The 114,092-nt window shown below is 72.5% G+C and carries 104 protein-coding genes, 3 tRNA genes and 2 pseudogenes (2 of these 109 only partly in view); 41 read left to right on the top strand and 68 right to left on the bottom strand.

What is annotated here, in order from left to right; genetic code table 11:
* Both recG and BXA10_RS12535 read right to left on the bottom strand, forming a co-directional pair.
* Nucleotides 1-180, bottom strand: partial view of an ATP-dependent DNA helicase RecG gene (recG, locus tag BXA10_RS12540; RefSeq protein ID WP_076470484.1) — the start only. It extends 2,070 nt beyond the left edge of the window; only the first 180 of its 2,250 coding nucleotides appear in the window; its start codon is at nt 178-180; its stop codon lies beyond the left edge, outside the window.
* Between the two features lie 36 nt (nt 181-216).
* On the bottom strand, nt 217-1,827 hold the full coding sequence (locus BXA10_RS12535; RefSeq protein ID WP_076470583.1) for a DAK2 domain-containing protein: 1,611 nt from the start codon (nt 1,825-1,827) through the stop codon (nt 217-219).
* A gap of 218 nt (nt 1,828-2,045) precedes the next feature.
* Here BXA10_RS12535 and rpmB point away from each other — a divergent pair, with 218 nt between their 5' ends.
* Together rpmB and BXA10_RS12525 are read left to right on the top strand one after the other, a co-directional pair.
* The gene (gene rpmB, locus BXA10_RS12530) at nt 2,046-2,237 is read left to right on the top strand and encodes a 50S ribosomal protein L28 (protein ID WP_013284551.1); all 192 of its coding nucleotides are present in this window, start codon (nt 2,046-2,048) and stop codon (nt 2,235-2,237) included.
* 184 nt (nt 2,238-2,421) lie between these two features.
* Nucleotides 2,422-3,675: an ATP-grasp domain-containing protein gene (locus BXA10_RS12525; protein WP_245828220.1), complete on the top strand. Its 1,254-nt coding sequence runs from the start codon at nt 2,422-2,424 to the stop codon at nt 3,673-3,675.
* 37 nt (nt 3,676-3,712) lie between these two features.
* Here the strand turns inward: BXA10_RS12525 and BXA10_RS12520 are convergent, their stop codons facing one another.
* Together BXA10_RS12520 and BXA10_RS12515 are read right to left on the bottom strand one after the other, a co-directional pair.
* Nucleotides 3,713-4,180 (bottom strand): GNAT family N-acetyltransferase, encoded by a 468-nt coding sequence (locus tag BXA10_RS12520; protein WP_076470581.1) that lies wholly within the window; start codon nt 4,178-4,180, stop codon nt 3,713-3,715.
* A gap of 18 nt (nt 4,181-4,198) precedes the next feature.
* Nucleotides 4,199-5,137 (bottom strand): thiamine-phosphate kinase, encoded by a 939-nt coding sequence (locus BXA10_RS12515; protein WP_076470580.1) that lies wholly within the window; start codon nt 5,135-5,137, stop codon nt 4,199-4,201.
* A 146-nt stretch (nt 5,138-5,283) separates the two neighbouring features.
* Between BXA10_RS12515 and BXA10_RS12510 the strand changes: the two genes are divergently transcribed.
* Both BXA10_RS12510 and BXA10_RS12505 read left to right on the top strand, forming a co-directional pair.
* Nucleotides 5,284-5,517: an Lrp/AsnC ligand binding domain-containing protein gene (locus BXA10_RS12510; RefSeq protein ID WP_076470483.1), complete on the top strand. Its 234-nt coding sequence runs from the start codon at nt 5,284-5,286 to the stop codon at nt 5,515-5,517.
* 9 nt (nt 5,518-5,526) lie between these two features.
* Entirely contained in the window at nt 5,527-6,162 is a 636-nt protein-coding gene (locus BXA10_RS12505; protein WP_425436060.1) for a DUF3515 family protein, read from the top strand.
* 71 nt (nt 6,163-6,233) lie between these two features.
* On the opposite strand, the gene BXA10_RS12500 is transcribed toward BXA10_RS12505, so the two are convergent.
* A complete protein-coding gene (locus BXA10_RS12500) occupies nt 6,234-7,340 on the bottom strand; it encodes a D-alanine--D-alanine ligase family protein (protein WP_076470481.1) in 1,107 nt (368 codons plus the stop codon).
* A 110-nt stretch (nt 7,341-7,450) separates the two neighbouring features.
* Nucleotides 7,451-7,657 (bottom strand): hypothetical protein, encoded by a 207-nt coding sequence (locus BXA10_RS32130; RefSeq protein WP_245828225.1) that lies wholly within the window; start codon nt 7,655-7,657, stop codon nt 7,451-7,453.
* Here BXA10_RS32130 and BXA10_RS30850 point away from each other — a divergent pair.
* Complete coding sequence (locus BXA10_RS30850) at nt 7,647-7,931, top strand: hypothetical protein (RefSeq protein WP_245828222.1); 285 nt, start codon at nt 7,647-7,649, stop codon at nt 7,929-7,931. The two genes, BXA10_RS32130 and BXA10_RS30850, sit on opposite strands and share 11 nt — an antisense overlap.
* Here the strand turns inward: BXA10_RS30850 and BXA10_RS12490 are convergent.
* Nucleotides 7,852-8,070: a hypothetical protein gene (locus BXA10_RS12490; protein WP_076470479.1), complete on the bottom strand. Its 219-nt coding sequence runs from the start codon at nt 8,068-8,070 to the stop codon at nt 7,852-7,854. The two genes, BXA10_RS30850 and BXA10_RS12490, sit on opposite strands and share 80 nt — an antisense overlap.
* Nucleotides 8,071-8,345: 275 nt before the next feature.
* Between BXA10_RS12490 and BXA10_RS12485 the strand changes: the two genes are divergently transcribed.
* Both BXA10_RS12485 and BXA10_RS12480 read left to right on the top strand, forming a co-directional pair.
* On the top strand, nt 8,346-9,191 hold the full coding sequence (locus BXA10_RS12485; RefSeq protein ID WP_076470478.1) for a helix-turn-helix domain-containing protein: 846 nt from the start codon (nt 8,346-8,348) through the stop codon (nt 9,189-9,191).
* A gap of 5 nt (nt 9,192-9,196) precedes the next feature.
* Nucleotides 9,197-9,397: a DUF397 domain-containing protein gene (locus BXA10_RS12480; RefSeq protein WP_076470477.1), complete on the top strand. Its 201-nt coding sequence runs from the start codon at nt 9,197-9,199 to the stop codon at nt 9,395-9,397.
* Nucleotides 9,398-9,482: 85 nt separating this feature from the next.
* Here the strand turns inward: BXA10_RS12480 and BXA10_RS12475 are convergent, their stop codons facing one another.
* From BXA10_RS12475 to BXA10_RS12455, 5 genes are all read right to left on the bottom strand, one after another.
* Nucleotides 9,483-10,532, bottom strand: coding sequence for an ROK family protein (locus BXA10_RS12475; RefSeq protein WP_076470579.1), 1,050 nt, complete (start codon nt 10,530-10,532; stop codon nt 9,483-9,485).
* A gap of 122 nt (nt 10,533-10,654) precedes the next feature.
* Nucleotides 10,655-11,443: a putative protein N(5)-glutamine methyltransferase gene (locus BXA10_RS12470; RefSeq protein WP_076470476.1), complete on the bottom strand. Its 789-nt coding sequence runs from the start codon at nt 11,441-11,443 to the stop codon at nt 10,655-10,657.
* A 164-nt stretch (nt 11,444-11,607) separates the two neighbouring features.
* Nucleotides 11,608-12,729 carry a cystathionine gamma-lyase gene (locus BXA10_RS12465; RefSeq protein ID WP_076470475.1) on the bottom strand — a complete coding sequence of 374 codons (1,122 nt, stop codon included), beginning with the start codon at nt 12,727-12,729 and terminating at the stop codon, nt 11,608-11,610.
* Nucleotides 12,730-12,736: 7 nt separating this feature from the next.
* The gene (locus tag BXA10_RS12460; protein WP_076470474.1) at nt 12,737-13,753 is read right to left on the bottom strand and encodes an NAD(P)H-dependent glycerol-3-phosphate dehydrogenase; all 1,017 of its coding nucleotides are present in this window, start codon (nt 13,751-13,753) and stop codon (nt 12,737-12,739) included.
* Nucleotides 13,754-13,820: 67 nt separating this feature from the next.
* Nucleotides 13,821-14,552, bottom strand: a complete 732-nt coding sequence (locus tag BXA10_RS12455; RefSeq protein ID WP_076470473.1) for a lysophospholipid acyltransferase family protein — start codon at nt 14,550-14,552, stop codon at nt 13,821-13,823.
* A gap of 127 nt (nt 14,553-14,679) precedes the next feature.
* On the opposite strand from BXA10_RS12455, the gene cofC reads away from it, so the two are divergent.
* From cofC to BXA10_RS12435, 4 genes are all read left to right on the top strand, one after another.
* On the top strand, nt 14,680-15,318 hold the full coding sequence (gene cofC / locus BXA10_RS12450) for a 2-phospho-L-lactate guanylyltransferase (RefSeq protein ID WP_076470472.1): 639 nt from the start codon (nt 14,680-14,682) through the stop codon (nt 15,316-15,318).
* 27 nt (nt 15,319-15,345) lie between these two features.
* Nucleotides 15,346-15,543: a cold-shock protein gene (locus BXA10_RS12445; protein WP_076470471.1), complete on the top strand. Its 198-nt coding sequence runs from the start codon at nt 15,346-15,348 to the stop codon at nt 15,541-15,543.
* 54 nt (nt 15,544-15,597) lie between these two features.
* On the top strand, nt 15,598-17,919 hold the full coding sequence (locus BXA10_RS12440; protein WP_076470470.1) for an RNA degradosome polyphosphate kinase: 2,322 nt from the start codon (nt 15,598-15,600) through the stop codon (nt 17,917-17,919).
* A gap of 139 nt (nt 17,920-18,058) precedes the next feature.
* The gene (locus BXA10_RS12435; protein WP_076470469.1) at nt 18,059-18,928 is read left to right on the top strand and encodes a bifunctional NUDIX hydrolase/histidine phosphatase family protein; all 870 of its coding nucleotides are present in this window, start codon (nt 18,059-18,061) and stop codon (nt 18,926-18,928) included.
* Between the two features lie 228 nt (nt 18,929-19,156).
* On the opposite strand, the gene BXA10_RS12430 is transcribed toward BXA10_RS12435, so the two are convergent.
* The 3 genes from BXA10_RS12430 to leuC all read right to left on the bottom strand — a co-directional run bounded on the left by BXA10_RS12430 (nt 19,157) and on the right by leuC (nt 22,011).
* The gene (locus tag BXA10_RS12430; RefSeq protein ID WP_175649188.1) at nt 19,157-19,792 is read right to left on the bottom strand and encodes an HU family DNA-binding protein; all 636 of its coding nucleotides are present in this window, start codon (nt 19,790-19,792) and stop codon (nt 19,157-19,159) included.
* 166 nt (nt 19,793-19,958) lie between these two features.
* Nucleotides 19,959-20,552, bottom strand: a complete 594-nt coding sequence (gene leuD, locus BXA10_RS12425; RefSeq protein WP_076470467.1) for a 3-isopropylmalate dehydratase small subunit — start codon at nt 20,550-20,552, stop codon at nt 19,959-19,961.
* A gap of 13 nt (nt 20,553-20,565) precedes the next feature.
* Entirely contained in the window at nt 20,566-22,011 is a 1,446-nt protein-coding gene (gene leuC, locus BXA10_RS12420) for a 3-isopropylmalate dehydratase large subunit (RefSeq protein WP_076470466.1), read from the bottom strand.
* A gap of 49 nt (nt 22,012-22,060) precedes the next feature.
* Here leuC and BXA10_RS12415 point away from each other — a divergent pair, with 49 nt between their 5' ends.
* Nucleotides 22,061-22,747, top strand: a complete 687-nt coding sequence (locus tag BXA10_RS12415; protein WP_076470465.1) for an IclR family transcriptional regulator — start codon at nt 22,061-22,063, stop codon at nt 22,745-22,747.
* A 158-nt stretch (nt 22,748-22,905) separates the two neighbouring features.
* Here BXA10_RS12415 and BXA10_RS12410 read toward each other — a convergent pair.
* The 4 genes from BXA10_RS12410 to BXA10_RS12395 form a co-directional block, all read right to left on the bottom strand.
* Nucleotides 22,906-22,978: transfer RNA gene (locus tag BXA10_RS12410), tRNA-Glu, on the bottom strand.
* 148 nt (nt 22,979-23,126) lie between these two features.
* A tRNA-Glu gene (locus BXA10_RS12405) sits at nt 23,127-23,199 on the bottom strand.
* A 127-nt stretch (nt 23,200-23,326) separates the two neighbouring features.
* Nucleotides 23,327-23,398 (bottom strand) — tRNA-Gln (locus BXA10_RS12400).
* A 108-nt stretch (nt 23,399-23,506) separates the two neighbouring features.
* On the bottom strand, nt 23,507-24,310 hold the full coding sequence (locus BXA10_RS12395; RefSeq protein WP_076470464.1) for a fumarylacetoacetate hydrolase family protein: 804 nt from the start codon (nt 24,308-24,310) through the stop codon (nt 23,507-23,509).
* A 225-nt stretch (nt 24,311-24,535) separates the two neighbouring features.
* Between BXA10_RS12395 and BXA10_RS12390 the strand changes: the two genes are divergently transcribed.
* Both BXA10_RS12390 and BXA10_RS12385 read left to right on the top strand, forming a co-directional pair.
* Nucleotides 24,536-25,900 carry a hypothetical protein gene (locus BXA10_RS12390; RefSeq protein WP_076470463.1) on the top strand — a complete coding sequence of 455 codons (1,365 nt, stop codon included), beginning with the start codon at nt 24,536-24,538 and terminating at the stop codon, nt 25,898-25,900.
* A 34-nt stretch (nt 25,901-25,934) separates the two neighbouring features.
* A complete protein-coding gene (locus BXA10_RS12385) occupies nt 25,935-26,828 on the top strand; it encodes a 3-methyladenine DNA glycosylase (RefSeq protein ID WP_076470462.1) in 894 nt (297 codons plus the stop codon).
* A 33-nt stretch (nt 26,829-26,861) separates the two neighbouring features.
* On the opposite strand, the gene BXA10_RS12380 is transcribed toward BXA10_RS12385, so the two are convergent.
* From BXA10_RS12380 to BXA10_RS12340, 9 genes are all read right to left on the bottom strand, one after another.
* The gene (locus BXA10_RS12380; protein ID WP_076470461.1) at nt 26,862-27,461 is read right to left on the bottom strand and encodes a TetR/AcrR family transcriptional regulator; all 600 of its coding nucleotides are present in this window, start codon (nt 27,459-27,461) and stop codon (nt 26,862-26,864) included.
* Nucleotides 27,462-27,701: 240 nt separating this feature from the next.
* The gene (locus tag BXA10_RS12375) at nt 27,702-28,700 is read right to left on the bottom strand and encodes an aldo/keto reductase (protein ID WP_076470460.1); all 999 of its coding nucleotides are present in this window, start codon (nt 28,698-28,700) and stop codon (nt 27,702-27,704) included.
* 327 nt (nt 28,701-29,027) lie between these two features.
* Nucleotides 29,028-29,453, bottom strand: coding sequence for an alternative ribosome rescue aminoacyl-tRNA hydrolase ArfB (arfB, locus tag BXA10_RS12370; protein ID WP_076470459.1), 426 nt, complete (start codon nt 29,451-29,453; stop codon nt 29,028-29,030).
* A 9-nt stretch (nt 29,454-29,462) separates the two neighbouring features.
* On the bottom strand, nt 29,463-29,762 hold the full coding sequence (locus BXA10_RS12365; RefSeq protein ID WP_076470578.1) for a hypothetical protein: 300 nt from the start codon (nt 29,760-29,762) through the stop codon (nt 29,463-29,465).
* Nucleotides 29,763-29,899: 137 nt separating this feature from the next.
* Entirely contained in the window at nt 29,900-30,766 is an 867-nt protein-coding gene (locus tag BXA10_RS12360) for a S1C family serine protease (protein WP_076470458.1), read from the bottom strand.
* Between the two features lie 54 nt (nt 30,767-30,820).
* Nucleotides 30,821-31,780 (bottom strand): VWA domain-containing protein, encoded by a 960-nt coding sequence (locus BXA10_RS12355; protein WP_076470457.1) that lies wholly within the window; start codon nt 31,778-31,780, stop codon nt 30,821-30,823.
* Complete coding sequence (locus BXA10_RS12350) at nt 31,777-32,754, bottom strand: DUF58 domain-containing protein (RefSeq protein ID WP_175649187.1); 978 nt, start codon at nt 32,752-32,754, stop codon at nt 31,777-31,779. Before BXA10_RS12350 ends, BXA10_RS12355 begins: the two co-directional genes overlap by 4 nt.
* A gap of 26 nt (nt 32,755-32,780) precedes the next feature.
* Nucleotides 32,781-33,827 (bottom strand): AAA family ATPase, encoded by a 1,047-nt coding sequence (locus BXA10_RS12345; protein WP_076470455.1) that lies wholly within the window; start codon nt 33,825-33,827, stop codon nt 32,781-32,783.
* 194 nt (nt 33,828-34,021) lie between these two features.
* The gene (locus tag BXA10_RS12340) at nt 34,022-34,519 is read right to left on the bottom strand and encodes a hypothetical protein (RefSeq protein ID WP_076470454.1); all 498 of its coding nucleotides are present in this window, start codon (nt 34,517-34,519) and stop codon (nt 34,022-34,024) included.
* A 418-nt stretch (nt 34,520-34,937) separates the two neighbouring features.
* Between BXA10_RS12340 and BXA10_RS12335 the strand changes: the two are divergent.
* Nucleotides 34,938-35,876, top strand: a pseudogene (locus tag BXA10_RS12335) (endonuclease/exonuclease/phosphatase family protein); the annotation flags it as partial.
* A gap of 50 nt (nt 35,877-35,926) precedes the next feature.
* Here BXA10_RS12335 and cimA read toward each other — a convergent pair.
* Nucleotides 35,927-37,510, bottom strand: coding sequence for a citramalate synthase (gene cimA, locus BXA10_RS12330; RefSeq protein WP_076470453.1), 1,584 nt, complete (start codon nt 37,508-37,510; stop codon nt 35,927-35,929).
* A 363-nt stretch (nt 37,511-37,873) separates the two neighbouring features.
* Between cimA and BXA10_RS32415 the strand changes: the two genes are divergently transcribed.
* From BXA10_RS32415 to BXA10_RS12315, 4 genes are all read left to right on the top strand, one after another.
* Nucleotides 37,874-38,008, top strand: coding sequence for a hypothetical protein (locus tag BXA10_RS32415; RefSeq protein ID WP_281251429.1), 135 nt, complete (start codon nt 37,874-37,876; stop codon nt 38,006-38,008).
* 1 nt (nt 38,009) lies between these two features.
* Nucleotides 38,010-38,540, top strand: coding sequence for an alkylhydroperoxidase, AhpD family (gene ahpD, locus BXA10_RS12325; RefSeq protein ID WP_076470452.1), 531 nt, complete (start codon nt 38,010-38,012; stop codon nt 38,538-38,540).
* 123 nt (nt 38,541-38,663) lie between these two features.
* Nucleotides 38,664-39,122, top strand: a complete 459-nt coding sequence (locus BXA10_RS12320; RefSeq protein ID WP_076470451.1) for a PRC-barrel domain-containing protein — start codon at nt 38,664-38,666, stop codon at nt 39,120-39,122.
* Nucleotides 39,123-39,174: 52 nt separating this feature from the next.
* Nucleotides 39,175-39,924, top strand: coding sequence for a tyrosine-protein phosphatase (locus BXA10_RS12315; protein ID WP_076470450.1), 750 nt, complete (start codon nt 39,175-39,177; stop codon nt 39,922-39,924).
* A gap of 84 nt (nt 39,925-40,008) precedes the next feature.
* Here the strand turns inward: BXA10_RS12315 and BXA10_RS31465 are convergent.
* Together BXA10_RS31465 and BXA10_RS12300 are read right to left on the bottom strand one after the other, a co-directional pair.
* Nucleotides 40,009-40,751, bottom strand: a pseudogene (locus BXA10_RS31465) (IS5 family transposase); the annotation flags it as partial.
* 413 nt (nt 40,752-41,164) lie between these two features.
* Nucleotides 41,165-41,728: a TetR/AcrR family transcriptional regulator gene (locus BXA10_RS12300; protein ID WP_076470449.1), complete on the bottom strand. Its 564-nt coding sequence runs from the start codon at nt 41,726-41,728 to the stop codon at nt 41,165-41,167.
* A 146-nt stretch (nt 41,729-41,874) separates the two neighbouring features.
* Here BXA10_RS12300 and BXA10_RS12295 point away from each other — a divergent pair, with 146 nt between their 5' ends.
* Nucleotides 41,875-42,624 (top strand): SDR family NAD(P)-dependent oxidoreductase, encoded by a 750-nt coding sequence (locus BXA10_RS12295; RefSeq protein WP_076470448.1) that lies wholly within the window; start codon nt 41,875-41,877, stop codon nt 42,622-42,624.
* A gap of 65 nt (nt 42,625-42,689) precedes the next feature.
* On the top strand, nt 42,690-43,556 hold the full coding sequence (locus BXA10_RS12290) for an oxidoreductase (protein WP_076470447.1): 867 nt from the start codon (nt 42,690-42,692) through the stop codon (nt 43,554-43,556).
* Between the two features lie 62 nt (nt 43,557-43,618).
* Here the strand turns inward: BXA10_RS12290 and BXA10_RS12285 are convergent, their stop codons facing one another.
* Both BXA10_RS12285 and BXA10_RS12280 read right to left on the bottom strand, forming a co-directional pair.
* Nucleotides 43,619-44,716 (bottom strand): branched-chain amino acid aminotransferase, encoded by a 1,098-nt coding sequence (locus BXA10_RS12285; protein WP_076470446.1) that lies wholly within the window; start codon nt 44,714-44,716, stop codon nt 43,619-43,621.
* Nucleotides 44,717-44,992: 276 nt separating this feature from the next.
* Nucleotides 44,993-46,024: a 3-isopropylmalate dehydrogenase gene (locus BXA10_RS12280; protein WP_076470445.1), complete on the bottom strand. Its 1,032-nt coding sequence runs from the start codon at nt 46,022-46,024 to the stop codon at nt 44,993-44,995.
* 223 nt (nt 46,025-46,247) lie between these two features.
* Here BXA10_RS12280 and BXA10_RS12275 point away from each other — a divergent pair, with 223 nt between their 5' ends.
* Together BXA10_RS12275 and BXA10_RS12270 are read left to right on the top strand one after the other, a co-directional pair.
* On the top strand, nt 46,248-47,093 hold the full coding sequence (locus BXA10_RS12275) for an FAD:protein FMN transferase (protein WP_076470444.1): 846 nt from the start codon (nt 46,248-46,250) through the stop codon (nt 47,091-47,093).
* Nucleotides 47,094-47,407: 314 nt separating this feature from the next.
* Nucleotides 47,408-47,764: a hypothetical protein gene (locus BXA10_RS12270; protein ID WP_175649185.1), complete on the top strand. Its 357-nt coding sequence runs from the start codon at nt 47,408-47,410 to the stop codon at nt 47,762-47,764.
* A gap of 176 nt (nt 47,765-47,940) precedes the next feature.
* Here the strand turns inward: BXA10_RS12270 and serA are convergent, their stop codons facing one another.
* From serA to BXA10_RS12245, 5 genes are all read right to left on the bottom strand, one after another.
* A complete protein-coding gene (serA, locus tag BXA10_RS12265; protein WP_076470442.1) occupies nt 47,941-49,539 on the bottom strand; it encodes a phosphoglycerate dehydrogenase in 1,599 nt (532 codons plus the stop codon).
* Nucleotides 49,540-49,931: 392 nt separating this feature from the next.
* Nucleotides 49,932-50,945 carry a ketol-acid reductoisomerase gene (gene ilvC / locus BXA10_RS12260; protein ID WP_076470441.1) on the bottom strand — a complete coding sequence of 338 codons (1,014 nt, stop codon included), beginning with the start codon at nt 50,943-50,945 and terminating at the stop codon, nt 49,932-49,934.
* A gap of 101 nt (nt 50,946-51,046) precedes the next feature.
* Nucleotides 51,047-51,562, bottom strand: coding sequence for an acetolactate synthase small subunit (gene ilvN, locus BXA10_RS12255; protein WP_076470440.1), 516 nt, complete (start codon nt 51,560-51,562; stop codon nt 51,047-51,049).
* A gap of 27 nt (nt 51,563-51,589) precedes the next feature.
* A complete protein-coding gene (locus BXA10_RS12250; protein WP_076470439.1) occupies nt 51,590-53,470 on the bottom strand; it encodes an acetolactate synthase large subunit in 1,881 nt (626 codons plus the stop codon).
* Between the two features lie 184 nt (nt 53,471-53,654).
* Nucleotides 53,655-56,096, bottom strand: a complete 2,442-nt coding sequence (locus tag BXA10_RS12245) for a putative bifunctional diguanylate cyclase/phosphodiesterase (protein ID WP_139337968.1) — start codon at nt 56,094-56,096, stop codon at nt 53,655-53,657.
* Nucleotides 56,097-56,206: 110 nt separating this feature from the next.
* Between BXA10_RS12245 and ilvD the strand changes: the two genes are divergently transcribed.
* Entirely contained in the window at nt 56,207-58,054 is a 1,848-nt protein-coding gene (gene ilvD, locus BXA10_RS12240) for a dihydroxy-acid dehydratase (RefSeq protein ID WP_076470576.1), read from the top strand.
* Nucleotides 58,055-58,108: 54 nt separating this feature from the next.
* Here the strand turns inward: ilvD and BXA10_RS12235 are convergent, their stop codons facing one another.
* The 4 genes from BXA10_RS12235 to BXA10_RS12220 all read right to left on the bottom strand — a co-directional run bounded on the left by BXA10_RS12235 (nt 58,109) and on the right by BXA10_RS12220 (nt 64,927).
* Nucleotides 58,109-59,800, bottom strand: coding sequence for a SulP family inorganic anion transporter (locus BXA10_RS12235; protein WP_076470438.1), 1,692 nt, complete (start codon nt 59,798-59,800; stop codon nt 58,109-58,111).
* Entirely contained in the window at nt 59,797-60,135 is a 339-nt protein-coding gene (locus BXA10_RS12230) for an ArsR/SmtB family transcription factor (RefSeq protein WP_076470437.1), read from the bottom strand. The genes BXA10_RS12235 and BXA10_RS12230 overlap by 4 nt, the downstream gene beginning before the upstream one ends.
* A 106-nt stretch (nt 60,136-60,241) precedes the next feature.
* Nucleotides 60,242-62,683, bottom strand: coding sequence for a glycoside hydrolase family 2 protein (locus tag BXA10_RS12225; protein ID WP_084752651.1), 2,442 nt, complete (start codon nt 62,681-62,683; stop codon nt 60,242-60,244).
* 57 nt (nt 62,684-62,740) lie between these two features.
* Entirely contained in the window at nt 62,741-64,927 is a 2,187-nt protein-coding gene (locus BXA10_RS12220) for a bifunctional diguanylate cyclase/phosphodiesterase (RefSeq protein WP_076470435.1), read from the bottom strand.
* 214 nt (nt 64,928-65,141) lie between these two features.
* Here BXA10_RS12220 and BXA10_RS12215 point away from each other — a divergent pair, with 214 nt between their 5' ends.
* Nucleotides 65,142-65,519: a PH domain-containing protein gene (locus BXA10_RS12215; protein WP_076470434.1), complete on the top strand. Its 378-nt coding sequence runs from the start codon at nt 65,142-65,144 to the stop codon at nt 65,517-65,519.
* A 31-nt stretch (nt 65,520-65,550) separates the two neighbouring features.
* On the opposite strand, the gene BXA10_RS12210 is transcribed toward BXA10_RS12215, so the two are convergent.
* Nucleotides 65,551-66,477 (bottom strand): 2-hydroxyacid dehydrogenase, encoded by a 927-nt coding sequence (locus tag BXA10_RS12210; protein ID WP_076470433.1) that lies wholly within the window; start codon nt 66,475-66,477, stop codon nt 65,551-65,553.
* A gap of 165 nt (nt 66,478-66,642) precedes the next feature.
* Between BXA10_RS12210 and BXA10_RS12205 the strand changes: the two genes are divergently transcribed.
* Nucleotides 66,643-67,818 (top strand): PQQ-dependent sugar dehydrogenase, encoded by a 1,176-nt coding sequence (locus BXA10_RS12205; RefSeq protein WP_076470432.1) that lies wholly within the window; start codon nt 66,643-66,645, stop codon nt 67,816-67,818.
* Nucleotides 67,819-67,840: 22 nt separating this feature from the next.
* The gene (locus tag BXA10_RS12200; RefSeq protein ID WP_076470431.1) at nt 67,841-69,409 is read left to right on the top strand and encodes a metallophosphoesterase; all 1,569 of its coding nucleotides are present in this window, start codon (nt 67,841-67,843) and stop codon (nt 69,407-69,409) included.
* Between the two features lie 425 nt (nt 69,410-69,834).
* Here the strand turns inward: BXA10_RS12200 and BXA10_RS12195 are convergent, their stop codons facing one another.
* The 15 genes from BXA10_RS12195 to BXA10_RS12125 all read right to left on the bottom strand — a co-directional run bounded on the left by BXA10_RS12195 (nt 69,835) and on the right by BXA10_RS12125 (nt 89,809).
* Nucleotides 69,835-72,195: a transketolase-like TK C-terminal-containing protein gene (locus BXA10_RS12195; RefSeq protein ID WP_076470430.1), complete on the bottom strand. Its 2,361-nt coding sequence runs from the start codon at nt 72,193-72,195 to the stop codon at nt 69,835-69,837.
* A 176-nt stretch (nt 72,196-72,371) separates the two neighbouring features.
* Nucleotides 72,372-73,865 (bottom strand): Asp-tRNA(Asn)/Glu-tRNA(Gln) amidotransferase subunit GatB, encoded by a 1,494-nt coding sequence (gene gatB, locus BXA10_RS12190; RefSeq protein WP_076470429.1) that lies wholly within the window; start codon nt 73,863-73,865, stop codon nt 72,372-72,374.
* Nucleotides 73,866-73,878: 13 nt separating this feature from the next.
* A complete protein-coding gene (gene gatA, locus BXA10_RS12185; RefSeq protein ID WP_076470428.1) occupies nt 73,879-75,354 on the bottom strand; it encodes an Asp-tRNA(Asn)/Glu-tRNA(Gln) amidotransferase subunit GatA in 1,476 nt (491 codons plus the stop codon).
* 70 nt (nt 75,355-75,424) lie between these two features.
* Nucleotides 75,425-75,730, bottom strand: a complete 306-nt coding sequence (gene gatC / locus BXA10_RS12180; protein WP_076470427.1) for an Asp-tRNA(Asn)/Glu-tRNA(Gln) amidotransferase subunit GatC — start codon at nt 75,728-75,730, stop codon at nt 75,425-75,427.
* A 158-nt stretch (nt 75,731-75,888) separates the two neighbouring features.
* Nucleotides 75,889-78,480, bottom strand: coding sequence for a putative bifunctional diguanylate cyclase/phosphodiesterase (locus BXA10_RS12175; RefSeq protein ID WP_076470426.1), 2,592 nt, complete (start codon nt 78,478-78,480; stop codon nt 75,889-75,891).
* A gap of 200 nt (nt 78,481-78,680) precedes the next feature.
* On the bottom strand, nt 78,681-80,816 hold the full coding sequence (gene ligA / locus BXA10_RS12170; protein WP_076470425.1) for an NAD-dependent DNA ligase LigA: 2,136 nt from the start codon (nt 80,814-80,816) through the stop codon (nt 78,681-78,683).
* 174 nt (nt 80,817-80,990) lie between these two features.
* Nucleotides 80,991-82,061 (bottom strand): ADP-ribosylglycohydrolase family protein, encoded by a 1,071-nt coding sequence (locus BXA10_RS12165; protein WP_425436055.1) that lies wholly within the window; start codon nt 82,059-82,061, stop codon nt 80,991-80,993.
* Nucleotides 82,062-82,121: 60 nt separating this feature from the next.
* Complete coding sequence (locus BXA10_RS12160) at nt 82,122-82,481, bottom strand: VOC family protein (protein ID WP_175649184.1); 360 nt, start codon at nt 82,479-82,481, stop codon at nt 82,122-82,124.
* A 36-nt stretch (nt 82,482-82,517) separates the two neighbouring features.
* Nucleotides 82,518-83,522 (bottom strand): methionine synthase, encoded by a 1,005-nt coding sequence (locus tag BXA10_RS12155; protein ID WP_076470423.1) that lies wholly within the window; start codon nt 83,520-83,522, stop codon nt 82,518-82,520.
* Between the two features lie 48 nt (nt 83,523-83,570).
* Nucleotides 83,571-84,644, bottom strand: coding sequence for a tRNA 2-thiouridine(34) synthase MnmA (gene mnmA / locus BXA10_RS12150; RefSeq protein ID WP_076470422.1), 1,074 nt, complete (start codon nt 84,642-84,644; stop codon nt 83,571-83,573).
* 178 nt (nt 84,645-84,822) lie between these two features.
* On the bottom strand, nt 84,823-85,998 hold the full coding sequence (locus tag BXA10_RS12145) for a cysteine desulfurase family protein (RefSeq protein WP_076470421.1): 1,176 nt from the start codon (nt 85,996-85,998) through the stop codon (nt 84,823-84,825).
* 436 nt (nt 85,999-86,434) lie between these two features.
* Nucleotides 86,435-87,394 carry an electron transfer flavoprotein subunit alpha/FixB family protein gene (locus tag BXA10_RS12140; protein ID WP_076470420.1) on the bottom strand — a complete coding sequence of 320 codons (960 nt, stop codon included), beginning with the start codon at nt 87,392-87,394 and terminating at the stop codon, nt 86,435-86,437.
* An 11-nt stretch (nt 87,395-87,405) separates the two neighbouring features.
* On the bottom strand, nt 87,406-88,185 hold the full coding sequence (locus BXA10_RS12135; RefSeq protein WP_076470419.1) for an electron transfer flavoprotein subunit beta/FixA family protein: 780 nt from the start codon (nt 88,183-88,185) through the stop codon (nt 87,406-87,408).
* 416 nt (nt 88,186-88,601) lie between these two features.
* Nucleotides 88,602-89,009, bottom strand: coding sequence for a hypothetical protein (locus BXA10_RS12130; protein ID WP_425436054.1), 408 nt, complete (start codon nt 89,007-89,009; stop codon nt 88,602-88,604).
* A gap of 2 nt (nt 89,010-89,011) precedes the next feature.
* Nucleotides 89,012-89,809, bottom strand: a complete 798-nt coding sequence (locus BXA10_RS12125; protein WP_076470417.1) for a GNAT family N-acetyltransferase — start codon at nt 89,807-89,809, stop codon at nt 89,012-89,014.
* A 41-nt stretch (nt 89,810-89,850) separates the two neighbouring features.
* On the opposite strand from BXA10_RS12125, the gene BXA10_RS12120 reads away from it, so the two are divergent.
* The 3 genes from BXA10_RS12120 to BXA10_RS12110 are packed head-to-tail and all read left to right on the top strand — an operon-like array spanning nt 89,851 to nt 91,093.
* Nucleotides 89,851-90,243 (top strand): YidH family protein, encoded by a 393-nt coding sequence (locus BXA10_RS12120; RefSeq protein ID WP_076470416.1) that lies wholly within the window; start codon nt 89,851-89,853, stop codon nt 90,241-90,243.
* A complete protein-coding gene (locus tag BXA10_RS12115; RefSeq protein ID WP_076470415.1) occupies nt 90,240-90,614 on the top strand; it encodes a DUF202 domain-containing protein in 375 nt (124 codons plus the stop codon). Before BXA10_RS12120 ends, BXA10_RS12115 begins: the two co-directional genes overlap by 4 nt.
* Before the next feature lie 26 nt (nt 90,615-90,640).
* Complete coding sequence (locus tag BXA10_RS12110) at nt 90,641-91,093, top strand: PLD nuclease N-terminal domain-containing protein (RefSeq protein ID WP_076470414.1); 453 nt, start codon at nt 90,641-90,643, stop codon at nt 91,091-91,093.
* Between the two features lie 103 nt (nt 91,094-91,196).
* On the opposite strand, the gene BXA10_RS12105 is transcribed toward BXA10_RS12110, so the two are convergent.
* The gene (locus BXA10_RS12105) at nt 91,197-92,819 is read right to left on the bottom strand and encodes an acetolactate synthase (protein WP_076470413.1); all 1,623 of its coding nucleotides are present in this window, start codon (nt 92,817-92,819) and stop codon (nt 91,197-91,199) included.
* 179 nt (nt 92,820-92,998) lie between these two features.
* Nucleotides 92,999-96,907 carry a Kelch repeat-containing protein gene (locus tag BXA10_RS12100; RefSeq protein WP_084752646.1) on the bottom strand — a complete coding sequence of 1,303 codons (3,909 nt, stop codon included), beginning with the start codon at nt 96,905-96,907 and terminating at the stop codon, nt 92,999-93,001.
* 197 nt (nt 96,908-97,104) lie between these two features.
* On the opposite strand from BXA10_RS12100, the gene BXA10_RS12095 reads away from it, so the two are divergent.
* Nucleotides 97,105-98,121: a helix-turn-helix transcriptional regulator gene (locus tag BXA10_RS12095; protein ID WP_076470412.1), complete on the top strand. Its 1,017-nt coding sequence runs from the start codon at nt 97,105-97,107 to the stop codon at nt 98,119-98,121.
* Nucleotides 98,122-98,162: 41 nt separating this feature from the next.
* Here BXA10_RS12095 and BXA10_RS12090 read toward each other — a convergent pair whose 3' ends face one another.
* Nucleotides 98,163-98,936, bottom strand: coding sequence for an enoyl-CoA hydratase/isomerase family protein (locus BXA10_RS12090; protein WP_076470411.1), 774 nt, complete (start codon nt 98,934-98,936; stop codon nt 98,163-98,165).
* Nucleotides 98,937-99,033: 97 nt separating this feature from the next.
* On the opposite strand from BXA10_RS12090, the gene BXA10_RS12085 reads away from it, so the two are divergent.
* Nucleotides 99,034-99,558, top strand: coding sequence for a DUF6232 family protein (locus tag BXA10_RS12085; RefSeq protein ID WP_076470410.1), 525 nt, complete (start codon nt 99,034-99,036; stop codon nt 99,556-99,558).
* Here the strand turns inward: BXA10_RS12085 and BXA10_RS12080 are convergent.
* On the bottom strand, nt 99,555-99,986 hold the full coding sequence (locus BXA10_RS12080) for a nuclear transport factor 2 family protein (RefSeq protein WP_076470409.1): 432 nt from the start codon (nt 99,984-99,986) through the stop codon (nt 99,555-99,557). The two genes, BXA10_RS12085 and BXA10_RS12080, sit on opposite strands and share 4 nt — an antisense overlap.
* A 985-nt stretch (nt 99,987-100,971) precedes the next feature.
* Between BXA10_RS12080 and BXA10_RS12075 the strand changes: the two genes are divergently transcribed.
* Nucleotides 100,972-101,454: a DUF6232 family protein gene (locus BXA10_RS12075; protein ID WP_076470408.1), complete on the top strand. Its 483-nt coding sequence runs from the start codon at nt 100,972-100,974 to the stop codon at nt 101,452-101,454.
* 61 nt (nt 101,455-101,515) lie between these two features.
* Nucleotides 101,516-102,187 carry a hypothetical protein gene (locus BXA10_RS12070; protein WP_076470407.1) on the top strand — a complete coding sequence of 224 codons (672 nt, stop codon included), beginning with the start codon at nt 101,516-101,518 and terminating at the stop codon, nt 102,185-102,187.
* Here BXA10_RS12070 and BXA10_RS12065 read toward each other — a convergent pair.
* The gene (locus BXA10_RS12065) at nt 102,184-102,642 is read right to left on the bottom strand and encodes a rhodanese-like domain-containing protein (RefSeq protein ID WP_175649183.1); all 459 of its coding nucleotides are present in this window, start codon (nt 102,640-102,642) and stop codon (nt 102,184-102,186) included. The two genes, BXA10_RS12070 and BXA10_RS12065, sit on opposite strands and share 4 nt — an antisense overlap.
* Nucleotides 102,643-102,713: 71 nt before the next feature.
* Here BXA10_RS12065 and ftrA point away from each other — a divergent pair, with 71 nt between their 5' ends.
* Nucleotides 102,714-103,769 (top strand): transcriptional regulator FtrA, encoded by a 1,056-nt coding sequence (gene ftrA / locus BXA10_RS12060; protein ID WP_076470405.1) that lies wholly within the window; start codon nt 102,714-102,716, stop codon nt 103,767-103,769.
* Here the strand turns inward: ftrA and BXA10_RS12055 are convergent.
* Complete coding sequence (locus BXA10_RS12055) at nt 103,754-104,650, bottom strand: ribokinase (protein ID WP_076470404.1); 897 nt, start codon at nt 104,648-104,650, stop codon at nt 103,754-103,756. The two genes, ftrA and BXA10_RS12055, sit on opposite strands and share 16 nt — an antisense overlap.
* 34 nt (nt 104,651-104,684) lie before the next feature.
* A complete protein-coding gene (locus BXA10_RS12050) occupies nt 104,685-105,527 on the bottom strand; it encodes an ABC transporter ATP-binding protein (RefSeq protein WP_076470403.1) in 843 nt (280 codons plus the stop codon).
* Nucleotides 105,528-105,658: 131 nt separating this feature from the next.
* On the opposite strand from BXA10_RS12050, the gene BXA10_RS12045 reads away from it, so the two are divergent.
* Together BXA10_RS12045 and BXA10_RS12040 are read left to right on the top strand one after the other, a co-directional pair.
* Nucleotides 105,659-106,669, top strand: a complete 1,011-nt coding sequence (locus BXA10_RS12045) for an ABC transporter ATP-binding protein (RefSeq protein ID WP_076470402.1) — start codon at nt 105,659-105,661, stop codon at nt 106,667-106,669.
* Entirely contained in the window at nt 106,666-107,676 is a 1,011-nt protein-coding gene (locus tag BXA10_RS12040) for an ABC transporter permease subunit (RefSeq protein WP_076470401.1), read from the top strand. The genes BXA10_RS12045 and BXA10_RS12040 overlap by 4 nt, the downstream gene beginning before the upstream one ends.
* A 130-nt stretch (nt 107,677-107,806) precedes the next feature.
* On the opposite strand, the gene BXA10_RS12035 is transcribed toward BXA10_RS12040, so the two are convergent.
* Nucleotides 107,807-108,982 (bottom strand): ROK family transcriptional regulator, encoded by a 1,176-nt coding sequence (locus tag BXA10_RS12035; protein WP_076470400.1) that lies wholly within the window; start codon nt 108,980-108,982, stop codon nt 107,807-107,809.
* Between the two features lie 177 nt (nt 108,983-109,159).
* Between BXA10_RS12035 and BXA10_RS12030 the strand changes: the two genes are divergently transcribed.
* Nucleotides 109,160-110,614, top strand: coding sequence for a glycoside hydrolase family 3 N-terminal domain-containing protein (locus tag BXA10_RS12030; RefSeq protein ID WP_076470399.1), 1,455 nt, complete (start codon nt 109,160-109,162; stop codon nt 110,612-110,614).
* A 306-nt stretch (nt 110,615-110,920) separates the two neighbouring features.
* On the opposite strand, the gene BXA10_RS12025 is transcribed toward BXA10_RS12030, so the two are convergent.
* A complete protein-coding gene (locus BXA10_RS12025; RefSeq protein ID WP_076470398.1) occupies nt 110,921-111,583 on the bottom strand; it encodes a GNAT family N-acetyltransferase in 663 nt (220 codons plus the stop codon).
* 226 nt (nt 111,584-111,809) lie between these two features.
* Between BXA10_RS12025 and BXA10_RS12020 the strand changes: the two genes are divergently transcribed.
* Both BXA10_RS12020 and BXA10_RS12015 read left to right on the top strand, forming a co-directional pair.
* Complete coding sequence (locus tag BXA10_RS12020) at nt 111,810-112,001, top strand: hypothetical protein (protein WP_076470397.1); 192 nt, start codon at nt 111,810-111,812, stop codon at nt 111,999-112,001.
* A gap of 106 nt (nt 112,002-112,107) precedes the next feature.
* Nucleotides 112,108-112,623 carry a hypothetical protein gene (locus BXA10_RS12015; RefSeq protein WP_076470396.1) on the top strand — a complete coding sequence of 172 codons (516 nt, stop codon included), beginning with the start codon at nt 112,108-112,110 and terminating at the stop codon, nt 112,621-112,623.
* 9 nt (nt 112,624-112,632) lie between these two features.
* On the opposite strand, the gene BXA10_RS12010 is transcribed toward BXA10_RS12015, so the two are convergent.
* A complete protein-coding gene (locus tag BXA10_RS12010) occupies nt 112,633-113,364 on the bottom strand; it encodes a Clp protease N-terminal domain-containing protein (protein ID WP_076470395.1) in 732 nt (243 codons plus the stop codon).
* A 227-nt stretch (nt 113,365-113,591) separates the two neighbouring features.
* Here BXA10_RS12010 and BXA10_RS12005 point away from each other — a divergent pair, with 227 nt between their 5' ends.
* Nucleotides 113,592-114,092, top strand: the 5' portion of a protein-coding gene (locus tag BXA10_RS12005) for a hypothetical protein (RefSeq protein ID WP_076470394.1). It continues 24 nt past the right edge of the window; only the first 501 of its 525 coding nucleotides appear in the window; the start codon lies at nt 113,592-113,594; its stop codon lies off the right edge, out of view.

Raw genomic sequence — 114,092 nt, 5'->3', positions numbered from 1 at the left:
CTGCTCGCCGACGTCCAGGGAACGGATGTCGGTGTGCTCGCCGCGCTCGTCGTAGCGGCGCGGGAAGTGGTAAATCAGGTCGCCGGCGGTGTGCAGGTCGAGGTGGGACGCCAGGGCCTTGGCGGTCTTCTCCCCGACCAGTTTCTTCAACGGCGTGTCCACCCCGGCCGGCTCACTCATGACGCGCCCCCGCGCCGGACCCGATGATCTGCTCGCTCATTCGACCCCCACCAGGAGCGGATAGTGCGGTTGCCCGCCCGGGTACGCGTGCACCTCCACGAACGGCCAGCGGCTCCCCACGTGCGCGCGGACCGCTTCGACGAGCCCGGCCGGTGCGTCGGCTCCGGAGATCAGGGTGACCAGCTCGCCGCCGCCGCCGAGCATCCGGTCGACCACGGCGACGCAGGTGCCCACGAGATCGGCCCCGATCAGATGCACCTCCCCCTCCACCAGGGCCAGCACGTCGCCGGGCGCGCAGGGCCCGGCGACGGTGAGCGCCGCGCGACCGGCGTGGCAGACCTCGGCGTAGCGGCAGGCCCCCGCCGCCTCCGCCATGGCGATGACGTCGTCCTCGAAGCGTCGCCCCGGGTCACGGACCGCCAGCGCGGCCAGCGCCTGCACCGGGGAACGGGTGGGCACCACACTGACCTTGACGCCCAGACGGTGCGCCTCCTTCGCGGCGGCGCTCGCCACCGCTTCGGTGTTGCCGTCATTGGGCAGCACCACCACCCGCGCCGCGCCGGTGGCCCGGATGGCGTCCAGCAGCTCACCGGTGGACGGGTTGCCCGGTACCACGGTGGCGCCCTCGGCACGGAAGAGCTCGGCGATCCCGGCGCCGGGCGCCACCACCACGGCGGCCCGGCCGTCCGTGGCGGGGGCCGGTGGCGCGGTCTGGTCCGCGAAGCGGGTCACCGAGATCCGGTGCGGCCGGCCGGCGACCACACCCGCCTCGATCGCCGCGCCGACGTCGTTGACGTGCACGTGCACGTTCCAGGTGCCGACGCCGGCGGCACCGTCCCCGACGATCACGAGGGAGTCGCCCAGCGCGTCCAACACATCGCGCATCCGGTCGACCGCCACCCGCTCGGCGTCGAGGAGGAACTGCACCTCGTAGGCGTACCGGTCGGAGCCGGTCTCCCGGACGGCGGTGGCGGGTGGGACGACCGCTCGCGGCACGGGCGCCGGCCGGGCCGGACGTTCCCCGGTCACCACCTCGACCAGGGCGTCCAGCAGTAGGCACAGCCCGCGGCCGCCCGCGTCGACCACGCCGGCCCGGGCCAGCGCGGGCAACTGGTCGGGGGTACGCGCCAGCGCCGACGCGGCTTCCCGCGCCGCGGCCCCGGCCACGGTGCACAGGTCGTCGGTGTCCGCCTGCTCGGCCGCAGCGGCCGCTGCGGCGACCACGCTGAGCAGGGTGCCCTCCACCGGTCGGGTCACCGCCCGGTAGGCGGCGGCGGTCGCGTCAGCCAGCGCGGACGCCAGCACCCGCCCGCGTACCGCCGGCACCGCGCCGGCCGCGTCGGCGAAACCGCGCAGGATCTGCGAGAGGATCACCCCGGAGTTGCCCCGCGCGCCGAGCAGGGCACCCCGGGCCATCAGCCGCAGCGCGTGCCCGTGCGGCGTGGCCTCGCCGTCGGGGAGCGTGTCCAGGTCCATGGCGAGCGCCTGCTGAGCCGAGGTCAGCGTGAGCACCATGTTCGTGCCGGTGTCGCCGTCGGGCACGGGGTAGACGTTCAACTGGTCGATCTCGGTCTGGTGCCGCTTGAGCGCGGCCAACCCGTCCGCGCACCAGCGGCGGACCGCGGCGGCGTCGAGGGTGTCCAGCACGGCGAGAAGCCTACTGGCGGCGGCGGACACCCGCCGGGCTCGCCCGGCGTGTCCCGCGGCCGCCCGCTATCCTGCTTCGCGGCTCCGGCACGGTGACCGGTGCTCGCCGCCCCGGCCCGGTTGGGCAGACCGGCTGGTCATCGGGTAACCTGGCCAGGTTGCCCGGGCAGCACCTGCGGCCGGCGACCTCATGAACGTTTCAATCTCAGGAGTATCCCGTGGCTAGCGTGTGCGACGTCTGTGGCAAGGGACCGGGCTTCGGCCACAACGTGTCCCACTCGCACCGGCGGACCAACCGCCGCTGGAACCCGAACATCCAGTCGGTGCGTACCCCGGCCGGTGGCGGCACCACCAAGAAGCTGCAGGTCTGCACCTCGTGCATCAAGGCCGGCAAGGTCACCCGCGCCTGATCCGGCGGTAGCCGACCACACCCGATCACGACCAGCCGGCGGACCCAGGTCCGCCGGCCTTGTCGTATGCGCGAGGTCTGACAGGTAGCCGACGAGGCATAGACCATCGCCGTGTGTCCGGTTAGGGTCTCCCTGCGCCGAGCGCCGGATCGTCCGGTGCGGCGCTCACGGGGAGGGGCAGGCCGTGCAGGACCTGGGCCGGGAGCAGATGATCATCGTCGGGGCCTCGCAGGGAATGCTGCGCTGGTTCGCCGAGGATCTACCCGCCGGAAGCGTCGTGCTCATCGAGGAACCCGACGTGATCCGCCGCCGGGACATCGATCGCCTCGCCGCGGAACTGCCCTTCGTCTCCCGGGTCGTCCCCGCCGAGTACCAGACGGGCCTCGACGCGGACGCGCTGATCGCGCGCGAGCCCGGACTCACCGACGCCCGGCTGGTGATGCCCGGTTTCGAGTGGTCGGTGGGTGCGAGCGCCCGCCTGGCCGAGGCGCTCGGGCTACCCGGCGCCGGGACCGCTGCCGCCGAGATCTTCACCGACAAGCACCGGATGCGGCTGCTGGCAGCCGAGGCAGGCCTCGCCAACCCGGCGTTCGAGCTGGTCGACGACCCGGCCGCGGCGACCGCGTTCGCCCGCCGGCACGGCGGCCGGTGCGTGCTGAAGCCCACCCGCCGCTCGGGCAGCCTCGGCGTGCAGATCCTCACCGATCCGGAGCTGATCGCCGACGCCTGGGCGGAGACCGCTGATCCGATACTCACGCCGGAGGTCGCCGCTCGCGGGCTGCCCAGCGCCGTCCTCGTCGAGCAGGTGCTCGACGGCCGGGAGCACAGCGTCGAGCTGCTGGTCGTCGACGGTGAGGTCATCTTCGGCAACGTCACCGACAAGCGGGTGATGCTCGGACGGCGCCCGGTGGAGGCGGGGCACACCGTGCCGTCCCTCCTGCCCGACGACGACCAGCGGGCGCTGCTCGGCGCGGCGGCCCGGTTGGGCCGGGCCGCCGGCTTCGGCACCGGTGTGCTGCACAGCGAATGGATCATGGCGGACGGCGTGCCGACCCTGATCGAGTGTGCCGCGCGGCTCCCCGGCGACATGATCACCGCGCTGATCTCGATCGCGTACGAGTGCGGGTTCGTCGAGGCGTACCTGCGGACGCTGCGCGGCGAGCGGCCCAAGCTACCCACCAGGACGACCGGCGCGGCGGCGGCGGAGTTCCTGGTCGCCCCGCCCGGCACCATCACCGCCATCGAGGGCGTCCGGGCGGCCCGCCGGGTCGCCGGAGTGCTGCACGTGCACTTCGACGTCGCGATCGGCTCGGCGGTCGGCGAGGTGACGCACTCGCTGGCCCGCAGCGGGCACGTGATGGCCTGGGGCGCCGACCCGACCGAGGCCACCGCGGCGGCCGGCAAGGCCGCCGAGCAGATCCAGATCGTCACCGCGTAGGGCCGACCACACCGGCGGTGCCGGACGGAGTGCGGTATCAGAGGGTACGGCCGAACGAGATGCAGCCCGGCGAGTCCTTGTAGTAGCCGAAGTTCGGGATGCGCTCGTAGCCGGCCGAGGCGTACATGGCGATCGCCTCGGGCTGTTTGTCGCCACACTCCAGGATCACCCGCTTGCGCCCGTGGGCGAGGGCCGAGCGTTCGATGGCCGCCAGCACCGTCCGGGCCACGCCACGTCCCCTGGAATCCGGGGCGGTGTACATCCGCTTCAGCTCGGCCGTGTCGCCCTCCGCGCCGTGGCTGCGCCAACCGCCGCAGCCGACGGGCTCACCGTCGAGGTAGGCGACGAGGAACGTGCCGTCCGGCGGGACGAACTCGGCCACGTCCACCGGTGTGTCGTCGCCGCTGCCGCCGTACCGCGCGCCCAGGTCGGCCAGCGCGGCCCGGATGAGCTTCTGTGCCACCGCCGAGTCGAACGGCACGGCACGGATGTCGATCTCACTCACCGGCACAGGGTACGACCCTCATCGGAAGTGGTCCCAACCAGGCGATCCGGCGTACGGGCTCCCGTCGACCGTCACCCCGGAGCCCGCGGTCACCTCGCCGATCGGCCGCCACGGCGCGGGCAGGACCACGTCCGGCGGGAAGGTCGCGGCCAGCGCGTGGTCCTCGCCGCCGCCGAGGAGCCAGGCGTACGGGTCGGCGCCCAGCGCCTGCGCCGCGTCGCGCATCTGCGGCGGTACCTCGAAGGCGTCCCGCCGCACGTCGACAGCGACCCCGCTGGCCTTCGCCACGTGTCCCAGGTCGGCCAGGAGCCCGTCCGAAACGTCGATCATGGCGGTGGCCCCGAGCTGGGCGGCCTGCGGCCCCGCCGGGTACGGCACCTCCGGCCGGCGGTACGCCTCGACGAGCAGCCGGGGTGTGCGGAACCCACGGGAGAGCACTGTCAGTCCGGCGGCCGCGTAACCGGTCCGACCGGCGAGGGCGACCACGTCGCCGGGACGTGCCCCGGAGCGCAGCACCGGCGCTCGTCCGCCCAGGTCGCCCAGCGCCGTCACGGCGATGGTCAGCGTGGGGCTGGCCGACATGTCGCCGCCCACCACGCTCGCCCCGACCCTGGCCGCCTCGGCTGCCAGCCCGTCGGCCAGCTCCTCCGCCCAGCTGAGTTCGAGCTCCGCCGGCATGCAGAGGGCGACCAGCAGTGCGGTCGGGGTCCCGCCCATGGCCGCGATGTCGGCCAGGTTCGCCGCCGCCGCCCGATGCCCGATGTCCCGGGCGCTGCCCCAGTCCCGCCGGAAGTGCCGTCCCTCGACCAGCACGTCGGTCGACGCGGCGACCCGGCCGTCCGGCGCGGCGATCACCGCCGCGTCGTCACCGGGTCCCAACAGGGTGGCCGGCCCGTGCGACAGGCGGGCGGTCACCCGCTCGATCAACCCGAACTCACCGACCGCTGCGACGCTCACTCGGTCACCCTCGTTCCGCTCCTGCTGCCCGGCCCCGCCGCGCTCGCTCAACGCATCTCCTCGACCACCGATAGGGTTCGGACCTGCACCGTAGGGTAGTTTCACCCTTCGGGCCGCTCGACGCGGCGGCGGAGGGAGGTCGAGTCGTGGTACAGGCGTACATCCTCATTCAGACGGAGGTCGGCCGCGCGCGTGACGTGGCCGGTCGAATTGCCGACCTCGCCGGCGTGGTACGCGTCGACGCCGTCACCGGCCCGTACGACGTGGTCGTCCTCACCGAGGCGAACACCGTCGACGAGCTCGGCAAACTCATCGTCAGCAACGTGCAGATGGTGCCCGGCATCACCCGCACCCTCACCTGCTCCGTGGTGCGTCTGTAAGTGGACAAGATCACTGAAACCCCCGCCGACGACCGGACCGACGAGCTGCCGGAAGAGGCACCCCCGGATGCCCGGCGTGGCCAGGAGGGCACGAACCGGCGCGCGGCCCTGATCGCGACGTTGGTCGCGCTGCCGATCACGCTGCTGGTGGGCGTGCTCGCCTTCGTCCAGCTCGCGCCGGACTCGCCGGCGCCCGCGCCGAGCCCGTCGGCCACCGCTGCCCGGCCGCAGTCGACCGCGCCGGTCGAGATGGCCGCTCCGGCGCTCGCCACCCGGCCGGCCGTCCTCTGCCGTGCGCTGCTCTCCCAGCTGCCACCGACCGTCCGCGACCTGCACCAGCGTCCGGTGACCGCCGGTCCGGAGCAGAACGCCGCGTACGGGGATCCGGCCGTCACCCTGGCGTGCGGCGGTGCCGAGCCGTCGCTCCCGCCCACGTCCGACGTCTACTCGGTCAACAAGGTCTGCTGGTACGCCGACGAACAGCCGGACGCGACCGTGCTCACCACCGTCGACCGGGAGACCGCGGTGACGGTGCGGGTACCCCGCGAGTACGGGGCGGCGTTGCAGTGGGTGCCGCCGATCTCGGACACGATCGTGGCCGCGGTTCCCTCCGGCGGCGACATTCCCGCCGGCTGCCGCGGCTGACCTCACCCCACCGTGGGTGCGGGCCCGCACGGTCCCGGTCGCCCGGCCCGGCGGCATCTGCTCAGGGGGCGTCAGCGCAGACCGACGCCCCGGGCGAGGGCGGTGCGGACCAGGCGGTCGACCAGCTTCGGATACTCCAGCCCCGACATCGCCCACATCTTCGGGAACATCGACGACGGCGTGAAGCCCGGCATGGTGTTGACCTCGTTGAGGTAGACGTCCAGTTCCGGGGTGACGAAGAAGTCCGCCCGGGCCAGGCCGGCACAGTCGAGCGCGGTGAAGGAACGCACCGCGTAGTCCTGTATCTCCCGGGTGACCCGCTCGGGCAGGTTGGCCGGGACGTCGTACTCGCAGGACGTCGCCGAGTCGATGTACTTCGCCTGGAAGTCGTAGAACTCGTGGTCGGCGACCAAGCGGACCTCGGCGATCACCGACGCCTCGGGGCTGCCGCCGGCCTCCCCTTCCAGCACGCCGCACTCGACCTCACGGCCGACGATGGCGCTCTCCACGAGCACCTTCGGATCGGTCTCCCGGGCGAGGGCGACCGCCGCGTCCAGGTCGGACCAGTCGCTCACCTTGCTCACGCCGACGGACGACCCGGCCCGGGACGGCTTGACGAAGACCGGCAGGCCCAGCCGTTCCTTGTCGGCGTCACTCAACGTCATCCCGTTGCGCAGCACCGCGTACGGGCCGATCGGGATGCCCTCGGCGGCGCAGAGCTTCTTGGTGAACTCCTTGTCCATGGCGGCGGCCGAGGCGAACACGTTCGCCCCGACGTACGGGATGCCCGCCATCTCCAACATGCCCTGGATGGTGCCGTCCTCGCCGTAGGCGCCGTGCAGAACGGGGAAGACCACATCCACGTCGGCGAGCGCACGGGGACCCTCCACCTGGTCGAGCACCATCAGCCCGCGCCCGGTGGGGTCGGCGCGAAGCACCAGGTCCACGCCGGAGTCCGCGGTGATCTCCGGCAGCTGCCGGGCCCGGATGACGAGCTGGTCCGGCTCGCCGCCGGTGAGCACCCACTGCCCGGCCCGCGTGATGCCCACCGGCACCACCTCGTACTCGTCCGGATCGAGGGCGCTGATCACGCCGCCGGCGCTGACGCAGGAGATGCCGTGCTCCGGGCTGCGACCGCCGAAGACGACGGCCACGCGGGTCTTGCCAGGGGTGCTCACTCCGGTCACCTCTCGGGTCGACGGGCGCTGGTCGCTCAACGGTGACACTACTGTGCGTGGTGGAGGGCTGCGGGCGATACCAGACGAGACGCGGCGACCTTTAGAATCGGTCAGCGGACGCTTACGGTGAGTAATACCCCAGAGCGTCCACCGGCGCCGGCAGCGACCCGCTCTCCGCCTACGAGCAGGAGCCGGCCGACGTCGTCCCGCCGCGCTTCGCCGCTGCCGGCGACGAGCCGGAGCCGGTCGGCGGTGAGCACGACCGGCTGCGGCAGGACGTTCCCGGCCCGGGCGGTGGCGGGCAAGATGGGCGCCAAGTTCGTCTCACCGTCCATCATGGATGCACGGGACATGTGGCCGGACAACTCAGGGGCGGACCTGGCACACCTCTGCGAGACCGCGGCCGAGTACGCGATGGCGGACTCGGTCCGCAGCGGCGAGGTACGCATATCGAGCCCGGCCCGGCATGTGGCCGGCCGGGTCGGCGCCGGTCGCGGTGGCTCCGGTGTGGTCAGTCGCGGGAGCGCCGTCGTCCGACGGCGATCACCTTCACCCGCTGCCGGCCGGCTCGGACCATGCCCAGCGCCATGAAGGCGCCGGCGATCCGCTCGGCCGCCTCGCGGTTGCTGGCGCCGACGACCTGGCGGCGCCGTTCCGGAGAGGTCCGCTCGTTGCGACCGTTCCCCTCGAACGGGCGCACGTCGGTGAGCACCACCAGGAAGCGGGTCATCGCCGACTCCCGGGGTGGTCGGGGTGGACTCGCGGACCGGTATGCACGCTCACTCCCTTCCGGCGGGTGGGAACGGCGCGGCACGCGGCGATCGGGTACGGGGGAGAACCCGACCGCCGCGCGCCCCATCCCCTCCGGTCGCTCACCACCACCGTCGCCACGACAACCGGCGGTGAGGACGCGGTAACAGATTGACAGGTGTACAGGCGTGAATGCAACTCTCACTGGCGTTCTCTCATGTACCGATTCCCAGAGAAATGTGCAACCATCGATGCATGGCTCCGAAGACCGCCCGCGCCCGCCGTCTCGGGCTCGCCCTGCGCACCCACCGGGAGGCAGCCGGCCTGACCCTGGAGACGGCGGCCGACGAAATCAACAGCACCCGTAGCACGCTCTCGCGCTACGAGAACGCTCAGTCACCGGTCAAGCCGGCCACCGTACGCGCCCTGCTCACCCTCTACGGGGTCGCTCCGGAGGAGATCGCCGCAGCCGTGCAGCTCGCCAAGGACGCGCGAAAGCCCGGTTGGTGGGTGTCCTACTCCTACCTCCTGGACCGCCGCACCATCGACTTCATCGCGCTGGAGGCCGAGGCGACCGGCATCGCCAACTTCGAGCCCTCGGTGGTGCCCGGCCTGCTCCAGACCGCCGACTACATCCGCGGCGTGATGCGGGGCGGCCCCCACACCCTCAGCGACGACCAGGTGGAGCAGCGGGTCAAGCTGCGCCTCGACCGTCAGCAACGGCTCACCGGAGACGCCCCGCCGATCCTCGACGCCGTCATCGACGAAGGCGCGCTGCTGCGACCGGTCGGCGACCGGGCGGCGATGGAGGGCCAGCTGCGGCACCTGGTGAAGATGGCAGAGCTGCCGAACATCACCGTCCAGGTGATCCCACTCGCCGCCGGCTACCACCGGGGCACCCGAGGGTCGCTGCACATCCTGGAGTTCGCCGACCCCGAGGACCCGATCATCGCCTCGGTGGAGACGGTGGCCGGTCAGATGATCCTCGACGGTCCCGGTGACCTGCGCACCTGCACCAAGATCATGGAACACCTGCGGACCGTCGCGCTCAGCCCGGCGGACAGCCGCGACAAACTTCTCGACCTCCTGAAGGGACGGTAGGACGGATGACACCGACGATCAGCGCGGCCCTGGCCGCGGCCGCCTGGCGCAAGAGCAGCCGCAGTGGCGACGAAGGCGCCTGCGTGGAGGTGGCCTTGATCCCCGACCTTGTTGCGGTACGCGACTCCAAGGATCCGCACGGCCCGGCGCTGCTCTTCACACCGGCGGCCTGGGCCGCGTTCGCCCAGGCACCGCCACAGCCCTGATCTCCGACGTCCGGCTGCCGGTGGGTGGTGGCCGGAAGCGCGGACCCGGCCGGCCACCCGTGGGCGGTGGCCGGCCGGCACGCGCTCAGGTCATCACCGGCCGGGGCGCCGACCCGCCGCGCAGCGCCTCCAACGCGGCGATGGCCACGCCACGCGCGCCGGCCATGTCCCGGTCCGGCACCAGGGCGAAGGCGGCGACCGCAGCCTGCTCCTCGCGCAGCGTGGTGTGCTCGCGGACGGTCGCCAGGAACCAGTCGCGGAACTCCGGCGCCGCCTCGACCACCCCGCCACCGACGAAGTACGCGTGCGGGTCGGTGAAGTTGGCGGCGATGGTGAACAGCCGGCCGATGGCCGCCGCCTGCTGGGTGAAGATGGCGCGGGCCAGTTCGTCGCCCCGCTCGCCGTAGCCGCGCACCAGACGTGCCGCCCGGGCCGGCGACTCGGCGGCCAGCGGGTGGTCCGGGTAGCGGCCCAGCCAGTACGGCAACAGGTTGCGCTCGATGGCGGTCAGCGAGGCGACGCTCTCCACGTCCCCGGCGAACCCGCAGGCACAGGCCGGCACGGGCTGGTCCGGGGCGAGCAGGTCGGTGAGCGGGATGTGCACGTGACCCAGTTCGCCCGCCATCCCGGCCGCCCCGGAGACCACCCGGCCGTTCTCCACCACACCACCACCGAGACCGGTGCCGACGATCGCGGAGACCGACGACCGGACCATCGCGTCGGCTCCGAAGTGGACGTGGTGGGCGTAGAGCGCGGCCGCGTTGCCGTCGTTGTGATAGGTCACCGGCAGTTCGAGTCTCCGTTCGAGCGCACCGCGCACGTCGAAGCCCCGCCAGGCCGGTTCGGAGAAGTTGGTCGAGCCACGTGAGGAGATCACCCCGGCGGCGCTCGCCGGGCCGGGAGTGTCCAGCCCCACCGCGCGTACCAGCTCACGCGGCACACCGGTGTGGGCCAGGACGCCGTCCAGCGCGCGGGCCAGCGCGTCGATCGCCGCCTCCGGCCCGGCGTGCACCTCGCTCGGGATCTCCACCAGCTCGTCCACCAGGAACCGACCGTCCACCGTCAGGACTGTGGCGTTGTTGCTGCTCCCACCGTTGTCCAGCCCGACCACCACCGGCACCCCTGCGCTGCCCACGCCCACCCCTCCCCCAGCGAACCTGATCAGAGGCTAGTTCGATCTCCATCGGCCCACCAGGCTCCCGGCGGCCCGTGGTCGCATCGGTTGACCGGAACACCCCGCCCGGAACGAGTGCGGGCTCAGGCCGGGCGGCGACCGGTGACCGCAGTGGCGTCCAGTTCCTCGTCGTGCCGTACCCGGGGCACCAGCCCGGCCGCGGTGAACGCCGCGCTCAGCGCGTCGATCTGCCGCTCGGACGCCTCCACGACCAGGTGGCCACCGGGCGCGAGCCAGTGGGCCGCACCGGCGGCCACCCGGCGCAACACGGACAGCCCGTCCGGACCACCGTCGAGCGCCACCGGCACCTCGTGCAGACGCGCTTCCTGCGGCATCAGCGCCACCGCCGCCGTCGGCACGTACGGGGCGTTGGCGACGACCAGGTCCAACCGGCCCCGCCACTGCTGCGGCAGCGGTGCGAACAGATCGCCCTCGAACACCGGGGCGGCCAGGCCCGCGAGGTTACGCCGGGCGCAGGCCACCGACGCCGGGTCGATGTCGGCGGCGGCCAGCCAACGCGGTGCGAGCCGCCGCGCCAGCGCGAGCGTGGTCGCGCCCGAGCCGCAACAGAGGTCCGCCACGGCCGGGGACGGGCCGGCGAGCTCCGCCGCGACCTCCACCAACAGGGCGGTACGCCGGCGGGGCACGAACACCCCCGGGTCGACGGCGATCCGCAGCCCGCAGAACTCGGCCCAGCCGAGCAGGTACTCCAACGGTTCACCGGCGATCCGGCGTTCGACGAGGCCGGCCAACGCCTCCGGGGAATCGGCGGCGTCGAGCAGCAGTTCCGCCTCGTCCTCGGCGAAGACGCAACCGGCGGCACGTAGCTGCCGCACCAGGGCGGAACGATCGATGTGGGACGGCACGGTCATGGCAAACCTCCGGGGATGCTCGTCGGCGCCCCCGGTGGCCGCTATCGGCGCGGCCTGGACTCGGAGGGGAGCGCCGGTCCTGCTGTCGGTCGGATCGGACTCACCTCCTCAGATCGGGGGCCCGGCACCGGGCCACCCGGAACCATAACCCGCCGCGGCGGCGATCAGTTGATCGGGCCGGCGGCGTCCAGCGCGGCGGCGATGTCGGCCACCAGATCGGCGGTGTCCTCCACCCCGCAGGAGAGGCGGACGAAGCCCGCGGAGGTGTCGTCCCCCCACTGGGCCCGCCGGTCCACGGTCGTGTGCAGGCCGCCGAAGGAGGTGGCCGCGACGACCAGCCGGGCGGCGTCGATGAACCGGGCGACCCGGTCGGCGTCACCGAGATCGAAGGAGAGCACCCCCGGCATGCGGCGCATCTGCGTCGACGCCACCGGGTATGCCGGGTCTTCCGGCCGGCCCGGCCAGCGCAGGCCGGTCACGTCCGCGCGGCCGGCGAGCAGCGCGGCGATCGCCTCGGCGTTGGCGGACTGCCGGCCCAGCCGCAGGTCCATGGTCGCCAGCGACCGGTGCGCCAGCCACGCGTCGAACGCGCCCGGGACCGCCCCGGTGGCGTTGCGCCAGAGCGTGACCGCCTCGATCAGCTCCGCCGACCGGCTGGCCACGTAGCCGAGCAGCAGGTCGGAGTGGCCGGTGAGCGCCTTAGTGCCCGAGGCGACCACCAGGTCCGCGCCGAGGTCCAACGGTCGCTGGCCGAGCGGGGTGGCGGTGGTGTTGTCCACCGCGAGCAGCGCGCCCGCCGCGTGTGCCAGGTCGGCCAGCGCGGCCACGTCGACCACGTCCAGCCCCGGGTTCGCGGGGGTCTCCACCAGCACCAGCCGGACCCCCTCCAACGTCGGGTACGGCCCGACCGTCGGCACGAAGACCACCCGTACGCCCATCGGCTCCAGCGTGTCCGTGGCGAAGGCCCGGACCGGGAAGTACCCGTCGGCGGGGAGCAGCACCGTGTCACCCGGACGCAGCACGGTTAGCAGCAGACCGGTGATCGCCGCCTGCCCGCTGGCGAAGACCCGGCAGTCACCGCCCTCCAACTCCCCGACCGCGGCCTCCAGCAGCCGCCGGGTCGGGTTGTCGGGGCGGCCGTAACCGTTCGCCGCGCCCGCCGGCCCCTGCCACGGGTCGAGGTGGTACGGCGCGGCGAAGACCGGGCCGGGCAGGAAGGGCTGCCCCGGCGCCGGCTCGGGCAGGCCCGCGTGCACGCAGCGGGTACCGTCCCCCAACTCGCTCATTCGGTCCTCACTCATACGACTCGGGCTTGGCGGTACGGCTCATCAGCGTGTCGACCGCGATCCGGGGGTCCATCCCCTCGTGGCAGATCCGCTCGACCTGCTCGGTGATCGGCATCTCCACGCCGTGCGCCCGGGCCAGGTCACGGATCGAGAGGCAGCTCTTCACACCCTCGGCGGTCTGCCGGGTGGCGGTCTGCGCCTGCTCCATCGTCTCGCCCCGCCCCAGGTGCTCACCGAAGGTGCGGTTGCGAGCCAACGGCGAGGAGCAGGAGGCGACCAGGTCGCCCATGCCGGCGAGGCCGGCGAAGGTGATCGGGTCCGCGCCGAGCGCAACGCCCAGGCGGGCGGTCTCGGCCAGGCCCCGGGTCATCAGCATCGCCCGGGTGTTGTCGCCGAAGCCCATCGCGGTGGCGATCCCGTACGCCAGGGCGATCACGTTCTTGACCGCCCCGCCCAGCTCGCAGCCGATCACGTCGTCGTTCGTGTACGGGCGGAGGTACGGCGTCCGGATCGACGACTGCACGAGCGCCGTCCGCCGGCTGTCCGTACCGGCCACCACGGTCGCGGCCGGCTGCTCGGCGGCGATCTCCGGAGCCAGGTTCGGACCGGAGACGACCACGACCCGATGCGCCGCCACCCCGGCGGCCTCGACGATCACCTCACTCATCCGCTTGGTGGTGCCGAGTTCGATGCCCTTCATCAACGACACCAGCGTGGCGTCCGGGTGTACGTGCCCGGCCCACTCGGCGAGGTTGGCGCGCAACGTCTGCGAGGGCACGGCCAGCACCACCAGCTCGGCACCGGTGATCGCTTCGGCGGCGTCGGTGGTCGCGGTAACGTGCCCCGGCAAGACCAGGTGCGGCAGGTACTCCGGGTTGCGCCGCTCGGCCCGCAGGGTGTCGGCGACCGGCTGCCGCCGTGCCCAGATGGTCACCTCCCGGCCGGCATCGGCGAGGATCTTGGCGAACGCGGTGCCCCAGGAGCCGGCACCGAGCACCGCGACGTGTCCGCTCCGCTCGCTCACGCCGCCGCTCCGCTCCGCTTCGCGGCGGCGCGAGGCGCCCCGCTGCTGTGCTTGATGGTTCGCTCGCTCACGCCGACTCGCCCTGCTGCTGGCGCTGCGAACGGTTCGATCGCTCCCAGAGCGGCGGGGGTGTGCCGCCGCGGACCTCGGCGAGCATGTCCCGCAGCCGCAGCATGATCGTGTCGCTGACCTCTTCGAGGACGACCCGCCCGGGGGCCGCGCCCGCCCACCGGCTCAGGTCGATCGGCGGGCCTGCCACCACGGTCACCGGGATCCGCGGGCGCAGGCTGAGCCGCTTCGTCCGCGGGTCGAAGATCCGCTCCGGACCCCACATCGCGACCGGGACGACCGGGGCGCCGGTGGCCAGCGCCAGCCGCGCGGCGCCGGTCTTGCCCCGCATCGGCCACAGGTCCGGTTCCCGGCTGGTGGTGCCCTCCGGGTAGATCACCACGGCGTCGCCGGCCTGGACCGCCTTCACCAGCGTCGCGAGCGACCGGGCTGCGTCGACGGTGCCCCGCTCCACCGGGATCTGGCGGCAACGGTGCAGGATCCACCCCAGCACCGGCACCCGGAACAGGCTCGCCTTCGCCAGGTACTGCGGCCAGCGGCCCGCGTCGAAGATGAAGTGCGCGGAGACGAGCGGGTCGGCGTGCGACAGGTGATTCGCCACGATGATCACGCCGCCGTCCTGGGGCAGGTGTTCCATGCCCTGCCAGGTCCGCCGGGTCCACACCGACATGATCGGCTTCACCAGCATCGCGGCCAACCGTGGCCAGAATCCCAGTCTCCGCCGTGCCACCGCGCCTCCTCGTGCCGCTCGGGGTCCGCGCACCGGACCGCCGGCGCTCCCCGCAGCGGAAATCATGCCTGCTCGCCCATGGTGCGGGCCAGCGAGGGTACCGACGACCAGCTGGCAGGATTGTGGCGTGAGTCAGCCGAGGTGGGCCGTGGTGGTGCCGGCGAAGCGCCTGACGGCGGCGAAGAGTCGCCTGCGTGGAGCGCTGCCGGGCGTACCCCACGAGGAGTTGGCGTTGGCCCTGGCGGCCGACACGGTCCGCGCGGTGCGGGCCTGCCCGGTGGTCGCCGACGTGCTCCTCGTCACCGACGACGCGCGGATCGGCGCCGTGGCCCGGGACCTCGGGGCCCGGGTGCTGCCGGATCTGCCCGCCGCCGGGCTGAACGCGGCCTTCCGGCACGGCGCGGACGCCGCGGGTGCCGGCTGGGTGGCCGGCCTCACCGCGGACCTGCCGGCGCTGCGCCCCGCCGACCTGGCCGACGCGCTACATGCCGCCGAGGAGGGCCCGGCGGTACGGCGGTACGTGGCCGACGCCCCGGGCGACGGGACGGTGCTGCTCACCAGGCCGCCGGGGGTGGCGCTGCGACCCCACTTCGGGGCGCGCTCGGCGGCGGCGCACGCCGCGAGCGGGGCGCTGCCGTTGACAGGCGTTTGGCCGAGTCTGCGGCGCGACGTGGACACGGCGGCGGACCTGACCGCCGCCGCCCGGCTCGGGTTGGGGCCGTACACCGCCGCGCTCACCGTCGACCGGGCCGCCGCACCGGGCTGAGCCGGCCCGCCGGTGTACGGTGCTCGCATGCAGGGCACGGTGGCCACCTACGACGCGGCGACCCGCAGCGGCGTGCTGCTCCTCGACGACGGCACCGAGCTGCCCTTCCCGGCCCGCGCCTTCGACGCCTCCGGGCTGCGCCTGCTCCGTCTGGGCCAGCGGGTACGGGTGGAGACCGACGCGGCCGGCGAGGTGCTCCGGGTGACGTTGCCGACGATGATCTGACCAGTCGGCTCGAAGTTCATTTTGCGTTCACCCGTATCGGGTGATTATGGGCGGGTGAGCACCCCTCGCGAGGATCCCGCCCAGCCCACCACCGAAGAGTCAGCGGCCCGTAACGGCAACCGGCGGCGCGGCACCGACGGCCGCTTCCGCGCCGACCGTCCGACCGAGCACGCCCGCGCTCGAACTCCCGAGGCCGACGCGGCGGCCGCCTCCAGTGGATTGGAGGAGGTGCTCGACCCGGTCGCCGAGGCCGGACCGGTGAACCCGCGCCCCGGGGCGGCCACTGCCCGCGAGGACCCGCCGGAGGCTGCGCCGCTGCCCGAGGACCGGTTCCTCAACCGGGAACTCTCCTGGCTCGACTTCAACGCGCGGGTGCTCGCCCTCGCCGAGGACCCGCGCACCCCGCTGCTGGAACGGGCCAAGTTCCTGGCCATCTTCGCCAGCAATCTGGACGAGTTCTACATGGTCCGGGTCGCCGGACTGAAGCGCCGCCTGCAGGCCGGGCTGCCGGTTCGCGGCGGGGACCGGATGCCCCTGCGCACCCAGCTGGGTCTGATCGCCGAGAAGAGCGCCGCCCTGGCGGCCCGGCACGCCGCGACCTTCGTCGAGGACGTGCTCCCGCAGCTCGCGGCCGAGGACATCCGCATAATGCGCTGGGCCGAACTGGACGACGCCGAGCGGGAGCGGCTGCGCGCGTACTTCCGTGAGCAGATCTTCCCGGTGCTCACGCCGCTGGCGGTCGACCCGGCGCACCCGTTCCCGTACATCTCGGGGCGGTCACTCAACCTGGCCGTGGCGGTACGCGATCCCGACGGCGGGTCGGAGCTCTTCGCCCGGGTGAAGGTGCCCAACAACGTGCCCCGCTTCGTCCGGGTACAGCGCGGCCTGCCCGGCGTGCGGATGCTGCCGGTGGAGGACCTGATCTCGGTGCACCTCGGCCAGCTCTTCTCGGGCATGCAGGTGGTCGAGTGCCACCTGTTCCGGGTCACCCGCAACGCCGAGGTGGAGGTCGACGAGGACCGGGACGAGGATCTGCTCCAGGCGCTGGAGCGGGAGCTGGCCCGGCGACGGTTCGGCCCGCCGGTACGGCTGGAGGTGGCCGCCTCGATCACCGACTACATGCTCGATCTGCTCGTCCGCGAACTCGACATGGACGACCAGGACGTGCTGCGGGTGCCCGGCCTGCTCGACCTTTCCGCACTCTGGCAGCTCTACGAGGAGGCGGACCGGCCGGACCTGAAGGACAAGCCGTTCGTACCGGCCACCCACCCACGGCTCACCGAAGGCGAGGTGCCGCGCAGCGTGTTCGCCACGCTGCGCGACGGGGACATCCTGGTGCACCACCCGTACCACTCGTTCGCCACCAGCGTGCAGCGCTTCATCGAGCAGGCCGCCGCCGACCCGAACGTGCTGGCCATCAAGCAAACCCTCTACCGCACCAGTGGCGACTCCCCCATCGTCGACGCCCTGGTCGACGCCGCCGCAGCGGGCAAGCAGGTGGTGGTGCTGGTGGAGCTGAAGGCCCGCTTCGACGAGGTGGCGAACATCGGCTGGGCCCGGACGCTGGAACGGGCCGGCTGCCACGTCGTGTACGGCCTGGTGGGGCTGAAGACGCACTGCAAGACCGCGTTGGTGGTGCGGCAGGAGGGCAACCAGATCCGCCGGTACTGCCACATCGGCACCGGCAACTACCACCCGAAGACGGCCCGGCTCTACGAGGACTTCGGGATGCTCACCGCCGACCCGGAGATCGGCGCCGACCTGACCGACCTCTTCAACGTCCTCACCGGCTACAGCCGGCAGACCGCGTACCGCCGGCTGTTGGTGGCGCCGCAGGGCATCCGCAGCGGCCTCGTCGAGCGGATCGAACGGGAGATCGCCCACGTCCGGCTGGGCATGCCCGGCCTGGTCCAGTTCAAGGTGAACTCGCTGGTCGACGAGGCCGTCACCGACGCGCTCTACCGCGCCTCGCAGGCCGGCGTCCACGTCGACCTGCTGATCCGCGGGATGTGCACGCTGCGGCCTGGGGTGCCGGGGCTGTCGGAGAACATCCGGGTCCGTTCGATCCTCGGCCGTTTCCTGGAGCACTCCCGGATCTTCCGGTTCGGCAACAACGGCGACGCCGAGTTCTGGATCGGTTCGGCCGACCTGATGCACCGGAACCTGGACCGGCGGGTCGAGGCGCTGGTGAAGGTCACCGACCCGGTCGCCCGGGCCGAACTGGACCACGTGCTCTCCGCCGCGATGAGCCCCGACGTGGAGGCGTTCGAGCTGGCCGAGGACGGCACCTGGACGCGCCGGCCCGGAACCGGGGAGGAACCGTTGACCCATCTTCAGGGACTGCTGCTGACCCGGGCCGGTGGCACCCCGGGCTGACGGCCACGGCCTAGGCTGACGGGGTGAGGCGAGAGCGACGCGGAGACGCGACGGGCGGGCGCCGTACGCCGTCCCTGCCGCCGGTCGTCGCTTCGCGGATACCGCCGCAGGCTGGGTCCACCCGAGCCGGGCTGCCGCGATGACCGGGATCCGCGCGGCCGGTGGGGTCCCGTGGCGACCTGGTGCCGGCGGAATCGAGGTGTGCGTCGTCCACCGGCCCCGCTACGGGGACTGGACGCTGCCGAAGGGCAAGCTGGAACCGGCGGAGCACCCGCTGGTCGCCGCCGTTCGCGAGGTGGCCGAGGAGTCCGACGTGCGGGGGGTACCTCAGGTCCGGCTGCCGTCCGCGCACTATCGCAGTGAGGGGCACCCGAAGGTCGTCGACTACTGGTCGATGCGGGCGGTGGCCAGCGGCGGCTTCCAGCCCGACACCGAGGTCGACGAGGTGCGCTGGCTTCCCGTGGACGACGCGGCCCGGTTGGTCAGCTATCCGCACGACGCCGAGGTGCTCGCCGCGTTCGCGGCACTTCCCCCGGTTACCGCGACCCTGCTGGTGGTCCGGCACGGCCACGCCGGTACGCGGGGCACCGGAACCGGCCCGGACACCGCACGGCCGCTGGACTCCGAGGGCTGGGCGCAGGCGTACGCGTTGGCCGAACTGGTGGCGCTGATCCGCCCGCAACGGCTGCTCTCCGCCTCGCCGCGACGATGCGTGCAGACCCTCGACCCGGCCGCTGCCCGCCTGGACCTGCCGATCGAGGTCTGCAGCGACCTGGACGAGCCGCGAGCGGGCCAGCAGCCCGATGAGCGGGCCCTCGCCCTCGCCGCCTGCCTGCTGGGCCTGGCCGGCGCCGGCGGTAGTGCGGCGGTGTGCAGCCAGGGCAAGGTGATTCCAAGGGCGCTGGAACAGCTCACCGGCCGCGTCGGGGAGGACTTCAACACTCCGAAGGGCGGGGGCTGGCTGCTGGCGTTCACCGGCGACACCCTGCTCACCGCCGAGCGCCTCTGACGTCCCGACACCCGGTCGCGGTCACGGCGGCTCCACCGCCCGGTCGCCACGGGCCGGTCAACTCCAGCTCATTGAACGCGTGGTGTCGCACGGCCCGGGACACCGCGACATCAGGCAACCCGAGTCGACCGCCAGGGTCGCCGTGCCGAAAGGCGCCCACCAGTGGGTCGGAGCCCGTACACGTCGAAGGGCGCCCACCACCTGGTGGACGCCCTTCGAGCCGACCGGTCAGCGCCGGGTGGCTGCCTTCTTGGCCGGGGCCTTCTTGGCCGCCGTCTTCTTCGCCGGCGCCTTCTTCGCCGCCGTGGTCTTGGCCGTCGCGGTGGTCTTCTTCGCCGCGGCGGTCCGGCCCGCCGCCGCGGTCTTCCGCGCCGGAGCGGCCTTCTTGGTCGCCGCCGCCTTGGTCGCCGCAGTGGTCTTGGTCGCCGCAGTGGTCTTGGTCGCCTTGGTCGCGGCCTTCTTCGCCGCCGTGGTCTTCTGCGCGGTCGCCGTGGCCTTGGTGCCGGTCGCCTTGGCACGAGTGGCTTTGGCGCCGGTGGTCTTGGCGGCCGCGGTGGTCTTCTTCGCCGCAGCCGTGGCCTTCGGCACCTTGCCGCTGGCCACCATCTCCTTGAAACCGGCGCCGGCGCGGAAGGTCGGGACGGATGTCTTCTTGACCTTCACCGCCTCACCGGTCCGAGGGTTCCGGGCTGTTCGCGCGCCCCGTACACGCTTTTCGAACGCTCCGAATCCGGTGATCGCCACCTTCTCGCCCTTGGTGACCGCCGCCTGGACCTCAGCGAGGACCGCGTCGAGCGCGGCCGTCGCCATCTTCCGGTCTCCCAGGCGAACGGCGAGCGCCTCGATGAGCTCGGCCTTGTTCACGACTTCCTCCCGATTGTGCAACTGACTCGACGCGAGCCATTCTGCGCGCACGGTATGCCCTGTGCTGCCGGGACACAAACATTCGGTCGAAAAAAGCCCTTGTGTCGCAACGAATTCGCCCCCACCGGCCGGGCCGGTGGGGGCGAATCGCTTCTACGCCGCAGATCTACGGCCGCGCGACGGACGGCAGGAACGGCGGTCGGGACGCCTCGTAGGCACCGATCTCGGCCTCGTGGCGGAGGGTGAGTCCAATGTCATCCAAGCCCTCCATCAACCGCCAGCGGCTGAAGTCGTCGAGCGGGAACGACCAGGTGGCATCCCCGGCGCGAACCTCACGGGTGGTCAGATCGACGGTGACCGGGGTGCGCGGGTCGGATTCGACGCGATCCCACAGCTCTTCGACCGCTTTCAATTCCAACTCGACCGGCAAGAGCCCCTCCTTCAGGGCGTTGCCGCGGAAGATGTCACCGAAGCGCGGGGAGATCACCGCACGGAACCCCCAGTCCCGCAGCGCCCAGACCGCGTGCTCCCGAGAGGACCCGGTGCCGAACTCCGGGCCGGCCAGGAGAATCGACGCACCAGAATACGTTGGATCGTTGAGCACGAATGTGGGATCCTCCCGCCACGCGCTGAAGAGCCCGTCGGCGAAACCGGTCCGGGTCACCCGCTTGAGGTACACGGCCGGAATGATCTGATCGGTATCCACATTGGAACGGCGCAGCGGAGCGGCGGTGCCGGTGTGGGTGGTGAAGCTCTCCATCAGCGGTGACCCCTTACAGATCGGCGGGTGCGGCCAGCCGACCCACCACGGCGGTGGCGGCGGCGACCGGCGGGGAGACCAGGTGGGTGCGTCCGCCCCGGCCCTGGCGGCCCTCGAAGTTGCGGTTGGAGGTGGAGGCGGAGCGCTCGCCCGGCTTGAGGGTGTCCGGGTTCATGCCGAGGCACATGGAGCAGCCCGCGAAGCGCCACTCGGCGCCGGCGTCGGCGAAGACCTTGTCGAGCCCCTCCGTCTCGGCCGCCTCCCGGACGGCGGCGGAACCGGGCACCACGAGCATGCGTACGCCGTCGGCGACCTTCCGCCCGCGCAGCACCTCGGCGGCGGCGCGCAGGTCCTCGAGCCGGCCATTGGTGCAGGAGCCGACGAACACCACGTCGATCGGCAGGTCCCGCAGCGCGGTACCGGGGCGCAGGTCCATGTACTCCAGCGCCCGCCGGGCGGCGGCCCGCTCGGACTCCGTGACGAACTGCTCCGGATCCGGGACCCGTTCGCTCAGCGGGGCACCCTGGCCCGGGTTGGTGCCCCAGGTGACGAACGGAGTCACCCGGCTGGCGTCCAGGGTCACCTCGGCATCGAAGGTCGCCCCCTCGTCGGTGGGCAGCGTCCGCCAGTACGCGACCGCCGCGTCCCAGTCGGCGCCCTGCGGGGCGTTGGGCCGCCCCTTGAGGTACGCGAACATCGTCTCGTCCGGCGCGATCATGCCGGCCTTGGCGCCCCACTCGATGGACATGTTGGCCACGGTCATCCGCCCTTCCATGGAGAGGGCGCGGATGGCCTCGCCGCGGTACTCGACGACGTGCCCGCGGCCGCCACCGGTGCCCACCTGCGCGATCAGTGCGAGCACCAGGTCCTTCGCGGTGACCCCGGGGGCGAGCCGGCCGGTCACGTTCACGGCCATCGTCCTGGGCCGGCTCTGCGGCAGCGTCTGGGTGGCCAGGACGTGCTCGACCTCGCTGGTGCCGATACCGAAGGCGAGCGCGCCGAAGGCGCCGTGGGTGGCGGTGTGCGAGTCGCCGCAGACGATGGTCATGCCGGGCTGGGTGAGCCCGAGCTGCGGACCGATGACGTGCACGATGCCCTGGTTCTCGTCGCCGAGCGGGTGCAGCCGGACACCGAACTCGACGCAGTTGGCGCGCAAGGTCTCCAGCTGCGTACGCGAGGTCGGGTCGGCCACGGTGAGCAGATCGCCGCGCCGCTGGCGGAACGCCGGATCGGCGTACCCGGTGGGTGTGTTGTGGTCCTCGGTCGCGATCGTCAGGTCGGTACGGCGCACCCGGCGGCCGGCGAGCCGCAGCCCGTCGAACGCCTGCGGGCTCGTCACCTCGTGCAGGAGGTGCAGGTCGATGTAGAGCAGATCCGGCTCACCGGCGGCGGCTCGTACGACGTGCGCGTCCCAGACCTTCTCGGCCAGGGTCCTCGGCTCAGCAGTGACTCCCACCATCTGGACATCCTAAATTCTGGGAGGTAAGTTTCGGCTTGTGGGACACAGTATGAGTGGTGTCGGCGTTCTCGACAAGGCGGTGGTCATCCTGGCCGCCTGCGTGGACGGCGCCAGCCTGGCCGAACTCGTCGAACGCACGAAGCTCCCCCGGGCCACCGCGCACCGGCTCGCACAAGCGCTCGAGATCCACCGGATGTTGGTCCGGGACACCCAGGGCCGGTGGCGGCCGGGGCCCCGGCTGGGCGAGCTGGCGAACGCCGCGCCCGACGTACTGCTGACCGCGGCAGAGCCGCTGCTGTCCGCGCTGCGCGACGCCACCGGTGAGAGCGCACAGCTCTACCTGCGCCGGGCGGACGAGCGGATCTGTGTGGCCGCCGCCGAGCGGGCCAGCGGGCTGCGCGACACCGTCCCGGTCGGATCGGTGCTGCCCATGACGGCAGGTTCGGCCGCCCAGATCCTGCTCGCCTGGGAGCCGCCGGAGGCGGTGATGCCGCTGCTGCCCCGGGCCAAGTTCACCGGACGCACCCTGGCCGAGGTACGCCGGCGGGGCTGGGCGCAGAGCGTCGCCGAACGGGAGGCCGGCGTGGCGAGCGTCTCGGCGCCGATCCGCGACCGCACCGGGCGGGTGATCGCCGCGATCAGCATCTCCGGCCCGATCGAACGCCTCGGCCGCCGTCCGGGCGAACGCCACGCGATGGCCGTCGTCCGCGCCGGCCAACGCCTCTCCGGCCTCTGACCCCACCCCACCCCGACCCCGTCCCCGCCAGCCGCGTTGATCAAGAGGCTTGCGTCAGGAGCTGGCCCGGATCTGACGCGAACCTCTTGATCAGCGGGCTGGGACTCTGCCGGAAGACGAAACGGCCCGTCTCGCGCAGCGAGACGGGCCGTTGGATGTAGCCCCGACCGGATTCGAACCGGCGCTACCGCCTTGAGAGGGCGGCGTCCTGGGCCGCTAGACGACGGGGCCAGGCACATGTTGTGCGCACCGCCCCGTTGGGCGGTGCCGCTGTAGTTTAGCGGCGCCCCTTCGGAGGGTGTGAACCGGGTCCACGCGGGTACACCCCGCAGAAGCGAAACGGCCCGCCTCGCCGAAACGAGACGGGCCGCACCCGATGTAGCCCCGACCGGATTCGAACCGGCGCTACCGCCTTGAGAGGGCGGCGTCCTGGGCCACTAGACGACGGGGCCAGAACCTTCTTCCCTCACCGCTCCTGCGAGCGGCGCCGCTGAACCCTACCAGACGCCCGATCAGCCCTCGCGGGCCAAATCGCGCACCTCAGAATCCAGCGACCGACATTCTCACGAACATCGGTTGCTGGGGTACCAGGACTCGAACCTAGACTAACTGAACCAGAATCAGTCGGGCTGCCAATTACCCCATACCCCATTGGCCCCTTGCGGCGCCGGGAATGAACTTTACCCTCCCGCCGCCAGCAGGCCAAATCCAACCCCCCAAACCCAGCTTGACCTGCGGTTTCAGGGCGTCGGAGCCGGATCAGGCGACCGGCAGCACCGGGTTGGTGAGCTCGCCGATCCCCTCGATCCGCACCGTGACCGTATCCCCGTCGGTGAGCGGGCTAACCCCGGCCGGCGTGCCGGTGAGAATGACGTCGCCGGGCAGCAGCGTCATCACGTGCGAGATGTACGACACCAGCGCCGGCACGTCGAACACCATGTCCCGGGTACGGCCCAACTGGCGCACCTCCAGCGCGTTCGGGTCCGAACCGACCTCGCACCGGATCTCCAGGTCGGAGACGTCCAGCCCGGTCGTGATCCATGGCCCGATCGGGCAGAACGAGTCGAAGCCCTTCGCCCGGGTCCACTGGCCGTCGGAGCGCTGCAGGTCCCTGGCGGTCACGTCGTTGGCGCAGGTGTAGCCGAAGATGGCCCGTTCGGCGGCCGCCCGGTCGGCCCGACGGGCACCCGTCGCCCCGATCACCACGGCCAGCTCCGCCTCGTGCTCGACCTGCTTGGAGAAGATCGGCAGCCGGATCGCGTCGCGCGGTCCGATCACCGACGTGGACGGCTTGAGGAAGAGCAACGGCTCCTTCGGCACCTCGCTGCCGTGCTCGGCGGCGTGCTCCGCGTAGTTGCGGCCGACGCAGACGACCTTGCTCGGCAGGATCGGCGAGAGCAGCCGCACGTCGGAGAGGGCCCAGCGGGCACCCGTGAACTTGATCTCACCGAAGGGGTGGCCCTCGATCTCCGCGACGGTCAGGCCCTCCAGCCCGGCCGACGTCTCGCCCTCGGCGACTCCGAACGACATTCCCTTGGCATGAGCGAAACGAACGATACGCACCCGGCAAATCTAGCCCGGCCGCCGCCGCGACCACCCTCGCCGGGCGGGCGGGGTCCTGCGATCTCCGCGTCGGGTGCCCGCCGCGCGGCACAGCCGCCGCCGAGGCCGTCCGGCGGACGTGGCTGGGCAGCGTACGCGAACCGGTGCCGGCCGGGGCGGGTTTCGTCAAGTCGTACCCGCACGACGTGCCCGCGCCCCTAGCGTCGGCTCCGGAGGTTCGTTCGCATGCCTGCATCGACACGACACCACAAGGCCCTCGCGGTGTTCGTACACTGCCTCGGCATCCTCGCCGCCGTGCCGGCCCTGCCCGCGCTGGCGCCCGACCCGGCCGCCGCGCGGCCGCGACCGGCGGTGGCGCCGGAACCCTCGTCCTCAGGGTCCTCACCGTCACCGTCCCAGCTGCCCGGCATGCCCGCGGCCCCGCCGGCGGTTCCCACGCCCACCCGGGCGTTGCCACCGCCGCCGAAGCCGCCGGTCACCGTGGCGGTGGCACCGGCACCCACACCGGCGCCGGCGTACCGGATCCACGTGCGCAACACCGGCGGTACGCCGGTGGACACCACGATCCGGCAGGAGCTGCCGGCCGGCTCGGCGCCCTCGATCATCACCGCCGGCGGCCAGGCCGGCCGGATCGCGGGCAACTCGGCGAGCGAGGTGACCTGGCGGCTGAAACTGCCCGCGAACAGTGTCACCACGCTGAACACGTCACTGGCGCAGGCTCCCACGGGGCAGCCGGTGACGGCACCGGCGTGCGCCTTCACCAGCGACGGCAAACGGCCGTACGACTGCGCCACCGCCACCTGGAACGCGGCCGCGCCTGCGACCAGGAAGGACCCGGCGTCCCCGGCGTGGCAACGGACGCCGGTCCTGGTCGGAGTGCCGGCGGCCGCGGTACTGCTGGGCGGGACGGTGGGGTGGTGGCTGTGGCGACGACGACGTCGGACGGTCGCGTCCGCCCTGGCCGCCGGTGACGGCTCCGCCGGCCGGGGACCGGCCGGCGACCCCCGGCACGGCCGCGGCACCATCTATCCGCGCCCGTCCGCGCCCCAGGTCGCGGCACGACGTCGCAAACCGCCCGTATGGCTGTTGGTCACCTCGGCCGTGGCGGTGCTCGCCGGGGTGGTCGGTGTGGCCGGTTGGACGGCCACCCGCCAGGTCACCTCGATCGACACCGACAGCCGGCCGACGAGCGGCGCCTGGCACGGCAAGGGTGTCGCCGGCCCGATGGGCGTGCCGCTGCGTGAGTCGGCCTTCGAGTTCACCGTCTACCGGGTCGCGTGCGCCGCCCCGGGCGCCGCCGCTCGCCGGCAGTGCCAGGCCACCGTCGGGATTCGCAACATGACCCCGGAGTACCAGGCCTGGCACGGGGAGCTGCAACGGGTGTACCTGCCGGGTGGCCGATTCGTGACCACCGACGAGCCGGCCACCCAGCTGGCCAACCTCGGCCGGGACGTCTTCGCCCAGCCGTTGGCGGCCGGGAGCCGGGTGGTGCTGCCGCTGGTCTTCACCGTCGACGGCCGGGAGCCACCGAAGCAGCTCGAGCTGCGCAGCGGGGTGTTCTCCCCCGGCGTGCGGGTGGACGTGCCCTGAGCAGCCGAGTCGGCGGCGGTCGTACGCTGATGCGGTGACCGCCGCCGCCCTCACCCCGTCGACGGTGCTCGACGCGGCCGACTGGCAGCCGCGGCGGCAAGCCCATCAGGAGCGGGTCGACGCCTGGCTCGCCCCGCACCTGGAGCGACGGCGCCGAGGCGAGAAGCACCCGGTGGAGGACTTCCTCTTCACCTACTACTCGTACCGTCCGGCACAGCTGCGCCGTTGGCATCCCGGTCCCGGCGTGGAGCTACGTGACGCGGACCCGGCCGAGTTCGGTCGCGACTACCGTGCGACAGCCGGCGGCGTGACCCTCGACACCGCTGCGGCACACGCGCGGCGCGCCGAGTCCATCGCCTGGATCCGTACGCTTCTCGCCGCGACCGCCGGCCGCCAGGCGCACCTCGGCTGCTTCGGGATGCACGAGTGGGCGATGGTCTACCGGCAGACCCAGGCGGAGGTACGGCACAACAGCTGGCCGCTGCGGCTGAGCCCGGAGGAGACCGCGCGGACGGTGGAGGCGAACCGGATCCGGTGCAGCCACTTCGACGCGTTCCGGTTCTTCACCGCACTGGCCCGGCCGCTGAACCTGCTCGCCCCGAGCCGGGAGACCCAGCACGCCCTCGAGCAGCCGGGCTGCCTACACGCCAACATGGATCTCTACAAGTGGGCGTACAAGCTCTCCCCGCTGGTGCCGAGCGAACTGGTCGCCGATGCCTTCGCGCTGGCCCGGGACATCCGCACGCTGGACATGCGGGCTTCGCCGTACGACCTCGCCGATCTGGGCTACCCTCCCGTGCGGGTCGAGACCGTCGAGGGCAGGCACGAGTACGTGCAGGCGCAGCGCTCGTTCGCGGAACGCGCCGCGCCGCTGCGGGCACGCCTGATCGCGGAGTGCGACCGGCTCGCTCTCGCCGTGGCGGGGTGAACGCGCTTCGCGGCCGGCCGGTCCCGCAGGCGGTCACTTCTGCGGGCGGACGCGCAAACCGTCGAGGAGCAGCGCCAGCACGGCGGCCAGATCGTCTTCCAGGACCGGCTCGGCCCACTCGGTGAGATGCGCCGGGTGGTGGAACCGGGTGGTCGCCTGCAATACCGCCCGCCCGGCGAGTGCCGGATCCGCCACGTCGAACTCCCCGGCGGCCACCCCGTCGGCGATGATCACCGCTAGCTGGCCGGCGAGCGCCTCCAGGTGGGCCGCGACCACGTCCTCCAGCTGGGTGGCCAACAGGTTGAAGGTGCCGAACAGCTCCGGGTCCTCACGGGCGATCCGGCGCTTGGAGCGGTTCAGCTCGAACAGCCACCGGCGCAGCCGCTCCGCGGCCGGCTCGTCGGCGGTCGCGACCTCGGCGAGTGGGGTGGACATCCGGGCCAGCCAGCGTTCCGTGACCGCGGAACGCAGCGCCGCCTTGCTGGGAAAGTGGCGGTAGACGCTCCCGTGGCTGACGCCGAGTGCCCGGGCCACGTCCAGCACTGTCGCTTTCGCCGGGCCGAAGCGGCGCAGCACCTCCTCGGCGGCGTCCAGGATGCGCTCGGCGGAGAGGGTGCCCGGGTCGGTGCTCATCACTCAAGCCTCCCTGATCCGACGGCGGTGCTCATCGTCACCCCCGCCGTGGGGTCGGCGTCACCACCGCCGGGAGGCGGCGCGGCGGCGGGTCTCGCCGGGCGGCGACGGTGTCCGCCCGGCGGAGGCGACGCGCTCGCCGCTCCAGCCCGGATCGTGATCGGCCCCGGGCCGGAGCGGGAAGCCGGGGCGCGGGCTTCCGACCGGACGACGGCGGGAGTCCGTGCCCCGTCGCACGGGTCATGCCCGCTCGCTGTCCAGGAAAGCCATGTGACCGGCGTCGTAGCGGGTGCCGGCGGCGGCACCGGCGGGGACCACGGCCTCGATCGCCGCCAGGTCGGCGTCGGTCAGCGTGACCCCGGTCGCGCCGAGGGCCTCGGCGAGGCGGTCCCGGCGGCGGGCGCCGACCAAGGGGACGATGTCGTCGCCGCGGCCCAGCACCCAGGCGATGGCGACCTGGGCGACGGTTACGCCACGTGCCTCCGCGATCGTCCGCAGCTGCTCGACGAGGGCCAGGTTGCGGTCCAGGTTCTCGCCGCTGAAGCGTGGCAGGTGGGCCCGGAAGTCGTTGGGGGCGGGAGTCCGCTGCGCCGACCAGTGCCCGCTGATCAGGCCCCGGGAGAGCACCCCGTACGCGGTCACGCCCACCCCCAGCTCCCGGGCGGCCGGCAGGATCTCCTGCTCGATGCCGCGGGAGATCAGCGAGTACTCGATCTGCAGGTCGCTGATCGGGTGCACCTTGTGCGCCCGGCGCAGCGTCTCCGCGTTCACCTCGGAGAGTCCGATGTTGCGAATGTGGCCGGCGGCGACCAGCTCGCTGAGGGTCCCGACCACGTCCTCGACGGGCACGTCGGGGCTGATCCGGGACGGCCGGTAGACGTCCACGTAGTCGGTGCCGAGCCGGCGCAGGGTGTAGCCGAGGAAGTTCTTGATCGCGTTCGGGCGGATGTCGTTGCCGATCCAACCGCCCTGGGGGTCGCGCATCGAACCGAACTTGACGCTGATCACCGCGTTCTCCCGGTTGCGTCCGCGCAGCGCCTCGCGGAGCAGCATCTCGTTGTGCCCCTGCCCGTAGAAGTCGCCGGTGTCGAGCAGGGTCACGCCGGCGTCGAGGGCGGCGTGGATCGTGGCGATGCTCTCGGTGTCGTCGGCGCCGGTGTAGAGGTCCGACATGCCCATCAGGCCGAGTCCGAGCGCGGAAACGGACGGGCCGGTCGTCCCAAGCGTGCGGGTGTCCATAACAGTTCTCCTCGTCGTGGTGACGAGCCAAGGTTACATCATCGCGATGACAGATCGTGAATTCTGTCAGCCAAGCCGCCTGTGGCCGACCACGGCGGCGCGCCAGCGTGGGTGCGAGGATCGACATGACGTGGCGTCCACCCAGCTGTCGCCGCCGCGCAGGGAGTCACACAGCCGCTTTCGGCCACGAAGTCAGCTTTCTCGCGAACGCGTCGTACCGACATGACGGCGGCGTACCCCTCCAGCCGCCCGCCGACAGGGACCGGCACTCCAGCCGTCCGCCGACAGGGACCGGAACGGGCGGACGCCCGCGAACATCGGCGTCGGCTATTCGCCGTCGACCCGGCGTTCCCGCTTGCGCTGGGACTGGCGCTTCTTGTCGGCCAGACGCCGTTCCTTGGCGCCTCGGGACGGACGCGTCGGCCGCCGGGGCGGGGGCGGTGGGGAGATCGCCTCCCGCAGCAGCGCGGCGAGCCGCTCCCGGGCCGCCTCACGGTTGGCCAACTGGGCCCGGTGCTCACTGGCCGTGATGGTGAGCACGCCGTCGACGAGCCGCCCGGCGAGCCGCTCCATTGCCCGGGTCCGCAACGACTCGGGCAAGCTGGGTGAACCGGCCAGGTCGAAGCTCAGTTCGACGCGGGTGTCGGCGGTGTTGACGCCCTGCCCGCCCGGGCCGGACGAACGGGAGAACCGCTCCCGCAACTCCGCGGCGGGGACTGTCCACCTGTCGGTCACCCGCACATCGCCGTCCACACCCTGAGGCTAACGTCCCGGCCGCTCGCTCGTGGTCGCGGACGGACCAGGCGCCGGCCCGGCCGCCTCATCGTCGTCCGGAGCGACCGCGGCGTACGCGACGGCGCCGATCAGCAGCAGGGCGACCACACCGATCTTCGTGGTGACGCCCCGAATCAGCAACCAGGCCGTCTTACGCGCGGTAGGCACGGTTTTCTTGACCGTCTGGTAGTCGGCCCAGCCACGCCGCGCGCGCGTGTACGCCGACCCCACACCACTTCCGATGAGCAGGCCCACCAGCAGGAGGACCGCGATGAGAGGACCTTCCACCCACGCCAGTATCCACACCCAGCGTAATATTTCCATCGACCGATGCTCCCGCGCCGGATATCCGACACTGGGCGCCTTCCCACCAGCGGCAACGCGGTGAGTCCCGCCGAAAACCGCCCGACGATCCGGCCGGCGGATCAGCCGCCCTTGCCGATGATCGTGTCGGCGGTCTGCTGCACCTGCTCGATCGGGATGGCGAAACCGATGCCGATCGAGCCGTTGCCGTCGATGGTGGCGATCGCGGTGTTCACCCCGACCACCTCGCCTCGCGCATTGACGAGCGGCCCGCCGGAGTTGCCCGGATTGATCGACGCGTCGGTCTGCACCGCCGTGTGCCGGTTCGTGCCCAGCCGTACCTGCCGGTCGATGGCGCTCACGATGCCGGCCGTGACGGTACCGGCCAGACCGAGTGGGGATCCGACCGCGAGCACCGGTTCGCCGACGCGCGTGGTGCCCGGCTTGGCCAACGGCAGCGGCGCCAGCCCTGCGGACGGCGGCACCCGCAGCACCGCCAGGTCGCTGCTCGGCTCCCGGCCCACCACCTCCGCGGTGTAGCGGCGGCCGTCCGGCAGCTCGACGGTCACGGAACCACCGCCCCCCTTGGCCAGGATGTGGTCGTTGGTGATGATGTGCTGCTGGTCGTCGATGGCGAAGCCGGAGCCACTGGCCCCGCCACCGGTACCCGCACCGCCCGCCAGCACGGAGACCACGCCGGGCACCGTCCGCTCGGCGGCGGTGACCAGTTCCGCCGGCACCGGAGCGGCGGACGCCGCCGTCTCCCCCGGGGCACCGCCGCGGCTGGCCACCCAGCCACCTGCCGCGGCACCGGAGACGGCGGAGAGGGCGATCACCGCGAGCGCGACCAGCAACCGGCCACGCCAGTGCCGGCCGCCACGGTCGCGTCCCGATCCGCCCCCGTCCCGCCGGGACCGCCCGTCCGGGTCCAGCTCCGGCGATACGAACCACGGGCCGCGGGGCTCACCGAGTCCGGTCTGTACTGCCATGCGTACTCCTCACGTGATGTCCTGCGAGGTGGGGCCGGGCCCACTGGCGTCCCGTCAGGGCAGGCGGGAGAACCAGCGCATCGAACCGGCCGCCGCGCCCATCGCCAGTACCAGCCCGAGTCCGATGAAGCGGGCCGAGATGTCCTGCCGTTCGGTGCGGTAGCCGACCGAGGTACCGATGTCGTCGTAGACCGCACGCAGTTCGTCGCTGGTGCTGGCCTCGTGGAACATCCCGCCGGTCTCCTGCGCCACCGCCTCGAGGGTCTGCCCGTCCACCGGCACCTGTATCGGGCGGCCGCCCTGGTCGACGAAGCCGCCCGGGGTGCCGAACGAGATGGTGTGCACGGGCACCTTCGCGGCCACCGCCTCGACGGCCGCCTCCATCGGGTCGAGCCCGGACGTGTTCGCTCCGTCGGACAGGAGCACGATCCGAGCCGGTGGTGGGTCCTTCGCCGCCTGGCTGTCCAGACCCTTCACCGCGCCGAGCGAGGTGTTGATCGCCTCGCCGATCGCGGTTCCCTGTACGCCGGTTATCCCCTCGGCGAGCCGGCCGATCCCGTCGTGCAGCGCCTCGCGGTCGGTGCCCGGCGGCACGATGACCGCCGCGCTGCCGGCGAAGGCGACCAGGCCCACGTTGAACTCGTCGGGCAGCCCGTCCACGAAGCGCTTCGCCGCGCCCTTGGCCGCGGCGAGCCGGTCCGGGTCGACGTCGGTGGCGAGCATCGAGGTGGAGACGTCCACCGCCACCATGACGGTCGCCCGTTCCCGGGGCACCCGCACCTCGGCGGTGGGCCGGGCGAAGCCGACCACCAGCAGCGCCAGCATGACCAGGAACAGACCGGCGGGCACATGCCGGCGCCACGCGGGACGCTCCGGCGCGATCCGATCGAGCAGCCGCAGGTTGGTGAAGCGGACGGCGTACCGGCTACGCCGTCGCTGCACGAGCAGGTAGCCCACCGCGAGGGCGAGCACACCGAGCAGCAGCCAGAGCCGGGCGGGCGACAGCCAGATCACCTCGTGCCTCCCCGTGCCGCGCCGGCCGGTACCGCCGCCATCCGGCGCTGCGACTGCACGTGCCGCGCGATGTCGGCACACCAGTCCCGATCGGTACGCAGCGACAGGTGGGTGGCCCCGCTGCGGCGCAGCGCGAGGCGTACCTGCTCACGCTGGGCGGCCGCGGCGGCCGCGTACCGTTCCCGCAGCCGGCGGTCGGAGGTGCACACCTCGCGTCTGCGGCCGGTCTCCGGATCGACCAGCGTGATCAGCCCGACGTCGGGCAGCTCCAGCTCACGGGGATCGGTCACCTCCACGGCGAGCACCTGGTGCCGCGCGGTCAGCCGGCGCAGGCTCCGCTCCCAGGGGGGCGGCCGATCGGGATCGTCGGGCAGGCCGTCGAGAAAGTCGGAGACCACCACCACGAGCCCGCGCCGGGTGGCGACCCGTTGCACCGAGGCCAGCGCGTCGGCGAGGTCCGGCGGTTCGAGTGGTTCGCCCCGGTCGCCGGTTCGTGGGGCGGCCAGCAGGGCCCGGAGCAGACCGAGCAGATGGGTACGCCCACTGTGCGCCGGGAACCGGCGCAACCCCGTCGACGCGACCAGCAGGGCTCCCAGCCGGTTGCCGACCCCTGCGGTGAGGAACCCGACCGCGGCCACCGCCGCCACGGAGAGCTCCCGTTTGTCCAGCTCCGCCGTGCCGAACTCCATGCTGGCGCTGGCGTCGACCAGCAGCCACGTGGTCAGTTCCCGGTCGGCGTCGACCTCCCTGACGTGCGGCACCGTGGTCCGGGCGGTGACCGCCCAGTCCATCCGGCGTACCTCGTCCTCGCCGGGCCGGTACTCGCGGCTGCCGGCCGGCTCACTGCCGGGGCCGGGCAGCAGGCCGCGATACTGCCCGTGCAGCAGCCCGTCCAACCGCCGGATGACGGTCAGCTCCAGCCGGCGCAGACGCTGGTCGGGCGCGAGGTCGGCCAGGCGCGGTCCGGCCGGCACGGCGGCAGGCTCCCGGCCTGTGCGCCTCATGCCGCCGCCAGATCCGACGCCTGCTCCGGCTGGGGCGCGAGCCGTGGCGGAGGCACCACCTCGACCAGCCGGCGTACCACCGACTCGGCGGTGACGCCGTCGGCGATCGCGTCGAAACTGAGCACCAGCCGGTGGGCCAGCACGTCGCTGGCGAGTTCCCGGACGTCGTCGGGCAGCACGTACTCGCGGCCGCGCAGCAGCGCTTGCGCCCGGGCGGCGGCCACCAGGCCGAGAGTGGCCCGGGGGCTCGCCCCGTACGCCAGCATCGGTTCGATCTCGGCCAGCCCGAACCGTCCCGGGTCGCGGGTGGCCAGGATGAGCCGGACCACGTACTCGGCGACGGCGTGGTGGACGAAGACCCGTTCGGCGTGCCGCTGCATGCGTCGCAGCCGTTCCGGGTCGAGCACGCGCCGAGCTTTGGGACGGTCGGTGCTCATCCGGTAGAGGATCGCCAGCTCGTCGGCGTCGCTCGGATAGTCGACCACGATCTTGAGGAGGAAGCGGTCCCGCTGCGCCTCCGGCAGCTGGTAGACCCCTTCCGACTCGATCGGGTTCTGGGTGGCGAGCACCAGGAACGGCGAGGGCACCGGATGGCTGCGCCCGCCGATGGAGACCTGGCGCTCGGCCATCGCCTCCAGCAGCGCCGACTGCACCTTCGCGGGGGCGCGGTTGATCTCGTCGGCGAGCACCAGGTTGGCCATCACCGGGCCCAACTCGATGTCGAAGGTCTCCCGCGACGCCCGGTAGATCCGGGTGCCGACGATGTCCGACGGTACGAGGTCGGGGGTGAACTGGATCCGGGAGAAGGTGCCGCCGACCACGGTTGCGAGGGTCTGCGCGGCCAACGTCTTGGCCACGCCGGGTACTCCCTCCAGCAGGCAGTGCCCGTCGGCGAGGAGGGCGACGAGCAGCCGCTCGACGAGCCGGTCCTGCCCGACGATCACTCGCTTGACCTCGGAGAGGGTCTGTTCCAGCTCGGCGGCTGTCTGTTCGTCTTCGACCGGGGTGGCCACGCTGGCCAGGGTGTCCGAGATGTCCGTCACGGTGCTTGCTTCCCGGGCGGTCGCGCGACAAACGTCGGATTGTGGGCCCCTGGCCGGGCGTTTGGTGACCGGATGGAATGATCCGCCCGAACGGTGGACGGGCGCTCGGAGCGGTACGGGCAGCTACAGACCGGATACGTCGGGCACGAACCGGCCCCCGCGCACGTGTGCGCGGGGGCCGGCGCCGGATGCCGTCAGTAGGTGTGGACGACCAGGTGGAACGGCAGGTCGACCGGGGTGCCGGCGGAGTTGCGGGTCTGGATGAAGACCGCGTTCGGGGTGCTGAGTCGCGGGGCCACCACGATCTCCCCGCCCGGCGGGATGCAGCAGGCGTCCGGGCGGCCGATGGTGGCCTGGTAGACGCCGGAGCTGACGACGTAGCCGTACTGGACCTCGTACTGGCCGGTGCCGTACTTGATCACGTAGCCGGTGCCGCGCGCCTTGGTGCCGTTGGCGTTGACGACGGTGCCGACATTGCTCGCCGCGAGCGTGCCCACGCCGGCCTTGAGCGCGGCCCGCGCCGAGCGGGTCGCCTCCGCCGTCACCGCCGGCTGACTGCTGCTCGCGCGGGCTGCCGGCTGGCCGGGCGCCTGTGCGGCGGGCTGAGCGATGGCGATGCCGCCCCCGGCGAGGGTGAGCCCGAGGACGGCGAACGCGACAGCGATCGCCTTACGTCGGAATGGTTTGGTCATGACAGGTCCCCCTTGTGTGACCGTGCGAATTCGGCCGACCCGCTCCGGCGGGACGGTCAGTGCCCTCTTACCGTCGGGCAGCCCCGAGACAAATCACCGGAAAATAAGATCCAGCGCACCTTCAATACCAGGTTTCCCGATGATCAACATCCACTCTGAGCAGGTATTACTACTCAGCGTGGCGATGCTCCGACCAAGTGGAAACGTAGCATCGCAAAAAGCGTCCGGTCAATAGCTGAACCAACCCGCAAAATTGTCTGACACCTGTCACGAGAATTGTGAAAGACGAACTCAGGAGCATTCACGAAAATGCGCTCGGGACCATGCGATCCCCACTCGGGCGACCACGCTGGGATAGGTTGCCCCCATGATCGTCGATTTGCGGGAGCGACGGCCGGTCAGCCGCCGGCGGCGACTGATGGTCGGCGCGCTGTGCTGGCTCGCCGTGGTGCCCGGTGCCGCCTGGGCCGCCCTCCGGCTCGTCGGGCTGGACCGCGGGCCACTCGTGCAGGCGCTGGCCTTCACTCCGTACGTCGCGGCCTGGAGCCCGCTACCTCTGGTGCTGACGCTCGTCCTGAGGCGCCGCCGGCCCGCGCTGGTCGCGGCCGTGGCCACGGTCGCGCTCGTGGCGGTGGTGGCGCCCCGGGCACTGCCCTCGGCGCAACCCACGGCCAGCGGCCCGACCGTACGACTGCTCACCGCCAACCTGCTCGCCGGAGCCGCGGATCCGCACACCCTGGTCGAACTGGTCCGCGCCCAGCAGGTCGACGTGCTGGCCGTGCAGGAGTTCACCCCCGCGGCGCGGGCCGAACTCGACCGGCTCGGGCTCGATCGGCTGCTGCCGCACCGGCAGCTCAACGCCCTCGACGGCACGCCCGGGTCCGGTCTCTACTCGCGCTTCCCGATCGGCGACGTGGGGGTACGCCACAACCGCGGCGCCTGGGGCTTCACCCAGGCTTTCGGCACGATCGCCGTCGCGGGTGCGCCGCCGGTGCGGGTGGAGTCCGCCCATCCCGCCGCCCCGTACGCCGTCGACCAGGTGGACTTCTGGCGCACCGATCTGGCGGCGCAGCCACCGGCCACCCCCGACGGGATGCTGCGGATCCTCGCCGGGGACTTCAACGCGACGCTCGACCACGGTCCGCTTCGTGCCCTGCTGCGCACCGGCTACGTGGACGCGGCCGACGCCACCGGCCGGGGGCTGACCGGCACGTGGGGCCCGTACGACGGCGACCTGATCCCTCCGGTCACCATCGACCACGTCCTGGTCGACCGCCGGATCGCCGCCCGGTCGGTCGACGTGTTCCGCCTGCCCGGCAGCGACCACCGCGCGGTCCTGGCCACCCTGGCCCTCCCGGCTCGGGCGGGGACGAGCGCTCCGACCTGGACGGCCCGCGCGACGACAGGTCAGACCCGGGCCCGCGCGAGGCCGTAGGTCATCGCGTCGACGAGGGCGTGCCAGCTCGCCTCGACCACGTTCGGGTGCACGCCGACCGTGGTCCAGTCCCGGCCCGCGCCGTCGGCCGTCTCCAGCAGCACGCGGGTCACCGCGTCCGTGCCGCTGCTGCCGTCGAGGATGCGCACCTTGTAATCGGCCAGCTCGAACTCGCGCAGCTCCGGGTAGTGCCGCACCAGACCGACCCGCAGCGCCTCGTCCAGGGCGTTGACCGGGCCGTTCCCCTCGGCGGTGGCGATCACCCGCTCACCGCGTACGCGGATCTTGACGGTGGCCTCGGACATCACCGAGCCGTCCTCGCGGTGCTCGACGAGGACGCGGTACGACTCGAGGGCGAACGGCCGGGCCGGCGCGCCCTCCGGCAGCTCGGAGCGGACCAGCAGCTCGAACGAGGCGTCCGCCGCCTCGAACGACCAGCCGCCCGCCTCCAGCTCCTTGACCCGTCGGGTCACCCGGGACAGGGTCTCCGGATGACCGGCCAGGTCCAGCCCGAGCTCGCGGCTCTTGAGCTCGACGCTGGCCCGGCCGGCCATCTCGGTTACCAGGATCCGCATGTCGTTGCCCACTACGGACGGGTCCACGTGGTTGTAGAGCAACGGGTCGACCTTGATCGCGCTCGCGTGCAGCCCTGCCTTGTGGGCGAAGGCGGCGGCCCCGACGTACGCCTGATGGGTGTCGGGAGCGATGTTGGCGATCTCGGCGATGGCGTGCGAGACCCGCACCATCTGTTCCAGGCAGCCCGCTGGTAGGACGGGTAGCCCGAGCTTGAGTTGGAGGTTGGCGACCACCGCGAAGAGGTCGGCGTTGCCCGGCCGTTCGCCGTAGCCGTTCGCGGTGCCCTGGAAGTGCCGGACCCCGGCCTCGACGGCGGCCACGGTGTTCGCCACCGCGCACGCGGTGTCGTTCTGGCAGTGGATGCCGAGCCGCTCGGGGCCGACGCCGAGCCGGGCGGTCAGGTCGGTGATCGCAGCCGTGACCTGGGACGGGAGCATCCCGCCGTTGGTGTCGCAGAGCACCATCACCTCGGCGCCGGCGGCCAGCGCGGTCTCCACCACCGCGGCGGCGTACGCGGGATCCTGCCGGTAGCCGTCGAAGAAGTGCTCGCCGTCGACGAAGACCCGGCGCCCCTCGGCGACCAGGTACGCCACGGTGTCCTGGACCATCGCGAGGTTCTCGGCCCCGGTGGTACGCAGCGCCCGTTCGACGTGCCGCAGATCGGCCTTGGCGACAAGCGTCACCGCCGGCGTCTCCGCGTCGAGCAGCGCGCGCACCTGCGGGTCCCCGGTGACCGCGACACCGGCCCGGCGGGTCGCGCCGAACGCGACGAGCAGCGCGTGCCGCAGGTCGAGTTCGGTACGCGCGCGCCGGAAGAACTCGGTGTCCTTCGGCACCGCACCGGGCCAGCCGCCCTCGATGAACCCGACGCCGAACTCGTCGAGCAGCCGGGCCACGGCCAGCTTGTCGACCACCGAGTAGCTGAGCCCCTCGCGCTGCGCGCCATCACGCAACGTCGTGTCGTAGACCTGGAACGTCATAGCGTGCCTTTCTGGGTACGGGGAACGGGCGAGCGGGGGCACGGCAGGTCCGGGCCGCGAGAGCAACAAAAAGACCCCCCGCCGATGCGGGAGGTCTGCGCGCTCGGCGGGCGGGCCGGCGCGCTAGTTGCTAAGAATCAGGGCGTTGCTGGTCACGTTGAGTACTCTTCCACTCGGTTGTTGATTTTGGGAAGCGCAATCCACATGTCGGGACAACATCGGCGGCCGCGGCATCGCACCGACCCGCATCCACAAGGGCGAAGGCCCACCTCGTGACCTGCTTCACATGCCTTTGCCAGGCACCCGGGTGGAGGATCGGTCTGGCCGGTTCGACGGCTGCTCGACGCTCAACCGGGAGGACCCTTGCTCACTGTCGGTGGTCGCATCCACGCGTACGACCCCACTGCCCGCGTCGTCTCCGACGGCCACCGGGCCGAGCGCTCCTGCTCGCGCGACGGGGACGACACCACTGCGCGGTACCTGTCGGCCGGGGCCTGACGTGGGAGTCGACGGGATCAGGGCAGGGCTGCCCGGATACGCCAGGGACATCGCGCTCAACCTCGGCTCGACAGTCGAGAACTCGCTGCTCACACCGGCACAGTCGTGGGGCACGGCGTTGGCGTGCGCGGTGGCGGCCCGGAATCCGGTGGTGCTGAGGGAGATCGCCGCCGAGGCGGCCGGGCACCTCACACCGGAGGCGGTCGACGCGGCCAAGGGCGCGGCCACCATCATGGCGATGACCAACGTCTACTACCGGTCCAAGCACATGCTCGGCGACGAGGCGTACCGGACGATCCCCGCCCGGCTCCGGATGCAGATCGTCGCCCGACCGGGTGTGGCGAAGGTGGACTTCGAGCTCTGGTGCCTCGCCGTGTCGGCGGTCAACGGCTGCGAGGTCTGTCTGGAGTCACACGAGAAGAAGCTGCGCGCCGCCGGCGTCGGAGCCGACCAGGTGAACGAGGCGCTCCGGATCGCGTCCGTGGTGTACGCCACCGCTGTCGCGTACGACGCGGAGTCCGCGCTGGCCTGAGCACCGCCGACGGTCCTCGGCAGGTTTACGTGAACACTTCCGGTGTAGCGATCTCGACAGTGGGTAGGACATGGGACTGACAGGGCACCACCCCCGATCAGTCGAGTAGAGGAGTGAAACGCCATGGAGCGGCTCGACCCTCGAACGACCCACGGGACGCCGGACCCGCTCGTACCAGGTGGCGGCGGCGCCTTCCCGGGTGGCACACCCGGCGGCACCTTCGACCCCTGGCGGTACCGGGACGATGCCGGGGTGACCGGCGTCGACCTGGTGGGCTACAAGGTGGAGGCGCAGGACGGCGGCATCGGCAAGGTGGACCGGTCCAGCCACGAGGTGAGTTCCAGCTACCTCGTGGTCGACACCGGTCCGTGGATCTTCGGCAAGAAGGTCATGATCCCTGCCGGGACCGTCAACCACGTTGACCACGACGAGCGGAAGGTCTACGTCGACCGGAGCAAGGACCAGATCAAGGCCGCGCCCGAGTTCGACGAGACCGCCGACACCGACCCGGCCTACCGGGACAAGCTCGGTGGTTACTACAGCGACACGTACTCGGCGATCCCGCCGGGTACCGCTCGTTGACGGTTGTTCCTGTTCTGCCGGCCGGTGGGGTTCCACCCCGCCGGCCGGTACCGTGTCAGGCGTGGACGCCACCGAGGTCGATCGACACATCCCGTTCGGCACCATCTTCAACTTCCGCGATGTCGGCGGCTACGCCGGCCACGACGGACGCACCGTACGCCGGGGGCGGCTCTACCGCTCGGACTCGCTGCACCGGCTCGACGAGAACGACCGGGAGGCGTTCACCGCCCTCGGCATCCGGACGGTGATCGACCTGCGCCGTCCGTACGAGGTGGAGCGTGACGGCCGGGTGCCGGACTGGCCGGGCCTCGCCTACCGGCACATCCACCCGGAGCACGCGGAGTGGGGGAACGTGCCGCAGGAGCCGGGCACGAGCCTGGCGCGCTACCTGGCCGACCGTTATGCCGACCTGGCCCAGACGGGCACGGCCGGGCTGGCCGAGGCGCTCGGGCTGATCGCCGACGCCACCAACGCGCCCGCCGTGGTCCACTGCGTGGCCGGCAAGGACCGCACCGGCGTCGTCTGCGGACTGACCCTGGCCGTGCTCGGCGTCGCCGACGACGAGATCGCCGCGGACTACGCGTTGAGCAGCGCGGCGTCCGAACGGTTCAGCGCCTGGGTGGCCGCCACCACGCCGGACGCCGAGGAGCTGCCACCGCCGTTCCTGGCCTCGCCGTCCGACGCGATGCTGCTCTTCCTCTCCGAGCTGCGGGACGGGTACGGCTCGATCGAGGGCTACCTGCGGCACGCCGGGGTCACCGACGCCCAGCTCGTCGCGCTCCGCGAACACCTGTTGGAGTGACGTGCCGGTCCATGTGCCGGGGCCGACGTCGAAGGGTCCCTCCCGCGCCGAAGGCGTCGGGAAGGGGCTCTTCGCTTAGAACTCCTAACTCAATGAGATGCGGAGCCTGCGCCAGCAGATGATGGCGCAGGCCAGGCTGAGGAACGCTCGTGGATGTAGTCGCGAACCTCCCAGCGGATGCGTAGGCGTCGGAACCAGTGCAACAGGGCGATGGTCTGTTCCACGACCCAGCGGCGGGTCCCGAGTCCGGACCCGTATGGGCTACCACGACGCGGAATGGCCGGGTAGATGCGCTTGCCCCGCAACGCCTGACGGTGCGCTTCGGAGTCGTACGCCCGGTCCGCGAACAGATTCAGCGGCCTGCGTAGCGGCCGTCCCCGCTTGCCGCGGATCGGTGGGACGGCGTCGGTCAAGGGCAGCAACTGGGTGACGTCGTGGCGGTTGCCGCCGGTCAGCGTGACGGCGAGAGGAATACCGGCCGCGTCGGTGATGACGTGGTGCTTCGAGCCCAGTTTGCGGCGGTCGACCGGGCTCGGACCGGTTTTGGGCCGCCCTTGAGCGCCCGGACGTGGGAGCTGTCGACCACCGCCCTGGACAGATCCAGGTGGTCGGCGGCCCGTAACCGAGCCAGGAGTATCTCGTGCAGTCGGGTCCACACGCCGGCGTCGTTCCAATCGCGTAGCCGCCGCCAGCAGGTCATACCTGATCCGAAGCCCAACTCCTGCGGGGAGGACCTCCCACGGGATCGCGGTGTAGAGCACGAACCGGATCCCGCAGAACACCTTGCGGTCGTCGAGGGGCTTACGCCCGGGATGCCGGGTCCGTCGTGCGCCGTCGACTCGGCGCGGTCCCGACCGAATCCCAACTCCCGTAGGAACCGGCCCGCCACAGGCTCTACACGCAGATCCTCGTATAGCACCATCCAGTACTTACAACCGGACGGCATCTGCACGTGAGGGTTTGTGGATCTATCGGTGTTTCCGCGGTGGCCGTTCCCATGCCCGCACACCACGTCCGCCGGCCAGCCACCGAGAAGATCAGATCACGAAGTACGGCTGCCCTACTACGCAACGTTAGCCTGCGCCCTGGAACATCGGCAGGATCACCGCAGCAGCCCCCGTACTTCTGCACTTCGACCGCAACCGCCAACCTGATCACCCAACGCCACGACCCGTTACGCGGAAAGGCTCAGTAGTCAGCCCCTTGCTCGGAATGGCTCATTATCCTGCAATTCAAGGCTTCAGGGCACCGTCAGGGCGCGTACCGCCTCGACCACCGCCCGTCGGCGCACTGCGGCCCCCTGGGTGCGGTCGGCGAGCATGGTGATCTCGGGCGGCTTCACCGCCCACATGGACGCCAAGGTCAGGACGGCGAGCAGCATGGTCGGGGCGTCCAGGCGAGAGCTGATCTGGCCCTGCTCCTGAGCGGTGGTGATCGCCTCCACCTTGGCCGCGCTGGACGTGCTGACCGTCTCCAGTTGCGCGTCCTCCCCCCGTTCCAGCGAATACCAGCGGGACAGGCGCGCGGCGGCGGGGTTGGCCAGGTACCAGTCGTGCAGGCGTCCGGCGTACTCCGGAAGATCGGCTGCGGTGAAGGGGACCTGCCGCATGGTCTCGAGCACGTAGTCCGCGAAGACCGCGTCGAACAGTTCGTCCTTGCTGCCGAAGTGGGTGTAGACCAGGCCCTTGCTCACCCCGGCCTGTGCCGCAATGCGTTCCACGCGCGCTCCAGCGATGCCTCGCTCGCCGAATTCCTCGGCGGCGGCCCCGAGGAGCTTGTCGCGGCTGATCCGTGAGCTGTTCATCGCCCCATCCTACCGGTGACTGACCGGTCAGTAGACGATGACCGGCCCACCGGAGTACGGTCGCCGACGGTGACTGACTGGTCATTAACTCCTGAGGATCCAGTCATTACTACCCAAGACCATTCATAGCGCAGGAAGATGGAATAATGGGAGAGTTGATTTTCGCCGGCAACGTGGCCCTGGTCACCGGCGCCGGCACTGGAATAGGCGCGGCCATCGCCGAGCTGCTCGCCCAACGCGGTGCCAAGGTCGCGTTGCTCGGGCGCCGGGAGGCACCGCTGCGGGCGGTGGCCGACGGCATCGGCGCGAACGGCGGCGAGGCGCTCGTACTGCCCACCGACGTCACCGACCCGGAGGCGCTGCGGCGCGCGGTGCAGGCGACCGTCGACCGGTTCGGCGGGCTGCACCACGCAGTCAACAACGCTGGCGTCTCCAGCGAGAACCACGACCTGCCGGACCTGCCCGTCGACGTCTGGGACAGCACGCTGGCGGCCAACCTGTCGTCGCTGTACTACTCCATGAAGGCCGAACTGCCGGCGATCGCCGCGTGCGGCGGCGGTGCGGTCGTCAACGTCTCGAGCGTGTTCGCCGACCGGGGGCTGCCACAGCGAGCCGCGTACTCGGCAAGCAAGCATGGCTCGCGGGGCCTGACCCGCTCGGCGGCGCGCGACTGGGCGGCCCGCAACATCCGGATCAACGAGCTGCAACCGGGCGTGATCGACACACCCATGCTCGACGCCGGCGAAGGCGAGGTCGAGCACATCGCCGCCAACATCCCCGCCAAGCGCCTCGGCGCCCCTCGGGAGATCGCGACCGCGGTCGCCTTCCTCCTCAGCGACGACGCGTCATACGTCACGGGGGCCCACCTCGCGGTCGACGGCGGCTTCCTCGCCTGACGCACCCTGCGCTTCCCCCACCTTGCGGCCCTGCCGCACAACCTCCACGAAAGGCACCACCACTCATGTCTGCGAAGGTCTGGCTCATCACCGGTTCCTCCCGCGGCTTCGGCCGCTCGCTCGCCGAAGCGGTCATCGCCGACGGCGACAGGCTCGTCGCGACCGCCCGGCGTGCGAGCGACGTCGCCGACCTCGTCGAGAAGGGGCAGGGCCGGGTCATCGGCGTCGCCCTGGACGTCACGGACGACGACGCCGCGAAGGCCGCCGTCCAGGCCGCCGTCGACGCCTTCGGCCGCGTCGACGTCGTGGTCAACAACGCGGGGTATGGCACCCTCGGCTCGATCGAGGAGACGCCAGCGGACGTGTTCCGGGCGCAGATCGAGACGAACCTGTTCGGCGTGATCAACGTGACCCGGGCCGCGATCCCCGTGTTCCGCAAGCAGCGTTCGGGGCACTTCATCCAGTTCTCCACCATCGGCGGACGACGGGCGCCCGGCTACGGGTTGGCCGCGTACGGCACGTCGAAGTTCGGCGTGGAGGGCTTCTCGGAAGCCCTCGCTGCCGAGGTGAAGCCCTTCGGCGTACGGGTCACGATCATCGAGCCGGGCGGCTTCCGCACCGACTGGGCCGGATCGTCGATGGCCGCCATCGAGCCCGGTGAGGACTACCGCTCCACAGTGGGCTACATGATCTCGCACCTGAAGGAAGGCGGACCGCTCAACGGTGACCCGACCAAGGGCGCCAACGTCATCGTGCAGGTCGCGCGGATGCCGGAGCCGCCGCTGCGGCTGCCGCTGGGCTCGGACGCCGTGCAACTCATCCGCGCCGCCGACGAGGCCAAGATCGCCGAGATCGACCGTTGGCGCGAACTGAGCGTCTCCACCGACGCCGAGGACGCCGTGCACCGCGACCTGAGCGGCCATAACAACTGACCGCCGTTTCCCGGGGTGGGTGTCAAGGTCCGACCCGACCCCGGGAGAGCGACCGCGTCCCTTTAGAACAGACGGGTGACCCAGCCGTGGGGGTCGGGGGCGTCTCCGCGCTGGATGTCGACCAGCTGCTGACGCAGCGCCATGGTGACCCGGCCCGGCTCACCGCCGCCGATCAGGAACTCCCCGGCCGGCGACTTCACCTGCCCGATCGGGGTGACGACCGCGGCGGTGCCGCAGGCGAAGACCTCCCGCAACCGGCCGCTCTCCGCGTCCGCCTGCCAGTCTTCAAAGCTGACGGGACGCTCCTGGACCCGGTGTCCCGACTCGGCGGCGAGCGTGAGCACCGACTCCCGGATGATGCCGGGCAGGATCGTGCCGGTCAGCGGCGGCGTGACCACGCTGCCGTCGTCGTAGACGAAGAAGACGTTCATGCCGCCCAGCTCGTCGACGTAGCGGCGTTCCACCGCGTCGAGGAAGACCACCTGGTCACAGCCGTGCTCGATCGCCTCCGCCTGGGCAACCAGCGAGGCGGCGTAGTTGCCGCCGCACTTCGCCGCACCGGTACCGCCCGGGGCGGCGCGGGTGTACTCCGGGGTGGCCCAGACCGAGACCGGCTTCACCCCGCCACTGAAGTACGCCCCGACGGGCGAGGCGATCGCCACGTAGAGGTACTCGTTGGCCGGGCGGACACCGAGGAAGACCTCGCTCGCGAACATGAACGGTCGCAGATAGAGGCTGCCGTCCGGGTCGGTCGGGATCCAGTCCCGGTCGATCTCGACGAGCCGGCGCAGCGAGTCGACGAACGTCTCCGGCGGCAGCACAGGCATCGCCATCCGCTGCGCGGAGACCCCGAAGCGGGCCGCGTTCGCCTCCGGACGGAACAGGTTCACCCCACCGTCGGCGGTGCGGTACGCCTTCATCCCCTCGAAGATCTCCTGCGCGTAGTGCAGCACCGCGGCGGCCGGGTCCATCGGGATCGGCGCACGCGCCTCGACCCGGGCGTCGTACCAGCCCTTGCCGTCGGCGTACCGGATGGTCACCATGTGGTCGGTGAAGATCCGACCGAAGCCCGGATTGACCAGCAGGGCGGCCCGATCCGCGGCGGATACCGGTGCGGGATTCGGACGGATCTCGAAGTCGAGCTTGTCACCACCGCTCATCGCGCTGACCTCCCTACCGGACAACGACATGCGCGATCGCATGCCGACGAACTGGTGCCCAGAAACTTACCCCGAACGTTCGTTCAGGGGGAAGCGCCGCCCGGCTCGCCAGGCAGCGCCGAAAGAACGGTACCGGTGACCGGCGGAGACGTTGCACGCGCGCTCCACGTCGGGCGCCGGTACCGCCGGGCCGGGATCGCCGTACTCGCGTGACGGCACCCGGTCGGTAACGTCGGCTGATGCCGCAGTCAGCCGGTCGTCCTCGCCGCCACGGGTTCAGCCGGCGGCGAGGCTCGCGAGCCGGTCGCCCACCTCCGCCGTGCCCACGGGTACGCCCGGTGCACGGTTGGCCAGTTCGATGGCGACGGCGGCGGTGACCCGGTTCGCGGCGTCGGTGTGCCCGAGCTGGTCGAGCAGGAGGGCTGCGGAGAGAACTGCGGCAACCGGGTCGGCCACTCCCTGGCCGGCGATGTCCGGCGCGGAACCGTGCACCGGTTCGAACATCGACGGGTACCGCCCCTCCGGGTTGATGCACCCGCTGGCGGCCAACCCGATGCCGCCGGTGACGGCGCCCGCGATGTCGGTGAGGATGTCCCCGAAGAGGTTGTCGGTGACGACCACGTCGTAGCGCTGCGGTTGGGTGACCAGGAACATCGCCGCGGCGTCGACGTGCTGGTATTCGGTGGTGACGTCGGGGTGCTCGGCGGCGACCGCCTCGAACGTGCGCGACCAGAGCGAGCCGGCATGACTGAGGACGTTGGTCTTGTGCACGAGGGTGACCTTGCGCCGCTCGCGGCGCCCGGCCCGGGCGAACGCGTCGCGGATCACCCGCTCCACGCCGTGCCGGGTGTTCAGGCTCTCCTCGGTGGCGACCTCGGCGGGGGTGTCGCGGTGCAGCGTCCCGCCGGCTCCGGCGTAGAGCCCCTCGGTGCCCTCACGCACCACGACGAGGTCGACCTCCCCGGGCTTGACGCCGGCCAGCGGGCCGGGCACGCCCGGCCAGAGCCGGGACGGGCGGAGGTTCACGTACTGGTCGAAGGCGAACCGGAGCTTGAGCAGCAGGCCGCGCTCCAGCACACCGGGAGGTACGGTCGGGTCACCGACCGCGCCGAGCAGAATCGCGTCGTGCTGCGCCAGCTCGGCCAGGACCGAGTCCGGCAGCACCTCGCCGGTGCGGTGCCAGCGGGCGGCGCCGAGGTCGTACTCGGTGGCCTGCACACCGGGGAGCACCGCGTCGAGGACCTTGCGGGCCTGCGCGACCACCTCGGGACCGATTCCGTCCCCGGCCACCACCGCGATCCGTGCCACGCCTGCGCTCCTCTGCTCGCCGTTTGCGCCCACGGTACGCCGGCGTCCCGCTACCCGGTACACGGTGCCCATATCTTAAGACGATGTCGACGCACAGGACCCTCCCAGCTGCGTTTCATGAAGCAGTCATCTTGGCTGCCTAGCCTGTCTCTGGGTGGGTCAAGGGGGGCCCACGCCGGTGGTCGCGTCGACGCGGCCGCCACTCCCGAGGGGGCGAATCGCCATGCGCATCGACGAGCAGCCGAGGACCCGCTGGCCCGACCCGGCCACCTTCCGGCACCGCCGGCCCGACCTGCGGCTCGGCAGCCCCGCGCACCGCGTCGACCGGGCCCGCGCCGTGACGCCGGACCGGATCGCGGTGCAGCACCACGTCCGTACGACCACCGCCGAGTACACGCTGCTGCTCAACGCGCCCACCTGGCTGGGTCGGCGGGGCGTCGGCGAGGCGTTGCGGGACGCGGTCGCCGAGCTGCGCGCCATCGACCTCACCTACGGCCCGACCCGACCGGACAGCCTCGTCTCCCGGCTGCGCCGGGGCGAGATCAGCCCCGAGTCGTACGCCCCGCTCGCCGACCTGGTGGACAGGTGCGCCGCGATGCGCGCGGCGACCGACGGATGGTTCGACGCGTGGGCGGTCCCCGGCGGTTTCGACCCCGGCGGCCTGCTCGGCGGTTGGGCGGTGGAGCGCGCCGCCGCCCGGCTGCGGGCCAACGGTGTCCACGACTATGCGGTGGTCTGCGGCGCCGACCTGGTGGTACGCGGACACGCTGCGCATGGCGGCCCGTGGCGGATCGCCGTGCACCACCCGATCGAGCACGACCGCCCGCCGCTGGTACTGGAGATGACGGCGGGCGCGATCGGCACGTCCGGGGTGAGCGGGCGGCAGGGGCACGTCGTCGACCCGCACACCGGGCAGCCCGCCGACCAGCTGCTCGCCGCGACCGTGGTGGGCCCGGACCTCACGGTGGCCGACGCGTACGCGACAGCGCTCTACGCCGCCGGCCCGGCCGGGCTGGCCTGGTTCAAGGGCAACTCGGACTATCGGGCGCTCTCCGCCCAGCGTCGTTGACGACCTGCGGGTGCGGACCGGCGATCGGCCCCCACGCCCGCGGCAACGGCCGTGGGGGCCGGTCAGCGACGAGTGCGCGTGGCTCGCGCATTCGAGGGGTGCGGGCCGGTCGGGCCGGGGTCGACCGCGCCACCCGAAGACGGGTCGACGTCGCGGTGCTCGGCCGGTGACCGCACGGGTACGCTAGCGAATCGACGCAACTCGACGCAAGAGTCTCCACAGCGGACCGTCCTGGCAGGATGACGGCAACCCGACGGCTGGCCTGCGGCGGGGCAGTTTCGACACGGTGAACGATGAATGGCACTCTGTCCGCCGTGAGTTTCGATCTGAGCGTGTGGGCCCTGGCGGACGGGGCGACGCCCGAGGACGTACGAGCAGCGGTGCATCGGTGCCGGCAGGGAGAACACGCCGAGCGCCAGCCGGATCCCCGCGTGGTCGGCTTCTACCGTGCGATCACCGCCACCTATCCGGATCGGCCCCCGAGGCCCGGCACCCCGTGGGAGGTCGCGCCACTGCACGCGATGGCCGACCACATCGAGATGAACCTGAACCCGGCCTGCGAGGACCAGGTGCTGCTCGACATCGAGCGGCTCGCCGGTCAGTACGGGCTCATGCTCTTCGACGCGCAGGACGGCTCGGTCTACCCGCCGCCCGCCCGCCTGTCCAACTGATCGAGGCAGGCAACGGGACTGGCGAGGCCGCTGAACGCCCCTGGTGCCTCGGCCGGCGCTGTACTCGTCGGCCTGCCTCGCCCTGCTGCCGACCTCGCCGGCTTCGGCACCGGCGAGCGGCCGGTACGCCAAAGGGCCCGGCAGATCTGCCGGGCCCCCGTCGTGCTGCGTTCAGCTCATTCGTCGCGCAGGTCCGCGGCGCTCGCCGCGGTCGCGCCGATCGACTCGGCGGCGGAGGTGAGCAGGTCGGCGCCGAGCGCCTGGTCGACGGTGAGCGTCATCAGCGTCTCGCCACCGGCCTCGCGACGCGCCACCTGCATCGCGGCGATGTTGACGCCGGCCTCGCCGAGCAGCGTACCCACGGTGCCGACCACGCCCGGCCGGTCGGCGTAGCGGAGGAAGACCAGGATGCCCTCCGCACCGATCTCCACGTCGAAACCGTCCACCTCGGTCAGCTTGATGACGTCCCGGGGGCCGGCGCTGGTCACCGTCCCGGAGACGCTGACCGTCCGGCCGTCGGGCAGCGCGCCGCGCACGGTGACGAGGTTCGGGTGCTCGACCGTCTCGGCCTGGGTGGCCAGGGTGACCTCGACGCCACGCTCGGCCGCCAGGTGCGGCGCGTTGACGTAGGTCACCTGCTCCTCGACCACCGAGCTGAACAGCCCCTTGGTGGCGGCGAGCTTGAGCACCGAGACGTCGTGGTCGACGACCTCACCGCGTACCTCGACGGTCACGCTGGCGGCGATCCCGCCGGCGACCGCGGTGAACGCCCGCCCGAGCTTCTCGGCCAGCGGCAGCAACGGGCGTACGTCCTCGGCGACCACGCCACCGGCCTGCACGTTCACCGCGTCCGGCACGAACTCGCCCTGCAGCGCCAGCTTGACGCTCTTCGCCACGGCCAGGCCGGCCTTGTCCTGCGCCTCGTGGGTGGACGCGCCCAGGTGCGGGGTGGCGACCACGTTGTCGAACGCGAACAGCGGCGACGAGGTGCACGGCTCCTTCGAGTAGACGTCCACGCCCGCGCCGCCGACCCGCCCCTCGGCGATCGCGTCGGCGAGGGCCTGCTCGTCGACGAGACCACCGCGGGCGGCGTTGACGATGCGCACGCCCGGCTTGACGATGGCCAGTTCCTTCTCACCGATCAGACCGACCGTCTCAGGCGTCTTCGGCAGGTGGATGGAGATGAAGTCGCTCTCCCGCAGCAGCTCCTCCAAGCCGACCAGGCGGACGCCGAGCTGCGCGGCGCGAGCCGGCTGGATGTACGGGTCGTACGCGATGAGCCGGGTGCCGAAGGCGGCGATGCGCTGCGCGAAGAGCACGCCGATGCGGCCGAGGCCGACGACGCCGACGGTCTTGCCCTGGATCTCGACACCTGTGTACTTCGACCGCTTCCACTCCCCCGCCTTCAGCGCGGCGCTGGCGCTCGCGGTGTTGCGGGCGACGGCGAGCAGCAGTGCGACGGCCTGTTCTGCGGCGGAGACGATGTTGGAGGTGGGCGCGTTGACGACCATGACGCCGCGCGCGGTGGCGGCCGGCACCTCGACGTTGTCCAGCCCCACGCCGGCGCGGGCGACCACCTTGAGCCGCGGCGCGGCGGCGATCGCCTCGGCGTCGATCTGGGTGGCGCTGCGCACGATGACGGCGTCGGCGTCGGCGAGGGCGGAGAGCAGCGCGTGGCGGTCGGTGCCGTCGACGTGGCGGACGTCGAAGTCGTGCGCGAGCACCTCGATGGCGGCGGGGGCGAGTTCTTCGGCGATCAGTACGACAGGATTCATCGGTCCTCGTAGCTGTAGTCAGAGCGGTCGGCCGGGCTGTCGGACGCCGCACTGCGCCCTGCGCCGAACCGGATCATGGCCGTCAGGTGCCGGCTTCGCGCACCTATGAGCGATGGTAGGGGGCGCACTGCCCGGCGTGTCCGGGACATCGGGGTGAGCGCCCTCACACGGTGTTGTCGCGGAGTTGATTCCCCGTTAACCGGGCGCCGGCCCGCCGCTCGACGGCGACGTGACCGGCGGCGACGTGGGGGGGGCAGGTCCGGACGGAGCGTCTCCTCGCACGGTCCCGCCCGGCGAAAGCCGACGGCCCCGGCGTGGCACCGGGGAGAGCGCCACGTCGGGGCCGTCGATGGGCTGACCGGGCCTACGTCCCGGGCGGCCGGTGAAGGAACTCAGGCGGTCTCGGTGATCGGCCGGTCGACCCAGCTCATCATGCCGCGCAGCTTCCGCCCGGTCTCCTCGATGGGGTGCGCCGCGCCCTCGGCCCGCCACTTGGCGAAGTTCGGGCGGCCCGCGTCGTCCTCGGCGATCCACTCGCGGGCGAACTCGCCGGACTGGATCTCGGAGAGGATCTTGCGCATCTCATCCTTGACCCGGCTGTCGATGACGCGCGGGCCACGGGAGTAGTCGCCGTACTCGGCGGTGTCGGAGACGCTGTAGCGCATCCGCTCGATGCCGCCCTCGTACATCAGGTCGACGATGAGCTTCAGCTCGTGCAGGCACTCGAAGTAGGCGATCTCGGGCGCGTAGCCGGCCTCGGTGAGCACCTCGAACCCGCTCTGCACCAGCGCGGTCGCACCGCCGCAGAGCACCGCCTGCTCACCGAAGAGGTCGGTCTCGGTCTCCTCGGTGAAGGTGGTCCGGATGGCGCCGGCGCGGGTACCGCCGATGCCCTTGGCGTACGCCAGCGCCAGGGCGAAGGCGCCGCCGGAGGCGTCCTGCTCGACGGCGACCAGCACCGGCACGCCCTTGCCGTCGACGTACTGGCGGCGGACCAGGTGACCCGGGCCCTTCGGGGCGACCATCGCCACGTCGACGTCGGCCGGCGGCTCGATGAAGCCGTAGCGGATGTTGAAGCCGTGGCCGAACAGCAGCGCCTTACCCGGAGCCAGGTTCGGGGCGATCGCCTCGGCGTACAGGCTGCGCTGCACGGTGTCCGGCGCGAGCACCATGATCACGTCGGCCTCGGCGGCCGCCTCGGCCGGGGTGACCACCCGCAGGCCCTGCTCCTCCGCCTTCGGCCGGCTCTTCGAGCCCGCCGGCAGACCGATCACGACGTCGACACCCGAGTCGCGCAGCGACAGCGCGTGCGCGTGGCCCTGGCTGCCGTAGCCGATGACGGCGACCTTCTTGGCCTGGATCAGGCCCAGGTCGGCGTCGTCGTCGTAGTACACCTGAACGCTCATGGAACTTTCCCTTTCGTACGGCGGCCCGGGCGGCCCGTCGTGGTTGTGCGGATGTGTCAGGCAGCCCGCGGGGCCGGCCCCGGTGCCGACCCGCAGGTTGGTCAGGCGGCGCGCAGGGCCGGGCCGGCGGTGATGGAACGGGAACCACGCCCGATCGCCACCAGTCCGGACTGCACCATCTCCTTGATGCCGAAGGGTTCGAGGTCGCGCAGCAGCGCGTCCAGCTTGTCCGGGGTACCGGTGGCCTCGATCGTCAGCGTGTCCGCCGCGACGTCGACCACCCGGGCCCGGAAGAGGTTCACCGTGTCCAGCACCTGCCCGCGGACCGACCGGTCCGCGCGGACCTTGACCAGCAGCAACTCCCGGGCCACCGAGACCTGCGGGTCGAGCTCCACGATCTTGAGCACGTTGACCAACTTGTTGAGCTGCTTGGTGACCTGCTCCAGCGGGGACGAGTCCGCGTTGACCACGATGGTGATCCGGGAGACGTCCGGGTTCTCGGTCTCGCCGACCGCCAGGCTGTCGATGTTGAAGCCGCGCCGGGAGAAGAGCCCCGACACCCGGGCCAGGACGCCCGGCTTGTTCTCCACGAGCACGCTCAGCGTGTGCGTCGTCATGCCGTGACCTCGCTTCGCTCACTCATGTCAGATGTCATCCTCGTCGAAGGCCGGGCGAACGCCGCGGGCGAACATGATCTCGTCGTTGCTCGTGCCGGCGGCCACCATCGGCCACACCATCGCGTCCTTGCCGACCACGAAGTCGATGACCACGGGGGCGTCGTTGATCTCCATGGCGGCCGCGATGGTCTTGTCGACGTCCTCGGCGGTCTCACAACGCAGGCCGACGCAGCCGAGCGCCTCGGCCAGCTTCACGAAGTCGGGGATGCGGTGCTTGTGCGTGCCGAGGTCGGTGTTGGAGTAACGCTCCCCATAGAAGAGCGTCTGCCACTGGCGGACCATCCCGAGATTGCCGTTGTTGATCACGGCGATCTTTACCGGGATGCCCTCCAGGGCGCAGGTCGCCAGCTCCTGGTTGGTCATCTGGAAGCAGCCGTCGCCGTCGATCGCCCACACCACCGTGTCCGGCTTGCCGACCTTCGCACCCATCGCCGCCGGCACCGCGTAGCCCATCGTGCCGAGGCCGCCGGAGTTCAACCAGGTGTACGGCTTCTCGTACGAGATGAACTGTGAGGCCCACATCTGGTGTTGGCCGACACCGGCGACGTAGATCGCGTCCCGGCCGACGATCTCGCCGATCCGCTTGATGACGTACTGCGGGGAGAGCGTGCCGTCGGCCGGGTCGTCGTACCCCAGCGGGTAACGCCTGCGCAGGTCGTCGAGCTGGTTCCACCAGTCGCCGAGGTCCGTCGTGGGGCCGGCCGCCCGCTCGGCGGTGACCGCGGCGATCAGCTCGTCGATCACGTGCCGCGCGTCGCCGACGATCGGCACGTCCGCGTGGCGGTTCTTGCCGATCTCCGCCGGGTCGATGTCGGCGTGCACCACTGTCGCGTCGGGCGCGAACGAGTCCAGCCGGCCGGTGACCCGGTCGTCGAAGCGGGCGCCGAGCGCCACGATCAGATCGGCCTTCTGCAATCCGTAGACGGCGGCGACCGTGCCGTGCATGCCGGGCATACCCAGGTGCTGCGGGTGCGAGTCGGGGAACGCGCCGAGCGCCATCAGCGTGGTCACCACCGGGATGCCGGTCAGCTCGGCGAGCTGCCGCAGCCCGTCGGTGGCGCCGGCCTTGAGCACCCCGCCACCGACGTAGAGCACCGGCCGGCGGGCGCTCGCCATCAAACGCGCCGCCTCGCGGATCTGCTTGCCGTGCGGGTGCAGGGTCGGCCGGTAGCCGGGCAGGTCGAGCGTCGGCGGCCAGGTGAAGGTGGTGGCGGCCTGGAGCACGTCCTTCGGGATGTCGACCAGCACCGGGCCGGGCCGGCCGGTGCTCGCCAGGTGGAACGCCTCGGCCAGCACCTGCGGGATCTCGGCGGCTTCCTGCACCAGGAAGTTGTGCTTGGTGATCGGCAGGGTGATGCCCTGGATGTCCGCCTCCTGGAAGGCGTCCGTGCCGATCGCGGGACGGGCGACCTGGCCGGTGATGGCGACCACCGGCACCGAGTCCATGTACGCGTCGGCGATCGGCGTGACCAGGTTGGTCGCGCCCGGGCCGGAGGTGGCCATGCAGACGCCGACCCGACCGGTCGCCTGCGCGTAGCCGGTGGCGGCGTGCCCGGCGCCCTGCTCGTGACGGACGAGGATGTGCCGGACGGCGGAGTCGTAGAGCGGGTCGTACGCCGGCAGGATCGAGCCGCCCGGGATGCCGAAGACGACGTCGACGCCGAGCGCCTCGAGGGACCGCACGAGGGAGCCGGCCCCGGAGACCTGGGCCGGGGCGGGTGTCCGTACCGCCGGAGCGGCCGGAGCGGCGACGGTCCGGGCAGCGGGATCGGTGTCGGTGGCCGGCGCGGCGGCCGCGCGGGCTCGGCGTGCGGAGTGGGCGAGTGTCTCTGGCGTGGGTCTCGTCATGGCGGTTCGGGCCTTCGGCTGGAGTGGGTGCGGCAGTTGTTGCGGATGGAACGCGGGCGGGCCCGTCGATCGGGCCGACGGCAATAAAAACGGCCCACGTGCAGATGCACGGGGCCAGCGCACTCTCGACCAGGGAGAGTGCGCTCAGATAAGTACTCGCAGCGACCAGTGAGACGACATGCGCTCAAGCCTGACGCATCTCACGCGATGAGTCAACTGATCCCACATGTTGGTTCACCGGTGTCGGCGAGTCGGTCCGCGGCGCGCCCGCGACACCCGGTGTGAGCTGCCCGGACGCGCGCTGCGGAAGGCGCGACGGAGGCGGCATCGGCGGCCGGGCGCCGGCATCCACTCCGCCGCCGGCGTGACCCGGCGACCGGGCGCCCGACGAGGCGCCCGCCGGCCTTGCCCCCGGCGAGGTGGCTGCCTCGAGCATCACCTCCAGGTGTTCGGCCGGTACGCCCCAGCCGCAGAGCGCCCCCTGGCCGAACCGGCAGCCCGCGGCGACCACCGCGGCCAGTTCGGTGGGCGTGGTGACGCCCTCGGCGATCACCTCCAGGCCGAGCTGATGGCCGAGGCGCATGACGATGTCGACCATCGGCGCGAAGGCCGGCCCGTCCCGCCCCTCGGGGCGGACCGGCTCGTGCTCGGCCACCAGGCCATGGTCGATCTTGAGAATGTCGATCGGCAGCCGGCGCAGCTGCCCCAGCGAGGAGTAACCGGCACCGAAGTCGTCCAGGGCGATCCGCACCCCGGTCCGGCGCAGCGCGGTCAGCCGCCGGATCAGCTCGTCCAGGTCGGTGGCGACCGCGTGCTCGGTCACCTCCAGCACCAGGCGCTGCGGCGGGACACCGTGCAGGCGCAGCGCGTCGGCGACCAGCACCACGTACTCCGGGTCGTGCAGCTCACGGGGCGAGACGTTCACCGAGACCCACACGTCGTGCCCGCCGGCGAGCCAGCGGGAGAGCTGGTGACACGCCTCGTTGAGCACCCACGCACCGAGCTTGGCGATCATGCCGCACTCCTCGGCGAGCGGGATGAACTCGTCCGGGCGCACGTTGCCCAGCTCCGGGTGACGCCAGCGCAGCAGCGCCTCGGCGCCGACCGGGCGTACCGACGGCAGCGAGGCGACCGGTTGGAAGACCAGCCGCAGCTCGTCGCGCTCGATCGCGCCGCGCAGTTCGTGCTCCAGCGTCGTCCGGCGACGCAGCAGTTGGTCGTACGCGACGTCGTAGCGTTCGATCCGGCTCTTCCCGCGCTGCTTTGCGTAGCGCAGCGCCAGGTCGGCGTGGCGCAGCAACAACTCCACGTCGGGCTCTCCGTCCCAACCGGCCACCCCGATGCTGACGGAGAGGAAGAGCGGCCCAGCCGTCTGCTCGTAGGCCCGGCCGAGCACCGCCAGCAGCCGCTCGGCGACGCGGTCCGCCTCCTCCGGGCGGCCGGACAGCAGTATCGCGAACTCGTCACCGCCCAACCGGGCCGCCACGTCGCCGGGGCCGAGGGTCTCCCGCAGCCGGCGCCCCACCTCGGCGAGCACCGCGTCACCCACGTCGTGCCCGCGCATGTCGTTGACGTGCTTGAAGCCGTCCAGGTCGAGGCCGAGCAGCACGCACGGATCGCCCGCCGCGACGCGGTGGTGCACCGCTCGCAGCAGCCCACGCCGGTTGGCCAACCCGGTCAACGCGTCGGTGTGCGCCAGCTCCCGGAAGTGCGCCTCGCGCTCGGCCAGGCGCTCCGCGTACGCCCGCACGTCCCGCATCGCCAGGTACTGGCGGGCCACCAGCGCGAATCCCTCGACGGCGCAGACCCCGACCGTGAGCGGTGTGAACCGGCCGCCCTGGGCGAGGTGATAGGTCGCCGACACGGTCATGGCGAACATCGGAATGAACCCGTTCTCACCGCTACGGTCAGTGCCGTCCGACTCGACCCGACCCCGGGGATCGACCCGCAGCGCCGACAGCGCCACGGCGAGCAGACCGACCGACGACAGCCCCGCACCGGTCAGCACCATCCCCTGCCCGGACTGGGCGAGCCCGACGGCGACGCCGAGCCCACCAGCGGTCACGGTGGCGATGGCCGCGGCGAGGACGGCCAGGGGGCCGCGGGTGGCGACGCCCCGGCAGACGGCGACCGGGCCGATCCCGGCGGTCAGCGCCGCGGCCGCCGTGGCGATCAGGACCGGGGCGTGGCCCGTCGGGGTGGCGTCGCCGAGCAGCCGGGTCGGCTCGCTGACGAGCACCCAGCCGACGAACCAGACGGCGGCGGCCATCATCAGCCCGTCGAGGACGAGCCGCAGTGTCACCACCGGGGAGGTCATCACCCCGGGCAGCCGGAACAGCCCGACCAGGAAGATCAGCCCGCTCGCGGCCGTGGCGACCGAGACGACGACCGTCCAGCCGGTGCGCTGCCCCTGCTCCTGCGCCCAGTGCGGCACCGCGGCGAGCGCCGCGCCGAGCCCGCTCACGAGGCCGACCAGGGCGATCCCGGCGGCCACCCCGAGCAGCACGAGCGCCGGCCGGTGCGGACCCGTACGCCGCCGGAGACCGACCGTGAGCAGCGCGGTCGCCGAGGCGGCGACCAGCCAGCTCAACGCCGCGGGGACGGCCATGCCCGGGGGAAGCTGCACGCAGTTACTGTGCCGGATGAGCGCTCTCCGTGGGGTCCCGGATGTGCATCTGTTGGGACACGGCGTACACGCGCGGGGGTCCTCGCCGGCCCGGTGCCAGACTGGTGTACATGCCTGAGCTGCGGTCGAAGACCTCCACGCACGGTCGGACGATGGCCGGCGCCCGGGCCCTCTGGCGGGCCACCGGGATGACCGACGACGATTTCGGCAAGCCGATCGTCGCCATCGCCAACAGTTTCACCCAGTTCGTACCGGGCCACGTACACCTCAAGGAGCTAGGCGGCCTGGTCGCCGACGCGGTGGCCGAGGCCGGTGGCGTGGGACGGGAGTTCAACACCATCGCGGTCGACGACGGCATCGCGATGGGCCACGGCGGCATGCTCTACTCGCTGCCCAGCCGGGAGCTCATCGCCGACGCGGTGGAGTACATGGTCAACGCGCACTGCGCGGACGCACTGGTCTGCATCTCCAACTGCGACAAGATCACCCCGGGCATGCTGCTCGCCGCGCTCCGACTCAACATCCCCACCGTGTTCGTCTCCGGCGGGCCGATGGAGGCCGGCAAGACGGTAGCGATCGAGGGGGTCGTGCACAGCAAGATCGACCTGATCGACGCGATGATCGCCTCGTCGAACGAGGCGGTCACCGACGACCAGCTCGGCGCCATCGAACGCTCGGCCTGCCCGACCTGCGGCTCCTGCTCCGGCATGTTCACCGCCAACTCGATGAACTGCCTCACGGAGGCCATCGGGCTCGCGCTGCCCGGCAACGGCTCGACGCTGGCCACCCACGCCGCACGCCGGTCGCTCTTCGTGGACGCCGGGCGTACGGTCGTCGAGGTCGCCAAGCGATGGTACGAGCAGGACGACGCCTCGGTGCTGCCCCGCTCGATCGCCTCCCGGCCGGCGTTCGAGAACGCGGTCGCGCTCGATGTGGCGATGGGCGGCTCGACGAACACGGTGCTGCACCTGCTCGCCGCCGCCCGGGAGGCCGAACTGGACTTCGGCGTCGCCGACATCGACGCCATCTCCCGCCGGGTGCCCTGCCTGGCGAAGGTCGCCCCGAACTCGCCCCAGTACCACATGGAGGACGTGCACCGCGCCGGCGGAATCCCGGCGATCCTCGGTGAGCTGGACCGAGGTGGCCTGCTCCACCGGGACGTGCACTCCGTGCACTCCCCCTCGCTCGGGCAGTGGCTCGCCGAATGGGACGTCCGGGGTGGCTCGGCCCGACCGGAGGCGGTGGAACTGTTCCACGCCGCACCGGGCGGGGTCCGCACCACCGAACCGTTCTCCACCACCAACCGCTGGTCGTCCCTGGACACCGACGCGACGGGTGGCTGCATCCGGGACGTGGCGCACGCGTACTCGGCCGACGGCGGCCTGGCCATCCTGCACGGAAACCTCGCGCCGGACGGCTGTGTGGTGAAGACGGCGGGTGTGCCCGAGGAGTGCCTGACCTTCCGCGGCCCCGCGAAGGTCTTCGAGTCGCAGGACGACGCCGTCGAGGCCATCCTCGACAAGCGCATCCTCGCCGGCGACGTCGTCGTGATCCGGTACGAGGGCCCGAAGGGCGGCCCCGGCATGCAGGAGATGCTCTACCCCACCTCGTTCCTCAAGGGCCGGGGGCTCGGCCGGGCCTGCGCGCTGCTCACCGACGGCCGGTTCTCCGGCGGCACCTCCGGGCTCTCCATCGGGCACGTCTCCCCCGAGGCGGCCTCCGGCGGGCTGATCGCGCTGGTCCGCGACGGCGACGAGGTCGTGATCGACATCCCGGGCCGCTCGATCGAGTTGAACGTGCCGGAGGACGTGCTCCAGGCCCGCCGGGTCGCCGAGGAGAAGCGCGACCGTCCGTACACCCCCACCGATCGGCAGCGGCCCGTCTCGGCCGCGCTGCGGGCGTACGCCTCGATGGCCACCTCGGCCAGCGACGGCGCGTACCGCCGCGTCCCGGAGTAGACCGCCCGGCCCCCTGCCGTCTCGTCGGACGGCAGGGGATGGTCGCCTCCGGCCTCAGTGAGCGACGGCGGGCGCGGACCGCTGGAGCACGCCGAGCGCGACGGTCCGGGCATGCCGGATCGCGCTCGGCGTGTCCGGAAAGACCAGGCCGTCGCGTCGTAGCTGCTCGGCGACGCCGAGAGTGGTGAGCACCTGGTCGTGGCCGGGCGCGATACCGGAGAGCAGCACTGTGATCCCTCGGCGTTGCAGTCGTAGGACGGCGTCGCCGAGGACCTGCGCGCCGGTCGCGTCGATGGTGGACACCCGGGACATCCGCAGGATGACCACGCGGACGTCGGCGACGTCGGAGAGCTGGAGCAGGAAGTTGTGCGCCGCGGCGAAGAAGAGCGGGCCGTCCAGCCGGTACGCCACGATGTGATCGGCGAGCAGCGCGTGCTCCTCGTCGCTGTGCTCGCCCCGGTCGAGCGGCACCTGTTCCACGCGGGCCGTACGAGCCACCGCGCGCAGCGCGATGAGGACCGCCACGCCCACCCCGACGGCGACCGCGGTGACCAGGTCGAGCGCCACGGTCACGGCGAAGGTGAGCACGAGCACCAGGGCGTCGCCACGGGTCGCTCGGGCCAGCGCCCGCAGCGAGCCGGCCTCGACCATCCGGACGGTGGTGGCGAGCAGGACGCCGGCCAGCGCCGCGAGCGGAATCCGTCCCACCACCGGCGAGGCGACCAGCACGATCACGGCGAGCGCGACGGCGTGCGTGAGGGCCGCGAGTTTCGAGCGGGCGCCGGCCCGTACGTTCACGGCCGTACGAGCGATCGCGGCGGTGGCCGGTATCCCGCCGAACAGGGGGGAGGCCAGATTGGCCAGGCCTTGACCGAAGAGCTCCCGGTCCGGATCGTGGCGCTCACCGACGGTCATCCCGTCGGCCACTGTCGCGCTGAGCAGGCTCTCCAGCGCGGCCAGCGCCGCCACCGCGAGCGCGGACGGCAGCAGCATCCCGACGCTGCCCAGGTCGAAGAAGTCCAGTGCGGGTGCGGGCAGCCCGCTGGGCAGGGCACCGATCCGGGCCAGGTCGACCGGCAGGAGCTCAGCCAGCCCGGTGGCAGCGGCGACGGCGACGAGGGAGAACGGCCAGCCGGGCCGCCACCGGGCGCCGGCCAGCATCACGGCCGCGACGGCGAGCGCCACGAGGAGCGGGACGGGGTGCGGTCGGTCGGCGAAGCGGGCCACCGCGTCGGCGGCGACAGCCCACACCCGCTCGCCGTGCGCGTCGGCGACGCCGAGCGCCGCCGGCACCTGTTGCAACGCGATCACCACGGCGATGCCGGCGGTGAAACCCTCGATCACGGGCACCGGGAGGTAGCGCACGTTCCGGCCGAGCCGAGCCGCGGCCAGCACGATCAGCACGAGGCCGGCCAGCGCACCGACCATCAGCACGCCGGTCGCGCCGAAGCGCTGCACCACCGGCACCAGGACCACGGTCATCGCTCCGGTGGGGCCGGAGACCTGGAGGTTGGAACCACCGAAGATGGCCGCCACCGCTCCGGCGATCACGGCGGTGACCAGCCCGGCCTCCGCGCCGAGGCCGGAGGTGACCCCGAAGGCCAGGGCGAGCGGGAGGGCCACCACCGCCACGGTCAGTCCGGCGAGCAGATCGCGGCCGGGCGAGCGCCGGGCCGCCGCCCAGTCGGCGCGCTGCGGGAACAGACCGAGGAGGCGATCGCGGATCGCCAGGACCGCGCCGCTCACCGGGTGGGCCGGTCGGTGCGCAGCTCGTCGAGGAGAGCGTCCCGGTCGGTGAGGACGGCGCCGAGGATGCGTCGCCCGGCGGCGAGCAGGTCGGCGACGTCCGGGGTGCTGAGCGCGTACATGACGAGCGGCCCGTCCCGCCAGGTGCTGACCATGCCGGCCCGGCGCAGCACCGCGAGCTGCTGAGAGAGGTTGGACGCCTCGACGTCGATCGCGGCCAGCAGGTCGCGTACCGCCTTCGGTCCGTCCTGGAGCAGCTCCAGCACCCGGATCCGCACCGGGTGCCCGAGCGTACGGAACAGCTCCGCCTTGGCCTGGTACAGCGGTACCGACATCCCACCCTCCTCCGTAAGCCCATGAAGACTTTAGCAGTTGCAAAAGCTTTCAAGTACGGGTGCTGGCGGGCCCCTCCCGCTCGGTTGAGCGGAGGGGCCCCGGCGCTCAGATGTCGTTCACGCAGCGCAGGACCGGCCGGCTCGTCAGGGCCGCCGGGTCCAGCGCCTGCGGGGCGCGGACGAGGAAGCTCGCCGACTCACCGGGCAGCAGGGTGACCAGGGCCTCGTCCACGCTCGCCGCGGGGTCGACCCGGTCCGGGAAGAGGGTGAGGTCGCGCAGCACCGTTCCGGCGGTGACCCGCACCCGCTGCCCGCCGTCGACCGGCTCGACCACCGCGTCCCACCGCGCCGCCGGCCACTCGATCTCCCGGTCCTCCGCGAAGAACCAGAACGCCCGCTCGACGCCCGCTCCCGCGTCGGCGACGAGCAGCTCCCGCCGGGCATCCTCCGGCCGCGCGAGCTCCGCCGGCACCGGCAGCGTCACCGTGCCGTACGCGGGGACGTCCAGTTCCACAGTCGCCTTCGCCCGCGGCTCGCCGGCCAGGCCCACCCGGTCCACCGACGCGGTGGCCCGCCACGGAGTACCGCCGTCGTTGACCGCGACCAGGACCAGTCCACCGTCGCGAGGCTGCACGGTGAGCAGCCGGTCGGCGTACGCGCGGCGCAACGCGTACCAGAGCGGCTTGCGCCGGCCGTCACCGTCGACAGCCGACCAGGAGGTGACCGGCCAGCAGTCGTTTAGCTGCCAGACGATCGTGCCCATGCAGACCGGACGCAGCGACCGGAAGTGCTCGACACCGAGCTGGATCGCGCGGGCCTGGTTGAGCTGGGTCAGGAAGTGCCAGTCGTCGAAGTCGCGGGGCACCGGCAGGTGCGCGTCCAGGCCGCGCTGGAGCTTGGCGTCGCCGCCGGCCGCCTTCTGGTGGTGCGCCATGCCCGGTGAGTCGGGAGCGAGCGGCTCGTCGGAGAGCGCGCGGCGCAGCGTGGCGTACGCGGGCGGCGCCTGGTAGCCGAACTCGGCCACGAAACGCGGCGTGTAGGCGCGGTACTTCGTGTAGTCGTCGGTGTTCCAGACGTCCCAGATGTGCGTGGTGCCGTGCGACGGATCGTTCGGGTGCAGGTCCTCCCGGCCGGACCACGGGCTACCCGGCCAGTACGGCCGGGTCGGGTCCAGCTCGGCCACCACACTGGGCAGCAGCTCCAGGTAGTAGCCGCGCCCCCAGGTGCGCCCGCCGAGCGGCTCCTGCCAGTCCCAGTCGTGCCAGCCCCAGATGTTCTCGTTGTTGCCGGTCCAGAGCACCAGCGACGGGTGCCCGGCCAACCGGGTGACCTGCTCCCGCGCCTCCGCCTCGACCTCGGTGCGGAACGGCTCCTCCTCCGGGTACGCGGCGCACGCGAAGAGGAAGTCCTGCTGCACCAGCAGCCCCAGCTCGTCGGCGAGGTCGTAGAAGTCCGCCGACTCGTACCGGCCGCCGCCCCACACGCGCAGCAGGTTGACGTTCGCCTCGATGGCCTGGGTGAAGCGCTCGGCGAGTCGATCGCGGGTGATCCGGGTCGGGAACGGGTCGTCGGGGATCCAGTTGACCCCGCGCACGAAGACGGGAACGTCGTTGACGTGCAGGGTGAACGCGGAGCCGTGCGCGTCCGGCGCGGTGTCCAGCCGCACCGCGCGGAAGCCGATCCGCCGGGACCAGCTGTCCAAAGTGGATACGGTCGGGCCGAGCAGGGTCACCGTCAGCGGGTACCGGGTCTGCTCGCCGTACCCGCGGGGCCACCAGCGGGCCGGCTCACTGACGGCGAGGGTGAGCACCGCCGTCTGTTGCCCCGCGGGGATCATCGCCTCGGCCGCCACGCCGGCCACCTCGGCGCGCACGGTCAGCGGATCGTCACCGGCCCGCTCCACCTCGACGTGCACCTCGACCCGGCCGTCGGCGCCGTCGAGGGTCACCAGCGGGCGTACGCTCGCCAGCCGCGCGGTCGACCAGGCGTGCAGCCCGATCTCCTGCCAGATGCCCGCCGTGACCAGGGTCGGACCCCAGTCCCAACCGAAGTTGCAGGCCATCTTCCGGATGAAGTGGAACGGCTCCGGGTAGGCGTTGGGCCGGTCGCCGAGCCGGTCCTGGTGCGCCTGCGCGTACCGGTAGGCGGAGTCGAACCGTACGGTCAGGGTGTTGTCCCCGGCCCGCAGCAGCGACCGGACGTCGAAGCGGTAGCCGCGGTGCATGTTCTCGGTGTGGCCGACCTCCACACCGTTGACGCTCAACGTGGCGACCGTGTCGAGGCCGGCGCAGACCAGGTCGACGCGGTCCTCGCCGTCCGGCTCGTGCCGGAAGGTGGTCTCGTAGACCCAGTCGGTACGCCCGATCCACGTCATCGTGCGCTCGTTGTCGTCGAGGAACGGGTCGGCGATCAGTCCGGCGTCGAGCAGGTCGGTGTGCACGCAGCCGGGCACCGTCGCCGGGATCTCCCGGTCGGCGACCTCCGACGGCACCTGCGGCCCGGGTACGGCCCGCAGCGTCCACCCTTCGTGCAGCGGTTGCTGGCTCACGATCTCACCGCGCTTTCCAAGATCTTCTCTGGACGGTCCAGGGTACGGCTGCGCCCGTCACCGGGACGCGGACGGGAACTCCTCGAAGTACGCCTCGACCCGTTCCGCCGTCGCGGGCCGGGCGAGCGCGAAGCCCTGCCCGTACCGGCAGCCCGCCCGCCGCGCCCCCCGCACCTGGGCGGCCGACTCCAGGTCCTCCGCCACGACCTCGAGCCCGAGCCGGTCGCCGACGTTCACCACCACGTCGATCAGGGGGCGCTGCGTGTCGGGCGCGGGATCGACCAGGGGAGCACCGACCTTCAACAGGTCGATGGGGAGCCGCCGCAGCTGCGCCAGCGATGCGTGCTCGGCGCGGAAGTCGTCCAGGGCGGTACGCACGCCGACGGAACGCAGACCCGCCAGCCGGGCCACCACCGTGGACAGCTCGACACCGATGCGTGGCTCGGACACCTCGACCACCAACTGCTCGGGCGGCACCCCGTACGCGGCGAGGACGGCCGCCGTACGCTGCACGAAGTCCGGCGTGGTCAGTTCCCCTGTGGTGACGTTGACGGCCATCCAGGGCTGCCGGCTGCTCGCCGTCCACTCGGCGACCTGCCGGCACGCCCGGTCCAGCACCCACCACTCCAGCTCCCCGGCGATGTCGAGGTCCGCGGCGACGGGGAACAGCTCGTCGGGCAGAACCGTACCGAGCACCGGGCTACGCCAGCGCAGGAACGCCTCGGTGCCGACCGGCCGGCGGTCGCCCAACCGCAGCACCGGCTGGTAGACCAGGTCGAGCTCGCCCCGGGCGACCGCACCCGGCAGTTCCCGTTCCAGATCGAGCCGGCGGACCAGCTGCTCCTCCAGGAACGCGTCGTACCACTCGACCCGGTCCCGGCCGAGCTGGACCGCCCGCCGGCGGGCGAGGTCGGCCTGGCGTAGCACGTCCTGCGGCGACTCGCCGCTGACCTCGGCCAGTCCGATGCTCGCCGGCACCCGGAACACCGCCCCGCCGAGCTGGTACGGCCGGGTGAGCGCGGCGAGCAGACGATCGCCCAGCGCGTACGCCAGCATCGGCCCCACCTCGGTGACGACCGCGAAACCGGCCTCGCCCACCTGCGCGAGCAGGTCCCGCCGGCCGACCACCGCGCGTGCGCGCCGCACCGCCTCGGCGAGCACGTCGGCCCGCAGCGCCCGCGGCGCCGTGTCGCCGTCCGGCAGGTGCAGCTCCACGACCAGCAGCGCTCCGGCGGGCGGCGGGTTCCCGCCCAGCACGGTGAGGGCCCGCAGCAGGGCGGGCCCGTCGGCGAGCCCGTCGAGCATCGGCGGCACCGGGGCGGCCACGAGGGCCGCCGGCACAGCCGCGGTGGCCTGCGACGGCGACTCGCCGGCCGGGGCCGCCCGGAGCCAGGCCGGGGCGGAGGACAGCGGCGCGGGCTCGGCAGCCACCGCCCGGGCCGCGCCCGCGGCGACGAGCAGCATCCCCACCAGCAGCGGCGGCACGGCCAGCAGCAGCGGCCACGCCGCCACCGCCGGATCGAAGACGGCCAGCAGCACCAGCCCGAGCAGGGTGAGCGTCACACCGCCCCGGCAGGTGGCCGTACCGGGGCGGCGATGCACCCCGGTCAGCGCGGTGAGCCCGATGATGCCGAGCGCCCCCAGCAGCGCCGCCACGGCGAACCGGGCGGGTGCCGGCCCGGCGGCCCGGGGCAGCAACAGCCAACCGGCGAGGACCAGGGCGACCGCCGGGGTCCCCGCGTCGACGAGCCGGCGCAGCCGGACCCGGACCGGCGGCAACGAGCGCCCCGGCAGAGCGCGCAGGCCGAGTACGGCGGATGCCGCGGCCAGGACCGAGCCGGCGGCGGTAGCCACCCGGTGCTCCGGTCCCAGCAGCAGCGGCGCGGCCGTGGCCAGCCCGGCTGCCGTCACGGCGGCGTGGAGCAGCAGGACGGCGCGCCGGGCGGACGGGCGTCGGGTGCCGCGTACGTGCGCGTCGGCGGCGATGTTCGACGTCGAGGCGCTCTCGGGGGCACCCGTGGCCGGCAGGTGCGGGTCGGGCGGGGCCGGGAGCCGGATGGCGAGCCGGATGAGGCGTACCCCGGCGAGCGTGGCGCCGGCCCCGCCGGCGAGCGCGACCACCGTCGCCGCCGCAAGCAGGTGCACGGCACCCGCCAGGACGAGCGACGTGACCGCCGCGAGCACGGCGGCTGCGGGCGCCGCTCGGCGGAGGGCAGGGGCACGGAATGGGGCGGCGAGGGGCACGGCGGTCGCCTTCGTGAGGGGGCACGGGGGCGGTGCGGCGATGCTGGCAGCGGGCTTCGAGTCCGTTGCCCATTGTTCGGGAACGATCCGCCCCGGGCAGCGGTTACGCGTCCCGCACCGCCAGCAGCGGTGACCCACGTCACTCTGCCGGCCTCCGCGCGGTGTTACGCGGCCCGGCGGACAAGCGTCCCGCCGGAGGTGGGATCATCGGAGGGTGACCAAGCCCGCCACCGTCCGCTTCCGGTACAACCAGGCGCTCCTGGCCGCGGCGATCATCGCCGTCATCGGCGCCCTGCCGCTGGCCAACGCCCGGGTGTACCTGCTGCCGGTGCTGCTCGTCCCGCTCGCCGTCGGCGTTTGGGCATGGCGGGCGGGCACCGACGCGGACGCTCGCGAGCTGCGCGTGCGCGCGCTGGCCGGGCAGCGCCGGATCGCCTGGGACGATGTGGTCGAGCTGGCCACCGACCCGCGTGGGCGGGCGGTGGCCCGGCTCGGCGACGGTCAGCAGGTCGTCCTTCCCGCAGTACGCGGCACCGACCTGCCCCGCCTGGTCTCGGCCACCGGCCAGACCCTGCCCGACGCGGCCGGCTGATCCGCCGACGCATCGCCGGGAAGCAGCCGGCTCAGTACCCGTCGACCACCACGTTGATCAGCGGCTGACCGGTCGCGAATCGCCGCACCTGGTCCCCGACGAGCCGGTACGCCCGGGGCAGCAGACCGCGTACCGAGCCGGCGACGTGCGGGGTGATCAGCACGTTGGGCATCTCCCACAGCGAGTGGTCGGCCGGCAGCGGTTCCGGGTCGGTGACGTCCAGCGCCGCGGCGATCCGCCCGGTGGCGAGTTCGGCGGTCAGCTCGTCGGTGATGGCCACCGGTCCCCGCGCGGCGTTGACCAGCAGCGCACCGTCCCGCATCAAGGCCAGGAACTTCGCGTCGATCAGCCCGCGGGTCCGCTCGGTGAGCGGTACCAGTACCACCACCACGTCGGCCTCGGGCAGCAGCTCCGGCAGCTCCTCGACGGCGTGCACGCCCTGTTCGGGACGGGCGGTGCGGGCCACCAGCGTGAAGTCGACCCCGAACGGGGCGAGCCGGTCGCGTACCGCCGTGCCGATCGAACCGGCGCCCACGATCAGCACCCGCTTGCCGGTCAGCTCGTCGGTGGGGGTCACGTCGCCGTACGCCCACTCCCGTCGGGCCTGCGCCCGCACGAAGGCGGGGAACGATCGCAGCTGGGTGAGGATCGCGGTGACCACCCACTCGGCCGTCGACGGGTCGTGCACCCCGCGGGCGTCGCAGAGGGTCACGCCCTCCGGCGTCCGGCCCACCCAGGCGTCCGCGCCGGCGGAGAGCAGCTGCACCACCGAGAGGTCGGGCAGCTCGTTCAGGAACGCGGTGGCGTCCCCACCGGCGAGGAAGGGCGGTACCCAGAACCGGACGTCGGCCGGCTCCGACGGAAGCTCCTCCGGACGCTCGGCGACCTCGACGGTGACTTGCGGGGGCAGCTCGCCGAGCAGCGCCAGCCCGGCCTCGTGCGGAATCCATACCTTCACGCTCGCCGACGATAGCCTCGTCGGCGGCCACGTCCGCCGCCGGTGCCGAACATCGGCCGGTCGCCGGGCTTTCGCACGGGCCGCCACCCCTTTCGTGGAGACCGCTCACGGACGAAGCACCCGCACGACGGGCCGGCAGCGGCCCGGCGGGATACCCTGGGCCGGGTGAGCGCCCGTCCCCCGTACCCCCGTGTCCGCCGCACCCGTGCGGCGCTCGCGGCGTGTTGCGCGGCTCTGCTGCTGGCGGCCACCGGATGCAGTTTCGGCGAGCCGGAACCCGACCCGGCGGGCGAGCCACCGAACTTCCCCACTCCCTCGACCTCCGCCAGCCCGGGCGGGGCGGGCCGGCAGGCGGTGACCACGGTGCTGGCCAAGGGTCTGCGGGTGCCGTGGGCGATCGGCTTCCTGCCCGACGGCGGCGCCCTGGTCACCGAGCGGGACAGTGGCCGGATCCTCAAGGTCGGCCCGGAGTCCGGACCGGACGGGCTGCGGGTGACTGTCGCACAGACCATCCCCGACGTGGCCGCGGCCGGCGAGGGCGGGCTGCTCGGCCTCGCGGTCTCGCCGGACTACCGACGGGACCGGACGATCTTCGTCTACTACACGACGGAGCGGGACAACCGGATCGCCCGGCTCCAACTCGGCGGTGAGCCGACCCCGATCCTGACCGGCATCCCGAAGGCCTCCGTCCACAACGGCGGCGGGCTCGGGTTCGGGCCGGACGGCCAGCTCTACGCGAGCACCGGGGACGCCGGGGAACGCCCGGACGCGCAGGACGTGAAGAGCCTCGGCGGCAAGATCCTGCGGATCACCCGGGACGGCAGACCGGCGGCCGGCAACCCCTTCCCCAACTCGCCCGTCTGGTCCATGGGGCACCGCAACGTGCAGGGCTTCGCGTGGGACGCCGCCAAGCGGATGTACGCGGTGGAGTTCGGCCAGAACACCTGGGACGAGATCAACCAGATCGTCAAGGGGAAGAACTACGGCTGGCCGGTGGTGGAGGGGCGCGGCGACGACAAGCGCTACGTGGACCCGATCACCCAGTGGTCGACCTCGGACGCCTCCTGTTCGGGGCTGGCCGCGACGGACCGGCTTTTGGTCACCGCCTGCCTGCGCGGCAAGCGGCTCTGGGTGGTCGAGCTGACCGACACGGGCGCGATGCTCGGGCAGCCGCAGGAGCTGCTGACCGACCGGTACGGCCGGCTTCGGGCCGTGGCCACCGCTCCCGACGGCTCGGTGTGGGTGTCCACCTCGAACCACGACGGGCGGGGCAACCCGACGCCGGAGGACGACCGGCTGCTACGGCTGGTGTTCGCCGACGGCGGGGCCGGACGGAGCTGACCGGAGAGCCACGATTTCCGACATGGACGGGGAACGGGACGAGCAGCAGGCCACCGGTGCAGAGACCCGGGCGGCCCGCTGGCGTCGCTGGCCGCTGCGGCTCGGCACCGGCCCGGCGGGTCGGCGCGGTCTGCCGCGCATGGTCGGGGTGACCCTGGCGATAATGCTCGTCACTCTCGCCGGGGTCACGCTCGGCGTACTCGGCGGCGGCCGGGTCGACACCGACATCGGTCCTTTCCAGGCGACCCTCACCCTCTCTCCGGACACCGCCGGTGGGACCACTGTCGACATCCCGCCGCTGGGCGCCCTGCTGCTGGACAGCCACGACGGCCCGACCCACCTGACCGTCCGCCTCGGCGCGCTCGACCAGGGACGTACCGAGGCGTTGATCGACGACCCGGCGAGCATCCAGCGGGCCAGCATCTCCGCGGTGGATGACGTCCGCACCGGGGTGATGCGGCTCGGTCTGCGTACCGTCGCCTCCGCCGTGCTGGCCACCCTGCTGCTGGCCGCGCTGGTGTTCCGGAACGTTCGCCGCACCGCGGTGGCCGGCGGGCTCGCGTTGCTGGTGACGCTGGGGAGCCTGGGCGCGGCGGCGGCGACGCTGCGCCCACAGGCGATCGAGGAGCCGCGGTACGAGGGGTTATTGGTCAACGCGCCGGCCATCGTCGGTGACGCGCGACGGATAGCCAACGACTACACCCGGTACGCCGAGCAGCTCCAGCGACTGGTCGGCAACGTCAGCCAGCTCTACACCACGGTCTCGGCGCTGCCGGTGTTCGAGCCCGCACCCGACACGACCCGGGTGCTGCACGTCTCGGACATGCACCTCAACCCGACGGGGTGGCAGCTGATCCGGACGGTGGTGGAACAGTTCGACATCGATGTGGTGATCGACACCGGCGACATCACCGACTGGGGCAGCGAACCGGAGGCGTCCTTCGTGGGTTCGATCGGGGTGCTGCGCAAGCCCTACGTCTACATCCGGGGCAATCACGACTCGGCGCGGACCGCCGCGGCCGTCGCCCGGCAGCCGAACGCGATAGTGCTGAACAACTCGACCACCACTGTCGCGGGACTGACCATCGCCGGCCTCGGCGACCCACGCTTCACACCGGACAAGAACACCTCCCCGGCCGGCAGCGGGATGACCCAGGAAGTGGCCAACCGGGTCATCGGGACCGGCGAGCAACTCGCCGCGACGATCCGCAGGTCGCCCCGCCCGGTGAACATCGCGCTGGTGCACGATCCGGCCTCCGCCGGGCCGCTGTCCGGCACCTGCCCGCTGGTGCTGGCCGGGCACACCCACGCCCGGCAGGTCTCGAAACTGCCCGAGCAGCCCGGGAAGATGCCGACCCAGCTGCTGGTGGAGGGCTCCACCGGCGGTGCCGGACTGCGCGGCCTGGAGGGCGAGAAGCCCACTCCGCTGTCGATGAGCGTGCTCTACTTCGACCAGGACAAACTGCTCCAGGCGTACGACGACATCACCGTCGGCGGCACCGGCCAGGCCCAGGTGAACCTGGAACGCCACGTGATTCGGGACCCGAAGGCAGGCGAGCAGGTGCCTGTCACCCCGACCCCGACCCGCTGACCCCACGCCTCGACCCACGTCGCCGCGCCTCGCCCCACGTCGCCCCACGTCGCCGTGCGTCGCCCCGCTTCGCCCGCGTCTGGTCCGGTGCCCGGACACGGCCCCGCCGACACGGAAAGTAATCATCGTCCGGCCGCACCACCCCGCGCCTCGCGCCCTTTGCTCTGCACCCCAATAAGCGCCAGTCACCGTGAGTAATGGGCCTGCCGCCCCAGCCGATCGGGGCCGCAACCCGTCTGCACTGGTGGAGGTAGGTGGCGCGTATCGGGGTGCAGAGCAAAGGAGGCGAGCCGGTGTGGCTGGCCCCGGCGGGCCCGTGACTCTCAGTCGCATCGTCACGTTCGGGCCGAGTCGTCACCGATGGTGACCGCCCAGCACCGACCCGCGCCCGCCCTGCCCGCCGCCTCGACCCGCCGCTCCCGCGGTCAGCGGCGGAGCGAGAGCGCGGCCAGCGCGGCGTTGACGATGCTGCCGGGAAGCAGGTCGTGCAGCTCGTACAGCTCGGCGACGCTGCCGGACTGGCCGAACTCGTCCACCCCGAGCGGCACCGTGGGCACCCCGAGGGCGGACCCGAGCCACGCCATCGCGTGCGAGGCCGCGTCGTGCACGGTGACCACCGGCGCCCGGTCGTCGAACGCCGAGCGGAGCGCGCCGGGCACGCTCGGCACGGTCGCCGTACGCACCCCCTGGCGCAGCGTGCGCTGCCAGGCCCGGTAGATCCGGTCCAGCGAGGTGATGTCGACGACGTGCGCGGCGATGCCCTCGTCCGCCAGCTCCGCGGCCGCGGTCAGCACCTCGGGCAGCACCGCCCCGGAGGCCGCCAGCTGCACCACCGGCGCGTCCGCGAGGTGCGGGTACGCCTGGTGGGCGTCGACCAGCCGGTACGCTCCGGCGACCACCTGCCGGCGCAGTACCGCGTCCCCGAGCCGGGCGCGCGCCGCCTCGAACGGCGCCTGGTCGACCGGCCGGGTGCTCAGCCGGAAGTAGTAGGCCCCGTCCTCGGTCGGCGCCGCCGTCGCCGACGGCGCCGCGCCTCCCGCGATCTGGCCCAGGGCGTCGCAGAGCAACCAGTCCAGGGTGACCGCGTACGCCGGCTCGATGAACGTCACGCCGGGCAGCTCCAGCCCGACCGAGGCGGTGATGGTCGACTGGTGCGCGCCACCTTCGGGAGCGAGGGTGATTCCGGACGGGGTGCCGGCGACCACGAAGCGGGAACCCGAGTACGTCCCGTACAGGAACGCGTCCAGGCCGCGCAGCACGAACGGGTCGTACACCGTGCCGACCGGCAGCAGCGGCTGGCCGGACAGGTCCCAGGACAGGCCGAGCTGACCCAGCAGCAGGAACAGGTTCATCTCCGAGATGCCCAGCTCGATGTGCTGACCGGCGGGGCTCTCGGTCCAGCGCAGCATCCGGTCCTCGGTCCAGTCACGCTGCGCGCTCGGTGCGAACACGCCCGTCTTGTTGATGAACCCGGCGAGGTTGGTGGACGTGGCCACGTCCGGGGCGGTGGTCACCAGGTACCGGCCCAGCTCCGGGTCGCGAGCCAGATCCACGAGTACCCGGCCGAAGACCTCCTGCGTGGAGATCGGCTTGTTGGCGCGTACCTTCGTGGCCTCCGGGACGGTGACCCCCAGCGCCCGCTCGCGCGGCGGGCGGGACAGCGCCTCCCGGCGCTCGCCGGCCCGGATGCCGGCCGGGGACGCCGGGTCGAGCCGGTCCCACTCCGCCTCCCGGGTCAGGCCGTGCGCGGCGCGCAGCGCGTCGACCTGTTCGGTGCTGAGCAGCGCCGAATGGTTGCGCGGATTGCCGGCGATCGGCAGCCCCCACCCCTTCACCGTGTACGCGAACACGACGCTCGGCCGGTCCGTGACGGCGTCGCACTGGGCGTACGCGTCGAGCAGCGCCGCGAGGTCGTGCCCGCCGAGGTCGGTGACGAGCGGACCCAACTCGTCGTCCGGCACGTCGGCGATGAACGTGGCGACCGCCTCCGGCGCGCCGTCGAGGAACCGCTTGCGCAGCTCCGGCCCGGCGAGCCCGAACAACGACTGGTACTGCTCGTTGGGCATGGCGTCGATCCAGGTCCGCAACACCTCCCCGCCCGGGCGGGCGTACGCCGCGGCGAGCCGGCGACCGTACTTGACCTCCACCACGTGCCAACCGGCCGCCTCGAACTGGCCCCGCCACTGGTTGATCCGCACACCGGGCACCACCCGGTCGAGCGACTGGCGGTTGAAGTCGACCAGCCACATGACGTTGCCGAGACCGGTGGTGGCCGGGTCGGCGACGGCCTCCCAGATGTTCCCCTCGTCCAGTTCGGCGTCGCCGATCAACGAGATGAACCGGGACCGGGGCCTGGGACCGAAGTGCGCCTCCACGTAGCGGCGGGTGGCCGCGGCGAAGAGCGGCGCCGCCGCGCCGAGCCCGACCGAGCCGGTGCAAAAGTCGACCCCGTCCGGGTCCTTGGTGCGGGACGGGTAGGACTGGAGGCCGCCCCGCGCCCGCAGCCGGGGCAGGTAGGAGCGGTCGAGGTTGCCCAGCAGGTACTGGATCGCGTGGTAGACCGGCGAGGCGTGCGGCTTGACCGACACCCGGTCCGCGGCGTCCAGGTGGGCGAACCAGAGCGCCGTCATCGCGCTGACCAACGAGGCGCTCGACGCCTGGTGCCCGCCGACCTTCACGCCGTCGCCGGCGTCGCGGTCGTGGTTGGCGGCGTCCACGATCCGGGTGGCGAGCCAGAGCACCCGGCGCTGAATCTCGTCGAGTACGTCCAGGTCGTGCTGGTTCACGGTGGCTCTATCCGGGCGTCGCCGATGACGCCCATACGAAAAGGGGTGTGGATCGTTCCGGCCGCGGCCGCGACGATGCGCCGCCGCTGAGGAGTAGCCGGCGCGGGCCGGCCGGAATGTCAGGAAGGGCCCCTTGCCGCGCACCGGGCGGCGGCGACAAGGGGCCCTTCGTGAGATCAGGCGCCGAGGCGGGCCAGGATCAGCTCCCGGACGGTCTTCGCGTCGGCCTGGCCGCGGGTGGTCTTCATGACCGCGCCGACCAGCGCGCCGGCCGCCGCGACCTTGCCGCTGCGGATCTTGTCGGCGATGTCCGGGTTGGCGGCGATCGCCTCGTCCACGGCCGCGGTGAGCGCGCCGGTGTCCGAGACCACCTCCAGGTTGCGACTGGTCATGACCTCGGTCGGCGAACCCTCGCCGGCCACCACGCCCTCGAGCACCGTGCGGGCCAGCTTGTCGTTGAGCTTCCCGGCGTCGACCAGGCCCTGCAGCTCGGCCACCTGCTCCGGGGTGGCCCCGACGTCGACCAGCTCGACGCCGGTCTCGTTGGCCCGCCGGGACAGCTCGCCGAGCCACCACTTGCGGGCCGCGGCCGGCGTGGCGCCGGCGGCCACGGTCTGCTCGATCAGCTCGACCGCGCCGGCGTTGAGCACCGACTGCATGTCCAGGTCGGACAGACCCCACTGCTCCTGGAGCCGCCGGCGGTGCACCCGGGGCAGCTCCGGCAGGGCCGCCTTCAGCTCGGCCACCCACGCCGGATCGGGCGCGATCGGCACGAGGTCCGGCTCCGGGAAGTACCGGTAGTCGGTGGCGGTCTCCTTGGACCGGCCGGGCCGGGTGTCCCCGGTGTCCTCCTGGAAGTGCCGGGTCTCCTGGGTTATCCGGCCACCCGCGTCGAGCACCGACGCCTGCCGCAGCATCTCGGAGCGGACCGCCCGCTCCACCGAGCGCAGCGAGTTGACGTTCTTCGTCTCGGTGCGGGTGCCCCACTCCTGACCGGGCAGGTTCAGCGACGTGTTCACGTCGCAGCGCAGCGAACCCTCCTCCATCCGGACGTCGGAGACGCCCAGCGAGCGGATCACGTCCCGCAGCTCGGTGACGTACGCCCGGGCGACCTCGGGGGCGAGCTCACCGGTGCCGGGGATCGGCTTCGTGACGATCTCCACGAGGGGGATACCGGCCCGGTTGTAGTCCACCAGCGACTCCGTCGCACCGTGGATCCGGCCGGTGGCGCCACCGACGTGCAGCGTCTTGCCGGTGTCCTCCTCCATGTGCACCCGCTCGATGCCGATCCGCACCGTCTCGCCGTTCACCTCGACGTCCAGGTAGCCGTCGACGCAGAGCGGCTCGTCGTACTGGCTGATCTGGAAGTTCTTCGGCATGTCCGGGTAGAAGTAGTTCTTCCGGGCGAACCGGCACCAGTCCGCGATCGAACAGTTCAGCGCGAGGCCGATCCGGATCGTCGCCTCGACGGCCGCCTTGTTGACCACCGGCAGCGAGCCGGGCAGGCCCAGGCAGACCGGGCAGACCCGGGTGTTCGGCTCGCCACCGAAGTCGGTCGGGCAGCCGCAGAACATCTTCGTCCGGGTGCCGAGCTCGACGTGGGTCTCCAGGCCGATCACCGGTTCGTAGCGGGCGACGACGTCGTCGTACGAGGGCAGTGTCGTGGTCATCGGAGCTCCTGCCTCACAGTGCCGGTGGGGTGAACGTGCCGACGGCGCTCTCCAGCGCGGCGGCGACCCGGTACATGCGGTCGTCGGCCATCGTCGGGGCCATGACCTGGAGACCGACCGGCAGGCCGTCGGAGAGCCCGCACGGCACCGAGATGCCGGGTCCCCCGTACAGGTTGGTCGGGATCGTGAACAGGTCGGCCAGGTACATCTGGTAGGGGTCGGAGGTACGCGCGCCGATCGGGAACGCCACGAACGGGGTGGTCGGCGAGATCAGCGCGTCCACCTGCTCGAACGCCGCGGTGAAGTCCCGGGTGATGAGCGTACGGACCTTCTGCGCCTGCCCGTAGTAGGCGTCGTAGTAGCCCGACGAGAGCGCGTACGTGCCGAGCATGATCCGGCGCTTGACCTCCGGGCCGAAGCCGGCCTCCCGGGTCAGGGACATGACCTCCTCCAGCGACCGGCTGCCGTCGTCGCCGACCCGCAGGCCGAACCGGACGCCGTCGAACCGGGCCAGGTTGGAGGAGCACTCGCTCGGCGCGATCAGGTAGTACGCCGGCAGCGCGTAGGTGAAGTGCGGGCAGGAGACCTCGACGATCTCGGCGCCCAGCTTGGTCAGCGCGTCGACCGCCTCCCGGAACACCGCCAGCACGCCCGGCTCGGCGCCCTCGCCGGCGAACTCGGTCACGATGCCGAGCTTCACGCCGGTCAGGTCACCTGTCGCACCGAGCTTCGCCGCGGCCACCACATCCGGCACGGGCTGCGGGATCGACGTCGAGTCACGCGGGTCGTGCCCGCCGATGGCCTCGTGCAGCAGGGCTGCGTCCAGCACCGTGCGCGCGCACGGGCCGGGCGTGTCCAGCGACGAGGAGAAGGCGACGAGCCCGTAGCGGGAGGTGCCGCCGTAGGTCGGCTTCGCCCCGACGGTGCCGGTGACCGCGCCCGGCTGGCGGATCGAGCCACCGGTGTCCGAGCCGATCGCCAGCGGCGCCTCGTACGCGGCCAGCGCCGCGGAACTGCCGCCCCCCGAGCCGCCCGGGATCCGGTTCAGGTCCCACGGGTTGCGGGTCGGGCCGTACGCCGAGTACTCGGTGGAGGAGCCCATCGCGAACTCGTCCATGTTCGTCTTGCCGAGCATCACCGTGCCGGCCGCGCGCAGCCGCTCGACGATCGTCGCGTCGTACGGCGGGCGCCAGCCCTCGAGGATCTTGGAACCGACGGTGGTCGGCACACCCTTGGTGGCGAGCACGTCCTTCACGGCGACCGGCACGCCGGCCAGCGGGCCGAGCGGCTCACCGGCCGCACGGCGCTCGTCGACCGCGCGGGCCGCGGCGAGGGCACCCTCGGTGTCGACGTGCAGGAACGCGTGCACCTGGTCGTCGACCGCCGCGATCCGGTCGAGGTGAGCCTGGGTGACCTCGACGGCGGAGGTCTCCCCGCCGGCCACCAGCGCGGCGATCTCCGCCGCGGTCTTCGTGGTCAGGTCGCTCATGCCGCCGCCTCGCTTCGCTCGCCGGCGCCCCGCCGCGCGCTGATGATGCCGATTCGCTCGTTACGTTCGCTCATGACGCCAGGTCCTCGTTGAGGATCCGCGGAACCCGGAACCGCTGCTGATCGACGTCCGGCGCGCCCGACAACGCCTCCTCGGGGGTCAGGCACGGCGTCTCGACGTCCTCACGCAGGACGTTCGTCAGCGGCACCGAGTGCGAGGTCGGCGGGATGTCCGCGGCGGCGACCTTGCCGACCTGGGCGACCGCCTGGAGGATCACGTCGAGCTGGCCGGCGAACGTGTCCAGCTCCTCCTCGGTGACGGCGAGCCGCGACAGGCGCGCCAGGTGCGCGACCTCCTCGCGGGAGATGGCGGCCATCGTGCCCCCTTCGTAACGGTCCTGTGTCCGGCCGGTCTGCCGACCGCGCGAGCTGTACGGAGTGACGCGCGGTGACCGGAGCGAGTCTATTGTTCCGTGTCGGCGTGGCGTCCCCCCACTCCCCCTCCACACCGCCGCGTCGCCCCGTCCGGGCCGGTTCAGCGGGCGTGCCGGCGGCGCAGGTCGGGGTCCGGGCCTCCGGCGGGGCGCACCGGACGGTACCGGGCCAGCCAGGTGACCAACTCCTGGGCGGGCATCGGCCGGGCGTAGAACCAGCCCTGGGCGGCGTCACAGCCGGCGGCGTGCAGCATCCGCCAGGTCCGCTCGTCCTCGACCCCCTCGGCGACCACCCGCAGACCGAGGGCCCCCGCAAGCTCGATCATCGACCGTACGATCGCCGCGTCGTCGGGGTCGTCGGCCATGCCGAGGACGAAGCTGCGGTCGACCTTGACCTCGGACAGCGGCAACCGGCGCAGGTGTTGCAGGGACGAGTAGCCGGTGCCGAAGTCGTCGAGCGCGATGGCCACCCCGATGCGGTGCAGCCGGGAGATGGTGGCCAGCACCCGTCGCGGATCGGCCATCAGGGCGCCCTCGGTGATCTCCAGTTGCAGCCGCTCGGGCGGTACGCCGTACCGGGCCAGCCGGTCGGCGATCTGATCGGCGATCTCGCCGGTGTGCAGGTCACGCACGCTCACGTTGAGCGCGGCCCGCAGGCCGACCCCCGCGGCCGACCACTTCGCGAGCTGCTCCACGACGTCGTCGACCACCCGGCGGGTGAGCAGGCGCATCACGGTGCTCTGCTCGGCGACCCGGATGAGCTCCTCCGGGTCGACCATTCCGCGCCGCGGGTGTCGCCAGCGCAGCAGCGCCTCGACCCCCACCACCTCGCCGGTGGCGATGGCGACCTGCGGCTGGTAGTACATCGTGATCTCGCCGGCGTCGACGGCCGGGTCGGCGTCCGAGCCCTCGCCGCGATGCTCACCGGCGGCCAGAGCGGCCGCGGCGTCCTCGTCGGCGGTCACGCCGAGCCCGTGGTGGCCCGGATCGGCGGTCGGTCCGCGGCCGTTCGCCGCCCTGCGGTCGACGACCGCGCCCCGGTCGACCACTCGCGTGCCGGGACGGCCGGTGCGGCGGCGGATCGGGTCGGCGCCGGACACGATCCGGCTGATCAGCTCGTCCTCGGGCACCACCTCGGGACGGCGCTCCCGCTGCCGCGACCACCAGCGTCGCGCCCGAGGGCCCGTCGCTCCGCCGTTCAGCGCCGCACCGTCGCCGCCCGAGCCTCCACCCGGCACCCCGCCGGCCCGATCAACGGCGGTGGCGAGGGCGGCACCGTCCCCGCCCCGTGTCGCGCCGGTGACGAGCCGGCCCTCCCCCGCTTCGGACGTGCCACCGGGTCGTACGTCGGCCGGCTGGTCGGCGTCGGCCCGCTCGTCCACGGCCGGGCCGGCCTCCAGCACCCGTCGCAGATCGGCCAGGAGTCCGAGCCGCTCGGCCGAGTTGTGGTCGGACTCGGCGGTGTAGACGGCGATGGTGTCGTTGCGGTGCTTCGCGTCGTACATCGCCACGTCGGCGTGGCGCATCAGGGTGGCGAAGTCCTCCCCGTGCTCCGGGAAGACGGCGATGCCGATCGACCCGCCCACGTCCAGCGGCAGCCCGTCCAGCGGCACCGGCTCGGCGAGCGTCCGGACCACCAGGTCGGCGAGTTCACGCGCCTCGGCGGCGTCGCTGAGACCGGTCATCACGATGGCGAACTCGTCGCCGCCCAGCCGGGCCACCATGTCCCGCCCACCGACCAGTGTGGTCAGTCGCTGGCTGACCTCGACCAGCAGCCGGTCCCCCACCGCGTGGCCGAGGGCGTCGTTGACGTTCTTGAACCGGTCCAGGTCGATCAGCAGCAGCGCCAGGTGCCCGTCCGGTTCGCCGCGGCCGGACCGCTCCCCGTGCAGGTGGACCTGCTCGGCGACCTCGGCCAGCAGCGCCTTGCGGTTCGGCAGGCCGGTCAACGGGTCCAGGGAGGCGAGCTGTTGCTGCTCGACGGTGAGCCGGGCCATCCGGTAGACGGCGAAGAGTGGCACCAGCACCAGCGGGATCAGTGCGGCGCTGGTGCGGGCCGCGGCGACCAGCACCGGGGCGAGCAGCAGCAGCGAACCGGTGGAAAGCAGTTCGAAGCCGAGGCCCTGCCGGAAGCTGGACCACCATCGGCCACCGAATCGGAGCCGTACGGCCATGCTGACCAGCACGTAGTTGACAAGGAACCAGACCAGGGTCGCGCCACCGACCGCCACGACGTCGGAGGTGTGCAGCACACCGCCGGAGAAGACGGTGCCGGGCCCGAGACGGGTGACCGCGTACGCGGCGGCGAGGGCGCAGGCGTACTGCCCGACGTTGAACGCCGTGCGCCACATGGCGTGCCGCAGCCGCCAGCCGGAGACGATGACGGCCACCGCCTGTACCACCACCGCCGGACCCAGCCCCCAGCCGAGCAGTATGGCGAAGGTGAAGCAGGTGGACGGGAAGACTGCCGACGTATGCCGCCGGCCCGGCGGTACGAACGGGCGGGCGTCGCAGACCACCGCGAGCGCCGCCATCGTCCAGAACGCCACCGGCAGCTGAGGCAGTTGCTCCGGCAACGCCGCCAGTGGACCGGCCGCGAGCAGCAACGCCAGGGCCAGGACGGCGCCGATGAAGGCGGTGAACGGCGCAACGCGTCCGGGCGGGACGACGTTGCGCGGGTCCGCGACCTCCATCACACCTCCCGGACAACGGTCGGCGTGCCCGTTCACACGCCGTGCACCAATGAAACGCCCTCGGTGCCGGCTTTCCCGGTATGACAGTCACGAATCGGTCGTAGTCGTAATTAACTTGGTATACGCCCCAGCCGACCCGGGCCGCCGCGTCGTTCGTCCACGTGGCGCTGACCAGGCATGACGGGCAGAGGTGGTGGGACTCAGCCCTCGACGCGGGCCACCTCGCGAGCGGCGTCCGGCCCCTTGTCGAGCAGCACCCGGAAGCCGTCCTCGTCGAGGACCGGCACCTTCAGGCCGGCCGCCTTGTCCGCCTTGGACCCCGGGTTCTCACCCACCACCACGAAGGCAGTCTTCTTCGAGACCGAGCCGCTGACCTTGCCACCCCGGCTCTGCACCGCCTCCGCGGCCTGGTCGCGGGAGAACCCGGCGAGCGTGCCGGTGACCACGACGGTGACACCCTCCAGCGGGCGCGGGCCCTCGTCGAGCGCCTCCTCGGCCATCCGCACGCCGGCCTCGGCCCACTCGCGGACCACCTCGCGATGCCAGTCCACGGCGAACCACTCACGGATGCTGGCGGCGATGGTCGGGCCGACCCCGTCGACCGAGGAGAGCTCCTCCTCGCTGGCCTTGTCGATCGCCTCGACGGACCGGAAGTGCTGCGCCAGCGCCCGGGCGGCCGTCGGGCCGACGTGCCGGATGGAGAGCGCGACGAGCACCCGCCAGAGCTCTCGCTCCTTGGCGACGGCCAGGTTGTCGAGCAGCTTGACCGCGTTGCTGCCGAGGCTGCCGTCCTTGTTGACGAAGAACGGCGACCCGGTGAGCTGCTCGGCGTCGAGGGAGAAGAGGTCACCCTCGTTCGTGATGATCTGCGCGTCCAGCAGCGCCGCCGCGCCCTTCTCGCCGAGCACCTCGATGTCGAGCACCTTGCGGCCCGCCAGGTGGTAGATCCGTTCGCGGATCTGCCCCGGACAGGTCCGCGCGTTGGGGCAGCGGATGTCGACGTCGCCCTCCTTCGCCGGTGCGAGCGGAGTACCACAGGCCGGGCAGGAGGTGGGCATCACGAAGGGGCGGGCGTCGACGGGTCGCAGGTCGACCACCGGCCCGAGCACCTCCGGGATCACGTCGCCGGCCTTGCGCAGCACGACCGTGTCCCCGATCAGCACGCCCTTGCGTTCCACCTCGCGGGCGTTGTGCATGGTGGCGAACGCGACCGTGGAGCCGGCCACCCGGACCGGCTCGAGCACCGCGAACGGGGTGACCCGACCGGTGCGCCCGACGTTGACGTCGATGTCGAGCAGCTTGGTGGTCACCTCCTCCGGCGGGTACTTGAACGCGATCGCCCAGCGGGGCGCGCGGCTGGTCGAGCCGAGCCGGCCCTGGATGGCAACCGGATCGACCTTCACGACCACACCGTCGATCTCGTGCTCGACGTCGTGCCGGTGCTTGCCGTAGTAGGCGATGTATTCGGCGACGCCGGCCAGGTCGGGTACGACCCGCCAGCGGTCGCTGGTCGGCAGACCCCACGCCTTCAGCGCCGCGTACGACTCGGACTGGGCCACCGGCTGGAATCCCCGCCGGGCGCCGATGCCATGCACCACCAGGCGCAGTGGCCGGGACGCGGTGACCCGCGGGTCCTTCTGGCGGAGGCTGCCGGCGGCGGCGTTGCGCGGGTTGGCGAACGGCGCCTTGCCCTGCTCCACCAGGCCCGCGTTGAGGTCGGCGAAGGCCGCCACCGGGAAGTAGATCTCGCCCCGGACCTCGAGGAACTCGGGCACGTCGGGGAACTCGGGGGACGGGGTGAGCTGACCCGGTACGTCGCGGATGCTGCGCACGTTGGCGGTCACGTCCTCACCGGTGCGGCTGTCGCCGCGGGTCGCCGCGCGGACCAGCCGGCCGCGCTCGTAGGTGAGGTTGATCGCGAGCCCGTCGACCTTCAACTCGCAGAGGTAGGGCACCGGCCCACCGGCGTCGCGCTCGACCCGCTCGGCCCAGGCGGCCAGCTCCTCGTCGGCGAAGGCGTTGTCGAGTGAGAGCATCCGCTCCGCGTGCTGCACGGGGGCGAAGTCGGTGGAGAACGTGCCGCCGACCCGCTGGGTGGGCGAATCCGGCGTACGGAGCGCCGGGAACTGCGCCTCCAACGCCTCCAGCTCGCGCAGCTGGCGGTCGAACTCGGCGTCGGAGATGGTGGGCGAGTCGAGCACGTAGTAGCGGTACTGATGCTCGGTCAGCTCACGGCTCAGCGTGGTGTGCCGCTCCCGCGCCTCCGGGGTCGGCTCGCCGCCCGCCGCAGCCTCCTGCGCCGGGCTGACCTGTTGGCCGATCTGCTCGTCGGACACGCCGCCACCTTCGGACACCGGTTGACCTCCCTGATCACGCTACCCGGGCACGGTAACCGGCGCGTACGACAACCCGCCGCCCACCCGCCCGTCCGACCCGGCGTCACCCAGCTGCAGCCGGTGATCAAGAGGTTTGCGTCACGACCGGCCGCTCTCGTGACGCAAACCTCTTGATCACCGCTGGAAGCGGGGTGCGCGCATGTGGGGGTGGGGGTGGGGGGGGTGGGGGGGGGGGGGGGGGGGGGGGGGTTGGGGGGTGGTTAGGGCGGTGAGCTGGTCGGCGTACTCGATCCGGGTGGCCCAGCCGGCCGGCCAGGCGGACATGCCGACCGCCGCCCCCACGAACGCGCCGGCCAGCGCGGCGATGGAGTCGGAGTCACCGGCGGTGGTGGCGCCCCTGGCCAGCGCGCCGACCGGGTCGTCGGGGTGCCGCAGCGCGCAGTACAGGGCGGTGGCCAACGCCTCCTCGGCCACCCAGCCCTCCCCGGTCAGCAGGCACGGATCGCCACCGTCGTCCGGCCGGGCCAGCGCGTCGGTCAGCCGGCCCAGCACGGCGAGGCACTCGTCCCAGCCCCGGGCGATGAACTCCGTCGGGACCGTCGCGCCGGGGCGCTGCCACAGGTCGCCCAGCCAGTCGGCGCGGTAGTGGAGGCGCTGCTGCCGCGCCCGCTCGGCGAGCAGGGCGGGCAGTTCGTCGAGCGCGGCGCCGTCACGCAGCAGCCGCACGGCGTACGCGGTCAGCTCGCTGGCGGCCAGCCCGGTCGGGTGACCGTGGGTCAGGCCGGCCTGGAACTGGGCGAGCCCGGCGAGGGTGTCCAGGTCGACGTCGAGCAGCCCGACCGGGGTGACCCGCATGTTCGCCCCGCAGCCCTTCGAGTCGGCCACGCTCGCCTCCTGCCAGCGCACCCCCCGGGCCAGCTCGCCGCAGGCCCGCAGGCAGGTCATTCCCGGGGCCCGGTTGTTCTCCGGGCTCGCCGCCCAGTCGACGAACCGGCGGCGCAGCACCGGCTCCACCGCTTCGGGCGTCAGCTCGGACGCCTCGCGCAGCGCCCAGGCCACAGCCAGTGCCATCTGGGTGTCGTCGGTGACCAGCGCCGGGTCTCCGACCAGCTCGCGGGGGCCGGAAGGCCCGTGCCGGCGGACGATCTCGGCGACCGGAAGGAACTCGGTCTCCTTACCGAGCGCGTCGCCGTAGGCGAGCCCGAACAGCGACCCGGCGGCGCGGTCGCGCGAGGAATCGATCATGACGGTGATCATGCCCGTCGGGAGCAACCGTCGCCAGGGGGTGCGGCAGTCGGCCTGCCGTCAGTCCCAGCAGAGGCAGAACGGATGGCCGGCGGGATCGGCGTACACCCGGAAGCCCTCGCCCTCGCCGGGCAACCGCCGGGCACCGAGCGCGAGCGCCGCCTTCTCGGCGGCCTCGATGTCGGTCACCGTCACGTCGAGGTGGAGCTGCTGGGGGACCTCCGGCTCCGGCCAGGTCGGTGGACGCAGGTCGGGCGCCTTCTGGAACGCCAGGCGCGGATGCTGCCCGGGCGGGCCGCCGAGCACCACCCAGTCGTCCTCGTCGTGCACCAGCGGCAGGCCGAGCAGTTCCGAGTAGAACGCCGCTAGGGCCCGGGGATCCGGGCAGTCGATCACCGTCGAACGCAGCTGTCCAATCATGCCGGTCATCCTGCCCGCCGGGTACGACGGCGAAACTCAGTCCTCGGCGAGTCGCCGACCGGCGTCGTGGCAGGCCTTCAGCACGGCCCGGGCGTACTCCGGCGTGGCACCCGCCAGCCCGCAGGCCGGGGTGACCACCACCTGCTCGGCCAGGCGGGCGCGGGGGAAGGCGAGGCGATCCCAGAGCACGCGTACCCGGTCGGCCACCTCGGCGGAGGTGGGGGCGCGACCGTTCGACGGCGGTCGCGTGGGGACGGCGCCGGCGAGCAACCCCAGCCCGGCGTCGATCGCCTCGCCGAGCGGGTCCAGGTCGGTGACCAGCGACAGGTCGAGGGCCAGACCGGCCGCGCCCGTGGAGCGGATCAGCTCCACCGGCACGTCGGGCGCGCAGCAGTGCACCACCGTCGGCACCCCCACGGCCTCGATGAGCGAGCGCAGCAGGGTCGACACGAGTTCGACGTCCGCGGCCGGGTACGTGCCGAGCCCGCTCTCCGTGCGCACCCGTCCGGCGAGCACCGCGGGCAGCGACGGCTCGTCCAGTTGGAGCAGCACCGACGCCCGGGGCAGCCGCCGGGCCACCGCCGCGACGTGCTCGCGCAGCCCTTCGGTGAGCGAGCCGGTCAGGTCACGCACCGCGCCCGGGTCCCGCAGCATCCGGCCACCGATCGGCAGCTCCAGGTCGGCGGCGAGGGTGAACGGCCCCCCGGCCTGCACCTTGATCGGCCCGGCGTACTCCTCGGCCTGCTCGGCGAGCTGGTCGAGGTCGCGCTCCATGAGGTCCCGGGCCCGGCGCAGCTCACGGCCGGGACGCGGGGCGATCCGCCAGCGGGCTGCGTACAGCTCCACGGGCAGCTCGACCAACAGGCCGGCGGTGCGGCCGATCAGGTCGGCGCCCGGGCCGCGGGCCGGCAACTCCGGCAGGTGCGGCAGGTTGGGTAGTTCCCCGAGGACGATCCGCTGTGCCTCGGCGATGTCGGTGCCCGGCAGCGATCCGATGCCGGTCGCCGCGCCGGTCGGCCACGGCCACGCCTGATCTGTCACGGGCGAAGGGTATCCGGTGGGGACTGCCGATCCGCCCGGCGGCGGCACTCAGCCCGCGATGGTGGCGGAGCCGAGCACGATGTCGCCCGCCGGATCCGGCCGGTACGCCACCACCGCCTGCCCGGCGGCGACTCCCCGCAACGGACGGCGCAGCTCGGCGTGGAGCGTGTCGCCGTCCAGAGCGACGGTCGCCGGCGACACGTCACCGTGCGCGCGCAGCTGTACCTCGCACTCGATCGGACCGTCCGGACGCGGGCCGCCGGTCCAGACCGGACGCTCGGCGCGGACCTGGGACACCTCCAGCGCCTCGGCCGGGCCGACGGTCACGGTGTTGGTCTTCGGGGTGATGGAGAGCACGTAGCGCGGCCGGCCGTCCGGGGCCGGCCGGTCCAGGTGCAGGCCGCGTCGCTGGCCGACGGTGTACGCGTACGCGCCGGCATGGGTGCCGACGACCGCACCGCTGGTCGCGTCGACCACGTCGCCCGGCTGCTCGCCCAGCCGCTGCGCGAGGAAACCCCGGGTGTCGCCGTCGGCGATGAAGCAGATGTCGTGGGAGTCCGGCTTCTCGGCGACCGCGAGCCCCCGCCGCGCGGCCTCGGCCCGGACCTCCGCCTTCGTCGAGTCACCGAGCGGAAAGATCGACCGGTCCAGCTGCTCCCGGGTGAGCACCGCCAGCACGTACGACTGGTCCTTGGCCAGGTCGGCGCTACGCCGCAGCAGGCCGTCCGCGCCGAGCCGGGCGTGGTGGCCGGTGACCACCGCGTCGAAGCCCAGGGCGATCGCCCGGTCCAGCACCGCGGCGAACTTGATCTTCTCGTTGCAGCGCAGGCACGGGTTCGGGGTACGCCCGGCCGCGTACTCGGCGACGAAGTCGTCCACCACGTCCTCGTGGAACCGGTCGGCCATGTCCCACACGTAGAACGGGATGCCGATCACGTCGGCGGCGCGACGCGCGTCCCGCGAGTCTTCCAGCGTGCAGCAGCCTCGCGCCCCGGTGCGGTAGGTCTTCGGATTGCGGGAGAGCGCCAGATGCACGCCTGTCACGTCGTGCCCGGCGTCGACCGCCCGCGCCGCCGCGACCGCCGAGTCGACCCCGCCGGACATCGCCGCCAATACCCTCACCAGCTCACTCCCTTCCGCCTTCCAACCCTAACCACCCGATCCGGCCGGCTGCCCGCCCGATCCGCCCGCTGCCGCGCGGCCCACTCGCCCGACGGTCCGGCAGGGGTGTGCCTGATGACGAATCGGACGTCACGCCCCACCGACCGGCGGCCGAGGCCCCGGGCGAGGGCACCCGGGATCAGCGGGGGGTGCGGTAGGCGGCGGCCCGGCGGGCGCGCTCGACCGCGCCCGGAAGGGCGGCGATGAGCGCGTCGACGTCGTCCCGCGACGAGGTGTGGCCGAGGGTGAAGCGCAGCGACGAACGGGCCCGGTCGTCGTCGGCGCCCAGCGCCAGCAGCACGTGCGAGGGCTGGGCCACCCCGGCCGAGCAGGCCGACCCGGTCGAGCACGCGATGCCCTGGGCGTCGAGGAGCAGCAGCAGCGCGTCGCCCTCGCAGCCAGGGAAGGAGAAGTGCGCGTTGCCGGGTAGCCGGTTCACCGGGTCACCGTTGTAGACCACGTCAGGCACCGCGCGGCGGACCCGTTCGACCAGGTCGTCACGGAGCGCGGCGATCCGCGCCGCGTACTCCTGCTGACTCTTGACGGCCGCCTCCACCGCGACCGCGAAGGCCACGATCCCGGCGGTGTCGAGGGTGCCGGAGCGTACGTCGCGCTCCTGGCCGCCGCCGTGCAGCACCGGGGTGGCCGCCACGTCACGGCCCAGCAGCAGGGCACCGACTCCGACCGGCCCGCCGAGTTTGTGTCCGGTCACGGTCAGCGCCGACACCCCACTGGCGGCGAAGTCGACCGGCACCTGCCCGACCGCCTGGATCGCGTCGGTGTGGAAGGGCACGCCGTACTCGGCGGCGGCGGCGGCCAGTTCGCCGATCGGCTGGACGGTGCCGACCTCGTTGTTGGCCCACATCGCGGTGACCAGTGCGACCCGGTCGCCGTGGGCCTCCAGCTCGGCACGGAGCACGGCGGGGTCGACGCGCCCGGCGGGGTCGACCGGCAACGAGCCCACCTCCGCGCCCTCGTGTTCGCCCAGCCAGTCCACGGCGTCCAGCACCGCGTGGTGCTCCACCGCGCTGGACACCACGCGACGGTGGCGGTCCACGCTCGCCCGACGTGCCCAGAAGATTCCCTTGACCGCGAGGTTGTCGCTCTCCGTGCCACCACCCGTGAAGATCACTTCGGAGGGCCGGGCACCCAGGACCGCAGCCACCCGTTCGCGGGACTCCTCGACCCGGCGACGGGCCTTCCGGCCGGCCGCGTGCAGTGACGACGCGTTGCCGACCTCACGGGCGGTGGCGACGTACGCCTCCAGTGCCTCGTCGAGCATCGGAGTGGTCGCCGCGTGATCCAGGTAAGCCATCACCGCTCAGCCTACGGCGGCGCTACGGACGGTCGGCGGGCGAGGGCACCTCGGGTACGTCACGGGGCGTCCGGACGAACCAGCGGTGGCGGGCGCGAGTCCGCGGATTGTTACGGGCACTGTTTTCGCCAGTCGCCGAGTCGGGATCATCGCCTTGGGCAGTGCGCAACGGCGCACATCAGGCATACTCGGATATCGACGTCCCCACCTGGTCCGGCATCACCTGCCCCGCTCGGCGACCGCACGCCGGGGGCACCCCGACGGGCTGATCGGCGGGCCGGCTCAGCTCCCCGGCCCGCCGATCAGCTCCCATTCGGTCAGCCGCCCGCCGGCCACGGGTGGACGGGTACGGAGAAGGAGTGGCGGCCCACGGCGGGCCGGCCACTCCTTCTCGGTGTCTGCGCGCGTCGGGCGGGGCGATGCTCCGCCCGACGGCTCACTTGCGCTTGCGGATCTCCTCCGCGGCCTGCGGTACGACCTTGAACAGGTCGCCGACCACGCCGAAGTCGGCCAGCTCGAAGATCGGCGCCTCAGCGTCCTTGTTCACCGCGACGATGGTCTTCGAGGTCTGCATGCCGGCCCGGTGCTGGATGGCACCGGAGATGCCGAGCGCGATGTAGAGCTGCGGCGAGACCGTCTTACCGGTCTGGCCGACCTGGAACTGGTGCGGGTAGAAGCCGGAGTCGACGGCCGCCCGGGAGGCGCCGACCGCGCCGCCGAGCAGGTCGGCCAGCTCCTCGACCAGCTTGAAGTTGTCCGCGTTGCCGACACCACGGCCGCCGGAGACGACCACCGACGCCTCGGTCAGCTCCGGGCGCGAGCCCTTCTGCTCGGCGACCCGGTTCACGACCTTGGCCAGCTTGTCGGTGTCGCCGACGCTGACGGCGAGCTGCTCGACCGCCGGGCTGGCGGCGGCCGGGACCGGGTTGACCGAGTTCGGCCGGAGGGTGACCAGCGGCAGGCCGCGGGTGACCTTGGACTTCACGATGGCGGAGCCGGCGAAGGCCACCTGGGTGGCGGTGCCGTCGGCGTCCAGCGCGACCACGTCGGTCAGGATGCCGTTGTCCAGCTTGATCGCCAGCCGGGCGGCGATCTCCTTGCCCTCCTGGGAGGAGGCGAGCAGCACGGCGGCGGGCTCGACCCGGCGGACCAGCTCGGCCAGGACGGTGGCCTTCGGTGCCACCAGGTAGCCGTCGACCTCCTCGCCCTCGGCGGCGTAGATCTTCTCCGCGCCGTACTCGCCCAGCTTGGCGCTCAGCGCCTCGGCCGCGCCGGTGCCGCCGAGCACGACGGCGCTGGGCGTGCCCAGCTCGCGGGCGAGGGTGAGCATCTCCAGGGTGACCTTCTTGACGCCGAACTCGCGGGTGGCTTCGACGACGACGAGAACCTCAGACATGTCCAGACCTCTCACACGAACTTCTCGGTGGCGAGGAACTCGACCAGCTTGACGCCGCCGTCGCCCTCGTCGGTGACCTTCGCGCCGCCCGAGCGCGGTGGACGCTTGCTGTGCTCCAGGACGGCGCTGGTGGCGCCCTCGAAGCCCACCTCGGCCGGGGCGACGCCGAGGTCACCCAGGGAGAGGGTCTGCACGGGCTTCTTCTTGGCCGCCATGATGCCCTTGAACGACGGGTAGCGCGGCTCGTTGATGGTGTCCCAGACCGAGACCACGGCCGGCGTGGCGGCGGTGACGACCTCGTAGCCCTCCTCGGTCTGCCGCTCGATGGTGAGCGTGCCGCCGTCCACGGTGAGCTTGCGGGCGCCGGTCAGCGCCGCCACGCCCAGCCGCTCGGCGATCATGTGCGGCATGACCTGGACCCGACCGTCGGTCGACTCCGCGCCGCAGATGACCAGGTCGGCGTCGAGGGTGCCCAGCGCGGCGGCGAGCACCTTCGAGGTGGTCACGGCGCAGGAGCCGTGCAGCGCGTCGTCCACGACGTGCACGGCCTTGTCCGGGCCCATCGACAGCGCCTTGCGGATCGACTCGGTCGCCCGGTCCGGACCCATGGTCAGGATGGTCACCTCGCCGCCGTGCGCCTCCTTGATCTTCAACGCCTCTTCGATGGCGTACTCGTCCATCTCGTTGATGACGTTGTTCGCCGAACCGCGGTCGACGGTGTTGTCGTCACTGCGCAGGTTGCGGTCCGCGCCCGAATCGGGCACCTGCTTGACGAGTACGACGATGTTCATCGCGCTTCGACGACCCCTCCTGTGTGGTGTTGCGAATCGCTCGCCCGGTCTGGGCCGCAGCCTCCCGCGTGACTTAACGATCGGTCAACTGCGGGCCGCTGTGCGGTTGCCCACGAGCGTGATGTTACCTGCCAGTAGGTTAGACCTCTGGCGGGGCACAGAGTGACACAGCCCACTGACCCGACCCCCCCGTGGGTACACTCCCGGTCGGGAGGTGACCGAAATGTCCGAGCTTGCGGGATACGCCACGTCGGCGGGCTTGACCGGCAACCGGCCGCGACGGCGCAAGACGTGCCGCCGGCAGTTGCCGGACTCGTACCGCTGCGCCTGCGGGCAAATTCGCGACCGCTGCGTACGGGCCGCCGTGCGGGCGCTGTGGTCGCCGACCGGCCCGGCCGCCGCACCGTCCGCCCGGATCAGACCTCCTCGCCCAGCGCGGCCCTGATCCGTTCGATCATCGCCGCCTCCGCCGGCGCCACCCCGGCGTGCGCCCGCGCCACCCGGTCCGCGGCAGCGAGCACCACCTCGCGGTACGCCGCCACGTCCGCCGGCGACTTCTCCCGCAGGATCCGCACCGCCGCGCCGAGCGCCGGCAGCACCTTCGCCTCGACCTCGAGTGCCGAATCACGCGGGAGCCTCGGCAGCGGACCCGTGGTGAGCGCCGCCCGGACCACACCCGACGCGTCGGCGAACGCGTCCGACGCGGCCAGGCTCTCCTTGAGCACGGACAGCATGCCCGGGTCCACGTTCGACACCAGGAAGACCGCGCCGAACGCGCCGGTCTTGAGCGTCAGCCGGTCCTCGTCCGTCAACTCCTCGGGCACGATCACGGAGTGTAGACGTACGGGGTGGTCGTGGTGACCGCGACGAGGCCGAGCCGCTCGAGAATGGGCCGGCTGTCGTCGGAGGCGTCCACCTGGAGCAGGGTCCGGTCCCGCTGCGCGGCCAGCCGGGCCCGGTGCACCACCAGCGCCCGGTAGATGCCCCTGCGCCGCCACCGCGGCAGGGTCGAACCGCCCCAGAGCGTGGCGAAGCCGGTACCCGGCGGATAGCGGACCCAGCCGGCGCTCACCACGGTCTCGTCCGCCTCGGCCACCACGATGGTGATCGACTGCGGGTCCGTGGCCATCTCCCGCTCCAGGACCGCCCCGAGGTGGCTGCGGTCGGCCTGCCAGACCTCCTCCTCCATGGCCACGATCCGGTCCAGGTCGGCGCGGGCGGTCACCTCCCGCAGACGTACGCCCTCGGGCAGCACCGGAAGCGCCGCGGCCAGCGGCGCGACCGGGCCGATCACGACGGACTCCTGCTCCTCCGGCACGAACCCGGCCACCCTCAGCCGATCGGCGAGGTCCGCCGGCTCGTCGTGACCGGTGAGCTTCCACTCCACCTGCTCGCCTCGCCGCCGGAACAGCTCGACCTGCCGGGCGATCAACTCGTCGAGCGCCGCGCCCGTCAGACCGCCCAGGTCGCGGTAGGTGAGGAAACCGCCCCGACCGAGACCGAGCACCCGGTACAGCGGCCCGTCCTGCTCGACGGTCACCCCCGCCGGCACCGGATCGGGCAGCTCGGGTCGCAGCTGGGTGTCGTACGCGGCCCGCAGGGTGGTGACATCAAGATCCGTCATCGCTTCAGGCTACGACCCGTGGCCAGCGGATAATCGGCATCGTGTGGGAGTCGATCAGGCGTTGGTTCGACCCGCGGGAGCTGCGCTCGGTCGGTAGCACCCCCGACTACCGGTTCTCGCTGGCCAACGAGCGGACCTTCCTCGCCTGGTTGCGTACCGGGCTGGCACTCGTGGGCGGCGGGCTGGCCACGGCCCAGTTCCTGCCGCCGCTGCCGCTGCGGCACCTGCGCGAGGCGATCGCGGTCGTCCTGCTGCTGCTCGGCGGCGCCGTGGCGGTCCGCGCGGTCGACCACTGGGCGCGTACCGAGCGGGCGATCCGGCTCGGCGAGGAACTGCCCGCCTCCCGGTTCCCGGCCATCCTCGCCCTCACCGTCGGCCTCGGCGCGCTGCTGCTGGTGGCCGCGGTGCTGGTGACTGCGCTCGGCGGTCGGTGACGACCCGGCCCGGCGCCCCGGAGCCCGCCCGAGAGCCGGACGCGGGCCCGGGCGGCACCGCCGACGACGGGCAGCCGCGCGACCCCGGTCTTCAGCCGGAGCGGACCCGGTTGTCGTGGCGGCGGACCGCACTCACGCTGACCGTGGTGACCGCGCTCGCCGTCCGCCTGGCGCTGGCCGGTGACACGGCCGACGCGGCGCTCGCGGGCACCGCCCTGGTCATGTGGGGAGCGGTGCTGCCGATCTACTGGCGGCGCGGCACCAGGACCGGGCCGGCGTCGGTCTACGGGCCCTCTTTCCCCACCGTCGCCCTCGGCGCGGCGGCGCTCGCCCTGCTGGGGGTGGTGCTGGTGTTGCGCGGGCTGTCATGAGCGCCCGGGTGCGCGATGATGGGCGCATGGTCCGGCTGTACGCCCTCCTCTTCGTGGCGCAGGTCATCCTCGCCGTCTGCGCGCTGATCAGCTGCCTCTCCGCCGAGGAGGGTCAGATCCGCGCCCTGCCCCGGGTCGCCTGGGTGCTGATCATCTTGTTCTTCCCGCTGGTCGGCTCGATCGCCTGGTTCCTCGCCGGCCGGGAGAAGGTCCCTGGCCCGGCGGCCGGCGGGCCGAAGCGGTGGACGCCCACACGTGAGCGCCCGCGGCAGCTCGCCCCCGACGACGACCCCGAGTTCCTCAAGTCCATCGCCGAGCGGTCCCGCCGCGACGACCAGGAACTCTTCCGCCGCTGGGAGGACGACCTGCGCCGCCGCGAGGAGGACCTGCGCCGCCGCGAGACCGACGGGCCGGACGGTCCGCCACGAGCGGCCCGAGACGGCGAACCGCCTCGCGAAGAGGACCGCCCCGAGGTGTAGGTGCAGGTGCGGCGGGATCGACGGCGTGCGGCGAGCAGGTCCTCGTTCCGGCTGACGCCGCCGGTCGCGCCGCCACCGCGACCGGCGGCCGCGCGGGCCCTGGTCAGGCGAGGTTCGACGAGCGGGGGTACGCGTCCGACGCGTCGGTGATCACGTTCACCAGGTACGGCACACCGGCGTCGAAGGCGCGGTGCAGCGCCGGCCCGAGGTCGGCGGCCTTCGCCACGACCTCGCCGGCACCGCCGAGCGCGCTGACCACCTGGTCGTAGCGCAGCTCCGGCTGCAGGTCGGCGGCGACGTCGTAGCCGTACATGGCACGCATCGGGTGCTTCTCCAAGCCCCAGATGCCGTTGTTGCCGACCACGATCACGACGGGCAGCTTCTGCCGGACCAGCGACTCCACGTCCATCAGCGAGAAGCCGGCCGCGCCGTCTCCCATCAGCACACAGATCTGCCGGTCCGGGTAGCTGATCCGGGCGCCCATCGCGTAGCCCATGCCGGTGCCGAGGCAGCCGTACGGGCCGGGATCGAGCCAGGTGCCGGGCTGCGCGGGTTCGAGGTAGCGTCCGGCGTACGACACGAAGTCCCCGCCGTCGCCGATGGTGATGGCGTCGCGGGCCAGCACTCTGCGCAGCTCCCCGTAGACCCGGGCCGGGCGGATCGGGTCGGTCTCGGCGGCCATCTCCTCGGCGTGCCGGGCGCTCGCGGCGTCCTCGGCGGCACGAAGGTCGGCGATCCAACCGGCGTGGTCCGCCCGGTCGCCGGGATGATCGGCCAGGGCCGAGAGGATCAGCCGCAGGTCACCGGCCGGGGCGGCGGCCGGCTGGACGTGCCCGGCGCGCTGGCTGGGTGCGTCCACGATGTGCACGACCTCGGCGTCGCCGAAGTCGCCGAAGTTGAGCCGGAAGTCGAGCGGGGTGCCGACCACCACGACGACGTCGGCGCCGGAGAGCGCGGCGCGGCGGGCCTTGGCGAAGGCGAGCGGGTGCTCCGGCGGGAGCGAGCCGCGCCCCATGCCGTTGGTGAAGACCGGCACCTGCAACGCCTCGGCCGCCTCGCGTAGCGCCGCGGTCGCGTCGCCGGCGTAGACGTCCGAACCGGCGATGATGACCGGCCGCTCGGCGGCGGCGACCAGGCGGGCCGCCCGGGCGACCTCCTCCGGGTCGGGCTCGACCGGGGCGATACCGGGTGGCGCGGCCAGCTCCGCGTCGGCGACGGAGAAGACGGTCTCCAGCGGGAAGTCGAGGAAGACCGGTCCACGGTGCGGGGTGAGGGCGGCGGTCAGCGCGGCGGTCACGGCCCGGGGGATGTCATCGGTGCTGAAGACCGTCTCGGCGTGCTTGGTGACCGGCGCGACCAGCGGCAGGTGGTCCATCTCCTGCAGGCTGCCCGAGCCCCAGCGGAAGGCCGGTGCCCGGCCGCCCAGCACCAGCACCGGAGAGGCGTTGAAGAACGCGCTGGTCAGCCCCGAGATGCCGTTGGTGACGCCGGGGCCGGCGGTGAGGACGGCCAGGCCCGGCCGGCGCTGGAGCTTCGCCACCGCCTCGGCGGCGAAGACCGCGGACTGCTCGTGCCGGACGTCGTAGATCGGAAAGCCGGTCTTGTGGGCGGCGTCGTAGAGCGGGAAGACGTGCCCGCCGGAGAGGGTGAACATCTCCCGCACGCCGTACGCGCGTAGTGCCGCGAGCGCCAGCTCCCCACCGTGACCTTCGATCCGCTCCGTCATGGTCGCTCCCCTCGTCCGTGGCCGGGGTCACAGGTTACCCACCGGTCACTCCGCTCGGGCGACCGCGCCCCGACCGGCGGTTCGCACCACCGTCGGCCGGGGCCGCGGGGTCACGGAACGGCCGCGCCCGCCCGGGTGCAGGGGTCGTGACACCGGGCGGGCGCGGTCGCGGAGGTGGATCAGCGGAGCTTCATCACCACCGCGAGCGGCTCGGTCCGGTACGGAGTGTCCGTCTCGAACGCCAGCCGTGCCTGGTACTGGCCGTGCCCCGAGTGGACCGGCGCGGCGGCGGTCACCGTCACCGTGACCGACTTACCCGCGGGGATGGTCAGCTCGGTGTGGTTCGCGGACAACCACGACACGTCGCTGCCCCGGATGCAGGACTCGGGGCCCGGCAACTGCTGCGCCGAACCGGTCTCCGTGCTGCTGTCCGCCAGGCCACCGATCTGGTACGTGCCGCAGGCGGCGCCACCGCGCTGCCGCGCGTTCAACGCGTCCGGCAGCTTCGACCAGACCGCGGTGGCCGGGTCGAACTCCAGCACCTGCCGGCTGAGGTCACCGCCGATGGCGCCGCCGATGATCCGCAGCTTGCCGTTGACGGTGGCGTACGCCATGCCGTAGCCCGACACGGGCAGGCTGGTCGTCTGCACCCAGGTGTCGGACTCCGGGAAGTACCGGTAGCTCTCCAACACGGCGTCGTACTGGCGCGGGATGTACCCACCGGTGCAGACCACGCCGTCTCCGGCCGCGCCACAGGCGTGGTAGGCGACGGTCCGCGGGTAGTCGGCGAGCCGGGTCCAGCGGTCCGCGGCGGGGTCGTAGCGGTACGCCCGCGCCGTGGGGTCCGGGCAGGCGCCGTCCGGGCAGCCCCCGACGACGTAGAGCCGGCCGTCGACGGTGGTGGCCGCGGCGTTGGCGACCCCGGCGGGCAGGTCGGCCCGAGGTGACCACTTGTCGGTCATCGGGTCGTACGCCCAGGTCTGCGTCGCGGGAATCCCCGAACCGGTGAGACCACCTGTCACGTACAACTTTCCGTCGATGAAACCGCCCGCCGCGCCGGCTCGCCCCTCGGGCAGGTCGGCGATCCGCTTCCAGGCCCGGGCCTGCGGGTCGAGGACGTACCCCTCGTGCATCACGTAGCCGTAGGAATCGCCGCCGACCGAGTAGACCGTGCCGTCGTTGTCGGCCACCACGTTGTCGACCAGCGGCAGCGGAAGGTCGGGCAGGTTGATCCACGCGCTGCCGTCCGCAGCCTGCTGGGCGGGCGTCTGCGACGAGCGGGCGGCGTCCGCGGCGACGCGGACCTGGTCCGCGGTGTACCCGCGGTCCTGCTCGACCAGCTTGACCCGCAGCGGCTGGTCACCGTCGTTGGTGAGCCGGACCTGCTCGGTGGCGGCGTGCCCGGGTCGTACGTCCAGCGACAGGTCGGACTGACGGACCGTCAGCCGGCCCGACTCCAGCTTCCAGTCCCGACGGACGACCCGGTCCCGCTCGACCCGCACCTTCGCAGTGGTGTCGGCGTAACGCAGGCCGCTCACGGTCACCGGAGTGCTCGCGTCGCCCTCGGCGAAGAACCAGTAGTAGCCGTCGTCGAGGGCAGGGTCGTCGTCGGTGGCCCGGCTGGTGGCCACGGCCGACCGGTCGGTGCCGGTGGAGACGGTGGCGCCGAGGAGCGCGCCGCCGGTGTTGTCGTCCCGGACCTGCCCGGCGATGATGCCGCCCGGCACGAGGTCGCACGTCCGCCGGCCCACGAAGACGTTGTCGAGCTGCCACCAGTACGACAGGTTCCCCTGGTAGCGGAACCGGACCTGGATTCCGGACTTCCCGGCCACCTGCGGGATCGGGATCTCCAAGTGCCCCCGCACGTCGACGTTCGGGAGGCGGTAGACCTCGTTCCAGGTCGCCCCGTTGTCGACGCTGAGGTCGATGACCCCCTGTTGCACGCCGAAGTTGGAGGCGGGGAAGTCGCTGTCGAACCCGATCACCGGCTGGGTGATGGCGGTCAGATCCACCGAGGGCGTGACCAGGGTCGTGTCGATGTCACCGGCCTGGACCCAGGTGTTGACGGCGGCGAAGCCACCGTCGCCGCCGGTCAGGTTGCCCCGGGCGCCGGGGTCGTCGAAGCGCCACGTCTGGCCGGCACCGGATTCGTCGGTGACCTTCCAGCCGTCCCTCGGCCCGTCGGTCCAGCCGCTGAAGTCGGTGCCGAGGCCCTGGTAGCGCCAGGTGTAACCGGGAGCGGCGCACGACGCCTCGACGGCGAGCCGTACGTCGTGCCGCACGTCGCTCGGCCGACCCTTGGGCTGCGGGTCGACGCTGACGGTCGCCGTGCCGGTGGCGTAGCCGGGCATGTCGACCGGCGACACGTGCAGGGTGTAGTCGGCACCGACCGGCAGCTCGACCTGGTAACGCCCGGTGTAGGGGTCGGTGTAGACCGCGTCCGTCGGGTAGCCGTCGATGGCGACCTTCGCGTAGACCGGCCAGCCGTGCCCGGAGCCGTCGGTGACGGTGCCGGTGAGCGTGCGGGTCGCGATCGCCGTCATCCTGATGTCCTGGGTCAGCTTCGCGTCGGCGGCGACCACTACCCGGACCGGCGCCGGAGCCTGGTAGCCGAACTCGGCGGCCACCACGTCGTACGTGCCGGCCGGGACGGCCAGCTGGTAGGCGCCCTTGGCGTCGGTCACCGCGTGGTAGGTGTTGCCGGCGGTGTCCGTGGCGGTGACCGTCACCCCGTCGAGCGCACCCTGCTTCTTGCCGTGCGGGTTCTTGCCACTGGTGACCGTCCCGCTGACCTGACCGGTCCGGCCGAGGGTCAGCGCCGAGACGCCGTTGGGGGTGCCGAGGCCGGTCGGTCCGTCCCAGCCGGGGCCGGCGGTGCACAGCAGGTCGCCGCACCATCCGTTCGAGCCCTCGGTGACGTCGAAGAGCCCGGCGTCGGCGCCCTTGCGGTACGGGTAGGTGACCGGGTAAGTCCCGGGAACCGCGTCACCGGCGAGGGCGTACATCCCGGCGACGAGCGGCGCGGAGAGCGAGGTGCCGCCCCAGCGCGCCCAGCCGTCCTGGCCGGAGGTGTTGTAGACGGCCAGTCCGGACTCCGGCGCGGCCGTGGCGGAGATGTCGGCGTTGGCCCGCTTGTCACCGCAGTGCGTGTCGATGTCGTCCTGGTACGACGGCCGCGGCTCGACGTACGAGCACCCGCTGCCCGCCGCTTCCCAGGCGGTCTCCGACCAGCCACGGGCGTTGGAGGCGTCCTTGGTCAGCAGCGTGCCGCCGACCGACACCACGTCCGGGTGGGTCGCCGGGTAGCTCTGCACGTTGCCGATGTCGCCACTGGACACCGTGATCACGACGCCCGGGTGGTCGTAGTGGGCATGGGTCGCGAACTGGGTGTCCGACTCTCCGGCGACGCCGTACGAGTTGGAGATGGCGTCGGCGCCGAGCCGGGCAGCGGTGTCGACGGCGTGGCCCAGGCTGTTCAACGAGTTGTTGTCGCCCTGCACCAGCAGGATGTCGCACTTCGGGCACGCGGACGAGACGGCGTCCAGGTCCAGGGCGGCCTCGATCGACCAGTCCGGGCTCTCGACCGGGTAGTCGGTCCCGCCGCGTTGGTCGACCTTGCGGAAACAGCCGTTCGCGGTGGTGCACGGCGGCAGGCCGTAGTGGGCGCGGAAGACCGCCAGGTCGGCCTCGGCGGCCGCGTACCCGAACGCTCCGACGATGGCGACCGTCTGACCTTCGCCACCGTCGGGGAGCCGGTAGGCGGACTTGATGTCCGCCGGCCCCAGGGCGTCGGCCGGCGGACCGGCGAGCTTCGTTCGCCGCTGCGTGTCCTCGGCGAGCCCGACCGCGAAGCAACGGGCCCACGGGCCACCCTCGCCGATCTTCTCGTCCGAGGTGGTGTTGCAGCCGGCCGGCTGGTAACGCGTGGCCTCCCAGTCCGCCGGCGCCGCCGACGGCTCGGCCTTCGGTGCCGCCTGCGCCGGGGTACCGGGCAGCGCGCCGACGGCGAGCAGTGACAGTGTGAGGACTGCGGTCAGCCCGCTGAGAAGGCCCCGGTGGAGCCGTCTCCGCTGTAAGGGCACCGACATCCATTACTCCTTACCAGTGATGCCACGGACACGCCTCGTCGTTGAGGCCCGCGCACCCTCCCGCCAGGACGGACATGATCCTGGACACGAATGGGACACACGTTGACGGGTGATCTTGGCATGGGCCGGAAGGCACGGACAATGTCGGGGGACGTTCATGTTCCGGACAGCTGGCCGGTTCCCGACGGAGGCTTCGGATGTGGCATGTGGTGGGCGTCTCGGAGGCCGAGGAGCACGTCTACGAGGCGCTGACCCGGCGTCGACAGGCGACGGCCGGGGACCTCCTCGGCGACGTCGCGCTGTCCCGGGCGCAGCTGACCCGTACGCTCGGCCGGCTGGTCGACCGCGGCCTGGCCAGCCGACTCTCCGGCCGTCCCACCCGGTACGCGGCGACGCCTCCCGACCAGGTGGCCACCGTCCTGATCGCCGAACGGGAGCGCGACCTGCTTCGGCTGCGTACCCATGCCGACCAACTGGCCAAGGAGCTGCGGCAACACGACGGCACCGGCCGCCACCCGGCGGAACTCGTCGAGGTGATCGAGGGTCCGGCCAACCTGCGCGCCACCCTGGTACGGCTCCAGCGGGAGGCGCGCGTGCAGATCCGCGGGCTGGACCGGCCGCCGTACCTCGACAATCCGGTCAGCGGCAACACCGAGGAGGCCCACCAGCTCGCCAACCGTGGGCTGACCTACCGGGTGATCTACGACCGGTCGGCGCTGGCGATACCCGGGCGGATGGCGGAGATCTGGCGCGGCATCCAGAGCGGCGAACGCGCCCGGGTCGCCAGCAACGTGCCGATGAAGATGATGCTGAGCGACAACCGGCTCGCGCTGATCCCCGTCATGACAGGCGGGCAGTTGGCCGACGCCGCGTACCTGGTCCACCCGTCGTCGCTGCTGGACGCGGTCTGCGAGCTGTTCGAGGCGCTCTGGGAACGGGCCGTCGCGATCAACCGCGCCGTGGTGAACCGCAGCGGCGCCGACCACCCGGACGCCGTCGAGCTGATTGCCGAGAGTCACCCGGGCCAACTTTCCGACCGGGACACCGAGCTGATCGGTTTGCTGGCCGGCGGCGCCACCGACGAGCGGATCGCCCGCACCCTCGGCTGGAGCGTACGAACGGTGCACCGGCACGTGCACCGGCTCATGACGATGGTCGGCGCCGAGACCCGGTTCCAGGCCGGCATGGAGGCGGTCCGCCGCGGCTGGATCTGACCGGCCGGGCGAGCGCTCGCCACACCCGGCCGGTGCGCCGCTCAGCGGCCGGTGAAGTCCGGCTTGCGCTTCTCGACGAAGGCGGCCATGCCCTCGCGCCGGTCGTCGGTGGCGAAGAGCGCGGCGAAGAGCTGACTCTCCCAGGCCAGGCCCGAGTTCAGGTCCATGTCCAGGCCACCGTCGACGGCCAGCTTCGCCGCGCGCAGCGCCTGGCTCGGACCGTGCACGTACGGGCGGACCATCTCGACCGCGGTCGAGTAGACCTCGGCGGCCGGCGCGACCCGATCGGCCAGACCGATCCGCAGCGCCTCCTCGGCGTCGACCATCCGGCCGGACATGACTAGTTCCTTGGCCCGGGCCGGGCCGACCAGGCGGGCCAGCCGCTGGGTGCCGCCGGCGCCCGGGATGATGCCCAGCTTGATCTCCGGCTGGCCGAGCTTCGCGTCCTCGGCGACGACCCGCCAGTCGCAGGCCAGGGCCAGCTCACACCCGCCGCCGAGCGCGTACCCCGTGATCGCGGCCACCACCGGCTTGGGAATGCGGGCGAACACGCCGAGCGCACTGGAGAGATCGGCGGCCCGAGCCGCCATGTCCACGTAGGACATGTCGGCCATCTCCTTGATGTCCGCGCCCGCGGCGAAGACCTTCTCCCCGCCGTACACGATCACTGCGCGGACCTCGGGGTCGGCGGAGGCCTCGGTGGCGGCGGCGCGCAACTCCTCCTGGACCTGCTTGTTCAGCGCGTTCATCGGCGGCCGATCCAGCCGGATGGTGCCGATGCCGTCCTTGGTCTCCAGACGCACGAACTCGCTCACGCCGCCCTCACTTCCTCGTCGAAGTCGCGTGCCAACGATACGGCCACGCTCGTTTGGTACGTAGTCTGGTATCAGCCCCGGGGCCGGGAGTCCAGCGATGACGACGTACTACGACGACAGGTCGGTGCAGGTCACCTCGACCGCCATCCGGGTTGACGACCGTGTCTACCCGCTCGCCGAGATCAGCATGGTCTGGCACCGGCGGGGCAGCCGCTCCTGGCGGGTCCTCGCGGGCCGGGGCGCACTCGGCGCGGCGATGGCCGGCCCGCTGGCGGCGGCCGTCCTGGGAGTCGGGCTGGCCCTCTGGCTGGACCGCTCCCCCACCGTCACCATCGCGATCGTCGGCGCCTCGGTGCTGGTCGGGCTCGCCGTCGGGCCGGTCGCCGACTTCCTCTTCGAGTACCTGGACCGCTCCTACGCCCGGGGCAGCCGCCAACGGGAACTCTGGGTGCGCTGCCGGGGCCGGCACGTCCTGCTGTTGCGCACCGGTGACGCGCTCCGGTTCGGTCAGATCTACCGCGCCGTGCAGCGGGCGGTCGAGCAGGCGCCGCCGCCGGGAGCCACCAGGGCAGCCGCCCGGGCGGCCGCCCGCCCGGTACGCAGTCGCGGACGGCGGAACTAGAAACGGATCGGCACGTCCGGCAGCATGTCGAGGCCGCGCAGCAGTCCGTAGAGATCCTGCTCGCCCCAGAACTGCACGATCCGGCCCCCGGCCAGCCGGTACATCTTGCACGCGCTCTGCACCGCAGTCGCACCGGTGGCGTCCCGGCGGTAGGTCAGGGCGAGTGACACGGTGACCCGGTCGCCGGCGGGGAAGATCTCGACGAGCTCCAGGTCGACCACGGTGAGCCCGGGCGAGGCGACGGCCTGCTCCACGTAGTGCCGGCCCCGCACCGCCGTGCCGGAGCCATAGATCTGCACGTCCTCCGCGATCACCGCGCGCAGCTCGGCCAGGTCCTTGGTGACGAAGGTACGCAGGTACCGCCGAACCACCTCGACGTTGCGCGCCTGCTCGGCAGTAGGGTCTGCGGTCGCCGACTGCTCAGCCATGCCGCGACGCTACACGTCCCGGCGCGTGTTCTGCCCCGCCTCGGCTGCTGCCGCGCCAGCGTGGCCATGCCAGCTGTGCGGCCTCCGTGCGGAACGACGACGCAACACCCGTGGGCCCCGGCAGGAAGGACTTCTACCTCGACTGCTTTGGAGCTGATGACTTGAACGACTCACCGCAGCGGCAACGACGGCAACACCAGCGGCGACGGCCCGGAACCGCGGCGACACAAGAACAGCGAGCGCTCATTTACACGACGGCTCAGGAACAGCCCGCCTCCAGCGCGAAGCACCGGCACGGGCACTGCCCTGGAACGTCGGCCCCGAGCGCCCGCACCGCGGGCCGCGGGCCCGCTCGCTGGCTGGTCGGCTGGTCGGCGGCCGGCCGGCACGGCTGGTCGGCGGCCGGCCGGCACGGCTGGTCGGCGGCCGGCCGGCACGGCGGGCACGGCGGATCTGCCGGGACGGCGGATCGGCCGGGACGGCGGGCCGGCCGCCCCGGCTGGTCGGCCGCCAAACTGGCACCGCGAATCGGCGGGCACGGCGGATCGGCCGGCACGGATGGTCGGCGGCCGGCTGGCACGGGGGGCCGACTGGGACGGGGGGCCGACTGGGACGGGGGGCCGACTGGGACGGGGGGCCGGCTGGCACGGCGGGCCGGCGGGCACCGCGAATCGGCGGGCACCGCGAATCGCCGGGCACGGCGGATCGGCGGACACGGCGGATCGCCGGGCACGGCGGATCGGCGGACACGGCGGATCGCCGGGCACGGCGGGTCGGCTGGTCTGCTGGTCTGCTGGTCGTCGTCCCAGGTCCGCCACGGAGAACATAGCCAGCCAGCAAGGTGCGGCGATTCGTCCCGATGGTGGCTCGCGGCCCCCTCGGCGCTGATGTCGTCAACGACTCAGCTCTAAAGCATCCGAACACCACACACCTCGCGGCCAACGGCGGGACGTGGCGTCTTGCCGGGAAGTGGTTAGGCTGAGTGATGGCGGTCTATTACCGGGACGAGGCCGTGCAGGTGACCTCCGAGTCGATCCGTTCGGGTGGTCGCGTCATCGCTCTCGCCGACGTCACGTACGTCTGGCACGCCCGGGGTCGGACGACGCTCGCCGTACGGGGTCGGGTGCTCGGACGCGGCGTCCTGGTCCTGCTGTTGTCGCTGCCCCCGCTCGTGGCGCTGCTCTGCGTCGTGTCGCTGGTCTGGTCCGCGCAGGACCGCGGCGAATGGACACTCGCCCTGCTCATCCTCGGTGGTTGCGTGGTGGGCGCGGTCGCGTTGACCCCGTTCCTGGAGGTTCCGCTCGGCTGGTTGGACCGCTTGTACGAACGGGGTAGCCAGGTCCACGAGCTCTGGGTGCAGCACCACGGCCATGAGGAACTGCTGGTGCGCACTCCCGACGCGCTGCGGTTCGGCCAGATCTACCGGGCCGTGCAGCGAGCCGTCGAGCAGCACAACGACCGGCGCTGACGGGCGGCCCGCGGCAGCCGGCCGGCGGCGGTACGGGCACCGGCGACGCACACTGGTTGCCATGGTGATTCCGCTGCCCCGGCCGTCGTCCGTCCTCGGCCTCACCCGCTCCGCCCTCGACCAGGCGCGCGATTCGGCCGCCTCGTTCGCGGCCGTGCCCGCCCGCGCGTTCGCCGTGCTCGACGGCGTCGAGGCGCTGCTGACCCGGATCAACGGGGTGGTGGACCGGATCGAACAGACCCTGGACCGCACCGACCAGGTGCTCGAAACGGCGACCGAGGTCGCCGGCCGCGCCGCCCTCGTGGTCGGGCAGGCGGAGCAGGTGGCCGGCAAGGCCGCCACCGTGGTGAGCGAGGCGGATTCGGTGGCCGCGCGAGCGGCGGCCGCGGTGACCACCGGGGCGGAGACGGCGGCCACCGCGGCCGAGCTGATGACGACGTACGAGCCGGCGCTGCGCCGGGCGGCGCCGATGGCGACGCGTTTCGTCGAGCAGCTCAGCCATGAGGAGGTGACCGCCGCCATCCGGCTCGTGGACGAACTACCCAAGTTGCGCGAGCACCTGACCGCGGACATCCTGCCGATCCTGGCCACCCTGGACCGGGTCGGCCCGGACCTGCACGACCTGCTCGACGTCACCCGCGACCTGAAGCTCGCCGTCGCCGGCATCCCCGGCCTGGGCATGCTGCGCCGCCGGGATGAGAAGCTCACCGATGAGGCGGACCCGGCCGGTTAGCAGTCGCAGCTGACCGTGGACCGGGGTGCGGTCAACTCGTCGACCGACCGCCGGGTCAGCCCCGTACCCGTCACCACCGGCAGCCCTTCCCGCACCCAGTATTCGTAGCCGCCGAGCATCTCCTTCACCGGATAGCCGAGCCGCGCGAACTCCAGGGCGGCGCGGGTGGCGCCGTTGCAGCCGGGGCCCCAGCAGTAGGTGACGACCGTGGCGCCGACCGGCACGGCCTCGGCCGCGAGCGTGGCGATCTCGGCGGTCGGCAGGTGCACCGCGCCCGGCAGGTGCCCCTGCGTCCACGCGGCCGTCCCGCGGGAGTCGACCACCACCAGCCCCGGGATCCCGGCGGTGAGGTCCGCGTACACGTCGCTGACATCGGTCTCGAAGCTCAGCCGGGCGAGGAAGTGGGTGGTGGCGGTGACCTGGTCGGCCGCCGGAACGGCGAAGGTGTACGTCATGGCACCGATCCTGCGCGTGGACGGCGCGCGGGACGAGTGGCGGTAACGCCGTCCTGCGCTAACATCCCGCCATGGTTCGCCTGCCCGTCCCGATCCACCCCGCCCCTCGCCCGCGTGCCGCGGAGAGGGCGGACCGGAGCGTGGGGGTCCTCGCGTACCCGGGTATGTCGGTCTTCGAGACGGGCATCGTGACCGAGGTGTTCGGGCTACCCAGACCGGAGCTGGACGTCGAGTGGTACGACCTCAGGGTGTGCGCGGAGCGGCCCGGCCCGGTGCCGGTGGTCGGTGGCGCCACTCTGGACACTCCGTACGGCCTCGACGTGCTGGCGCAGGCGCGGACGGTGATCGTCCCCGGGGTACCGGACGTGACAGCCGACCCGTCGCCGGAACTGGTCGCTGCGCTGCGCCGGGCGCACCGGGGTGGTGCCCGGATCGTGTCCATCTGCTCGGGGGCGTTCGCGCTGGCCGGTGCCGGCCTGCTCGACGGCCGACGGGCCACCACCCACTGGCAGTACGCGGACCTGCTGGCTCGCAGGTACCCGGCTGTGCGGGTGCACCCTGACGTGCTCTACCTCGACGAGGGTGACCTGCTCACCAGCGCAGGCAGCGCGGCCGGCCTGGACCTCTGCGTACACCTGGTCCGGCGTGACCACGGCGCGGCGATCGCCAACGCGGTCGCCCGCCGGCTCGTCATCCAGCCGCACCGGGACGGTGGGCAGGCCCAGTTCATCGAGGCGCCGGTGCCGCCCGATCCGGACGACGACCGGATCGCCGGCAGTCTCACCTGGGCGCTGGCGCACCTCAGCGAGCCGCTGACCGTCGCCCGGCTGGCACGGCAGGCGCACATGTCCACCCGCACCTACCTTCGGCACTTCGCGCGAGCCACCGGAACGAGCCCGATCCGGTGGTTGATCGACCAGCGGGTGCGCGCCAGCCTGGCGCTGCTCGAGACGACCGACGTACCGGTAGAGGAGATCGCTGCGACGGTGGGCTTCGACTCCCCGGTCACCTACCGCCACCACTTCGGCCGGGCCATGCGTACCTCACCGTCGGCGTACCGGCGGGCGTTCCGGGCGGTCGCGGGAGCGTCGACGGCCGACGGTGGCGAGGTTCAGGCGGACGCGTAGAGTTCGTCGATCTCGGCTCGGAAGGGCAGCGCCACGGAGGCGCCGAGCCGGCGGGCACACGCCGCCCCGGCCGCCGCCGCCCAACGCACGGCATCCACCAGATCCCGGCCCTCGCCCCAGCCCACGGCCAGCGCCGCGGTGAACGCGTCCCCCGCGGCCGTCGAGTCCACGGTGTCCACCTTGACCGGGGGTACGTGCACCACCGTGCCGTCCCGGTCGCCGTACCAGACACCCTCGGCGCCGAGGGTGAGCACCGCCCTCGGGGTGAGCTCCAGCAGCGCCTGCGGTGCGTCCCGGCCCCGCCCGGTCAGCGCGTGCGCCTCGCGCTCGTTGACCACCAGCACGTCCACGGCGGCCAGCAGCTCGTCGGGGAGGGGCCGGGCCGGCGCGGCGTTGACGACGACCCGCGTGCCGGCGGCGCGGGCGGCGACCGCCGCCTCGGTCACCGTCTCCACCGGAATCTCCAGCTGGGCCACCAGCACATCGGCGGCGCGTACGGTGCTCAGCTCCTCGTCGGTGAGGCCCGTCAGCGCGTCGTTGGCGCCCGGGGTCACCAGGATCGCGTTCTCGCCCGCCGCGTTGACCATGACCAGGGCGACGCCGGAGGTGCCGTACACCACCCGCAGGTGCCCGGTGTCCACACCGGCCGCGCTGATCCGGGCCTTCAGTGTGACCCCGAACGAGTCGGAGCCGATCGCCCCGAGGAAGGCGCAGGACGCGCCCGCGCGCGCGGCCGCGATGGCCTGGTTGGCGCCCTTGCCGCCGGGCACCATCACGAAGTCGCTGCCGAGCAGGGTCTCCCCGGGTCGAGGCAGGGCCGGCGCCATCGCCACCAGGTCCATGTTCGCGCTGCCGACCACGGCCACCCGGGTCTGCGCCACCGGCGCCTCCTGTCTCGACTCGGCGGGGTGGGCGTCAGGCAGCCCGGGCGGTGTACCGGTCGCCGGAACGCTGCACGATCAGCGGCAGACCGAAGGTCTTGGAGAGGTTGTCGCCGGTCAGCGTCTCGTCGAGCAGGCCCTGTGCCACCACGCCCCCCTCGCGCAGCAGCAGCGCGTGGGTGAAGCCCGGCGGGATCTCCTCGACGTGGTGCGTGACCAGCACCATCGCGGGGGCGTCCGGGTCGTACGCCAGCTCGGAGAGCCGCGCGACCAGGTCCTCGCGCCCGCCCAGGTCGAGCCCGGCGGCCGGCTCGTCGAGCAGCAGCAGTTCCGGGTCGGTCATGAGCGCGCGGGCGATCTGCACGCGCTTGCGTTCGCCGTCGGAGAGGGTGCCGTACACGCGGTCGGCGAGGTGACCGACGCCGAGCTGCCCGAGCAGCGCGCGGGCGCGGGCCTCGTCGGTGCGGTCGTAGCTCTCCCGCCAGCGGCCGACCACCGACCAGGCGGCGGTGACGACCACGTCGCTGACCCGCTCTTCGGCCGGCACCCGTTCCGCCAGGGCCGCGGTGGTGAGCCCGATGCGCGTGCGTAGTTCGTTGAGGTCGGTCCGCCCGATCCGCTCACCGAGTACGTGGGCGACGCCGTTGGTCGGATGCAGCCGGCCGGAGGCGAGGTTGAGCAGGGTCGTCTTACCGGCGCCGTTCGGGCCGAGCACCACCCAGCGCTCGTCCAGCTCGACCCGCCAGCTCAGATCCTGCAACAGCGCGGTGCCGGAGCGGCGAACGCCGACGCCGTCGAGGCTGACCACCAGATCCGGGTCCACGGGAGCGGCGGCGGGGGTGGCGCCGGCGGCGCCGGGGATCAGGTCACCAGTCACCCGTCCATCCAACCACGCACGGCCGTGGCGCCCCCCATGGGCGGGCGGCCGGCCATAGGGTGAGGCGCCGTGGCGTTGGTCACCAATACTGAAGGACGGTTCATGCCGGTTCGGAACAGGAAACCGCGCGGATGAGCGCGGTCATCGAGATCGAGGGTCTGCGTAAGACCTTCAACAGCGTGCGGCACGGCCGGCAGGTGGCCGTCGACGGCTTCGACCTGACGGTCGGGCCGGGTGAGGTCCACGGCTTCCTCGGCCCGAACGGGTCGGGCAAGACCACCACCCTGCGTGCTCTCCTCGGACTGGTCCGGGCCGACGGGGGGCGGATGAGCGTGCTCGGCGCTCCGTCCCCCACGCGCCTGGCGCAGGTGGCCGGGCGGGTCGGGGCGATCGTGGAGAGTCCGCAGTTCTTCGGCAACTTCACCGGCTACCGGACGCTGCGGCTGCTCGCCCTCGCCGGCGGAGTGCCGGTGAGCCGGGTGGACGAGGCGCTGGAGCAGGTGGGCCTGCACGATCGGGGCGACGAGCGGGTGAAGGGCTACTCGCTCGGCATGAAGCAGCGACTGGCGGTGGCCTCGGCACTGCTCAAGAACCCGGAGCTGCTCATCCTCGACGAGCCGGCCAACGGCCTCGACCCGGCCGGCATCCGGGAGATGCGAGATCTGACGCGGTCGCTGGCCGATGCCGGGGTCACCGTGTTGATCTCCAGCCACATCCTCGCCGAGATCCAGCTGATCTGCGACCACGTCACGATCATCTCGCGGGGCCGCCGGGTGGCGTCGGGGCGGGTGGACGAGGTGCTCGCCGGCTTCGACCGGCACGAGTTCCTGGTGCGGGTGGCCGAGCCGGAGCGTGCCGCGGAGCTGCTGCGCGCCGGCGGCCTGCCGGTGGACGTGTACTCCGACCATCTCGTGGTCGGTCAGGTGGACGACCCGACGAGGATCAGCCGACTGCTCGGTGAGCAGGGGCTGTGGGTGCGCGAGCTGACCTCGCTGCGACCGGACCTGGAGAGCGTGTTCCTGGAGCTGACCGGCGACGGCGCGCACCCGGAGGTGCCTCGTCAGGTGGACGGCTCGGGTCCGCACCACAGGGTGATGGAGATGGACGCCGGGGTCGGCGAGGTCAGAGGAGACAACGCGTGAACCTGGTCCGTGCCGAGTTGGAGCGGCTGGGGGCTCGCCGCTTCGTCCAGCTCATGCTCGTCCTGCTGGTGCTGGCCTTCGGGGTCACCGCGTCGACGACCCTAGCCGGCTCGCACCAGCCCACCGCCGCGGAGCTGACCGACGCCCGAACTCAGGCAGCCGAGAGCCGACGCCAGATGGATGAGGTCTACCAGCGCTGCGTGGCCCAGGTGAACGGGAACCTTCCGCCCGGCTCGGAGCAGGAGGACTTCCCGGCCGACTGCAGTGAGTTCGACCCGGTGCTCCAGGACCGGCTCCCCGTGGCGACCGACTTCCTTCCCGGCGTGTTCGTCTTCTCGCAGCAGGCCGAGCCGCTCCTCTACTTCCTGATCGCCTTCCTGGCGCTCTTCGGCTTCCTGGTCGGCGCCTCCTACGTCGGTGCCGACCTCAACTCGGGTGGCGTGGTGAACCTGCTGCTCTGGCGACCGCGGCGGATGACGGTGCTCGGCACGAAGCTGGGCACGCTGATGGGCGCCGTGCTCGGGCTGTCCCTGCTCGCTTCGCTCGTGTACCTCGCCACGTTCTGGGTGATCGGGCAGTCGGCCGGGCTCCCCGGCCAGCTCGACGGCGCGTTCTGGGCCGGTCTCGGCGCCGTGCACGCCCGCGGGTTGGTGCTGGTGCTGCTCACCAGCGTGCTCGGCTTCGCGCTCGCCACACTCGGTCGGCACACGTCGGCGGCGCTCGGCACGGTGGCCGCGTACGCGGTGGTCTGGGAGCTCGGCGCGCGTCTGGTGATGGAGATCGTCGACACCGCCCATCCGGACCGGTTCATGCTCTCCAGCCACGTGGGCGCGTGGCTCTCCGGCCGCCTCGAGTTCTGGGACGCGTCGGCCTGCGCCTCCGCCAGCGGCTTCTGCGAGCGGGTCTACGCGCTGACCTGGCAGCCCGCGCTGGCCGTGCTGCTCGGCCTGACCGCACTGCTGGCCGTGGCCGCGTTCAGCGTGTTCCGCCGCCGGGATCTGATCTGAGCCACGAAGGCGGGGGCTTCCCACCGCAGAGGCAACGCCTTGCAGGCGCTGACTGCGTCGTGAAGAATTCCTTCACATGACCGACCTCGGCATGCCCGCACCCTCGCGGGTGTGGGCATGCCGGGGTCGGTCAGCCCACTGTGGATCCGAAGACCTCGTCGCGGACTGCGTCCAGCGCGGTACGCAGCGCGCCCTGCAGGATCGGCTCCTCGGTCAACCCGGTCGGCACCACCCGGGGGCGCACCAGCGAGATGTCCGCGACCTCCTGCTGCACCCGGTCGGCGAGGGCCGCCCCGCCGGCCTGACCGACCTCACCGGCGAGCACGACGAGCGGCGGGTCCAGCACCACGCAGGTGCTGGCCACGCCCAACGCGAGCCGGCGGGCCAGTTCGTCGAGCACCGGGCCGCCCTCGGCGCCGGCCTCGATCGCGGCGCGAACCGCGTCGGCGGCGTTGCCGACAGTGAAGCCGTTCTCCCGCGCCACGGCCCGGACCGCGTCCGCGTCGACGAGCCGTTGGAACGCGGGCTTGGCCCGCCGGGCAACGTCGCGCGGGATCGGGACGCCGGGCACCGGGAGGTAGCCGATCTCGCCGGCCGCGCCGCTGCTGCCGTGGTGCAGCCGCCCACCCAGCATGATCGCCTGACCGACGCCCGCGCCGACCCAGACCAGGACGAAGTCCGACAGGCCCTGGGCCGCGCCGGACTGAGCCTCGGCGACCGCGGCGAGGTTCACGTCGTTCTCGAAGACGACCGGGGTGTGCAGGTCCTCACGCAGGGCGGCGAGCAGACCCCGGTGCCAGCGCGGCAGGTTGAACGCGAACGTGATGTCCCCGGTGCCCGGGTCGACCAGACCCGGCGTGCCGAGGACGACCCTCCGTACGCTGGACAGCTGCGCCTGAGCGCTGCCGGCGACCTGGACCACGGCGTTGTGCACCACACCCACCGGGTCGTCGGTGTCCCGGGTGGACTGTTCCACCCGGCCGATGACCGTGCCGGTGATGTCGGCACAGGCGGCCACCACCCGGTCCGGGCCGACGTCCACGCCGACCACGTGCGCGCTGCCCGGCCGTACGGCGTAGAGCTGGGCGTTCGGTCCCCGCCCGCCGGCCTGCTCGCCGACCCGGGTGACCAGCCCGCGCTCCTCCAGGCGTTCGACCAGCTGCGAGGCGGTCACCTTCGACAGCCCGGTCAGCTCGCCGAGCCGGGCGCGGGTCAACGGTCCCCGTTCGAGCAGCAGTTCCAGCGCCGCACGGTCGTTGAGCGCCCGCAACAGGCGGGGGGTGCCGGGCAGCCGCGTCGCACTCATGCCAGTCCTCTAGTTCAGTAAACTTTGCTAACTGTAAACCAACCTGGAAAATGGGTAGCCGTAGCGTATCGGCCACCCGGACCCGGAGTACTCGGTCGACCCGGCAGGGCTGCGCGGGCGGGACGGCCGGAAGCACCGGTACGACGCCGCGCCGTGCGGCACCGAAGGGGGAGATCAGTGGGGCTGGATCCAGGACTTCGCCGGCTCGCGCTCGGCACGCTGCTGGCCGCGTACCCGGGGCCGGTCCCGCCCGACTGGGCGGTCGACCTGCTGGCCGAGGGTCTGGCCGGGCACACCCTGTTCGGCACCAACGTGCACGACCCGGCGCAGCTCGCGGCGACCACGGCGGCTCTGCGGGAGGGGCGGGCGGACGTACTGATCGCCATCGACGAGGAGGGCGGGGATGTCACCCGCCTGGCCCACGCCACCGGCAGCCCGTACCCGGGCAACGCCGCACTCGGCGCGATCGGCGACGTCGCGCTGACCCGGCGCGTCTACGAGGCGATCGGCGCAGAGCTGGCGGAGCTCGGCATCACCGTCGACCTCGCCCCCACCGTCGACGTGAACACCGCCGACGAGAACCCCGTGATCGGCACCCGCTCCTTCGGCGCCGACCCGCTCCGGGTAGCCGCGCACTCCGCCGCCGCCGTGGCCGGCCTCCAGGCCACCGGTGTCGCGGCCTGCGCCAAGCACTTTCCGGGACACGGCGCGACGGTCACCGACTCGCACCACGAACTGCCCACCGTCGACGTCCCGGTCGACGTGCTGCGCCGCCGTGACCTGCCACCGTTCGCCGCCGTGATCGCCGCGGGCGCCCAGGCCGTCATGACCGCGCACATCCGGGTGCCGGCGCTGACCGGCGCCGGCCCGGCCACCTTCAGCCGCGAGGTCCTGGTCGACCTGCTCCGCACCGAGTACGGCTTCACCGGCGCCGTCATCACCGACGCGCTCGAGATGAAGGGCGCCTCGATCGCAGCCGGTGGTGTCGGGCCGGCGGCCGTCCGGGCCCTCGCCGCGGGCGCGGACCTGCTCTGCATCGGCGCGAAGGTCGACGCCGAACTCGTCGAACAGGTCGCCGCCGAGATCGTCGAGGCACTCGGTGACGGGCGGCTGGACCGGGCCCGGGTCGAGCAGGCGGCCGGACGCGCCGCCACGCTCGCCGCCTGGACCCGGGCCGCGACCCGCGTCCCGACCGGCGGCGGCACCGACCTGGGGTACGCGGCGGCCCGGCGCGCCGTAAAGATCGACGGAGTGCTCACCGACCTGGTTCGGCCGTTGGTGGTCCAACTGCACGCCGCGTCCACCATCGCCGAGGGCCGGGTGCCCTGGGGTCTCGGCCCGCACCTGGCCGACACGGAGGAGGTCCGCGTGGTCGCGGCCGAGACCGACCCGGCCGCCCTGCGCCACCTCGCCGGGGACCGGCCGATCGTGCTGGTCGGTCGCCGCCTGCATCAGCTTCCCGGAGGTCCGGAGCTGATCACCGCGCTGGCCGCCGTACATCCGGTGACCGTGGTCGAGATGGGCTGGCCGGCGCAGTGGCGCCCGGCCGGGGTGCGCGCCTTCGTCACCACGTACGGAGCGAGCCACGCCAACGGTCGCGCGGCCGCCGAGGCACTCGGTCTGGCCGGCTGAACCAGGACCCGGCCCGCTCCCTCACCGGCACGCTGCGTCACGACTGCCCGCCCCCGCCAAACCGACTTCCTTCCAGGTCAAGTCCACAATTCGACACGTCGAACCGGCGCGAGGCGTCTTGCCCCGGAGGCATTCGATACGTAGCGTGACCAGCGGAAGACGCGACCGGCCATGCGCGCGAGTCGCGCCTACGGGGACCTGGGGGGAGGCTGCGGACCGTGGATCCGGCCCGGGATCCACGGTCCGCGCCAATTCGGCCTCGGCCCGGCACACCACCGCACCCGCAGCGGTCGTGCCGCTCCGGACTCAGCGCGGGTACACCCCGAACGACCGCCAGCCGCGGTCCGGAAAGCCGGCGGCATCGGCCACCCGTGCCGACGCATGATTGCTCCGCTCATGCAGGTAGGTGGGCACCGCCCCCTCGTCGAGCACCCGCCGGGCAGCCTGGGCGACGAGTCGCCGGGCCAGTCCCCGGCCCTGAGCCTCCGGCACCGTGCCGACGGCCAGCTCGTGGCCGTACGCGTCGTGCCGCTTCACACCCGCCCCGGCCAGGTAGCGGCCGTCGGCGGCGCGGACCACCAGCACGTCGTCGTCGAAGAGCCGCAGCCACGGCGGCAGCCCGGGCGAGGTGGACGGGATCCACTCCCCGACGTCCGGTAGCGGCGCGGGGGCCAGGCTCCATCGGAACGGGCCGTCGTGGGTGGCCCAGTCGGGCAGGCCGACGGCCGCGGGCAGCGCCGGGACCAGCCGATCCGGCGGAAGGTCGGCGAGCGCGCGCACCCGCGCGACCCGATCCGGCGCTACGGAGAGCACGGTGCTGCGCCCGGTGCTGACCGCGACGGCGGGCCGGAGCCGACCGTCCCAGGCCGGGTGGGCGCGACGCTGCGAGGACACCACGTGCAGGCCCGGGCCGGCCGGCCACTGCCCGAGCCAGGTCGCCAGGTGCAGGTGGAGCCGCCGGTCCAGCACGCCGCCACCTCCGTGATCCGTTCCTGCCCGGCGGTGCCCGGCTCACTGTCCGGGCGCCCGGTCAGCGGGCCTCGTCGCCGATCACCGTACGCCGGGGCGGGGTGGGCGGACGTGGTGCGTGCTCAGGATCGGGCCGGATTCCTCACCGCACAGCGGAACCCGGCGTCGGCTCCGTACGTCACATCCACTTCCATGCATTGACACCTTTCTCTGGGACGGTGAGGTCATGCCGAATCAGCCGAAGGACCGGCACCAGCAGGAGACCGAGCCCGCCTGGAACGCCGGGGCGAGATTCCCGGCGCAGCCGCCGTACCGCGGCGTGCGGGGATGCGGTGACCCGGATCGGGCACTGGGCTGGGCCGAGCTGAACGAGCTGCCCGCCGGGGCGTCCGCGCGGCACGGCCGGGACGGCCGCTGACGACGCGAGCGGCGACACACGGGTCCGTCCACCCCCGGCTTTCGCACACCTGTCGGGTAACGTCTTCTGGTCTCGAATCCGGCCGACGACAGGAGTAGCTCCGCGCATGGGCAAGAAGACGATCCGTGTCTCCGACTTCAGCGGCACCGTTCTGCGGCCGGAGGACGAGGTGGTCCGCATCGTGGTGCTGGAGCATCCCGACCTGGTCGCCGGGCCCGTGCAGTTGGAGGCCACCCCGGTCGAGGTGGAGAGCATCGACGACGCCGCCCTGGACGTGGCGGTGGTCGAGGTCTACGACCAGCCCGACGGCGAGCCGCGCCGGGTGGTGCTCACCGCCAGCGAGTTCGACGCGATGGCGACCGACACGCCGATGGCACAGTTGCTCAAGACCGCCGAGCGGGTGCGTCCGCCGAAGGCGCGCAAGAGCGTGGAGCGGCTCGACTACGGGACCATCGAGCACGCCGGGAAGCCGCACCGGGGCCGGGTGACCGAGGAGGAGGCCCGCCTGGTGCGGGAGCAGCTCGACGAGGTCAACAAGCGCCTCGCCGACGCCGGCATCCGCCAGATCGACCCGGCCGACCCGGAGCACGCGGCCCGGTACGGCTTCCCCACCGCTTCCTGACCCTGCCGGTCAGGCCCGGTTCCGCGTGATCTCCTCGAGCGCCGCGGCGATGTCGGCCTCGGCGGCGGCTTTGTCGACGCCGAGGCCGGCCAGCACGCCGCTGCCGTTCTCCAGCTCCAGCAGCGCGAGCAGGATGTGCTCGGTGCCGATGTAGTTGTGCCCCAGCCGCAACGCCTCGCGGAAGGTCAGCTCCAGTGCCTTCTTGGCCTGCGCGTCGAAGGGGATGAGGGCGGGGAGTTCCTCGGACGAGGGCGCCGGCAGCGCGGCGGTGGCCGCCTCGCGCACCTGCTCCAGGGTGATGCCCTGCGCGACGATCGCCTTCGCGGCGAGCGCCTCCGGCTCGCTGAGCAGCCCCAGCACGATGTGCTCCGGCCGGATCTCGGCGTGCCCGCTGGCGCGCGTCTCGGTCTGCGCCGTCACCACCACGTTGCGGGCGCGCGGGGTGTAGCGGCTGAAGCCCTGCTGCGGGTCGAGTGCCGCGTCCTTGGCGACGAACCGCTTCTGGGCCGCCTGCTTGCTGACGCCCATGCTGCGGCCGATTTCCGTCCAGGAGGCACCCGCGCGGCGGGCCTGGTCCACGAAGTGCCCGATCAGGTGGTCGGCCACCTCACCGAGGTGGTCCCCCACGAGGACCGCATCGCTGAGCTGCTCCAGCGGCTCGCTGCGCGCTTTCTTGATCGCCTGGATCAGGTCGTCGAGGCGTACTGGGATGTCCATCGGGACAGGATCAGGATTGGTCATGCGTCAACTCTAGGTTGACGCACCCGCCCCGTCAACCAGTGGTTGACGATCGCGTCGGACGCCGACCGCCTGACGCGGGTCAGGAGGGTTCGAAAGCTAGGGAAACACCGGATTCCCCGGGTGGCCCGCGTCCGTACCGTCAGTGACGCGACCCGCCGTTCCGGTGCCAGAGCCCGCAGGGCCGGCCGGCGGACACGGTTCCGAGCAGGTAGAACGGAGTCAATCCCATGCGCCGAATGATCGTGCCCGCGCTCTGCGTGGCCGCCCTCGTACTGGTGGGCTGCGACAGCCCCGACTCCACCAACGCGGATCCGGGCGCAGACATCGACGCCCCGATCGACGGCGGCGACCTCGCCGACCTCGGCGACGCGGGTGACGCCGCCCCGCCCAAGTGCCCGTTCACCGCCGACCAGGTATCCGAGCTCGTCGGCCAGCCGATGGTCGACCAGGGCAACTGCCTCTTCGGCGACGGCAACGGCGTGGCGACGGCGACCATCACCACCGCGTCCAGGACCGCGGGCGAGATGACGTACGACTACCAGCGCCAGCAGGCCGACCAGATCTACCAGAAGGTGACCGACATCGACCAGGGCGGCAAGGGCTACGTCGCGGTCAAGGACATCGAGGGGCAGGCCGTCCTGATCGCCGCCCCGGGCACGTTCACGATCACGCTGTCCAGCTTCCAGCGTCTGGGCGGTCCCGAGGGCTACGAGCAGACCCTGCGCCGG

Origin of the sequence: Micromonospora avicenniae (genome assembly GCF_900156065.1) — a bacterium.
Taxonomy (GTDB): domain Bacteria; phylum Actinomycetota; class Actinomycetes; order Mycobacteriales; family Micromonosporaceae; genus Micromonospora; species Micromonospora avicenniae.
The sequence above is the reverse complement of the archived record's forward strand: the minus strand, read 5'-3'. Positions and strand labels throughout refer to the sequence as shown.

What these genes read in the sequence shown, in the direction of transcription:
- BXA10_RS30850 (WP_245828222.1), top strand. Translation starts at nt 7,647, where the DNA reads ATGGGCGCCAAGTTCGTCTCACCGTCCATCATGGATGCACGGGACATG.
- BXA10_RS12490 (WP_076470479.1), bottom strand. Translation starts at nt 8,070, where the DNA reads ATGACCCGCTTCCTGGTGGTGCTCACCGACGTGCGCCCGTTCGAGGGG.
- BXA10_RS12485 (WP_076470478.1), top strand. Translation starts at nt 8,346, where the DNA reads ATGGCTCCGAAGACCGCCCGCGCCCGCCGTCTCGGGCTCGCCCTGCGC.
- BXA10_RS12480 (WP_076470477.1), top strand. Translation starts at nt 9,197, where the DNA reads ATGACACCGACGATCAGCGCGGCCCTGGCCGCGGCCGCCTGGCGCAAG.
- BXA10_RS12470 (WP_076470476.1), bottom strand. Translation starts at nt 11,443, where the DNA reads ATGACCGTGCCGTCCCACATCGATCGTTCCGCCCTGGTGCGGCAGCTA.
- BXA10_RS12465 (WP_076470475.1), bottom strand. Translation starts at nt 12,729, where the DNA reads ATGAGCGAGTTGGGGGACGGTACCCGCTGCGTGCACGCGGGCCTGCCC.
- BXA10_RS12445 (WP_076470471.1), top strand. Translation starts at nt 15,346, where the DNA reads ATGCAGGGCACGGTGGCCACCTACGACGCGGCGACCCGCAGCGGCGTG.
- BXA10_RS12435 (WP_076470469.1), top strand. Translation starts at nt 18,059, where the DNA reads ATGACCGGGATCCGCGCGGCCGGTGGGGTCCCGTGGCGACCTGGTGCC.
- leuD (WP_076470467.1), bottom strand. Translation starts at nt 20,552, where the DNA reads ATGGAGAGCTTCACCACCCACACCGGCACCGCCGCTCCGCTGCGCCGT.
- leuC (WP_076470466.1), bottom strand. Translation starts at nt 22,011, where the DNA reads ATGGTGGGAGTCACTGCTGAGCCGAGGACCCTGGCCGAGAAGGTCTGG.
- BXA10_RS12415 (WP_076470465.1), top strand. Translation starts at nt 22,061, where the DNA reads ATGAGTGGTGTCGGCGTTCTCGACAAGGCGGTGGTCATCCTGGCCGCC.
- BXA10_RS12390 (WP_076470463.1), top strand. Translation starts at nt 24,536, where the DNA reads ATGCCTGCATCGACACGACACCACAAGGCCCTCGCGGTGTTCGTACAC.
- BXA10_RS12380 (WP_076470461.1), bottom strand. Translation starts at nt 27,461, where the DNA reads ATGAGCACCGACCCGGGCACCCTCTCCGCCGAGCGCATCCTGGACGCC.
- BXA10_RS12375 (WP_076470460.1), bottom strand. Translation starts at nt 28,700, where the DNA reads ATGGACACCCGCACGCTTGGGACGACCGGCCCGTCCGTTTCCGCGCTC.
- BXA10_RS12360 (WP_076470458.1), bottom strand. Translation starts at nt 30,766, where the DNA reads ATGGCAGTACAGACCGGACTCGGTGAGCCCCGCGGCCCGTGGTTCGTA.
- BXA10_RS12340 (WP_076470454.1), bottom strand. Translation starts at nt 34,519, where the DNA reads ATGACCAAACCATTCCGACGTAAGGCGATCGCTGTCGCGTTCGCCGTC.
- cimA (WP_076470453.1), bottom strand. Translation starts at nt 37,510, where the DNA reads ATGACGTTCCAGGTCTACGACACGACGTTGCGTGATGGCGCGCAGCGC.
- BXA10_RS12320 (WP_076470451.1), top strand. Translation starts at nt 38,664, where the DNA reads ATGGAGCGGCTCGACCCTCGAACGACCCACGGGACGCCGGACCCGCTC.
- BXA10_RS12300 (WP_076470449.1), bottom strand. Translation starts at nt 41,728, where the DNA reads ATGAACAGCTCACGGATCAGCCGCGACAAGCTCCTCGGGGCCGCCGCC.
- BXA10_RS12295 (WP_076470448.1), top strand. Translation starts at nt 41,875, where the DNA reads ATGGGAGAGTTGATTTTCGCCGGCAACGTGGCCCTGGTCACCGGCGCC.
- BXA10_RS12290 (WP_076470447.1), top strand. Translation starts at nt 42,690, where the DNA reads ATGTCTGCGAAGGTCTGGCTCATCACCGGTTCCTCCCGCGGCTTCGGC.
- BXA10_RS12285 (WP_076470446.1), bottom strand. Translation starts at nt 44,716, where the DNA reads ATGAGCGGTGGTGACAAGCTCGACTTCGAGATCCGTCCGAATCCCGCA.
- BXA10_RS12275 (WP_076470444.1), top strand. Translation starts at nt 46,248, where the DNA reads ATGCGCATCGACGAGCAGCCGAGGACCCGCTGGCCCGACCCGGCCACC.
- serA (WP_076470442.1), bottom strand. Translation starts at nt 49,539, where the DNA reads ATGAATCCTGTCGTACTGATCGCCGAAGAACTCGCCCCCGCCGCCATC.
- ilvC (WP_076470441.1), bottom strand. Translation starts at nt 50,945, where the DNA reads ATGAGCGTTCAGGTGTACTACGACGACGACGCCGACCTGGGCCTGATC.
- ilvN (WP_076470440.1), bottom strand. Translation starts at nt 51,562, where the DNA reads ATGACGACGCACACGCTGAGCGTGCTCGTGGAGAACAAGCCGGGCGTC.
- BXA10_RS12250 (WP_076470439.1), bottom strand. Translation starts at nt 53,470, where the DNA reads ATGACGAGACCCACGCCAGAGACACTCGCCCACTCCGCACGCCGAGCC.
- ilvD (WP_076470576.1), top strand. Translation starts at nt 56,207, where the DNA reads ATGCCTGAGCTGCGGTCGAAGACCTCCACGCACGGTCGGACGATGGCC.
- BXA10_RS12230 (WP_076470437.1), bottom strand. Translation starts at nt 60,135, where the DNA reads ATGTCGGTACCGCTGTACCAGGCCAAGGCGGAGCTGTTCCGTACGCTC.
- BXA10_RS12200 (WP_076470431.1), top strand. Translation starts at nt 67,841, where the DNA reads ATGGACGGGGAACGGGACGAGCAGCAGGCCACCGGTGCAGAGACCCGG.
- gatB (WP_076470429.1), bottom strand. Translation starts at nt 73,865, where the DNA reads ATGACCACGACACTGCCCTCGTACGACGACGTCGTCGCCCGCTACGAA.
- gatA (WP_076470428.1), bottom strand. Translation starts at nt 75,354, where the DNA reads ATGAGCGACCTGACCACGAAGACCGCGGCGGAGATCGCCGCGCTGGTG.
- gatC (WP_076470427.1), bottom strand. Translation starts at nt 75,730, where the DNA reads ATGGCCGCCATCTCCCGCGAGGAGGTCGCGCACCTGGCGCGCCTGTCG.
- BXA10_RS12175 (WP_076470426.1), bottom strand. Translation starts at nt 78,480, where the DNA reads ATGGAGGTCGCGGACCCGCGCAACGTCGTCCCGCCCGGACGCGTTGCG.
- BXA10_RS12165 (WP_425436055.1), bottom strand. Translation starts at nt 82,061, where the DNA reads ATGATCGATTCCTCGCGCGACCGCGCCGCCGGGTCGCTGTTCGGGCTC.
- BXA10_RS12160 (WP_175649184.1), bottom strand. Translation starts at nt 82,481, where the DNA reads ATGATTGGACAGCTGCGTTCGACGGTGATCGACTGCCCGGATCCCCGG.
- BXA10_RS12145 (WP_076470421.1), bottom strand. Translation starts at nt 85,998, where the DNA reads ATGGCTTACCTGGATCACGCGGCGACCACTCCGATGCTCGACGAGGCA.
- BXA10_RS12140 (WP_076470420.1), bottom strand. Translation starts at nt 87,394, where the DNA reads ATGTCTGAGGTTCTCGTCGTCGTCGAAGCCACCCGCGAGTTCGGCGTC.
- BXA10_RS12135 (WP_076470419.1), bottom strand. Translation starts at nt 88,185, where the DNA reads ATGAACATCGTCGTACTCGTCAAGCAGGTGCCCGATTCGGGCGCGGAC.
- BXA10_RS12125 (WP_076470417.1), bottom strand. Translation starts at nt 89,809, where the DNA reads ATGACGGATCTTGATGTCACCACCCTGCGGGCCGCGTACGACACCCAG.
- BXA10_RS12110 (WP_076470414.1), top strand. Translation starts at nt 90,641, where the DNA reads ATGGTCCGGCTGTACGCCCTCCTCTTCGTGGCGCAGGTCATCCTCGCC.
- BXA10_RS12105 (WP_076470413.1), bottom strand. Translation starts at nt 92,819, where the DNA reads ATGACGGAGCGGATCGAAGGTCACGGTGGGGAGCTGGCGCTCGCGGCA.
- BXA10_RS12100 (WP_084752646.1), bottom strand. Translation starts at nt 96,907, where the DNA reads ATGTCGGTGCCCTTACAGCGGAGACGGCTCCACCGGGGCCTTCTCAGC.
- BXA10_RS12095 (WP_076470412.1), top strand. Translation starts at nt 97,105, where the DNA reads ATGTGGCATGTGGTGGGCGTCTCGGAGGCCGAGGAGCACGTCTACGAG.
- BXA10_RS12085 (WP_076470410.1), top strand. Translation starts at nt 99,034, where the DNA reads ATGACGACGTACTACGACGACAGGTCGGTGCAGGTCACCTCGACCGCC.
- BXA10_RS12080 (WP_076470409.1), bottom strand. Translation starts at nt 99,986, where the DNA reads ATGGCTGAGCAGTCGGCGACCGCAGACCCTACTGCCGAGCAGGCGCGC.
- BXA10_RS12075 (WP_076470408.1), top strand. Translation starts at nt 100,972, where the DNA reads ATGGCGGTCTATTACCGGGACGAGGCCGTGCAGGTGACCTCCGAGTCG.
- BXA10_RS12070 (WP_076470407.1), top strand. Translation starts at nt 101,516, where the DNA reads ATGGTGATTCCGCTGCCCCGGCCGTCGTCCGTCCTCGGCCTCACCCGC.
- BXA10_RS12065 (WP_175649183.1), bottom strand. Translation starts at nt 102,642, where the DNA reads ATGACGTACACCTTCGCCGTTCCGGCGGCCGACCAGGTCACCGCCACC.
- ftrA (WP_076470405.1), top strand. Translation starts at nt 102,714, where the DNA reads ATGGTTCGCCTGCCCGTCCCGATCCACCCCGCCCCTCGCCCGCGTGCC.
- BXA10_RS12045 (WP_076470402.1), top strand. Translation starts at nt 105,659, where the DNA reads ATGAGCGCGGTCATCGAGATCGAGGGTCTGCGTAAGACCTTCAACAGC.
- BXA10_RS12035 (WP_076470400.1), bottom strand. Translation starts at nt 108,982, where the DNA reads ATGAGTGCGACGCGGCTGCCCGGCACCCCCCGCCTGTTGCGGGCGCTC.
- BXA10_RS12020 (WP_076470397.1), top strand. Translation starts at nt 111,810, where the DNA reads ATGCCGAATCAGCCGAAGGACCGGCACCAGCAGGAGACCGAGCCCGCC.
- BXA10_RS12015 (WP_076470396.1), top strand. Translation starts at nt 112,108, where the DNA reads ATGGGCAAGAAGACGATCCGTGTCTCCGACTTCAGCGGCACCGTTCTG.
- BXA10_RS12010 (WP_076470395.1), bottom strand. Translation starts at nt 113,364, where the DNA reads ATGACCAATCCTGATCCTGTCCCGATGGACATCCCAGTACGCCTCGAC.